Source organism: Alsobacter sp. SYSU BS001988 (assembly GCF_054796215.1).
This window is the reverse complement of the sequence record NZ_JBTAMK010000010.1, coordinates 1-111,964: the sequence shown is the minus strand read 5'-3', so window position 1 is coordinate 111,964 and position 111,964 is coordinate 1. Positions and strand designations below refer to the sequence as shown.

The following is a 111,964-nucleotide window of genomic DNA, read 5'->3' as shown; positions in this document are numbered from 1 at the left end:
CCCGGCCGAATACCGGCGCCTGGCGGACGGACCGCCGCTGGAGCTTGGCGCTTCGCGGCCGCCGGACGTCGCATGGACTCCGGACGGAGCCGTCGAGCGGGGCCGAACCGCGCTCCGGCAATATGCGTGCGCCACCTGTCACGCGATCCCGGGGGTCCGGAGCGCCGAGAGCCAGGTGGGGCCGCCGCTCGACGGGCTGGGGGAGAGGCTCTACCTCGCCGGCGTCCTCTGGAACACGCCTGACAACCTGGCCGCCTGGGTGCGCCATCCGCAGCTCATCAAGCCGGAGACGGCCATGCCGGACCTCGGCGTGAGCGAGGCCGACGCGCGGGACATGGTCGCCTACCTTCACACGCTGCGATGACGCCTTCCGTCGCTCGGCTTGCCAATTTCGCCGTGTGACGTCAGTCTCGGCGCTCGTATGACGTACAGCGGATGTAGGCCGGACCGTTCCCCGTTCCGGCGACAGGACAGTGGAAACTCCCAAACTCATGATGACGGATCATAGGATCGCCGACGCCGGCGAGAGGGCCGAGGCCGCTTCGCGTGAGCTTCGGTCCGGGCGTCTGGACCGCCGCTCGTTTCTGTTCGGCTCCGCCGTCAGTCTCAGCGCCCTGGGTCTGGCGGGTTGCGTGACGTCCGACGGCCTGAGCCGGACCGAGGCGTCCCTGCTCTACGGGCCCGTGGCCGACCCGAAATTCCCGATCCCGGCGGTCGACGTCAGCAAGATCGATCCGAAATATTTCCGCCGGACGGTGCGCTACGCCTCCAAGGAGGCTCCCGGCACCATCATCGTCGATCCCGGCAATTACTACGTCTACCGCATCGAAGGCGACGGAAACGCCACCCGCTATGGCGCCAATGTCGGCCGCGAAGGCTTCCTGTGGAGCGGCGACGCGTATGTCGGCCGCAAGGCCGAGTGGCCGACCTGGACGCCGCCCAAGGAGATGATCCAGCGCCAGCCGGAAGCCCGCAAATACGCCGGCGGCATGCCGGGAGGCCTCGACAATCCGCTCGGCGCCCGCACGCTCTATCTCTATCAGAACGGCAGATACACGCTTTACACGATCTACAGCACCAGCGACCCCGAATCGATCGGGTCCGGCGTGACGAGCGGCTGCACCGGCCTGCTCACCCAGGACATGATCGACCTCTACACCCGCACGCCGGTCAAGACGAAGGTGGTCGTCCTGCCGGCCTAGCGGCGGCGTCGCCCCAGGATCCAGGCTCCGCCGCCGCGCAAAGCCTGGACCGGCTTCGCGGAGTGTGGTCAGGCGCGAGCGATGTCCAGCACGGCCTGGGCGAACGCGCGCGGCGCCTCCTGCGGCAGGTTGTGGCCCACGCCGCCCGTCACGAGCCGGTGCTCGTAGCGGCCGGCGAAGCGCTTCGCATAGGCGGCGGGCTCGGGATGAGGAGCGCCGTTGGCGTCGCCCTCCATGGTGATCGTGGGGACGCTGATGGCGGGGAACGTCGCCAGTCTCGCTTCGACGTCGTCGTAGCGGGCCTCGCCCGGCGCGAGCCCGAGCCTCCAGCGGTAGTTGTGGATGGAGATCGCGACGTGGTCGGGATTGTCCAGCGACGCGGCCGAGCGGGCGAATGTCGCGTCGTCGAACCGCCATTGCGGCGAGGCGAGCTCCCAGATGAGCCGAGCGAAGTCCCTGGTGTGCTTCGCGTAGCCGGCCTGGCCGCGCTCCGTGGCGAAGTAGTACTGGTACCACCATTGCAGCTCGGCCCTGGGCGGCAGCGGCGCCCGGTTGGCCTCCTGGCTGCCGATCAGGTAGCCGCTGACCGACACGAGGCCGCGGCAGCGCTCGGGCCAGAGAGCCGCGAGGATGTCGGCGGTGCGCGCGCCCCAGTCGTAGCCGGCGACGACCGCCTTCTCGACCTTCAGGGCGTCGAGGAAGGCGAGGGCGTCGATGGCGAGGGCCGCCTGCTGGCCGTTGCGCATCGTGTCGGCGGAGAGGAAGCGGGTCGCGCCGTAGCCGCGCAGATGCGGGACGAGGACGCGAAGGCCTGACGCCGCCAGGATCGGCGCGACCTCGGCGTAGCTGTGGATGTCGTAGGGCCAGCCGTGCAGCAGCAGCACGGGCGGGCCGTCGGCTGGCCCGATCTCGACATAGCCCACGCTAAGCACGCCGGCCTCGACCTGCTTGACGGGCCCGAAGGCCTCGGCCGAGCCCGCCGGCCCGCCCTGTGCGCGGGCGCGGCCCGCCGGACCGAGGGAGGCCGCGGCGAGAGCGGCGGCGCCGGCGAGGAGCGTGCGGCGGTGGAGCTGGGGGTGGAGAGTGGACATGGCGTGTCTCCGGGGGGGTGAGAGCGGCGACGGTCGGCTCCGGCCCGATGCTCACGGGAGAGCCTTCCCTGAACGAGCGTTCCAGAATGCGTGAAAAAGGGGGAGGGCCACGGCCTCGCCTCACCGATAATGTGATCGATCGTGATCGCCGGGGCGGGCTCGCCTCCCAGACCCTCCCGTCCGGTCATGACCCGTAGACGCGCCAGCCGACGGAGGATTGCGTGACATCGATCGCGAGCCGCGAACACCAGATGTTCCCCACGCTCACGCCGGGCCAGATGGAGCTGGCCCGCCGCTTCGCGAGCGGACCCGAACGCCGCTTCGAGCCGGGCGAGGTCGTCTATGCGATCGGGGCCACCGATGCGCCGGCTTGGCTCGTCCTGCAGGGGTCGATCGAGGTCATCCGCCGCGACGGCCTGACCCGCGAGGCCCTGATCGCCACGCATCATGAAGGGCAGTTCTCGGGCGAGGTGAACCAGCTTGCGGGACTCCCGGCGATCGCGGGCGGCCATGCAGGTCCGCAAGGCTGCACGGCGCTGCCCTTCGACGCCGCTCACCTGCGCGCGCTGATGGTCGGGTCGGCGGAGCTGGGCGAGATCGTCATGCGCGCCCTGATCCTGCGCCGCGTCGGCCTCATCGCGGAAGGCGGCGCCGGGACGATCCTCATCGGAGTGCCGGACAGCCGCGAGGTCCTCGAGCTTCAGGGCTTCCTGAACCGGGCGGGACTGCCGAACCTCGTCCTCGACGTCCGGAACGACCAGGAAGGGCGCGCGCTGGTGTTGCGCACGGGCGTGCTGCCCGAGGAGTTGCCGCTCGTGGTCTGCCCGGCCGGCCCCGTCCTCAAGCGGCCGACGGTCGAGGAGCTGGCGGGTTGCCTCGGCCTGGTGCCGGAGATCGATCCCGAGCGCGTGGTGGACGTGGCCGTCGTCGGCGCCGGGCCGGCCGGACTGGCGACGGCGGTCTACGCGGCCTCCGAGGGGTTGTCCGTGCTGGTGCTCGACGCCCGCGCCATGGGCGGGCAGGCCGGCGCGTCCGCGCGGATCGAGAACTATCTCGGGTTCCCCACCGGCATCTCGGGCCAGGCGCTCGCGGGCCGGGCCTTCAACCAGGCCCTGAAGTTCGGCGCGCAGGTCGCCATTCCGATCGCCGTGGAGCGCCTCGATTGCGACGGCGGCGCGTTGACCCTGGCCTGCGCGGGCGACCGCCGCGTCAAGGCGCGCGCCGTGGTGATCGCATCGGGCGCCCGCTACCGCCGGCCGGACATCCCCAACCTCGCGGAGTTCGAGGGGGCGGGCGTCTCCTACTGGGTGTCGGCGGTCGAAGCCCGGCTCTGCGCGGGCGAGGAGGTGGCGCTGGTCGGCGGCGGCAACTCCGCCGGCCAGGCGGTCGTGTTCCTCGCCCCCCAGGTGAAGACGCTGCACCTCGTCGTCAGGCGCGGCCTCGAAGAGACCATGTCGCGCTATCTCATCGAGCGCATCCACGCGCTCCCGAACGTCGAGATCCATGTGGGCAGCGAGATCGCCGGCCTGGAGGGGAACCGCGCGACGGGCTTGACCGCGGCGATCTTCCGCGACCGGCGCGACGGCGCCCTGCACAGCTGTCCCCTTCGGCACATGTTCCTGTTCATCGGCGCGGACCCGAACGCCGCCTGGGCGCAACCCTGCGTGGAGACGGACGGCAAGGGGTTCGTCGTGACGGGATCCCGCGGCCTGCCGCTGGAGACCAGCATGCCCGGCGTATTCGCCATCGGCGACGTCCGAGCCGGATCCACGAAGCGCGTCGCGGCCGCCGTCGGGGAAGGGGCGGCCGTCGTCGCCCAGATCCATTCCCTCTTCGGCCAGCAGGCGGCCCGGGCGACGGCGTGATCCCGACGGGAGCGGGACGCCCGGCGAGTTCGGATCCGTCCGCGTCGGTCACCCGAGTTCCGCAGGGCGGAGCGCCCGCTGCGCAGCCTCGAGGAAGGCGCGCAAGTTGGGAGACCCGCGGCGGTTCGCCGGAAACACGAGGGTGACCGGCAGGGAAGGGGGCTCGGACCCGGGCAGGATCCGCCTCAGGGAGCCGGCCGCCAGATGCCGCTTCACCTGATAGGACAGGACCCTCGCGATCCCGAGGCCGCCGACGACGGCGTCGATGGCCGATTCCACGTCGTTCGTGAGCATCCGGGGCTCCACGCGCACCGGCCGGCCCTCGGCGAAGCGCCATTCGCCGTTCGCCGTGAAGCTGTCGAAGGCGACGAGGTCGTGGCCGGCGAGGTCGGCCACGGTCGCCAGCTCGCCCCTCTCCGCCAGGTAGGACGGGCTGGCGACGAGGACGCGCCGGACCTCCGTCAGCCTCGCCTGGTGGAGGGCGCTGTCGGGGAGATCCCCGATGCGCACGGCGGCGTCGACGCCCTCTTCGGCCAGGCGAACGACGCGGTCGGCGAGCTGCAGCTGGACCGAGAGCTTGGGATGCGTCCGCAGCAGGCCGGTGACGATGGGCAGCACATGCATGCGGCCGAAGACGACGGGGGCTGTCACCGCCAGCCGGCCGCGCGGCTCGGCGTGCTCGCCCCGGAGCAGGCGCGCCGCGTCGTCCAGCTGGTCCAGGGCGGACTGGCAGGCTTCCAGATAGGCGGCTCCCTCCGGGGTGAGGCTCACCGACCGCGTCGTGCGCAGCAGAAGCGGCGCTCCAAGCTCGTCCTCCAACAGCGCCACTGCGCGGCTTGCGGCCGTGGCCGAAAGCCGGAGCTGACGCGCCGCGGCGGCGAAACTGCGCAGGCGGGCGACGGCGGCGAAGGTGCGCAGCGCCAGCATCCGGTCCATGGATCATCCCGCTGGTTGAAACGATGTCGCGCCATCTTGGCGGATTATCGCCGCAGCGGACAGGGCGCATGGTCTTCGCACACGTCAAGGACCGAACCGGAGACTGGCCATGGCCGACATTCCTTCCAGCGACATCGCCTTCACGCCACGGGTCAAGGCCTTGCAGGCGCGGCGGGGATCGCGGTCCGCATACGCCCGGATGGAGGAGCGCGGCGGCTTCCGCACCGACGTCACGCCCGAACTCGCGGCCTTCCTCGCCGAGATCGACACGGCGTTTCTCGCCACCGCCAACGCCAAGGGCCAGCCCTACGCCCAGCACCGCGGCGGGCCGGCCGGCTTCATCCGCGTCATCGACGAGCACACGCTCGGCTTCGCCGACTTCTCGGGCAACCGGCAATATGTGACCACCGGGAACCTCGAGGAGAACGAGCGGGCCTTCCTCTTCCTCATCGATTACGCGCACCGCCGGCGGGTGAAGCTCTGGGGCCGCGCCCGCGTCGTGCAGGATCCCGACCTCGTCGCCCGGCTCATGCCCGGCGGCTACGAGGCCCGGCCCGAACAGGCCATCCTGTTCACGGTCGAGGCCTGGGACATCAACTGCCCGCAGCACATCCCCCGCAAGGTCGACGCCGCCGCCGCCGCGGCCGCCTTCGCGCGGCTCGAAGCCGAGCGGGACAGGCTCGCGGAGGAGAACGCGGCGCTCAGGGCCAGACTCGGGGAGCGGTGAGCCGAGCGCCGGGGAGGGGGGGGCCGACCGGCCAACGGATCCCTTCAGCGGGCGCCCGGGCCGAGCAGCCTGAGCAGCGCGAGCGCGTCGCCTGCGGCCGCATAGGAGGTCGTGTTGTCGAAGATGCACCAGGTCTGCGACCCGGCGTCGGCCGCAGCCCGCATGTCGGAGGCCAGCGCGTCCAGCCGCTCGCCCGCATAGGACGAGCGGTAGATCTGCGGCGAGCCGTGCAGGCGATGATAGGCCAGGCCCGACCAGCCTCCGGGCCGGTCGGCGCCGTTCGCCCGTGGCGGGTCCGCCGCGACCCTCGCGACCCTGCGCGCTTGCAGGAGGTCGTCCGCACCGGGCCCGAACCAGGATGCGTGCCTCGGCTCGAGGACGACGTCGCCGCCCGTCCTGTCGCGGAAGGCGGACAGGAACTCGTCGGCTTCGTTCACCGCGAAGACGCGCTTGGGAGGGAGCTGGATCAGGATAGGACCGAGCTTGTCGCCCAGACCCGCCGTCTCGGCGAAGAACGCGTCCAGGCCAGGCCCGATGTCGCGCCAGTCCGAATGCGTCACGCTCTTCGGCGCCTTCACCGAGAAGCGGAACGACTGCGGCGTCGAGGCGCCCCATCGCTCATAGGTGGACTTGCGGTGGGGCCGGTAGAAGGAGGTGTTGATCTCGGCCGCCGGGAAAACGGCGGCGTAGCGTTCGAGGTGGCTGCCCTCGGCTGGAAAGCCTTCGGCGTGGATTCTCGGGATGCTCCAGCCGGCCGTGCCGACGAAAAACCGGGTCCGCCCCTGCGTCATTCGGCGTTGCGCTTCTCGAAGTCCCACACGCGCTCGAACCCGATCATGCGCACAAAATCCGAGAACCCGGCCAGCTCGCCGCTCCATCCCAGGGTCGAGCCGGTCTTGCGCATGTGCCCGTAGAGGGAGGACAGCGCGGCGGAGGCGGCCAGAAGGCCGGCGACCGGGTAGATGGCGATCTTGTAGCCGAGCCCTTCCAGGTCCTGTTGCGACAGGATCGGCGTGCGTCCGCCCTCCACCATGTTGGCCAGGAGAGGCGCGTCGAAGGCGGAGCCGATCCGGCGCATCTCCTCCTCGCTCTCGGGCGACTCGATGAACAGGATGTCGGCGCCCGCCTTCAGGAAGGCTTCGCCCCTGCGCAGGGCCTCGTCGAGGCCATGGCCGGTCCTCGCGTCCGTCCGGGCCACGATCTTGAAATCCCGGGACGACCGCGCCTCCGAGGCGACCCTGATCTTGCGGGCGGCGTCCGCCATGGGGATCACGCGCCGGCTCGGCGTGTGGCCGCACTTCTTGGGGAACTCCTGGTCCTCCAGCTGGATCGCCTGGGCGCCCGCGGCCTCGTAGCCGCGCACCGCATGGTCGACGTTGAGCAGGCCGCCATAGCCGGTGTCGCCGTCCGCGATGAGCGGCGTCGCGACGCCCTCGGCGATCTGCCGCACCCGGCCGACCATGTCCGTATAGGTGGCGAGCCCCGCGTCCGGATAGCCCAGATGCGAGGCGACGACGCCGAAGCCCGTCATGTAGAGGGCGTCGAATCCGGCGGCGTCGGCGAGCTTCGCCGAAACCATGTCGTAGACGCCGGGGGCGACGATCATGCCCGGCTGGGCGAGGCGGTCGGAGAGGGTGGCGGGCATGGCGTGTCCTCGTGAAAGCCCCGGCGGCGGCGCCGCCGGGGTGGAGCCGAAAAGCCCGTTACGGGGCCGGATAGGTGATCTTGGCGTCGGCCTTTTCGGCCGGCCAGACCACTTCCTGGCCGCCGTCGGGCTTGTACTGGACGGCGATCATGCTCTTGTCCGTGATGAGCTGGTGCTTTCCGCCCATCTCGGAGGCCGTGTAGGCGACCTTGCCGTAGGGCGTGTCGAAGGTCATCGACCCGAGCTTGTCGAGGACCTTGGCGCGATCCCAGGATCCCGCGGCCTTGGCGGCTTCGGTGAGCGTCTGCATGGCGACGTAGCCCTGCACGGCGCTCGACACGACTTCGCCGCCCCGCTTCGCCTCGGCTTTCTTCACCCACTCGGCCAGGCCCGGCGTCTTCTGCTTGGCCGACCACAGGTCGATGACGACCACGTTGTCGCCGGCCGCCCCGAAGTCCGAGCGCTTCTCGCCCGCGCCCTGGGTGACGAGCAGCTTCGGCTTGACGCCGAGCTGGGCCGCCTGGCGGGCGATCTGGATGTTGTCGCCCGAGTAGCCGATCAGGAAGAGCACGTCCGGGTTGAGCCCCTTGGCGCGGTTCAGGATCGGCGAGAAGTCGGGCGTTCCGGCGCGGAACGGCTCCTTCATCACGACCTCGAGGCCGGCCTCCTTGGCGTATTGTTCGGTGAACTTGGCGCCGTCCGTGCCGTAGAGCTTGTCCTCGAAGGCGATCGCCAGCGTCTTCACGCCCGGGATGCTCTTGAAGAAGTTCACCGCGGCCTTTTGGCGGTGATAGTCCCAGATATAGACGTGATAATACCAGTCGTTCTTGCCGAAGGTCTCTTCGAGCCTGACCGAGGACGAGCCCGGATGCACAAAGATGGGTTCGTAGCGCTGCAGCGCGCTGAGGAGCGCGAAGTCCGCGGTGCTGCCGAAGCCGCCCACCACCGCGTCGACCTTGTCCTGGGTGGCCAGCTTCGCGGCGATGCCCGCGGAGGTGTTCGGCTCGCCCTTGGTGTCCTCGACGATCAGTTCGATCTTGCGGCCGAACAGGCCGCCCGCCGCGTTCACCTCGTCGGCCGCGTACTGGACGCCCCAGAGGATCTGGGCGCCTCCGCCGGCCAAGGCGCCGGTCAGCGGCAAGGGGACGCCGATCTTCAGCGGCGCGTTCTGCTGCGCCATCGCGGGCGTCAGCGTCGCGACGGCCGCCGCCGCCGCCGCCGCCAGCAGGCGGCCCAGGCTCTTTCTCATCATGGTCGTTCTCCTCCCTCGTTGTCCGCTCCTTGCCGGCGGACATGCATCGAGCGCGGGCTGGGGCGGCGCCGGGCGCCGCTCACAGGCCCAGATAGGCGATCCTCAGTTTCTCGTTGCTGCGCACCTCCTCCACGGCGCCGCTCAAGGCCACGCGCCCCTCGTCCAGCACGAGGCAGTTGTCGGCGACGCTGACCGCCGCGGCGAAGTTCTGCTCCGCCATCACGACGGCGCAGCCGCTCGTGGCCTTGATGCGGCCCAGCGCCTCGAAGAGCTCCTCCACCAGCTTCGGCGAGAGCCCCGCCGACGGCTCGTCCAGCACGAGCACGCGCGGCTCCATCATGAGGGCGCGGGCGATCGCCAGCATCTGGCGCTGCCCTCCGCTCATGGAGCCGGCCAGCTGGCCGAGGCGCTCCCGCAGGACGGGAAACAGCTCGAAAGCGAGGTCGAAGAGGCGGCTCCGCTGGCCGGGCCTGGACGGCCGGTCGGTGGCCTCGAAGGCGCCCCGGAGGTTCTCCTCCACGGTGGCGTTGCTGAAGCACCGCGCCCCGTCCGGCACATAGGCCACGCCGGCGCGCGCCAGTCCCCAGGCGGGGAGGCCGGAGAGGTCGGCGCCGTCCAGGCGGACGCTGCGCCGCGCGACGTCCACGGTTCCGACCACCGCCCGCAGCGCCGTCGTCTTGCCCGCCCCGTTGGGACCCAGCAGCACCAGCAGTTCGCCGCCGGACGCTTCGAAGGAGAGCTTCGGGAGGACGGTGAGCTCGCCATAGCCGGCCCGCTCCAGACTGACCTCGAACCGGTTCACAGCCTGAACCCTTTCCCGAGATAGGCTTCGCGCACGTCCGGATCGCTCAGCACCGCATGGGGCGCGCCTTCGGCCAGCACCTTGCCCTGGTTGAGCACGACCGCATGCCCGCACAGGCGCGCGATGATCTTCATCACGTGCTCGATCACCACGATGGTGACGCCGGAGGCGTGGATCTCCCGCACGAGGCCGATGACCTGGTCGGTGTCCTCCAGGCTCAGCCCCGCCATGGACTCGTCGAGCAGCAGCACGCTCGGACGGCAGGCCAGCGCCCGGGCGATCTCCAGGCGGCGCAGGTCCGAGACGGACAGCTGGCCGCAGCGCGTGCCGACGTCCGGCCGCAGCCCGCAATAGCGGGCGAGGTCGCCCGCGCTTCGCGCGCCGCCCGGCATCGGGCGCTCCGACCGGGCGTAGAGGAGCGGCACGGCGATGACCTCGTCGATGGTGAGGTCCTTCGGCACGCGCGGCACCTGGTAGGTCCGGGCGAGACCCCGATGGACGATCCTGTCGGGACGCAGCCCCTGCACGGGCTCGCCGCCCAGCAGCACCTTGCCCTGGCGGGGCGGGATCTGGCCCGACACCATGTTGACGAAGGTGCTCTTGCCGGACCCGTTGGGCCCGATCAGCGCCGTGATGGCTCCGCCGGGGATGTCGAGGCTGACGTCGTCGATGGCCCGCAGGCCGCCGAAGGCGACGGTGCATCCGTCGATGCGCAAGGCCGCCGTCATGCCGCCGCCCTCGCCTTGGCGGGCGCGCCGCCCCTGGCGCCGCGCCGGCGCCGCAGCAGCCTGCGCCCGAAACCGACGAGGCCCTCCGGCATGCCGACGATGAACAGGATGATCACCGCCCCATAGACGACCTGGTACCCGACCCCGCCCACGAAGTGGCGGGCGAGTTCCTCCAGCATCCGCAGCACGACCGCGCCGACGACGGGGCCGAGGGTCGTGTCCATGCCGCCCAGGATGGTGACCGCGAGCGGCAGGACGTTCCAGTTGGTGGTGAACACGTCCTCCGGGATGACGTAACCGTAGAGGCCGCAATAGCAGGCGCCCGCCAGGCCGGCCACCATGCCGGACACCGCGAAGGCCAGGATCTTCAGGCGCGTCACCGGCACGCCCGAGGCCGCCGCGAGCTCGGGATTGTTGCGGATCATGAAGAAGGCGGGCCGGAAGCGTCGACCGAGGAACACGTCGCTGACGATGGCCGCCGCGACCAGGCAGCCGGTGATGAAGAGGAGCTGGCGGGGAGGGGACCCGCTCGCGATCACCGGCGGCATGATGCCCGTCGAGCCGCCCGTGATCCCGGGCGTGACCAGGATGAGGACCTGGATCGACAGGCTGAACGACAGGGTCGCGATGGTGAAGTAGAGCCGGCGCAGCCGCAGCGTGATGGCGCCGAGCACGACTGCCACCGCGGCGCAGAGCAGGATCCCGAGCGTCCAACCCAGCACCGGGCCGACCACGGGCGTCAACAGGCCGGAGCCGTAGCCGCCGATGCCGAAGAACGCCGCGTGCCCCAGCGAGACCTGGCCGGTGCGGGACAGGATGTCCCAGGCGAGGGCCAGGATGGCCGAGATCAGCGTGCCGATCGCCACCTGGATCAGGAAGGGGTGGTCGGCGGCCAGGATCAGCAGCGAGGGGGTCGAGATCGCCGCATACAGGCCGAGGCGGGCGAGGATGGTCCTGCTCATGCCTGGGCCTGCTTGCCGAACAGACCGCTGGGGCGAACCACCAGCACGAGGAGCAGGATCAGGAAGGCGATGCCGAAGCCCCAGCTGCCGCCCTGCGGCACGAAGGTGCTGATCAGTCCCTCCGTGAGCGCCAGGATGGCGCTGCCGATCAGCGCGCCCGGAATGTTGCCGAGCCCGCCCAGCGCGATGATCGCGAAGGCGCGGATGACGAGGTCGACGCCGACCGTGGGCTGGACGTAGAGGATCAGCGCCACGAGGCCGCCGGACACGCCGGCCGCCGCTCCCCCGATCACGAAGGAGAGCTCGAACACGCGGTCCACGTCGATGCCGGCATGCATCGCCAAGGCGGGGTCGTCGCTCGCGAAACGCATCTGCGTGCCGTAGCGGGTGTGATTGCGCAGCATGTACATCGCCGCGAAGAGCAGCAAGCCGACGAGCGCGACCGCGATGTTGTTGCCGGGCACCGTGACGCCGGCGAGGTTCAGCGACGGCAGAAGCTGCGGCGCCTGCATCACGCGCGGGTCGGGCGACCAGGCGATCACGGCGAGGTTGAGGATCAGGATCGACAGGCCGAGCGTCGCCAGCAGCTGGTTGTGCTCGTCCTGCTTGAGCACGCGCGCCAGGAAGCCCCGGTAGACGAGGGCCGAAAAGGCGCCGAGCGCGACCCCGGAGGCCGCCATCCCGAGCCAGGGCGACACCCCGAAGCGCATGTGCAGCCAGTAGGTCAGGAAGGCCCCGAGCATCACGAACTCGCCGTGGGCGAAGTTGATGATCCGCGTCACGCCGACGGTCAGCGTGAGGCCCGCGGCCACTGCCGCGTAGAGGCCCGCCATCGACAGCGCGAGCAGGACGGCCTGCGCCACGGACGCGAAGGTCATGGCCGGCCTCCCGCGCGGGGAGGGGCGCCGCCCTTGTCAGTCATCCGCCGCCTCCTCGGTGGCTTCCGAGAAGTCGAGCAGTCGCGACTTGTACTCGCTCCGGGGCAGCGACCCGTAGGAGGCGAGATGCACCCGGGTGGTCACCACGAGCGTCGCCCGAATGTCGTGCTCGATCCGCTCCCGCAGCGCATCGGACCCGGCCTCGTTCTCGGCGAGCTCGACGACCACCTTCAGCGGCGGCGCCTGCTTCACGCCCTTCGCGGCGGGGCGGACCGAGACGACGCCCGTCACGGCCGGAGCCTGGCGGTTGACGACCTCGCGGATCGCCGAGGGGAACACGTTGACGCCGCGCACGATCAGCATGTCGTCCGTCCGGCCGATGCAGCGGACCCGCGGGGACGTGCGACCGCAGGCGCAGGGCCCGGTGTGGACCACCACGTGGTCGCGGCTGCGGAAGCGCAGCTGCGGCGCGCCGCGATGGCGCAGATGCGTGTAGACGAGTTCGCCCCGGGCGCCGTCCTCCACCGGCACGGCCTTGCCGGTCTCGGGCTCGATCAGCTCGAAATGGACGAAGCCGCGGCCGGAGAAGTGCATGCCGTGCTGCTCCTCGCACTCGCCCCAGAGCGAGACCGAGATGTCGCCGATGCCCATCGCCTCGGTGACCTTGGCGCCCCAGGCGGCTTCGAGCTTGGCCCGCATCGCGGGCTCGCCGCCGCCGGGCTCGCCCGCCACCATGATGCGCTCGATGCTGCTGTTGGGCAGGTCGAGCCCCCGCGCTTCGCCGATCTCGGCGAGATGCAGCGCATAGGACGGCGTGCAGGCCAGCACGTGGGGCTTCAGCAGCTTCACGGCCGTGAGCAGGCGCTCGGTGTTGCCGGTTCCGACCGGGATGTGGCAGAGGCCCAGGCGCGGGAAGGCGTCCAGGGCCGCGCCGGCCACGAAGGGCCCGGCGTTGTAGGTGGAGATGAGGCGCTGGCCCGGCGCGAGGCCGGAGGCGCCGTAGCTGCGGGCCGAGGTGCGGACCCAGTTCTCGAGGTCGCCCGCCGTGAGCGGGATGTAGCTCGGCACGCCGGTGGTGCCGCTGGTGGAGAAGATGCGCACCACCTCCTCGAGCGGCGACGCGAGATGCGTCCCGATCGGATCGGCGTCGCTGCGGCTGGCCCGCAGCTCGTCCTTCTCGGTGAGCGGCAGCGCCGCGATGTCGTCCAGTCCGCCCACGGACTCGGGCGTCCGGAAGCCGCTGGCCTCGAGCTTCTCGCGGAAAAAGCGCGAGCGCTCGAAGAGGAAGCGGACCTGCTCGCGGTAGAGCGGGTCGTCCTGCGGCTGTTGCTGCGCCCAGGGCAGCGTCTCGATGGCGGGTTCCTGCAGCATCTCGGGGGTCCTCGGTCAGCTGGCCGGATCGTAGGCGACGGCTTCCTCGGCGTGATGCGCCAGGAGGAAACCGATGGGCCGGCGCTGCTCTTCGGCGAGATGGCCCAGGAGTCCGGCGGTGCGCGCCAGGATGGGGATCGCCTTGATCATCGTGGTCGGGAAGCCGAGGTCCATCAGCACGGCCGCGATCGGGCCGGACACGTTGAGCGGCATGGGCCTGCCCCAGGCCTGCGCCACCGCGGTCCGGAAGTGCTTGAGAAGCTCCACATGCCGACCGGCGGCGCCGCGCTCGTCCGCAAGCGCCAGGATCCGCTCCGTCCGCGGGTCGACGGGGTGGTGGATGGGGTGGCCGAAGCCAGGCATCTTCTCGCGCCGGCCGCGGACCTCGGTCGCGATCTGCAGCGTCGCCTCGGCCGGCGAGGCGCCGGCGTCGACGCGCTTCGCCGCGTCGGCGAGCGCCTGGGCGCAGAGCTCGGCGCTGCCCAGGACCACCGTGCCGCAGCCCAGGATGCCGGCCGCGACCGCGCTCTGCAGGCTGTCCGGCGCGGCCGCCAGGGTCATCCGCGCCGCCTGCGCCGTGGGAGTCAGGCCGTGCTCGGCGATCGAGACCAGAAGCAGGTCCAGGAAGAAGCGCTGCTGCTCGGACGGCTTTCGCCCGGTGACGAGGAAATAGAAGAACTCCGTGAACCCGTAATGGCCCATCAGGTCGTTCGCGAGATCCAGTCCGCGGACTTCGATCCGGTCAGGGGTGGACGTGCACATCCCGCTGACAGCCGGGACTGACTTGCCGATCAACATGGGGCGTCTCCTGCGGCCGCGCACGCCGGAGAGCCCGGCCGGCCCTGAAGGGGCGGCGGTCGTGGGGCATGTCCTCCGAGGCGCGTTCGGCCTTTTTTGTTTCCTTATCTTGTAGGACAATATGGCCGGGCGAACCGTTGTCAACCGAGAGTTCCGCTGCTAGGCAGGTCTCATGTCCGCCGTTGTGACCACCGCGCCAGAGCCGCAGGAGAGCGAGAGCGGCCGCTTTCGGGGCGGCACGGTGGACTATGTCCTGGCGCATCTGCGCACGGGCGTGATGCAGGGCCGCTACGCCCCTGGCCAAAGGCTGATCGAGGCGGATCTGACCCGGGATCTCCGGGTCAGCCGCGGCCCGCTGCGCGAGGCGTTCCGCCGGCTGTCGGCGGAGGGACTGCTGGAGATCGTTCCGCACCGGGGAGCTCTGGTGCGGCGCCTCACGATGCGCGAGATGAAGGAGCTGTTTCAGATCCGGGTCGGGCTGGAGACGCTCGCCGCCCAGTTCGCCGCTGAGGCCATGGCCGACCCGCGCGTGCGCGACCGTTTCCAGCGCAAGGTCCAGCCGATCTGGAACGACGCGCCGCGGGTCGCCGGGCCGGATTACCTGGACGAGAACCATGCGTTCCACGACGCCATCACCGAGGCCAGCGGCAACGAGCAGCTTCTGAGGCTCACGCGGCAACTGCGCCTGACCGTCCTCATGTACCAGCTGGTCGGGACGTTGAAGCCCGAGAACATCGCGGCGTCGCTGGCCGAGCACAGGCTCATCGCGCAGGCGATCCTCGACCGGGACGCCGAAGCGGCGCAGCGCCATGTCAGGGCGCACCTGACCCGCGCTTTGCAGGTCGCCGAAAGCATGCCGAACGGGGCGTTCTCGCCCTGAACGGCGCAGCCCTCATCGGCGACGCGGCTGGCCCCGGCGGCGCATCAGGGCTGTCCTGAGCGCCGCGAGACCTCGCCGCGTCCGGGCGTGATGCGCCCGTTCAGCGGGACTTCTTGTAGAGCTTGGTGGCGATCTCGAACATCTCCTCGGGCGCGTAGTCCGGCGTGAACGCCGACGGCACGCCCGTGAGCTGGTGGATCTTGCCGCCGTCCGGCATCCCCTCGACGACCTCCAGCTCGCCCGGCGGGTCGGTCGGCAACGCGACCTCTCCGTTGCCCCAGATTCCCGACATGTCCTTGTAGTCGTCCGGGCTGAACGTGTAGAGGCGCCGGTGAGAGCCCTCCTGCAGGAATTTCTGGCACTCGGGGATGTTGCCGAGCGGGATGTTGGGGGTGGGCAGCATCTTCTCGATCTCGACGCCGGTGATCTTCTTCAGCGCGAGCGCATAGGCATGGGCGTGGACGGAACCGCGCACCAGAAGATAGCCGCAGACCTCTCGGCCGGTCGGATCGGTCAGGGTCTCGTACACCCGCAGCTTGTGGAGCCTCGCCCCGCACTCCAGGTGGAAGTTGTGGAGGAGATCCAGGACCACATTGCCGGTGGTGGTGATGAAATCGTTGTTCCAGGATTGTCCGTTGCTGTTCACGGGCGTGACCCCGCCGCCATTCGACAGGAAGGCCGCGGCGAGCCGGATGTCCTTCATGTCCTCGAACGGCGCGCCTGAGATGTCGCCGCCGTCCTGCTCGTCGCCGTCATTGTCGGGGCCGTTGTTGAGCATGGCCACGCCGTTGCTGACCAGCTCCACGTGACCGAGCTCCTCGGCGGTGATGCTCGCGACAAGGCTGTAGAACGGCCGCAGCTTGGCCTTGCTGCGGAAGTTGAAGCTCTGGAACATGTAGTTCCCGAGCGTGCTCATCTCGCCGTATTTGCCGCCGAGCAGCTCCTGCAGGGCCGCGGCCGCGTTCGGATCCTTTCGCTTGGGGGCGGGCAGTTCGGCCTGCAGCTTGTCGATGCGCATGAACATGGCGGTACCTCACTCGGGGGCGAACACCGCGGGGCGCCGTGTCCGTGATTCGAAGCAGGGTGAACAGCGCCCATCGGCGTTGGTTCCGGAGCAAGCCGGGCCGCGCGCTTTGGCTCCGGGCCGCCTTCCAGCGGCGGCGCAAGCCTGGCCGAACCGGCTTCGGCCGCACATGTCGCCTGATGATTGTTGACAATCGACAGCGTCGGGGCATGATGCGCCCATGTCCGCGCATGAAGCCATCGCGTTCCTGAAGAGCCGGTCCCTGGGCGTTCTCATCGAACCAGAGATCGAGCGCATGATCATGTCCGGCGAGATCAAGCCCGGCGACCGCATCAACGAGAACGCCCTGGCGTTGCGCTTCGGCACGAGCCGCGGCCCGATCCGCGAGGCGCTGCGCTCCATGGAGGCGGGCGGCCTCGTGGTGCTCGTCCCCAACCGGGGCGTCTATGTCCGCAGCCTCGATCTCGCGTCCGCCTGCGCGATCTATGAGGTGCGCGCCGCCCTGTTCGGCATGGCGGGACGATGCGCCGCCGAGCGCGCCGGAGACGAACAGGTCAGCGAACTTCGCGCCCTCGTGGCCGAAATGGACCGCGCCGTCGAGGCGGAGGACTTCGAGACCTACTACCCGCTCAACCTCGCCTTTCACCGCGCCATCCTGGCGGCTTCCGGCAACCGCCTGCTCGCGGCCCAGTACGCCAGCCTGATCAAGCAGCTTCATCTCTACCGCGCCCGCAGCCTGGTTCAGGGCGGCGGCCTGCACGTGTCCAACCAGGAGCATCGCGCCATGGTCGACGCCATCGCGGCGCGCGACCCCGAAGCCGCCCACCGCACCCATTTCGACCACGTGATGCGCTCGCTGGACCGGCTCCGCGCCGCGCCGGCGGCGTCACCCGCAACATAAGGCCAAGCCATGACGTCGCGCCCCATGACCGCGGAAGCGATCCGCTTCATCGAGACGGTCCGCTACGAGGATCTGCCCGAGGAGGCGCTGCGCATCGGCCGCCGCTGCATGGTCGATACGCTCGGCCTTTATCTGGCGGGTGGCCTGGAAGGCTCCGTGCAGATGCTGGCGGCGGACGCCGTGGAGAATGGCGGCCGGCCTGACGCCTATGTGATCGCGGGCGGCAACGCGAAGGCTCCGGCGGCCCTGGCCGCCCGCGTGCTCGGCACGGCCGGCCACGCGCATGACTGGGACGATACGCAGGTCTCGCATGATCCGCGCCATGTCTACGGCCTGCTCACGCACCCGTCCGTGCCGCCCCTCACCGCCGCGCTCGTGATGGCGCAGCGTCTCGGCGGCGTCGACGGCAAGCGCTTCATGCTGGCCTTCCAGACCGGCTTCGAGGTGGAGTGCAAGATCTCGGAGTGGATGAAGGACCGCCACTACCGCCGCGGCCACCACACCAGCGGCACGGTCGGAACCTTCGGCGCCGCTGCGGCCGCCGCCAAGCTGTTGGGCCTCACGGGCGACAAGCTCGCGCATGCGCTCGGCATCGCGGCCAGCTTCGCGGCGGGCATCCGCTGCAACTTCGGCACCATGACGAAGCCGCTCCATGTGGGCCGCGCGTCCGAGAACGGCGTCACGGCGGCGCTGCTGGCCGCGCGCGGCTTCACGGCCGATCCGGCCGCGCTGGACGGCCAGTGGGGCTTCTGGGCGGTGATGGGCGAGGGGGCCGACGAGAGCAAGTTCGATCAGGGCTTCGGCAAGACGCTCACGATCGTGGACCCGGGCGTGAGCATCAAGCCCTACCCGTCGGGCATCCTCACGCACCAGTCCATGGACGCCATGCTGAAGCTCGTGCGCGAGCACGACCTCAAGCCCGACCAGGTCGAGACCATCCGCTTCTACGCCGGCAAGAACATCACCGAGCCGATCCGCTACCCGGTGGCGCAGAACCACCTGCAGGCCAAGTTCTCCATGCCGGCGCTGCTCTGCATGATCGTGATCTGCCGGCGCGCCAGCCATCACGAGTTCGAGGACAGCTTCGTGGCGGGCGCGGCCATGCAGGACATGCAGCGCCGCACGCAGGTGATCAACGATCCCGAGATCGACGCCAAGGGTTACGACCTGATCCGCTCGCGCATCGAGGTCGACACCAAGGACGGGCGCACGCTCACCCAGTGGGCCGACGAGCGCTATCGCGGCGGGCCGCTCAACCCGATCAGCGACGCCGACCTCGAGGGCAAGTTCCGCATGTGCGCCGAAGGCGCGATCGACGACGCGCGGCAGGACCAGCTGCTCGAGGCCGTGCGCGGCCTCGACAAGGCGGCCGACGCCGCCAAGCTCGCCGAGCTGATGATCTACGACGCGGCCGCCCGCTAGGGCGCCGACGTCTCGACGGTGCGGTCCACAAGGGCCGCAGGGCGCTCCGGGAACGCGCCAAGGGAGGAAGTCATGGGCAAGCTCAAGGCGGCAATGCGGCTCGCCGTGGCGGCGGCCGCTGTCGCGTGCGGGATCGGCGCGGCGCAGGCCGCGCCGGAAGCCTATCCGCAAAAGGTCGTCACGCTGGTGACGCACTCCAGCCCGGGAGGCGGCAGCGACGTCTTCCTGCGCGAGATGATCAAGTACCTGAACCGGTACATCGACGCGACCTTCGTGGTCGAGAACGTGCAGGGCGGCAGCGGCGCGCGCGCCATGTCGAAGGTCGCGACCGCCAAACCGGACGGCGCCACCTTCTACGCCATCACGCCCACCTATGTGTTCACCTCTCTGATGAGCAAGGTGCCGAACACCTACAAGGACCTGCAGCCGGTTGTCACCGTGTTCTCGGACGCCGAGGTGCTGTTCACCCGCACGGACGGGCCTTTCGCGTCGCTCAAGGACGTGATCGCGCACGCCAAGGAAAAGCGCGGCCGCTGGGGCGTCGCCAATCCGGCCTCGCTGGAGCGGCAGGCCGCCGAGCGCCTCAAGAAGGCCGCCGGCGTCAACGCCGCGATCGTCTCCCATGAGGGCGGCGGCGACATGATGATCAACGTGCTCAACGGCACGCTGGACGTGGGCGTGGGCGAGATCCAGGAGCTGCGCTCCCAGCTTGAAGCCGGCAAGGTCCGGCTCATCGCGACCTTCAACAGCAAGCGCCTGGACACGCATCCCGATGTCCCGACCGTGAAGGAGCAGGGCTACGATGTGGTCGTGCAGAAATTCCGCGGCCTCGCCGGACCCAAGGGCCAGCCGCCGGAAGTCCTCGCGATCTGGGAGAAGGCCATGCGGAGCCTGGTCGCCGACCCGGACTACAAGAAGGTCTACGCGGCCGAGAGCCTCGTGCCTGAGGTCCAGGGATCTGCCGGCGCGGCCAAGCTGGTCGACGACTTCGCGACCGAGTCCGAAGCCTTCCTGAAGGAGGCGGGGGCGGCCAAGTAGCCGCAACCGCCCCTCTCGAGCCTGCAGGAGCGCGGTTCATGCACAAGGACATCCAGAGCGGGCTGGTCGTGACCGCCGTGGCGCTCCTGTATCTCTGGGGCCTGCGCGGAATCAGCGAGACCACGCTGTCGGACGAGGTCGGCCCGACCGGCATTCCGTATCTGCTCGGTCTCGGCCTCGCGGCGACCGGCCTGCTGATCGCGGCGCGCGGCGCGCTCATGGCACGCAAGGCTCAGCCCGCCGTGCTGGCCGCCCCTGCGGCGGACGACGACGATGAGGCTGACGCCCCGGCCTGGCGCGCCATGGCGTTCCTCGGGCTTGGCGTCGTGTTCATCGGCGCAGCCTGGCTGGCCGGTTATGTCGCGGCCGGAATTGTTCTGCTCGCCGCCACCGCGACGTTCGAGGGCATCCGGCCCTCGGCGCGGCTTGCGGCGCTCGCGGTCGGCGGCGCCGTCGGCTTCTGGATCATCTTCGTGAAGCTGCTCGGCATCGACCTGCCGCACGGCGTCCTGTTCGGGGGCTGAGGCATGGACACGCTCCTGAAATGCCTGACCCTGCTGGTCGCGACGCCGCTTGTTCCGGCCGCCATCATCGGCTTGGTCTGGGGCATCATCGGCGGCGCCCTGCCGGGCATCTCGGCCTCCGTGACGATGTCGCTGGTGCTGCCCTTCACCTATGCGATGGACCCGATGGTCGCCATCGTGCTGCTGGCGTCCGTGTATATCGGCGCGGAATATGGCGGCTCCATTCCGGCCATCCTGATCCGCACGCCCGGCACCAACTCGGCCGCCGCCACCGTGGTGGACGGCTACGAGATGAAGCGCCAGGGCAAGGCCGGGGAGGCGCTCGGCATCTCGCTCTGGTCCGGCGTCATCGGCAGCCTGTTCGGGCTCGTGATGCTGATCGGCCTCACTGAGCCGCTGTCGCGCATCGCGCTCGCCTTCAAGCCCATGTCCTACTGCGCGCTGGGCCTGCTCGGCCTCAGCATCATCGCGTCGCTGTCCGGCGGCTCGTTGCTGAAAGGCCTCGCGGCCGCGCTGGTCGGCATGATGGTGTCGACCATCGGCATCGACCCGATCTCGGGCGTCGACCGCTTCACCTTCGGCCAGCCGGACCTGCTGAACGGCGTCAAGCCGATCATGGTCATGGTGTCGCTCTTCGCCGTCAGCGAGCTCCTGCGCCAGTCGGGCAGCAAGAGCGTGGCGCTGGGCCAGCAGTCGATCCGCATCACGCTGCCGAACCTCGCGATGATGCGCCGGCTCATCAAGCCGCAATTCATCGGCTGCATCACGGGCACGATCGAGGGCCTGATGCCGGGGGGCGGCGGCTCCATTGCGGCCTTCTTCTCCTATAACGAGGCGAAACGCTGGTCCAAGCACCCGGAGGAGTTCGGCAAGGGCTCCGTGGAGGGCGTCGCCGCCCCGGAGGCCGCCAACAACACGGTGGCGAGCGCTTCGCTGATCCCGCTGCTCAGCTTCGGCATTCCGGGCTCGAACTCGGCCGCGGTGCTCCTGGGCGGGCTGCTGATCCACGGCCTCCTGCCCGGGCCGCGCCTCTTCGAGCAGAACGCCGACGTGGTGCTCGGCCTCTACACGGGCTCGCTCGTGGCCACGATCGCGCAGATTGCGGTTGGCATCATCATCATGCCGGTCTGCATGTGGCTGGTGAACCGGCCGCGTCCCTATCTGGCGTCCTTCATCTATTTGCTGGTGCTGTCCGGCATCTACACGATCAACGGCAGCCTTTTCGATCTCGGCATCGTGCTGTTCGGCGGTCTGGTCGGCTTCCTGATGAAGGCCTTCGGCTATCCGTTCCTCCCGGCCGTACTGGGCGTGGTGCTGGGCCCGATCGTGGAGTCCAACTACCGGCGCTCCATGCTGCTGTCGGGCGGCGATCTCTCGATCTTCCTCGACGATCCCATCGCGGTCGGCTTCCTGATCACGGCCGTCCTGTTCCTGTCCTGGTCGCTCTGGCGCGAGTGGCGCGACGCCGTCGCGCGCCGGGCGGAGGTGAAAACCGCATGAACGCTGAAACGCCCATTGCGGCCTCCCTGGCCCGCTTCGTCGCCGAAACGGGGCGCACGGGTCTGCCGCCGCAGGTCCGCGAAACCGTCCGGCTGCTGTTGCTCGACGTGGCCGGCCTGTGCCTGGCGGCGCGCGAGACCGACTATGTCCGCGCCGGCCTCGCCAGCGTCGCGTCCGAGGGACGTTGCACCGCCATCGGCCATTCGGGCGGGCTCGGCCCCTATGACGCCGCCCTGGTGAACGGCCTCGCGGCCCATGGCGAGGATTTCGACGACACCTTCGAGGGTGGCCCCGTCCATGCCGGCGCGGTGGTCGTCCCGGCCGTGCTCGCCATCGCGGAGCATCGCGGTCTTTCCGGCGAGGACGTCGTGCGCGGCGTCGCGGTCGGGACCGAGCTCATGTGCCGGCTCAGCCTGGTCGCCCCGCAGGCCATTCACAAGGCGGGGTTTCACCCCACCGCGGTGCTGGGCGCTCCGGCCGCCGCGGCCGCCGTCTGCGCGGCCATCGGGCTGGACGAGACACAGACGCTCAACGCCATCGGGACTTCCGGCAGCCTGGCCTCGGGCATCATCGAGTATCTCTCCGACGGAAGCTGGACCAAGCGGCTCCATGCCGGCGCGGCCGCGCAAGCCGGCATCCGGGCGGCGCTGCTGGCCGAGGGCGGGTTCTTCGGCCCCTCCACGGTGCTGGAGGGCAAGCACGGCTTCTACAAGGCCTTCGCGCCCTCCCGCACGCCCGACTTCGGGCCCCTGCTGGACGGACTCGGCTCCCGCTGGGTGCTGCAGGACATCGCTTTCAAGCCTTATGCGTGCGGAACCATGACGCAGCCCTTCGTGGACTGCGCCGTGAAGCTCGCCGCGCAGGGCGTCAGCCCCGAGGACGTGGTCGCCATGGAGTGCCGCGTCGGCGAGGGCACCGTGCACCGGCTGTGGGATCCGATCGAACTCAAGCGCCGGCCGCCCAACGGCTACGCGGCCAAGTTCTCGTCGCCCTACTGCATCGCGGTGGGATTCATCGACGGCAAGGCCGGGCTCGAGCAGTTCACCGAGGAGCGGGTCCGGGACGAGCGCATCCGCGCGCTTGCCGCCAAGGTGTCCTATGTAGTCGATCCCGCGGACGAATATCCGCGCAACTTCACCGGCCATATCCGGGCCACCCTGCGCGACGGCAGCGTCCGCGAGGTGCACAAGGGCCACATGCGCGGCGGCGCGCGCGAACCCCTGACGGCCGGCGACATCCGCGGAAAGTTCGACGACAACGCCCGCTTCGGCGGCTGGGAACGCGCCGCCGCGCTGGCGGACGCGCTCGACCGCATCGCGGCCGGCGACGCCGTGGACCTGCAGGCCGGCCGCGCCGCCACAAAGGAATCCCGCCCATGACCGCCGAACTCGCCGACCGCAAGGTCATCGTCACCGGCGCGTCCAAGAACATCGGGCGCGCCATCGCGCTCGACCTCGCGGCCGGGGGCGCCCGGGTGGCGCTGGTCGCCCGGCAGGACCGGGCGGGCCTCGACGCCGTCGCCCGAGAGATCGAGGAGGCCGGGGGCGCCCGCCCGGTCGTCCTGCTGGCCGACGTTTCCGACGAGGCCTCCGTCAACAGCATGGTGGAGGAGGCCGCGGCGCAGCTCGGCGGCGTCGATGTGCTGGTCAACAACGCCGCCGTGCGCAACGAGGCTCATTTCGAGGACCTCACCTTCGCGCGCTGGCGCGAGGTGATGTCGATTGCGCTCGACGGCGCGTTCCTGTGTTGCCACGCGTGCCTGCCCCATCTCGCCAGGGGCGGGGAGGGGGCCATCGTCAATATCGGCGGCCTCACCGCCTATACGGGCGCCCGGGACCGCGCCCATGTGATCGCCGCCAAGGCGGGGCTCGACGGTCTCACCAAGGCGCTGGCGCATGACCTCGCGCCCCAGGGCGTGACCGCGAACCTCGTCTCGCCCGGCCTCATCGACACGGTGCGGGGCGGGCCGAGCTCCGCGGCCGAGCCGGCGCATCACAAGACGCACGCGACGCTGCTCGGGCGGCGCGGGCGGCCGGACGAGGTCGCCGCCATGGTGCGCCTCCTCGCCGGCCCGCGGGGACGCTACATCACCGGCCAGACCATTCACGTGAATGGCGGGGCCTACCTGCCATGACGGCGGCGGCGGATCCCGCGGTTCTCGGCGCCGCCGGCTTCGCCGGCGCCGGACTGGCCGGGTCCGCCGCTCTCGTCGCGCTCGCGGCCTTCCTGGGCGCGCTGTTCAGCGCGCTCACGGGCTCGGGCGGCGCCATCATCCTGTCGCTCGCGCTGGCGCCGCTGATCGGCGTCGCCGCCCTGGTGCCGACGCTCAGCGTCGCCCTGCTGATCACCCACATCGCCCGCGTGGCGGCTTTCCGCCACAGCATCGACCGGCGCGCCGCGACCCTGCTGGCCGCCTTCGCGGTTCCGGGCTGCGCCCTGGGCGCGCTGGTCTACGCCTACCTGCCGGAACGCGCCATCGCGGCGGTGCTGGGCGTCTTTCTTCTCGCGCTCGTCGTTTTGAAGCGCACCCTGGCGTCTCGGATCGCGGCGTCTCGGCTGGCGCGGCTCGGCCCCGCCGGCCTGGCGGGCGCGTCCGGCCTGTTTGGCGTCCTCTCGGGCGCGACGATCGGGGGCGGCGTGCTCGCCCTGCCGATCCTCGGCGCGGCCGGGCTTGCCGGCGCCCCTCTCGTGGCCACCGACGCAGCCGTGGGGCTGGCGCTGCAACTCACCAAGGCGATCGTCTTCGGCGGCGCGGCGACGCTCACGGCCGAGTTGTTCGGCCTCGGCCTGCTGATCGGGCTCTGCATGATCCCGGGCGTCACGCTGGCCAAGACGCTGCTGGCCCGCATGCCGCTCAATGTTCATGGCCTGATGATCGACGGCGTGATCGCGCTCGGCGCCCTCGGCTTCATCAGACAGGCCCTGAAAGGATGACCTGCATTTTCGAAAACAGTCTATTGTTGACAATCTGAACCACCCTGGCCCATCGTGGCCATCACGGCGCCGCAGAGCGCCACGAGGCGGTCGCCGAAATCCCTGGCGGGACAAGGCGCCGCCTTACAAACGGGGAGGAGGTCGCATGGCCTTCGTCGAGCTTTCGCAGCTGTCCAAGACCTACGGCAAGTTGACCGTGGTCGATCGCGTGTCCCTGGCCATCGAGAAGGGCGCGCTGGTGTGCCTGCTGGGCCCTTCGGGCTGCGGCAAGACCACCACGCTGCGCCTCGTGGCGGGCTTCGTCGACCCGACCGGCGGCGAGATCCGGGTCGGCGGCCGGGTGCTGTCGGCGCCGGACGTCACGACCCCGCCCGAGCGCCGCAATATGTCGATGATCTTCCAGAGCTACGCGCTCTGGCCGCACATGACGGTGTTCGAGAACGTCGCCTACGGGCTCTCCATCCGGGGCCTCTCCAAGGCGGACATCAAGAGCCGGGTCGACGCCATCCTGAACGTCGCCAAGCTGTCGCCCCTGGCTGAGCGCTATCCCTCCGAGCTCTCCGGCGGCCAGCAGCAGCGCGTCTCGCTGGCCCGCGCGCTGGTGGTGGAGCCGGAAACGCTGCTGCTCGACGAGCCGCTGTCGAACCTCGACGCCAACCTGCGCGAGGAGATGCGCTTCGAGATCCGCCGCCTCCACGACCAGTACCGCTACACGACGATCTACGTCACCCACGACCAAGCCGAGGCCATGACGACGGCGGACGTGATCGTGGTCATGAACCAGGGCCGCATCGAACAGGCCGGCTCGGCCGAGGACATCTACCAGCGCCCACGCTCGGAATTCGTGGCCCGCTTCATCGGCGGCACCAACATCCTCAAGGGCCGGCGCTCGGGCGACCAGGCCGTGGACTGGGGCGGCATCACGCTCACCTGCGGCGATGGCGAGTTCGCGGCCTCGGACGAGACGGCGGTGTCGATCCGCCATCACGACATCCGCATCGCCACCGGCGCGCCGGTCGACGGGCTCAACTGGGCGCCTGGCGCCGTGTCGCGCCAGGTCTTCCTCGGCTCGCACCGCGACTACCTCATCGATCTCTCGAATGGCGAGACGGTTCGCGCGGTCGCGCCGCCGGACATCGCCATTCCGAAGGGGCAGCCCGTCTGGCTCCAGTTCCCCCCGGAACACTGCCGGGCGCTGGCTCAATAACAGGAGGAAACGTCTATGAAGCATTTCGTCCTCGCCGCCGCCGCGGCCGTGATGTGGCTCGCGCCGCATGCCGTCCAGGCCGCCCCGCCCGCGCCCTATGAGCCTGACCAGGCCATGGTCGAGGCCGCCAAGAAGGAAGGCAAGGTCGTCTGGTACACGTCCACGGACGTGCAGGTGTCCGAAAAGATGGCCAAGGCCTTCGAGGCCAAGTATCCGGGCATCGACGTCCAGGTGGAGCGATCGGGCGCCGAGCGCGTCTATCAGCGCATCAACCAGGAATATGGCAGCAAGATCTACAACGCCGACGTCATCGAGACCTCGGACGCCGTGCACTTCCTGGTCTTCAAGCGCGAGGGCATCCTCGCCCAGGCGCAGCCCTCGGACGTCGCCAAGAACTGGCCGGCCGAGGCCAAGGACCCGGACGGCTACTACGCGGCCTACCGCGCCCACCTCTCGGTGATCGGCTACAACACCAAGCAGGTGAAGGCCGAGGACGCCCCCAAGAGCCACGCCGACCTGCTGCTTCCCAAGTGGAAGAACCGCATGGTCAAGGCGCATCCGGGCTATAGCGGCACGGTGCTGACCGGCACGGCGGCGCTCAGCAAGCTGCTCGGCTGGGAGTATTTCGAAAAGCTCGGCCAGCAGAAGGTCATGCAGGTCCAGTCCTCCACCGAGCCGCCGAAGAAGCTCGCGCAGGGCGAGCGCTCCATCATGGCGGACGGCAACGAGTACAACCTCTTCCTGCTGCGTGAGACCGGCGTGCCGATCGAGGTCGTCTACGCGGAGGAGGGCAGCCCCATCGCGATCGGGCATGCGGGCCTTCTGAAGAACGCCGCGCACCCGAACGCCGGCAAGCTCTTCTACGCCTTCATGTACACGCAGGAGGCCCAGCAGCTCGCCAGCGACGTCGGCGGCCTGCGCTCCTTCCACCCGGGCGTGAAGGAGAAGGAGGGCCGCGTGCCGCTCTCCAAGATCAAGGTCCTCTTCACCGATCCGGCCGAGGTCGAGAAGCAGATCGAGACGATCAAGAAGAAGTACGAAGAGTATTTCGGGACCTAGTCCCGCATTCGGGAGCCCGGCGGCTCGGCCGCCGGGCGTCTTCTTCAGGGGCGAGGGGCCGCAAGGGAACCCGGAATGACGGTTGCGATCGAACGGACACTGCCGGCCCGGCGCTTCGCCTTCGACTGGTCGAAGCCCGTTTTCCTCACCCTCGTGCTGGTGCTGGGCGGCCTCGTCCTGCTGCCGTTGTTCTGGCTCGCCTATTACAGCGTGCTGGCCAAGGACGGCTCGCTCTCGCTCGAGAACTTCCGCGCCCTCGTCACCGACCCGACCCTGCGCAAGCCCTATCTGATCGCCATGGGCATGGCGCTCGCCACCGGCTTGCTCTCCTGCCTGATCGCCACGCCGCTCGCCTGGCTCACCGCGCGCACGGACCTGCCCGGCCGCGGCGTCGTGCGGGCCTTCGTGACCGCTTCCTTCGTGACGCCGCCCTTCCTGGGCGCCATCGCGTGGGAGATCCTGGCCGCCCCCAACAGCGGCATCCTCAACGAGATCTACCGTTGGGCCTTCGGCCTGGAGCAATACGAGTACCTCTTCGACATCTACACCTTCGAGGGGCTCGTCTTCGCGTTGTCCTGCTACACCTTTCCCTACGTCTTCACGCTGGTCGCCAACGCGCTGGACCGGGTGCCGACCGACCTCGAGGAAGCCTCCGCGATGCTGGGCGGCGGCGTCTGGACCACGCTGCGCAAGGTCACGCTGCCGCTGGTGCTCCCCGCCATGCTGGCCGGCGGCCTCGTCGCCATCCTGCAGGCGCTGACGATGTTCGGCACGCCCGCCATCCTGGCGCTGCCGGCGGGCTTCCACGTCATCACCACCAAGATCTGGAGCCTGTTCCAGTATCCGCCCAAGCCCGGCCTGGCGGCCGCCAGCGCGCTGCCGCTGCTGCTGATCACCGTGTTCCTGATCTGGGCGCAGGCGAAGATCATCGGCCGCCGCGGCTACACCACGGTGGGCGGCAAGAGCGGCGCGGCCCGCATCACGCCGCTCGGCCGGTACCGCTGGGTCGCGGTGCTCTTCGTGGCCGTGGTGCTCAGCATCACCGTGATCATGCCCTATCTGGCGCTGCTCAAGACCGCCGTGACCCGCACGGTGTCGGAGCCGCTCACTTGGTCGAGCTTCACGCTGCACCATGTCAACTTCGTGCTGTTCGAGTTCTCGGCCACGCGCCTCGCCCTGCAGAACACGCTCGTCCTTGGCGTCATGACCGCGACGGCCGGCACCGCGATCGCGCTGCTGGTGTCCTACCTCGTGGCCCGCCGCTCGGTCCCGGGCGCGCCGCTGCTGGGCTACCTCGCCACCGCGCCGGTCGCCATCCCGGGCATCGTGCTCGGCGTGGGGCTGTTCCTGAGCTATTCCAGCCCGCCCTTCATGCTCTACGGCACGATCTGGATCCTGTTCATCGCCTTCCTGACCATCGAGATGCCGGCCGGCTACCAGCAACTGTCGTCGGCCTTCAAGAGCATCCATCCCGAACTCGAAGAGGCGAGCCGCATCCTCGGCGCCACCCGCATGATGGCGCTGCGCCAGATCACCGCCCCGCTGCTGCGCACCAGCGTGGTGGCGACCTGGTGCTTCGTGTTCATCGGCACAATCCGGGAGCTCTCGGCCACGATCCTGCTCACCACCGCCGAAACCAAGCTGGTCTCCGTGATCATCTACGACCTGAACGAGAGCGGCGACCTCGGCGCCATCTCCGTGCTCGGCCTGCTGCTGCTGGGCGTGTCCTTCGCGATCGTGCTGCTGGCGAACCGCCTGCCCGTGCTCGGCGGCCGGAGGATCACGGCGCTGCGGTGACGGGCCCTTCTTACGGAACGGGGAGAACGCAGCCGAGCGCCGGATGACGGGAGGGCGGCTTGACGATTTCCAACGCCCCGCCGTCATTGCGAGCCGGAGGCGAAGCAATCCAGCCTAAAGGCCCGGCGTCAGGCTGGATTGCTTCGCTGTCGCTCGCAATGACGAAGGAGAGGTGACAGGGCTTTCGCGATCGGCACTTATGGCGCTGTCTCTCCTCCGTCATCCCCGGCGACCTGCGCAGCAGGTCGGGAAGGGGATCCATGGGCAAAGGCGCTCACCGCTGGATCCCCTTCCCGGCGCTGCGCGCCGCCGGGGATGACGGAGAGAGCTGAGCCTCAACGCAACTGAGTTGACGACGGGGAGGGTGTCACGCCCATCCCGAACCCAGCGTCACGCCTTCCCGAACAGCGCGTCCTTGCTGGTGAGCACGTGTTCTTCCATCTCGCGGCGGGAGGCCTCGGCGTCGTGCTTCTTGAGCGCCGCCAGAATGCGCCGGTGCTCGGCGTTCGAGACCTTCATGCGCCCCGGCGCGTCGAGCGTGCGGCGGCGGAACAGGTGCGCCTCGCGCTGGATGGCGTTGCACAGCGACAGGAGCCGCTCGTTGCCCGTGAAGGCCACGATCTTCTCATGGAAGCGCAGGTTCAGCGGGTAGAAGGCGTTGAGGTCCTCGGCCTTGGCGGCCTTGTCCATCTCGTTGATCAGGGCCTGCAGCTCGGCGATCTGCGGGGCCGTGATCACGGGCGCCAGCAGCCGGCCGGCCATGCCCATCAGGGAGGCGCGGATGTCGTAGAGCTCGGCTGCGGCCTTGTTGTCGAGCTCGCGCACGAACACGCCGCGATTGACCACGACCTCGACCAGCCCGCTCTGCTCCAGCCCGCGGCAGGCCTCGCGGATGGGGCCGCGGCTGACGCCGAGCCGCGTCGCCAGGGCGTTCTCGTTCAGGCGGTCGCCGCCGGCCAGCTCGCCCATCTCGATCATCCGTTCCAGTTCACGCCGGACCAGGGAGGTCAGCGACTCGGTGCGGCGGATCTTCAAGGCGAGCGTCGGGTCCACGGGCGTTCCGGAATTGACCAATGACGCTTTCCTTCCTGAACGCAAGTCAGGCCCGGCGCAAGCGAAATCGGCGGCGAAAAACTGTTGACAATTCACAATCTGGCGGAGAGCTTGGGGAAGACGCGGCGGCAAGCCGCGCGGAGCATTCGCCTGCCAAAAGGCCTGGCCACCGCCAGGGAGGAGATCGAGATGAGCGCCAAGACCGCCGCGGATCGGGCCGACACGACATGGTACGTCGCCGAATTCGTCCATGACGCGCAAGCGTCAGACCTGCCCTCCGACGTCGTCGCGCTCGGCAAGAAGTCCATCCTGGACGGGCTCGGGCTGGCGCTGTCGGGCTCGGTCGCCCGCAGCGGCGAGCTGGTCCGCCGCCATCTCGACGACCTCGCGCTGGGCGATGGCCCCGCCACCGTGATCGGCTCCAGCCGCCGCGTCGCGCCGCGCTTCGCGGCCTTCGCCAACGGCGTCGGCGTGCACGCGGACGACTACGACGACACCCAGCTCGCCGTGGCGTCGGACCGCGTCTACGGCCTTCTCACGCATCCTACCGCGCCGGCGCTGCCGGCCGCGCTCGCCATGGGCGAGGCCAAGGGCGCCAGCGGGCGAGACGTCATGCTGGCCTATCATCTCGGCGTCGAGGTGGAGTGCAAGATCGCCGAGGCGATCGATCCGCGCCACTACCAGACCGGCTTCCACGCCACCGCCACCTGCGGCACCTTCGCGGCCGCCTCGGCGGCGTCGAAGCTCATGGGGCTCTCCACCGAGCAGATCACCCGGGCGCTGTCGGTGGCGGGCAGCCAGTCGGCCGGCCTGCGCGAGAATTTCGGCACCATGACCAAGCCGTTCCACGCCGGCCGCTCCTCCGAAAGCGGCGTCGCGGCGGCGCAGTTCGCCGAATATGGCTGGACCGCCACGGACAAGATCCTGGAGGCGCCGCGCGGCTTCTTCCGCGCCGCCGGCGGCGGCTTCGACCGCAACGCCATCATGGGCAAGCTCGGCGCGCCGTGGACCTTCGCGGAGCCGGGCATCTCCATCAAGCCGCACCCGTCGGGCTCGCTCACCCATCCGGGCATGACCGAGATGCTGCGCCTCATCCGCGAGCATGGGATCAAGGCCGACCAGGTCGAGAGCGTGCGCGTCGGCACCAACTCCAACATGCCGAACGCCCTGATCCACCACCGCCCCACCAACGAGCTGCAGGCCAAGTTCTCCATGGAGTTCTGCATGGCCATCCTGCTGATCGAGGGCAGGGCCGGGCTGAACGAGTTCACGGACGAGACCGTGATGCGCCCGGACGTGCAGGCCATGATCGAGCGCGTCGATTTCGGCGTGAACGACGAGGCCGAGCGCGCCGGCTACCACAAGATGACGACCATCATCGACATCGCGCTCAAGGACGGACGTACGATCTCGGGCCGCGCCGATTTCGGCAAGGGCAGCCCCTCAAACCCGATGAGCTACGAGGAGGTCGCGGACAAGTTCCGCGAATGCGTGGAGTTCGCCCGTTTCGACAAGGCGAAAGCCGAGACCGTGGTCGCCATGGTGCGGGACCTGGAGGAGCTCGGCTCCATCGAGCGCCTCACGGCCGCCCTGCGCCTCTGAGGCCGCGGTGGACGACCGGCCGCCAAGCGAGAGCCTGCGCTCCGGCCAGTTCGGGCGGCGCTCGCCGCGCGGCCCGTTCGCGGTCGGCTGCGTCGCCGCCACGCTGGCGCTGGGCTTTGCGGCCGGCTGGGCGGCGAGCCGGGCCGGCCTGCCGCTCGCCTGGATGCTCGGCCCCATGCTGGCCACCGCCGCCTGCGCGATGCTCGGCTGGTCTCCCCAGCCGGCCCCGCGCAGCCGCGAGTTCGGCCAGGCCGTGATCGGGCTGGCGATCGGGCTCAGGTTCACCCCCCTGATCCTGGCCTCGACCTTGACGCTGTTGCCCGCCATGGCGGTCGCCACGCTGGGCGTGATCCTGATCACGACCGCGGCGGCGCTCGCCGTGCGGGCCATGATCGGCCTCGACCGCCAGACGGCGTTCTTCGCCACCGCGGCGGCCGGCATGGCCGAGATGGCGATGCTGGCCCGCGACCGCGGCGCGGATGCCGAGGCCGTGGCGGTGTTCCACGCCATCCGGGTCGGCACCATCGTGACGGTCGCGCCGCTGGCCGTCTACGCCTTCGGGTCGGACGGCGGCCTGCCGGATCTCGGCCAGGGCGGGATCGTGCCGCCGCTGCCGCTCGCCCTCATGCTGGCCGGAGCTGTCGCGGCGGCCCTGTTGGCGCGGCCGGCGCACATCCCCAACCCCTGGCTGTTCGGCCCCGCGATCCTGGGGCTCGCGCTGGCGGCGTCGGGCCTCGTGGCCGGCGCCATGCCGCCGCTGCTGCTGATCGTCGCCCAGGTGGCGCTGGGCGTGGCCCTGGGCTCGCGCTTCCAGCGCGGCCTCATGATGCGCCTGCCCAAGGTGGCGGCCTGCGCCTTTGCGGTGTCGCTCGGCCTCGTGGCGGCGGCCGCCGGCCTGGCGCTGCTGCTGTCCGCCGCCACCGGCCTGTCCTACGGGACGAGCTTTCTCGCCGTCGCGCCGGCCGGCGTCACCGAGATGGTGCTCACCGCCAAGGTGATGCACCTCGACACCGCCAGCGTCACGGCCTTCCACGTCATGCGCATCGCCGCCATCACGGCGACGACGCTCGTGACCCTCCGCCTTTACGAGCGCCTCGCCGGTTGGCTGGACGCGGCCTGAACCTGCATGGAGCCTGAGCATGCCTGAAGCCCACCTCGTCGTCGGCGTCCTGAACGGCGACGACATCGGCCACGAGATCGTGCCGGCCTCGGTCGAGGTCGCCAAGGCGGCCGCCGCCCGCGCCGGGCTGGTCGTGGACTGGCGCCCCACGCCGATCGGCCGCAGCGCGCTCGATACGCACGGCTCCACCATGCCGGAGGGCACCCTGGAGACACTCGGAAGCTTCGACGGCTTCATCCTGGGGCCCATCGGCCACCGCGCCTATCCCAAGGTCCCGGGGGCCATCAACCCGCACCCGATCCTGCGCAAGCACTTCAATCTTTTCGCCAATGTCCGCCCGACCCGGTCCTTCCCGGGCATCGGCTGCCTGTATGACGACGTCGATCTCGTGATCGTCCGCGAGAACAACGAGGGCTTCCAGCCGGACCGCAACGTGGTGGCCGGCTCGGGCGAGTTCCGCCCCACCGACGAGGTGACGATCTCGGTGCGCGTCATCACCCGCACGGGCAGCCGCCGCGTCGCCCGGGCCGCCCTGGAACTCGCGCGCAGCCGACGCAAGCACCTGACGATCATCCACAAGGACACGGTGTTCAAGCTCGGCTGCGGCATGTTCGTGGAGGAGTGCCGCAAGGCCGCGCGGGACTTCCCGGACGTGCTGGTCGACGACGTGATCGTCGACACCTTCGCGATGCGCCTGGTGCGCGATCCGCAGACCTTCGACGTGGTGGTCACCACCAACATGTTCGGCGACATCCTCAGCGACGAGGCCGCCGGCCTCGTGGGCGGGCTCGGCATGGCGCCGGGCCTGTGCATCGGCGAGGGCGACATCGCGATGGCGCAGGCCACCCACGGCTCCGCCCCGGACATCGCCGGCAAGGGGATCGCCAATCCCTATGCGATGATCGAATCCACCCGCATGCTGTTCGACTGGCTCGGCCGCAGCCGCGACGTTCCGCAGGCGGTGAAAGCCGCGGCCCTGATGCAGCGCGGCATCGAGGCGGCGCTCGCCGATCCGGAGACCCGCACGGGCGACATCCGCGGCACGGGCCGCACAGCCGACATGGTCCGCGGGATCATCAGCAACATGGGAGCCCATCATGGCTGAACGCACGCACAGGATCGCCCTGATGGGCGGCGACGGGATCGGCCCCGAGGTGATCGACGCCGGCCGGCAGGTTCTCGACGCTCTCGCGGCCCGCGAAGAGGGGCTGCGTTTCGACTTCGAGCGCTTCGACTGGGGCTCCGACTACTACCGCCGCAACGGCCGCATGATGCCGGAGGACGGGCTGGAGACCCTGCGCCCCTTCGACGCGATCTATTTCGGCGCGGTGGGCGACCCCGACCTCCCGGACGACCTGACGCTCTGGGGCTTGCGGCTCGCCATCTGCCAGGGCTTCGACCAATACGCCAATGTCCGGCCCACCCGCCTGCTGCCCAACATCGTCGGCCCGCTGCGCCCCGACCTCGGCGAGGCGATCGACTGGGTGATCGTGCGCGAAAACAGCGAGGGCGAATATGCCGGCGTCGGCGGCCGGGCCCATCGCGGCCTGCCCATCGAGGTCGGCATGGACGTCGCGGTGTTCACCCGCGCGGGCGTCGAGCGCATCGCCAAATTCGCCTGCGAACTGGCCATGACCCGCCCCCGCAGGAAGCTCACCATCGTCACCAAGTCCAACGCCCAGAGGCACGGCATGGTGTTCTGGGATTCGGTGTGCCGCGACGTCATCGCGGCCTATCCGGATCTGGAGGTCGACTGGATGCTGGTCGACGCCATGACGCAGCGCATGGTGCTGCGGCCGGGCACCATCGACACCGTGCTGGCCACCAATCTCCACGCCGACATCCTGTCCGACCTCGCCTCGGCGCTGGCCGGCAGCCTCGGCATCGGGGCCACGGCCAATATCGATCCGTCGCGCCAAACCCCGTCCATGTTCGAGCCGATCCATGGCTCGGCCTTCGACCTGATCGGCAAGGGCCTCGCCAACCCGCTCGGGGCGTTCTGGACCGCCTGCATGATGCTGGAGCATCTGGGCGAGCCGGCCGCCGCCGCCCGCCTCATGCGCGCCATCGAGCATGTCACCTCTCAGGGCGAGGCGCTGCCGCCGGACCTCGGCGGCAAGGCCGGCACCGCCGAGGTGACCCGCGCCGTGATCGAGGCGCTCAGGGTGGAGAACGCCTGACGAGCGCCGCAGCCTAGCCGACGAAAGGCGTCGGCTCCCGGCCGGAGAAGAACTCCCAGAAGGTCGGGTAGACAAGGTCCGGCCGGTGCTCGGCCGGGTAGTGCCCGGTCGGGATCGCCCAGCCGCGCAGGTCGTCGCACCAGCCGCCCCAGGCTTCGATGGGCTTGAAGTGGCGGCCGCAATGGCTGTTGGAGCCCCACAGCACCAGCGTCGGGCACGCGATGCGCTTCTCGCCGAAGTCGGCAGTGTCCATCGCGAGGTCCAGCGTCACGGTGGCGCGGTAGTCCTCGCACACGGCGTGGATCTGCTCGGCCGTGGTGCAGCGGGCGTATTCGGCCATGGCCTCGGGCGTGAAGATCTCCAGCCCGACGCCCTTCTTGTTCAGCTTGTAGCGGATGTAATAGTCGAGGTCGGCGGTGATCAGCTTCTCGGGGAAGGGCGCCTTCTGGGCCATGAAGAACCAGTGGTAGCTCTCCAGCCCCCAGCCGAGCGTCACCTGCGTCAGCACCGTGTGGGTCGGGACGATGTCGAGCGCCGCCATGCGCTCCACCCGCTCGGGCCGGTCCAGCGCCATGCGGAACGCGACGCGCGCGCCGCGGTCGTGCCCGGCGACGCCGAAGCGCTCGAAGCCGAGCGCGTCCATGACGTCGAAGGCGTCCTCGCCCATGGCCCGGAACGTGTAGGCCGCATGGTCCTCGCCGCCGTCCGGCTTGGAGCTGTCGCCATAGCCGCGCAGGTCCATGGCCACCACCGTGAAGCTCCTGGCCAGCGTCGGCGCGACCTTGTGCCAGCTCACCAGCGTCAACGGGTTGCCGTGGATCAGCAACAGGGGAGGGCCGTCGCCCGCCACCGCGACCTCGATCTCGGCGCCCCGGGTGCGGATCCGGCGGCGCTCGAAGCCCGCCATCAGGGTGGGCCCGTGGTTCTCCAGCGGCGGCATGGCCTGCATGCGCTCTCTCCCTCGGCGCGCTCGTCTCGGCGGCTCCGCGCAAACTGGAAGTCTCATCGCAGATTGTCAACAATTGACATTGCCCGCGCGCCATGGCGCCATGGGCGAGACCAATTCGAGAGGCGAGGCCCCATGCCGTCCACAGCGTCCACCCTTCCGCGCATCGCGCTCACGCTCGGCGACTGCACCGGCATCGGCCCGGAGCTCTGCGCCCGCATCCTCCATGACGGGCGGCTGCGCGACGCGGCCCGCATCGTCGTGGTGGGCGACGCCCGCGTGCTGGAGCAGGGCATGCGCGACGCCGGCGTCTCCTTCGAGACGGCGCGGGTCGCCTCGCCGGACGAGGCGGACTGGGGCGCCGACGCGGTCCCGCTGATCGACCTGCGCAACATCGATCCCTCCACGCTGCCGCGCGGCGCGGTGTCGCCCGAATCCGGGAAGGTGACCGGCGAGACGCTGGCCCGCGCCATCGACTTCGCGCAGGCCGGGCAGGTGGACGCCGTATCCTTCGCGCCGCTCAACAAGGCGGCCCTCCACGCCGGCGGCTGGCGCTTTCCCGACGAGCACAAGATGTTCGCCCACCTGCTGCGGCACGAGGGCTACTTTTCGGAGATGAACGTGCTGGACGGCCAGTGGATGTCGCGGGTGACGTCGCATGTCTCGCTGCGCCGGGCGCTCGACCAGATCACGCCGCAGTCGATCGAGGACGCCATCCGGCTGGTGGACCGCACCATGCGCCGCGCCGGGATCGCCGCGCCGCGCATCGCCGTGGCGGCGCTCAACCCGCATGGCGGCGAGGGCGGCCTGTTCGGCATGGAGGAGATCGAGATGATCGGCCCCACCGTGAAGGCGGTGGCGGCGAGCGGAATCGACTGCCGCGGCCCGTTCCCGGCCGACACGATCTACCTCAAGGCGTTCGCTGGCGAGTATGACAGCGTCGTCTCGATGTATCACGACCAGGGCCAGATCGCGACGAAGCTGCGCGGCTTCAACCGCGGCGTCACGGTGACGGCCGGGCTGTCGACCGTGTTCGCCACCCCGGCCCACGGCACAGCCTTCGACATCGTCGGCAGGGGCGTGGCCTCGACCGGCGCCATCGAAACCGCGATCCGCCTCGCCGCCAAGCTGGCGTCCGGCTCAGGCCGGCGCGCCGAAGCGGCCGCCTGACGCCCTCGCCGGGGCCGGATGTCGGCCCGCGGCCCATGCAGAGGGCGGCGAAGGCCGCCACTTGCGGTTGCCCTGGGGGGTCGCCGCCGCTATCTCAGCGGAGCGCTTCGATCCGGGATGGGCCCGGATCGCTCCGGTCGATGTCCTTGACGCTGTTTCGCCGCCGCCTTCCCGTTGCGCCGTCCGTCCTCGTGGCGGCGGTCGCCTTCGCGTGCTTCGCGTGGGCGTCGGCCTTCGGGCCGGACTGGGGCGAGCGCGCCGGAGACCGGACCGCCGCCTCCGCCTGGCAGGCGGGCGCCCCGGTTCAGCATCTCCGCCCGCCGACGCAGACCATCGTCGCCCGTCAGACGGGCTTCTGGGCGTCCGTCCAGAACCGCAGCGCTCCCACGCCGCCCCTCGTCGCCGAGGCCTGCGTCGACGGCCCCGCCTGGAGCCGCAGCGTCCGCGTCGTTTCCGCCGCCGTGGCCCGGGCGGGCCGAGGCGCCTCCGCCGCCTGGCCGCGCGCGCCTCCCGTCTCAGCCTGATCCCTCCTCCTACGCATGCGGCGTCCGACGCCGCTTTCGAAGTTCGGGGCCGCGGCTTTCGACCGCGCGCGCCCCTATGCAGGATCAGCACCATGAGCAAAGCTCGCGCAGTGGGGAGCGCCATGCTCCTCTTCGTCGGCATGGCCGGAAGCCTGGGCGGCCTCGGAGCCCTCGTCTTCGAGGAAATCGCCACCCTTGCGGTCTACGGCGTCGGCGTGACGGCCGGAGCCGCCTGGCTCTCCGTCGGAACCTACAGGACGGAGATGGCGGCCCAGGCCGACAGGGCTCCTCCGCCGGGAGCCTGACGGCAGGCGGCCGAGTCCGAACGCCGCGGGGGGAGGTCCGGCGCGCTCAAGCGCCGCTCCGCCTCCCGCGGTCCCGAGGGTCGTCAGACCAAGGAGGCCAGGTGTCCCACAACGTGTCTCTCATCGCCACCATCGTCGCGGGGCTTGGACTGGCCTTCGTCTTCGGCGTCCTGGCCCATCGCCTCCGGCTCTCGCCGCTGATCGGCTATCTCGTCGCCGGCATCGCGATCGGACCCTTCACCCCCGGCTATGTGGCGGACCAGGCGCTCGCGCCGCAGCTGGCCGAGATCGGCGTCATCCTGCTGATGTTCGGCGTGGGCCTTCACTTCTCCCTCGCCGACCTGATGCGGGTCCGGGCCATCGCCGTGCCGGGCGCCGTCGGGCAGATCGCCATCGCGACCCTGATGGGGATGGGCCTCGCCTACGGGCTGGGCTGGAGCGTCGGCGCGGGGCTGGTCTTCGGCCTCGCCTTGTCGGTGGCGAGCACCGTGGTCCTGCTGCGGGCGCTGCAGGAGCGGCGGCTGGTCGAATCGGAGCGGGGGCGGATCGCCGTCGGCTGGCTCATCGTGGAGGACCTCGCGATGGTCCTCACGCTGGTGCTGCTGCCCGCAGTGGCGGAGCTCCTCGGCGGACGCGCGGCCGCGAGCCATGGCGACGGGCTCGCCGCCTTCCTGGCGCGCGACAACATCGCGGGGCTGTTGGCGTTGACCCTCCTGAAGGTCGCCGCCTTCGTGGTCCTGATGCTGGTCGTCGGGCGCCGGGTGATCCCCTGGATCCTGCACTATGTCGCCCATACGGGCTCGCGCGAACTGTTCCGCCTGGCCGTCATGTCCATCGCGCTCGGGGTGGCCTTCGGCTCGGCCGAGCTTTTCGGCGTGTCCTTCGCGCTGGGCGCCTTCTTCGCCGGAATGATCCTGGCGGAAAGCCATTTGAGCCATCAGGCCGCCCAGGAGACCCTGCCCCTGCGGGACGCCTTCGCGGTCCTCTTTTTCGTCTCGGTCGGGATGCTCTTCGACCCCGGCGCGCTGGTGCGCCAGCCGCTGGCCGTGGCGGCCACGGTGCTGATCGTCGTGCTCGGGAAGTCGCTGGCGGCCTTCGCCATCGTGATCGCCTTCCGGCATCCGCCCGGAACCGGCCTGACCATCGCGGCCAGCCTCGCGCAGATCGGCGAGTTCTCGTTCATCCTCGCCGGGCTCGGCGTCGACCTGGAGATCCTTCCGCCCTCCGGGCGCGACCTCATCCTGGCCGGCGCCATCATCTCGATCCTGCTCAACCCGCTGCTGTTCGCCATCCTGGACCGGCTGCCGACGGCGGCCGTGGCGGCCGCCGCGTCCGGCGAGGAGGCCAAGCCGGACCTGCCGCCCGCGACCTTGCTGACCGGCCACGCGGTGCTGGTGGGCTATGGCCGCGTCGGAAGCCTCGTCGGCGGCGCGCTGCGGGCCGCGGGCGCGCCCGTCCTGGTCGTGGAGGAGCAGGACCGTCTGGTCCAGAAGGCGAGGGCGGACGGCGTGGAGGCCATCCTCGGCTCGATCAACCAGCGCGGCATGTTCGAGGCGGCGAACCTGCGGGGCGCCCGGTGGCTGGTGTCCGCCATCCCCAACCCTTTCGAGGCCGGCAACCTGTTCGAGGCCGCCCGCGAGCTGAATCCGGACCTGCGCATCGTGGCCCGGGCGCACTCGGACGCCGAGGAGGAGCACCTGCGCAAATACGGGGCGAAATTCGTGGTCGTCGGGGAGCGGGAGATCGCCCGGGAGATGCAGCAGTTCCTTCTGGCCGATCGCGTCCCCGCTCCCGACGCCTGAGATCCGGGCGCCAGGCCGCGGACCGGCGCGGGCGACGGGGCCCTTAGAGCACCTGGTCGAGGAAGGCCCGCGTGCGCGCCTCGCGCGGCCGGTCGAACAGGACCGCCGGAGGGCCGTCCTCGACGATCACCCCGCCGTCGGTGAAGTAGACATGGTCGGCGATCTCGCGGGCGAAGCCCATCTCGTGGGTGACCAGGATGCAGGTCATGCCCTCGGCGGCGAGGTCGCGGATGGTCACCAGCACCTCCTTCTTGGTTTCGGGGTCGAGGGCCGCCGTCACCTCGTCGAACAGCATGACCTTGGGGTTCATCGCCAGCGACCGCGCGATGGCGACGCGCTGCTGCTGCCCTCCGGACAGTTCGCCCGGATAGCTGGAGAGCTTGTCGGAGAGCCCGACCTTGGCCAGCAGCGCCCGCGCGCGCGTCTCGACGACGGCCTTGTCCTGCCTCAGCACGTGGATGGGCGCCATCATCACGTTCTGCAGCGCCGTCTTGTGAGGGAACAGGTTGTATTGCTGGAAGACGATGCCGACGTCCCGCCGCAGGGCGAGCTTGTCGAGCTTCGGGTCGTTCACCTCCCGGCCGGCCACCGTGATCGACCCCCTGGTGATCGGCGCCAGGCCGTTGATGCAGCGAAGCAGCGTCGACTTGCCCGATCCCGACGGGCCGATGACGCAGACCGTCTCGCCCCGGCGGACGGTCAGGCTGACATGCTTCAGCACCTGGAGCGCGCCGATGGACTTCTCCAGCCCGTCGATCACGACGACGGGCTCGCCCAGCCGATGGCCTGCGGACATGCGGTCAGGACTCCACGTTGAAGCGGCGTTCGAGCGCCAGGGTCACCCGGGCGATGGGGTAGCAATAGGCGAAGAACATCAGGAGCAGCATCAGGTACATCGGGATCATCAGCTCCGGACGGCTCTCCGCCACCAGCGCGGCGCGCGTGACCGTCAGGCCGTCCTGGATGCCGACCACGGAGATCAGCGTCGTCGCCATGGTGAGGATCGCGTACATGTTCATCCAGGGCGGGATCATGCGCTTCAGCGCCTGAGGAAGGATGATCATCCAGAGCGTCTGGCGGCGCGTGAAGGCCAGCGCCTCGGCGGATTCCCACTGTCCGGCAGGCAGGGACTGGACGCCGCCGCGCACGATCTCGGCGATGTTGGCCGCCACCGGAAGAGCGAGGCCGACCACCGCCTTGCCCCAGGCCGGCAGCGGGATCGCGAGGCCGCCGATCCGCACCTCGTAGGGCAGCAGGAACATGGCGTAGAACAGCAGCACCAGCCATGGCGCGTTGCGGAAGAACTGCGTCAGCCCCCAGGCGGTCTTGCGCACCGGAGCCAGGATCGAGATCTGGGCCAGGCCGAGCAGCAGGCCGGCGACCGTCCCCAGCGCCATGGACAGGAAGCTGATCAGGACGTTGAACAGGAAGCCCTGGAATATCAGCGGCGCCCATCGCAGCAGGACGGTCGCGGCGGCGTCCCGGCCGCCGGGGCCGACCGCCTGCGCGAGCGCGACGGAGGCCCCGAACGACGCCGCCAGCACGGCGAGCGCCCCGGCGCCGAGCAGCGCCGGGGCGGCCAGCCCCGTGGACGGCAGGGGAGCGGCTGGCCTGAACGGCAGCAGGACCGGCAGGTCGGTGCGGGTCGGCGTCCTCATCGGGAATATCCCGGGATGCGCAGGATCCGCTCCCACCCGCTCATGATCCAGACGAGAAGGGCCACGAGGCCCACATAGGTCACAAGCAGCACGTTCATCATCTCGCGCACGTTCAGCACCTCGGACCAGATCTGCGACGCCGCGTAGAGCAGCTCCGGCGTCCCGATGGCGTAGGCGAGGGTGGTCGTCTTCACCAGGTTCACGAGATTGTTGTTCAGCGCCGGCAGGCAGATCCGGAACGCGAGAGGCAGGACCACATAGGCGTATTGCTGCAGACGCGAATAGCCGAGCGACTCGGCGGCCTCCACGGTTGCCTGCGGCACCGCTTCGATCCCCGCCCGGAAGATCTCGACGTTGAACGCGCCCGCGAACAGCGAAAACGAGATGATGGCCCATCCGGCGCCCGATATCAGGGCCGAGCGGCCGCCGAAACCGTCGCCGACCGTCGGAAGCAGGCTCGCCACGGCGAAGTAGAAGAAGGCGAGCTGCACCAGCGGCGGCGTGTTCCGGAAGAACTGGACATAGCCGCGGACCAGGAGACGTCCCAGCCTGGATCGCCCGCCCGCGATCCAGGCGCCGAGAAGGCCGAGCGCCACGGACGCCAGGATCGAGGAGACGCACAGATAGAGGGTGGTCCACAGCCCGGTTAGGAAGCGGGCGCGGTCGAACGGGTCATAGAAGATCGAGAAGTTCCACCCATGCGCCTCGTTCAGCCAGAGAAAGAAGTCAGCGATCAATTGGAGGACCGGCGCGGGAGGAAAGCGGGGCGCGCGGCGGCGCGCGTTCGGAGGACGCAGACCGGCGGCCGCTCGAGGGCCGCCGGCCGCCGGCCGGGTCAGGAGGCGGATTTCAGCTTCTGGTTCATTTCAATGAGATACGGGCTTTGCTTGATGCCCCACTTGCGCTCCAGCTCCAGGAGCTTGCCGCTCTTGTGCCAGTCCACAGACATGTCCTTGACGAGCTTGCCGAACGGCGCGTCCATGTCCTCCAGCCGGATGCCGACGGCCCAGAGCTGGGGGTCCTCCGAGGCGAGCGGCATCTCATAGTTCGCCCATTTCGGATCGCCGGCGGCCAGCGTCGAGACGATCAGCGTGTCGTCGAACAGGAAGGCCACGCAGTTGGAGCCCTGGAGGGCGTTCAGCGCGTCGGGCACGGACGGGAAGACCACGAGCTCCGGCGCGTAGAGCTGGGTGACCCGGCGATTGTAGTAGGCGCCCTGCACCGCGCAGACCTTGCGCCCCTTCAGATCCGCCCACTGCTTCAGGTTGGCGCTCTTGGGCGCCATCACGTTGGTCGCGCCGGCGTAGTAGTTGGGCTCCACCATGCCGACGACCTTGCGCCGCTCGGGGGTGTCGCCCATCGTGGCGATCACCATGTCGATGCGGCCCTGCCGCAGGAACTCCATCCGGTTCGCCGCGATGACCGGAACCGTCTCGAGCTTGACGCCGATCTTGTCGGCCACCGCCTTGGCGAGGTCGATCTCGAGCCCGACGATCTGACCGGACGGGTCCAGGAAGCCCCAGGGCTTGTAGTCGTTCTTCACCCCGACGGTGAGAACGCCCTTCTCCTTGATCTTGGCCAGCGAGTCCTGGGCGTGAGCCGCAGCCGAGGCCAGCAGTGCGGCGCAGGCGAGCGCCAGCGCGGTGATCCGTTTCATGGCTTCGATCCCCTCTTGTCGTTGTCGCTAGAGTTTCGATGGATGGCTCTTGCGATTTGACCCGATGCGACGTGTTCTTGACGGCTAGCGCCAAACCGCCGGCTGGCGCGCGCCGCGCTCGGCGCGCGGCGGATGAAGGAAGCGGGCGCGGAACGCGCGGGAGAAATGGCTCGCGCTCGAAAAGCCGCAGACCACCGCGACTTCGAGGACCGAAAGGCTGGTCTGGCGCAAGAGGTCGCGGGCGCGGTCCAGCCTCAGGCCGAGATAGTGCTCGCCCAGCGAATGGCCCAGATGCGTGCGGAACAGCCGCTCCAGCTGGCGCATGGACACCCCGGCGCTGCGCGCCAGTTCCGACCGGGCGAGCGGCGCCTCGAGATTCTGCTCCATGCGCTCGACCACGCGCAGCAGCGGGGCGTGGCTCACGCCCAGCCGCTCCCGCAGCGGCATCCGTTGCGGTCCCGCGCCTTCCCGGACATGGGTCTGCAGGAACCACTCGCTGACCGCGAGGGCCAGCTCGCTGCCGTGCTCGCGCGCGATGACGGCGTGCATCATGTCGAGCGGAGCGGTCCCGCCGCTGCAGGTCAGCCGGTCCCGGTCGATCTCGTAGAGGGACCGGCGCAGGTCGAGCTCCGGATAGTCCTCCAGCAGCGCCGGCGCGTGCTCCCAGTGAATGGTGAACCGATAGCCCGTCAGGAGATTGGCCCTCGCCAGGATGTAGGACCCGCCCGAGACGCCGCCGATGCGGGCCCCGCGGCGGGCCTGCTGGCGAAGAAACGCGAACACGGCCGCGTTCCGGAACGCGGCGGGATTGCCGCCGGCGCAGACGATCAGGCAGTCGAACCGCACGTCGTCGCCGACGCTGACGTCGGGCCTGATCTCCACGCCGTTGGACGCCTGGGCGGGCGATCCGTCGATCGAGACATGGCTCCAGCGATAGAGCGGCCGGCCGGAGAGCCTGTTGGCGGCGCGCAGCGGCTCGATCGCGCTGGCGTAGGGCAGCAGCGCGAAGTCGGGGATGAGCAGGAAGCCCACATGGGTGGGCGGCGGGGCGGCCAGCCCGTCGCTGGAGGTCAAACGCGCGTCGCTGGCGGTCATGTCCGCGATGCTACGTTCGGCAATCTGCCCGAAGCAAGCCTCGCCCGCCGGGCAGGGCGCACCCGGACCCTGCTCTGATGCGCTATTCGATCTTCTCGCTGGCCGCGCAGGCCCTGAAGGGCAACCGCGGCTGGGCTCCGGCCTGGCGCGACGCGGCTCCCAAGCCCGAATACGACGTCGTGATCGTCGGCGGCGGCGGACACGGGCTGGCGACCGCGCACTACCTGGCGAGCCGCCACGGGATCGCCAACGTCGCCGTGGTCGAGAAGGGCTATGTCGGCTCCGGCAATGTCGGCCGGAACACGACCATCATTCGCTCCAACTACCTGCTGCCGGGCAACACGCCCTTCTACGAGCTGTCGCTGAAGCTCTGGGAGGGGCTGGAGCAGGACATCAACTTCAACGCCATGGTGAGCCAGCGCGGCGTGCTGAACCTCTACCATTCGGATGGGCAGCGCGACGCCTACGCCCGCCGCGGCAACGCCATGCGGCTGGCCGGCGTCGACGCCGAACTGCTCGACCGCGAGCAGGTCCGGGCGATGCTCCCCTTCCTCGACTACGACAATGGCCGGTTCCCGATCCGGGGCGGGCTGCTGCAGCGTCGCGGCGGCACGGTCCGGCACGACGCCGTCGCGTGGGGCTACGCCCGCGCCGCCGATCGCCGCGGCGTCGACATCATCCAGCATTGCGAGGTGACCGGGATCTCCGTCCAGAACGGCCGGGTGACCGGGGTGGAGACGACGCGCGGTCCCATCCGGGCGCGCAAGGTGGCGCTGGCCGCGGCCGGCAATTCCTCCCGGGTCGCCGCCATGGCGGGGCTGCGGCTCCCGATCGAGAGCCACGTCCTGCAGGCCTTCGTGTCGGAAGGCGTCAAGCCGCTCATCGACACCGTCGTCACCTTCGGGGCGGGGCACTTCTACATCAGCCAGTCCGACAAGGGCGGGCTGGTCTTCGGCGGCGACATCGACATGTACAATTCCTACGCCCAGCGGGGAAACTTACCCACCGTGGAGGACGTCATGGAGTCCGGCATGGCGGTCTGGCCCGGGCTCGGCCGCCTGCGGATGCTGCGCCAGTGGGGCGGCGTCATGGACATGTCCATGGACGGCTCGCCGATCATCGACCACACGCCCGTCCAGGGCCTCTACCTCAATTGCGGCTGGTGCTATGGCGGCTTCAAGGCCACGCCCGCCTCGGGCTTCTGCTTCGCCCACCTGATCGCCCGCGACGAGCCGCACGAGGTCGCTGCGCTGCTTCGGCTCGACCGCTTCGCCACCGGCCGCGTCATCGACGAGCGGGGCGCCGGCGCCCAGCCCAATCTCCATTGAGCCAGCCAGGACCACGACCATGAGAATCGCTTGTCCTCACTGCGGCTCGCGGGATGCGCAGGAGTTCACCTACCGGGGCGACGCCGCGCCGCGCCGCCCAGCCGCCGACGCGCCCGCCGAGGCGATGTTCGACTACGTCTATCTCAGGGACAACCCGGCCGGCCCGCTGCGCGAGCTCTGGCGCCACAGCGCCGGCTGCCACGCCTGGCTGGCGGTGACGCGCGACACCCGCACGCACGCCATCTTGGACGTCGCGGCGGCCCGGCCCGCCCGCAAGGGAGCCGCGGCATGATCCATCAGCCGCACCGGGCGCCGCAGGGCGGTTCGATCGACCGCAGCCAGACCTTCGCCTTCCGCTTCGACGGGCGCGACTACGCCGGCCATGCGGGCGACACGCTGGCCTCCGCGCTGCTGGCCAACGGCGTCCGGCTTATGGGGCGATCGTTCAAGTATCACCGGCCGCGGGGCGTCCTGTCGGCCGGTCCCGAGGAGCCCAACGCCCTCGTGGAGCTGCGGACGGGCTCCCGGCGGGAGCCGAACACCCGCGCCACCACGGCCGAGCTCTTCGACGGGCTGGAGGCGCGCAGCCAGAACCGCTGGCCCTCGCTCGCCTTCGACCTGATGGCCGTGAACGGCCTCGCCGGACCGCTGTTCGGCGCCGGCTTCTACTACAAGACCTTCATGTGGCCGGCGAGCTTCTGGGAGAAGGTCTACGAGCCTCTCATCCGCAGGGCCGCGGGCCTCGGCCGGGCGGCCGGGGCCGAGGATCCCGACCATTACGAGAAGGCCTTCGCGTTCTGCGACGTGCTGGTGATCGGCGCTGGCCCGGCGGGCCTCGCCGCCGCGCTCGCGGCGGGCCGCTCGGGCGCGCGGGTGATCCTGTGCGAGCAGGACTTCGAGCTGGGCGGCCGGCTCCTGTCCGACAGGCGCGTGATCGACGGTCGTCCGGCCGGCGACTGGGCGCGGGACGTCGTCGCCGAGCTGGACAGCCTGCCCGGCGTCTCGATCATGCGGCGGACCACCGTCTACGGCGCCTTCGACCACGGGATCTTCGGGGCCGTCGAGCGCGTGGCCGACCACCTGCCGACCCCGCCTCCGTTTCAGCCGCGGCAGCGCGCCTGGCGCATCGTCGCCAGGCGGAGCGTCCTGGCGGCGGGCGCCATCGAGCGGCCGGTGGTCTTCGCCGGCAACGACACGCCGGGCGTCATGCTGGCGGGTTCGGTGCGCAGCTACGTCAACCGGTTCGCCGCCCTTCCGGGACGCGAGGCGGTGGTGTTCGCCACCAACGACGAGGCCTGGTCGACGGCCCGCGATCTCGCGGCCTCCGGCGTCCGCGTGGCGGCGATCGTGGACCCCCGGCCCGAGACGGCGCCCGAGCTCGCGGCGCTGGCGCGCGAAACCGGGGCCGCGCTCCACGCCGGCGCGATGGTCAGCGCCGCCTCGGGCGGCCGCGCGCTCCGCAGGGTCGCCGTGAGGGACGCGCAGGGCCGCGAGCAGTCGGTCGCCTGCGATCTCCTGGCCGTGTCCAACGGCTGGAACCCGGCCCTGCACCTCACCTCGCACCAGAACAACAAGCCCGTCTGGGATCCGGCGATCGAGGCCTTCGTCCCGGACGCCCTGCCGCCGGGCATGAGCGTCGCCGGCGCCGCCGCGGGGCGTTTCGCTCTGGGCGACATCCTGGCCGCCGGCGCGCGTCTCGGGGCCGAGGCGGTCTCGGCCTGCGGCTTCGCGGCCGCGGCGGTCAAGCCGTGGGAGGCCGATCCGGAGCCGGTTGCGTCGGCCGCGCGATGGCGCGTCGCGGGCGGCAAGGGCAAGGCCTTCGTCGACCTCCAGAACGACGTCACGGACGCCGACATCGCGCTCTCCGCCCGGGAGGGCTATCGCTCCGTCGAGCACCTGAAGCGCTACACCACGCTCGGCATGGCGACCGACCAGGGCAAGACCTCGAACCTGCCCGGCCTCGCCCTCATGGCCGAGCAGACGGGCCGCTCCATCGCCGAGACCGGGACCACGATCTTCCGGCCGCCCTATACGCCGGTGGCGATCGGCGCCCTGGCGGGCCATCACCGCGGCCGGGACTTCCGCCCGATCCGCCTGAGCCCCACCCATGCCTGGTCGCAGCAGCAGGGCGCGGTCTTCGTCGAGTCCGGCATGTGGATGCGGGCGCAGTACTACCCGCGGCCGGGCGAAGCGGACTGGCTCGAAACCGTGAACCGCGAAGTCCTCGCGGTGCGCGGCGGAGTCGGGATCTGCGACGTCTCCACGCTGGGCAAGATCGACGTGCAGGGCGCCGACGCGGCGGAGTTCCTGGAGCGGGTCTACGTCAACCACTGGACGTCGCTGCCCGTCGGCAAGGCGCGCTATGGCGTCATGCTGCGCGAGGACGGCTTCGTGATGGACGACGGGACCACCTCCCGCCTGGGCGAGAGCCGTTATCTCCTCACCACCACCACCGCCAACGCCGCCGGCGTGATGCAGCATCTCGAATTCTGCCGCGAGGTGCTGTGGCCGGAGCTCGACGTCCGGCTCGTCTCCGTGTCGGAGCAATGGGCCCAGATGGCCGTCGCGGGCCCGAAATCGCGCGAGTTGCTGCGCGCCGTGGTCGACGGCGCCCATGACATCTCGAACGAGGCGATGCCCTATCTGGCCGCCCGCGAGGTCACGGTCGGGGGCGGAATTCCGGCGCGCCTGTTCCGGATCTCCTTCTCGGGCGAGCTCGCCTACGAGATCGCGGTTCCGGCCGACTATGGCCACGCGCTCGCGACCGCCCTGACCGAGGCCGGCCGGCCGCTCGGCGTCACGCCCTATGGGCTGGAGGCCATGGGGGTGATGCGAATCGAGAAGGGCCACGCGGCCGGCGGCGAGCTCAACGGCCAGACCACCGCCCGCGACCTCGGGCTCAAGCGCATGATGTCGAGCAAGAAGGACTATGTCGGGCGCGTGATGGCCGGCCGCGAGGCGCTCGTCGCTCCGGACAGGCCGATCCTGGTCGGTCTGAAGCCCGTCGACGCGAGCCAGCGGCTGCGGGCCGGCGCGCATTTCATCGGGGTCGGCGAGCCGGCCACGATGGCGAACGACCAGGGCCACGTGACCTCCGTGGCCTTCTCGCCCCATCTCGGCTGCTGGATCGGCCTCGGCCTCCTCGCCGACGGGGAGAGCCGCATCGGCGGGCGCATGCGGGCCTACGACCCCGTCCGCAACGGCGACGTGGAAGTCGAGATCTGCAGCCCTGTCTTCTTCGATCCGGAAGGAACCCGCCTCCATGGTTGAGATGGCTTTGGCGCGTTGGACCCGGCGCAGTCCCTGGGCGGACGTCGTCGCCCCTGGCCGCCTCGGCCCAGGCGGCGCGCCCGGCGTGACCATCGAGGCCCTGCAGGGCCTCGGCCTCGCCATGCTGATCGTCGCCGACGAGGGCCGCCCGGCTCTGGCCGGGGCGATCGCCGAGCGGCTCGGGATCGCTCTGCCGGAAACGCCGCTCATCCGCCGCGCGGGCGCGTTCGCGGCCGCCTGGGCCGGTCCGGACCGCTGGATGCTCGTGGCCGACGATCGCGACGCGCTCCGGTCAGCTTGCGCGGAGCTGGACGCGCTGGCCGCCGTGTCGGAGCAGAGCGACGGATGGGCGGCGCTGCGCGTGTCCGGACCGGCCGTTCGACGCGCGCTGGCCAAGGGTTTCATGATCGACCTGCATGCCTCCGCCTTCGGCGACGGCGCCGTCGCGTTGACGGCCGTCGCCCACATCAATGTGGCGATCTGGCGCGAAGCGGAGGCCTTCACGATCCTGGTCCCGCGCAGCATGGCGGGGAGCTTCTGGTCCTGGCTGTCGGCCTCGGCCGCGGAGTTCGGCTGCGACGTCCGGGGCTGAACCCTCGGCGAACCGGCGTCGGTTTCGCCGCCGCCCATGTCGCAATCCGGCCGCCCGCCGCCGCGCGCGGCGGGAACAATACCCGCCGACGCCGCATGCGAGACCCCGATGACCGAGACCTCCTACGACCCCAAATCCGTGGCCGGGAAGCCCTGGGTCGCCGCCGAGCACGCCCAGCTTCTCGTCGTCGGAGGCGGACGAGCGGGGCTGACGGCGGCCATCGCGGCGGCGCGGGGCGGCCTGTCGGTCGTGCTCGTGGACGAGAACCCCGTCTCGGCCGCCGGCATGGGCGACGAGGTTCCGCTTCATTACGGGCAGGGCATGACGGCCGCGGTCCGCAACGCCAACGCCATGATGGAGGCCTTCGTCGCCTCGGAGCCCCTGATCGAGGAGGCGTTCGAAGCCGGGGTCGACGTCCGGCTGCGGACGGCCTGCTGGGGCCTCTACGGCAAGGGGCCTGGCGCCGCGTGGCTGCCCGACAGCATCGCCGGGCTCAGCGACCCCGAGCGGGCGTGGCTCATGAGCGCCGAGCATGTGATCGTCGCCGCGGGCCGGCGCGACATGGGGCTCGCCTTCCCGGGCTGGGAGAAGCCCGGCGTCATGGGCGCGACCGCCGCGGTGGCGCTGGCGCGCCGCTATGGGGCGCTCGCGCCTCGCAAGGTCGTGGTGCTCGGATCGACCGCCGACGCTCTCCAGGCGGCCCTCGCGCTGCGGGACGCCGGAGTGGCCGTGGCCGCCGTCGTCGAGCAGGCCGCCGCGCCGGTGGGACCCGCGGACCTCGTGGAGGCCCTGCGGGAGGGCGGGACCGAGATCCTGCTCCGGCGCGTCGTCCGGGAGGCCGTCGGCGAGAGCGTCGAGGCCGTGCTCGTGGCGCAAGTCGATGCTGCGGGCAGGAGCGTCGGACCCGAGGCGCGCATCGCCTGCGACGGGGTCGTGCTCGCGGTCGGCTCCACGCCGGTGATCGACCTGCTCGACGCGCTCGGCTGCCGCACGGCGTTCCAGCCGGAGCGGGGCGGCTACGCTCCCGTCGTCGACGCCGACCAGCGCACCTCGCTGGCCAACGTCTTCGCGGTGGGAGACTGCGCCGGGATCTGGCCGTCGAAGACCGCGGACCAGTCGATCGCCGACGGCGAGGCCCGCCGTGCGGTCGCAGCCATCCTCGCCGCCCGGGGAGCGCCTGCGGGCGCCGCCGGGACGCCGGCCGAGCCCGATGCTCCCGCCTATGACCTGTCCGCCTATCGGCTCGACTGGGTGCGGGCGAGCGTCATCGAGGCCAGGGCCGAGGTGCATGTCTGCCAGTGCGAGGAGGTGACGGCGCGCGAGCTCATCGAGGTTCGTCCGCCGCGCTACCTGGACTGGACGGCGGAGCGCCGCAACGACCGCTCGCTGGCGGCGCTGCTGGGGGAGGGGCCTCCTCATCCCGACCAGGTGAAGCGCCTGACCCGCGCCGGCATGGGGCCCTGCCAGGGCCGCCGCTGCCGCGAGCAGGTCGCCGCGCTGCTCGCCCTGAGCGGAGCCGCGCCGCTTTCGGCCGTGCCGCTGGCGAGCTATCGCGCGCCTGTCCGGCCGATCCCGCTCTCCCTGGCGGGTCAGCTCCCGGAGCCGCCCGAGCAGGCCGAGCACTGGGACACGTGGTTCGGCATGCACGCCCAGTACGTGCCGTTCTGGGAGGTTCCGGAGCGCTACACGGCGGCGACAGGGCGGGGATCCGGCCCCGTGGCCAGCGAGTGAGGGGCGCGATGAACGATCCGCAAGGCGCGTCCGTGGTCATCATCGGCGGCGGCGTCACCGGCCTCAGCGCCGGCTGGTGGCTGGCCCGCGAGGGCGTGGACGTCCTGGTGATCGACAAGGGCATGGTGGGCTGGGAGGCCTCCGGCCGGAACGGCGGAGGGTGCTCGCACCATTTCTCGCCCTTGTTCGCCGAGGAACAGCGCCTCTGGCCGATGATGGACGACCTGCTCGGCTATCCCACCGAGTTCCGCCCGCACCGGATCCGGCTCGCCGGCTCGGCCGAGCAGATGGAGCTCTATGGCCGCGCGGTGCGCAACGCGGCGCGCCAGGGCTTCGCGTCGGAAGAGCTGGACCGCCAGCAGATCCGCGAGCTCGTCCCGCTGGCGGGCGACACCATGGTGGGCGGCTACCTGTATCGCTTCGGCGGCCACGCCAATCCGCACCGCACGCTGCAGGGATACGCCTGGGCGATGCAGGACCACGGAGGCCGCGTCCTGCAGCATTGCAACGTGAGCGGTTTCGATCTCGCCGGCGGGCGGGTCAAGGCCGTGCTGACGGAGCGCGGCCCGATCGCCTGCGATCATGTCGTGATCGCGGCGGGGCCATCAACGGGCCGGCTCTCCGCCATGCTCGGACAGGACGTCCCGATGGTCGCCGCCCGGGCCGAAATGATCGTCACCGAGGCCCTGCCGCTGATGCCCTACGGCGGGGTGGACGGCAACGGCCTCTATGGCCGGCAGACCCTGCGCGGCAACCTCGCCTATGGGGGCGGACCGCATGAATGGCTGGAGACTCCCGCCGACGGCGCGCCCGCCAAGCCGAGCACGCCGCTGATGGGCCATATCGGCCGGCGCCTGGCCGAGTTGCTGCCCAAGGCCGCGCATGCGCGCATCATCCGCTCCTGGGCCGGCGTGATCGAGAACACGCCGGATGGACGGCCGGTGATCGACCGGCTCTCGACCGTGGCGAACGCCACCGTCGCGACCTTGTCCAGCATCGGCTTCGGACTGTCGCCCGCCAGCGGGCGGGCGATCCGCGATTTCGTGGTCGACGGCGCCTGCGGCTTTGCGGATCTCTCCACCCTCAGGCTGGCGCGCTTCGCCGAGCTGGAGCCCAACTGGCGCGACTTGCAGGGCTGGAGGGCGAAGGCGGCCGAGGAGTCCGAAGCCGCCTGATCCTGGTCATCCGAGCGGTTCGGCGAGCAGGTCCATCAATCCGGCCGGACCATCGCTGTCGCCAAGCTCGCCGATCGCCGTCGCGATCATGGCGCGCCGGTCTGCGGCGAGGCCGCCGGCGAGCGCCTCGTATTTGGCCAGAACCTCCCCGTCCGAGAGCGGCGCGTCGGGATCGCCCCGGGCGGGCGTCAGGGCGCTCGCATGGCTCGCCCCGCTCTTGAGCGTGATGCTCACGCGGGCGAGACGCCGGGCCGGGAAGGCGGCCGAGCAGGTCGGGTCCTCGCGCAGGATGATCCGCTCCAGCATGGCCAGGATCGCGGGGTCGCGAAGGCCGTCGTCGCTGATCTCGGCCGCGCCCAGCCGGCCGCGCGCCAGGAAGGCGGCCAGCGGGAACCCGAGCGCATATTGCGCCGCCTCTGTCGTGGTCGGCCGCGCGCAGCCGAGCCGCACGGCTTCGGCGAAGCTCTCCACCTCGACGGCCTCGATGTCGTCCGGGCCAAGCCCGTGCGTAGAGACGAGCGCGGCGGCCGCCTCGACGGCGGGCTGCGCCCAGCGGCAGACCGGGTAGGGCTTGAAATACTGCTCCGTGATCCGCCAGCGCGAGCCGAGATCGGCCCAGAGATCGGCCTGGTCGCCGGCCTCCAGCGTCATCGCGGGCGCGCCCGTGAAGCCGTCCCGCGCCAGATAGGCGGCCGAGACGCCGGCCAGCGCGCCCCAGCCGGAGCCGTCCTTCACCATGGTCGGATGGTCGATGCAGCGCATCATCTGGCTGCGCGGGCCATGATATTCCGCAACGCCGAGCGCGTGGCGGGTGGCCTCGCCGCAGAGACCGAGCAGGCGCGCGCTCACGGCCGCGCAGGCGACGCCGTTCCAGGCGCCGGAGGTGTGGTAGTCCGCCACGCTGCGATGGAGCGCGATCCCGGCGCGGATGGCCAGCTCGTAGCCGACCACGAGACCCGTGAGGATCTCGCCGCCGGCGAGGCCCTCCTTGCGCTCCGCGTCCGCCACGGCGAGCAGCGCCGGCAGGATGGCGACGCCCGCATGGCCCTTGGTCAGCGCGTGGCCGTCATGGGCGTCGAAGGAGTCGATGGTCGACGCGCCCGCGAAGGCCGCGCCCGCCGGGCTGGCGCGCCGGCCGTCGAAGAGGAGGCGGGCGCCGCCGCCTTCGCCGGCGCCGAGATTGCGCACGGCGAATTTATGCGCGATGCCCGACAACGCCGTGGACCTGCCGCTCGCCGCGACGCCGACCAGATCCAGCAGGCAACGCCGCGCCTGATGGACGACCCCGGCCGGGAGATCGCCAAACCGCAGCTCGTGAATGAAGGCGATGGGAAGCATCGGCGCCCCGCTGGTCGTCCGGGAGCCCCGATGGCGGGGCTCCCGCGCAGTTCAGATGAGCGACTGGGACTTCAGGAACCCGGAAGCGACTTCCTCGATCGACTTCTTGTCCACGTCCACGGAAGCGTTGAGTCGGGCCATGGTGGCGTCGTCCAGCTTGGCCGAGAGCGCGTTGAGGATCTCGGCGAGCTTCGGGTTCTTGTCCAGCGTCTCCTTCCGGACGACCGGCGTCATCGCGTAGGTCGGGAAGTAGCCCTTGTCGTCGGTGAGGATCACGAAGTTGAAGGCCGGCACGCGGCCATCCGTCGCGAACACGAGGCCGACGTCGACCTGGGAGTCTCGAAGCGCCTGGTAGACGAGGCCGGTGTCCATCCGCACCACGTTCTCGCGGCCGAACTCGAAGCCGTAGGCGGTCTGCAGGGGACCGAGGCCGTCCGGTCGGGCGTAGAACTCGGCGTTGCAGCCGAACTTCGCGGTCATGCCGCCCTTCAGCTTGGCGGCGAGGTCCGACAGCGTCTTCAAGCCCTTGGCCTCGGCGTCGGGCTTGCGCATCGCCAGAGCGTAGGTGTTGTTCGCCTTGGACGGGTTCAGCCAGACGAGGCCCTTGGCGGCGTCGAGCTCCTTGACCTTGGCGTAGGTCGCCGCCGCGTCGAGCTTGTCGGTCACCTTGTTGAAGGTGATCAGCGAGGTGCCGGTGTACTCCCAGTAGAGGTCGACCTGGCCGGCCTCCTGCGCCTGCCTGAGCGGCGCGGTGCCGAGCCCGGCCCGCTTATCGACCGTGAAGCCCTTGGCCTTGAGCAGCTGCGTCGTCATCTCGGCCATGATCTGCTGCTCGGTGAAGTTCTTGCCGCCGACCACGAGCGTCTGGGCGCCCGCCGCCAGGGGCAGGGCCGTCATCGCGAGGGCGGCTGCGGTGAGTGCAAGGAAGTGGCGTTTCAGCATGGTCGTTCCCCTTCTTCGTAGTTGCGCCGCTCATCGCAGCGGATTGACGCCCCGCGGAACCAGCCAGAACTGCGCCTGGCCAATGGCGAAATCGACGGCCACGGCCAGGAGCGCGGTCGGGATCGCGCCGGCCAGCAGCATGGTGGGCTCCATCAGGTCGATGCCGGTGAAGATCAGTTCGCCGAGACCGCCGCCGCCGATCAGGAAGGCGAGCGGCACCGTGCCGATGTTGATCGCCATGGCGGTGCGCACGCCGGCCAGGATGACGAAGACCGCGTTGGGCAGCTCGACCCTTGTCAGGATCTGCCGCGGCTTCATTCCCATGCCCCGCGCGGCCTCGATCAGGTGCGACGGCACCGAGCGCAGGCCCGCCACCGTGTTCAGCACGATCGGCAGCAGCGTCAGCACGAACAGCGCGAAGATGGCGGGCGGCGCCCCGATGCCGAGAAACGACATCGCGATGGCGATCAGCGCCAGCGTCGGGATGGTGGTGCCCAGGTTGATCACCTGGGTCACGGCGTCCGCATAGGCGGCGAAGCGAGGCCGGCTGAGCGCGATCCCGATCGGCAGTCCGACCAGGATGGCGAGCGCGCCGGAGATCCCGGCCAGCGCGAGGTGGCCGCGGATGAGATACTGCACGTCCCCGCCATAGCGCAGCAGCGAGGGCAGGTATCCGCGCGCCTGGAGCCAGGCGCCCAACGCGAACACCGCCAGGATCAGCAGGAACCGGAGCGCGCTTCTGAGCCCGGCCTGCGTCATCTCAGCGGTCCTTGTAGGCGGCGCCGAGCGCCTGGGAGACGCCGCGCTGGGTGATGTAGCCCTTGTAGAACCCGTCGTCGTCCACGCAGGCGAGCCAGGTGACCCCGTGCGTGAACATGTCCGAGACGGCGACGCGCAGGTCGCTTTTCACGTTCACCACGCCAGGCAGCGGCTCTTGCCGCTCCGCGACCGTGCCCTTGAGCCCGCGGGCGGCCTCGATCCGGACCACGCCGCGGGCGCGGCCGCGCGGGCCGACCATGACGATCGACCCGTGGCCATGCTCCTCCATCAGGCGCACGGCGGTGTCGAGCGTATCCTCGGCGCGGACGCGGGGCGGGTCCGCCATCATGGCGTCCGCCACTTTCAGCAGGCGCAGGCGCTTGAGGGTGCGGTCCGTTCCGACGAACTCGGCCACGAAGGCGTCCACCGGCCGCGCCAGGATGGTGTCGGGCGTGTCGTACTGAATGAGCCTGCCGTCCCGGAAAATGGCGATCCGCGTGGCCATCTTCACGGCTTCGTCGATGTCGTGGCTGACGAACACGACGGTCTTCTTCAGCTCCGCCTGGAGCTTCATGAACTCGTCCTGGATCACCTCGCGGTTGATGGGATCGATGGCCCCGAAGGGCTCGTCCATCAGCAGCACCGGCGGGTCGGCCGCCAGCGCCCGCGCCACGCCGATCCGCTGCTGCTGCCCGCCCGAGAGCTGCTTCGGGTAGCGCTTCAGGAACAGGCCGGGATCGAGGTTGACGAGTTCGAGCAGGTAGGCCGCCCGCGCCCGGGCCTTCGCCCGAGGCCAGCCCAGCAGGTCGGGGACGACGCAGATATTGTCCTCGACCGTCATGTTCGGGAACAGGCCGATCTGCTGGATCACGTAGCCGATGGAGCGGCGCAGCGTGACCTCGTCCACGCTGGCGGCGTCCTTCCCGTCGATGAAGATCCGGCCGGCGCTCGGCGCGATCAACCGGTTGATCATCTTCATCGTCGTGGTCTTGCCGCATCCCGAGGGCCCGAGCAGCACGCAGACCTCGCCGGCCGGCACCTCCATGTCGACGCGGTCGACCGCCACCACGGAGCCGAAATGCTTGGAGACCTGGTCGAGGCGGATCATCGGAGCCTCAAGCCGGGCGAGGTGAGCAGGCGCTGCGCGCCCAGAAGGGCGAAGTCGGCGATGATCGCCAGCAGGCTGACGGACAGCGCGCCCGTGAGCAGCTGGCGCGGGTCGGTTTGCGAGATGCCGCGCGAGATGAAGGTGCCGAGCCCGCCGGCGCCGATATAGGTCGCGATGGCGCCGATCGCGATGTTGAGCACCACGGCGTTGCGCACGCCGTTGATGATCACCGGCAATGCGAGCGGCAGCTCGACCCGGCGCAGCCGCTGCAGGGTGGTCATGCCCATGCCCCGGGACGCCTCCCGCAGGGCCGGATCGACGTTCATGATGGCCGTGTAGGTGTTCCGGATGATCGGCAGCTGCGCATAGAGGATCAGGGCGATCACGGCGGGCAGGTAGCCGATGCCCTGGCCGATCAGCGACAGGATCGGGATGAGCACGCCAAACAGCGCGATGGACGGGATCGTCATGATGATCGCCGCCGCATAGAGCACCCGGTCCGCGGCGGTCTTGCTCTGCGTGATCAGGATGCCGATGGGCACGCCGGTCGCGATCGCGACGCTGACGGATACGCCCACGAGCGACACGTGTTCGAGCATGCGCTGCCCGATGACCGGCAGGTTCGCCATGATGAAGGCGAAGGTGTCCAAGCGCCGCTCCTCACTCCTGCGGATGTCGAGCCGCACTTTGGAGCATCAGGCGCCCCCCGAGGTCGCGAAGGCCCGGGAAGCGACACGTACCATCACGTTATCGACTCGCCTCGAGCGTCGGCCGGGGCGCGTCCTCCCGTCCGCCGCGGACGCGCACCCCGGACGGCCGCACCCCGTGCAGGCGCTTGAACCAGTAGGCGAAATGCGACGTCGACGTGAAGCCGGTCGCGATGGCGACCTCGAGGATCGGACAGTCGGAATAGAGCAGCAGCTCGCGGGCGCGGTCGACCCGCAGGGCGAGGTAGTAGCGGGCCGGCGTGACGTCGAGATAGCGCAGGAAGAGCCGCTCCAGCTGGCGCGCAGACATGCCGACGCGTTCGGCGATGGCGGCGATCGAGAGCGTGTCCTCGATGGCGCCTTGCATGAGATGGACCGCCGAGCGCACCGGCCGCGGCAGGTTGGCCAACCGCTCGAGCCGTCCCCCGCTCTGGTTGTCGCGCGCGTCGCGGATGCGCTCGTGGTGGAACTGGTTGGCCACCCGCCGGGCGAGGTCGCCGCCATGCCGCTCGGCGATGAGGTGCAGCATCATGTCCATGGCGGCCACGCCGCCCGAGCAGGTGAGGCGGTCCCGATCGATCTCGAAGAGCTTGTCCGTGCAGGTCAGCTCGGGGAACTCCTCCTGGAAGGCCGGCCGGTTCTCCCAGTGGATCGTGCAGCGGTAGCCGTCCAGCAGCCCGGCCCGCGCCAGCAGATAGGTGCCCGTGGAGAGCGAGCCGACGGCGATCTTCGCCCTGACCGCCTGCCGCAGGACATTGAGGTAGCGCCGCTCGTCCACGGACTGGATGCGCAGGCCGCCGCACACGAAGAGGAAGTCCGCCCCGGCGAGCGCCTCGTCCACCGGGACGGTCGCCAGGGGAATGCCGTTCGACGCCTCGACCGGCGCCCCGTCGAGGCTGGCCAGGCGCCAGCTCCATGCGTCGCGGCCGATCAGGCGGTTCAACGACCGCAACGGCTCGACGCCGCTCGCCAGGCTCATCATCGAGACGCCCTCGACGAGCAGGAAGACCACCGTGTGGCGCGATGCGCCGGGCGCCTCCCCCCGGTCCAGGGATCGTCCTCCCGGGCTCGCCCGCCCTGACGCAGTCATCCCGGCGTGAGCCTTCCGGCGCCGGAGCGCGCGGCGCGCCCCGTCATCGCCAGGCAGCCGGCTGCGCTTGTCCGCCCTTCCAACACCAGGTCACCTCGTCCAGGCCGGTCTCGGCCGGCAGGCCGCTCCGGCGTCATCAAGCCACGATCGACAGCGTTGTGAAAGGCTTATCGCGAGCCGGCGCGCCTCGGGGCGCGGTCTACTCAGCTTTCGTCGACGACGCCGTTGCGCAGCACGCCGAGCCGGTCGAGCTCCACCTCGACCACGTCGCCGGGCTTCAGCCAGACCGGCGGCGTGCGCCTCGACCCCACCCCGCCGGGCGTTCCGGTGACGATCACGTCGCCGGGCTCCAGCCGCGTGAAGGTCGAGCAATAGGCGATCTGGGTCGGAATATCGAAGATCATCTGGTCGATCGCCGCGTCCTGGACGACCTCTCCATTGAGGCGCGTGCGCAGCCGCAGCGCGCCGAGCGCGCCGAGTTCGTCCGGCGTCATCATCCAGGGACCGAAGGCGCCCGTCCCGGGGAAGTTCTTGCCCGGCGTGAACTGGTGCGTGTGGCGCTGGAAGTCGCGCACGCTCCCCTCATTGTAGAGCGAGTAGCCCGCGATGTGGTCCCACGCGTCCTCCCGGGCGACATGGCGGCCCGGCTTGCCGATGATCACGGCCAGTTCGCCCTCGTAGTCGAGCTGGGTGGAGACCTTCGGCCGGACGATGTCGGCGAGGTGCGCCGTCTGGCTGTTGGCGAAGCGCCCGAACACCGTCGGTTTCTCGACCACGTCGCGGCCGGTCTCCTGGCGGTGCGTCTCGTAGTTCAGCCCGATGCACAGGATCTTGTCGGGGTTGGGAATGACCGGAAGCCACTCGATCGCCGACAGCGGGGCGCGCGCGCCCTGCGCCGCCCGCGCCGGGGCCTGGGAGAGGAGCCCAGCCGCGATCGCGGTTTTCAGGTCCGGCGCCTGCGCCCCGAACACGGCGCCGAGGTCGACGACGTCGTCGCCGTCGACGAGGCCCCAGCTGGCCTTGCCGCCGGTTTTAAAGCTGATGAATCTCACGGTCTGCGAACTCCGGTGCGTCGCGGGCTTGGTCGGGCGTCCCGCCGGACGTCAAAGATAGTTCGCCGCGGCCTCCGCCTCAAAGCGCCCTGGCGGACCTTCCCATGCGATTCGGGCGTGGTCGAGCACGTAGACCCGGTCGGCGTGCGGCAGCGCGAAGGTCACGTTCTGCTCGCCCAGCAGCACCGAGATCGAGGTCGTGGCGCGCAGGCGCTCGAGAGCCTTCGACAGGGTCTCCAGGATCACGGGCGCCAGCCCCAGCGTCGGCTCGTCCAGGATGAGCAGCTTGGGCTTCATCATCAGCGCCCGGGCGATCGCCAGCATCTGCTGCTCGCCGCCGCTCAGGGTCCGGGCGATCTGGGTCTGGCGGCTGCGCAGGATGGGGAAGAGATCGAACAGCCATTCCAGCCTCTCCGACCTCTCCTGGCCGCCCAACAGATGGCCCCCGAGGTCGAGGTTCTCCCGCACGCTCATGTCGCCGAAGAGTTCGCGCGTCTCCGGGCATTGCACGACGCCCAGCCGGGCGATCGCGGCGGCGCTGAGGTCCCGCAACGGGGCGCCCGCCCAGCGGATCGCTCCCGAATAGGGCGTCAGTCCCGAGATGGCGTTGAACAGGGTGGTCTTGCCGGCCCCGTTCAGGCCGACCACGGAGACGAACTCGCCCTCGTGGACGTGCAGGGACACGCCCTGGAGGGCCTGCGCCTTGCCGTAGACGACCTCCACGTTCTCGACCTGCAGGGCCGCGTCCACATCCTTGAAGCTGGATTCCGGCCGGGCCACCGTGGTGAGCGCGCCCCCCAGATAGACCCGCCGGACGGTGGGATCGGCCATCACCTGCGCGGCGCTGCCCTCGGCGATCCATTCGCCGAGATACATCGCCAGCACGCGGTCCACGAGGGCCGCCACGCTCTTGACGTTGTGGTCGACCAGCAGCACCGCCCGGCCTTCCGTCCGGAACTCCCGGATGAGTTCGGAGAACTGGCCGACCTCGGACGCCGTCAGGCCCGCGAAGGGCTCGTCCACCAGCACGAGCTTGGGATGGCGCGCGATGGCCTTGGCGAGCTCCAGCCGGCGCAAATCCGCGAAGGCGAGCGTCGGCGGCCGGCGCTCCATCACAGGGCCGAGCCCGACGCGCTCGGCGATCGCCCGGGCCTTGCCGTCGACCTCCGGGTCGGCGAAGAGCCGGATCAGGCTGTCGGGCAGCAGCGCGACCTTGATGTTCTCCAGCACCGTCTGCCGGTTGAGCGGGCGCGAGTGCTGGAAGACGAGGCCGACGCCCCTGCGGGCGACCTTGTGGGACGGCAGGCCGCTGATCTGCGCGCCGTCGAGCGTGATGCGCCCCGACGTGGGCTTCTCGACCCCCATGATCATCTTCATGGCGGTCGACTTGCCCGATCCGTTGGGGCCGATGAGGCCGAGGATCTCGCCGGGGCGGATCGAGAAGCTCAGGTCCTTGACGGCGACGAGCCCGCCATACCGCTTGGTGATCCCGCTGACTTCGAGCATCGGTTGCGCGCTCATCCGCGGGCCTCTCCCCGCAGCATGCCGAGAAAGCCGTTCGGGAAGAACAGGATGACCAGCAGGGCGACGCCCGACACGATCGGCGTCGCGAGTTCGCCGAGCGGCCTGAGGAGTTCGCCCATGGCGATGAGGAAGACCGCCCCGATGGCGGCCCCGATCACGGTTCGTCGGCCGCCCAGCACCGCCGCGATGATGACCTGCACGCCGACAGCCACGTCCACGAAGGTGCCGACCGAGGCCGTGCCCATGTAGAAGACCATCAGCGCGCCGGCGAGGCCGGAGAAGAAGGCGCTGACGATGAAGGCGGCGAGCTTGTGCTTGGCGACGTTAAAGCCGAGCGCGCCGGCCTGGACGGCGTCCTGGCCGCTCGCCTGCAGGATCAGCCCGATGGACGAGCGCGACAGGCCGAACAGGATGGCGCCGCTCACCGCCATGAAGCCGAAGGCGATCCAGTAGTTCGTCTTCGCGTCGATGGAGATGACGTCCGGCACCGAGAGCCCGATCTCGCCGCCGGTGAGGTCGGCGAAGACGACGATGAAGTTCTGCAGCATCAGCACCGCGACCAGCGTGGTCAGGCCGAAATAGGGTCCGCTGACCCGCAGCGCCGGCAAGGCCAGCGCCACGCCGCCGATCACGGCCGCGCCCGCGCCGGCCAGGATGCAGAGCCAGATCGACAGCCCGGGCGAGAACTGGGTGTCGAGGATCCCGGCCGTGTAGGCCCCGAGCCCGATGAGGAAGGTCGGGCCGAAATTGACCTCCCCGGCGAACCCGAACAGGAGATCCCACGACATCGCGAAGACGGCCGTGAAATAGGCCACCGTCAGCAGGCCGAGCACGTAGCCGGACGCGTAGAGCGGCAGCGCCGATGCGACCGCCAGGACCACGAGGCCGATCCAGAACAGGCGGGACGTCGCCAGCGAACGCATCACCATCACCTCCGTCCGAACAGCCCCTGGGGCCGCAGATACATCACGAGCAGAAGAAGCAGCAGCGACGGGATGGTCCGGTAGGCCGGCGAAATCGTGTAGGCGGTGATCGTCTCCAGATAGCCCACCACATAGGCCGCGATCAGCGACCCGGAGACGCTGCCCAGCCCGCCCAGGACCACGATCGAGAAGGCGCTCGCCGTCAGCGGGCCGACGCTGTAGGAGCTCACGCCGAGGAACATCCCCAGCAGCACGCCCGCGACGCCGGCGAGCACGCCGTAGACCGCCCAGACGGCGAGATAGATGTTCGACAGCTCGAACCCCAGGAGCGTCACCCCGCGCGGGTTCATCGACGCGGCCAGGACGGCCTTGCCGGCCTGGGTGCGGTTCACCAGCACCCAGAGCAGCCCGATGACCACCCAGCAGATCGTCGCCGTGAAATACTCGTTGGCCGGGGTGCGCACGCCCAGCACCGTCACCACGCCCTCGATGATGGGCAGCACCGTCTTGGCGTTGTTGGTGAACAGGTAGGAGATCGCCTCCTGGATCAGGATGCCCCACAGCAGCGTGGAGGTGAGGATGAAGATCTCCTTCTCCGACTCCGCGATCCTCCTGGAGCGCTGGATGGGCCGGACCGCGATGAAATAGGTCGCGAAGGACAGGACGACGCTGGTGAGCACGCCGATGGACGCGCCCCCATAGCTGCCGACATGCAGGCTCCCGGCGGCGGCCCAGGCGGCGACGGCGGCCGCCACCATGATCGACCCATGCGAGAGGTTGAGCACGCCGGAAACGCCGAAGATCAGCGTGAATCCCGTCGCGCCCAGCGCATAGAGGGCGCTGACGGCGAAGCCGTCGATCACGATTTGCCACAGCAGCATGTCGGGGACCCGGTCGAAGGTGGGACAGGCGGCGCGATAGAGAAGGGGCCGCCCGAGGGCGGCCCGATCGACGACGTCAGTTCGCCGGCGTCTTGACGAAGGCGGGGAAGGTGAGCTTTCCGTTCGCCACGTCCTTGGGCCAGAGATTGACCTGCTTGCCGTTCTGCCACTGCAGCATCAGCCCGGTGATCGCGCCCTTGCCGGTCTTCAGCCCGTGCACATGGGGGTCGCCCTTGGGCAGGAACTGGATGCGGCCGATCGTGCCGACATAGTCGGTCTTCTCGAGCGCATCGACGAGCTTGTCGCTGTCGGTCGAGCCCGCGCGCTTGACGGCGTCGGCGAGGTAATAGACCTCGTCATAGGCCGTGTAGCCCGAATAGGACGGCGTGTTGCCGAACTTCTTCTGGAACGCCTCGACGAAGGGCAGCGTCTTCGGCGTCACGGCCACGCCCGGGCCCGACACGGCGTTGTAGAGCACGCCTTCGGTGGCGCCGTTGGTGTCCTTCCAGAAGGTCGAGTTGGTCGCCTGCGACGAGACGCCCAGCATCGGGATCGGCACCTGCTGGCTCTTCCACTGCACGGTCGGCTGCGTGCCGACATGCGAGATGCCGGTGATCATCACGTCGGGCTTCTGCGCCTCGATCTTGTTGAAGATCGGCGTGAAATCGGTGGTGTCGGGCGAGAACCGGACGTGGTCGAGCACCTTCAGGCCGCTCTCGGGCAGGCACTTCTCGTAGCCGGCGTCGAGCGGCTTCGTCCAGGCCGCGTCCTCGCTGACGATCACGGCCGTTTTCATGTTCAGCCCGTCGACGAGCAGATCCTTGGCCGCCTCGCAGACCAGCCCGGACAGGGCGCTGGAGGTGAGGTAGCCATGGAAGGTGTATTTGTTGCGCTCGTAGTCCTTGGCGATGTTCTCGGTGATGACGTCGGAGGCGGCGCCGGGCGTGATCATGACCGTCTTCAGCCGGCCGGCCCAGGGCTCCAGCGCCAGCACGACCTCGCTGATGTAGCTGGCGATGACCGCGTTGACCTTGTCCTCGTTGACGGCGCGCTGGAAGGCGCGGATCGACTCGGCCGACGAGGAGTGGTTGTCGTAGGTGACGATCTCGATCTTGCGGCCATCCACGCCGCCGGCCGCGTTGATCTCGTCGGCCGCCAGCTGCGCGGCGAGGGGGATGGAGGAGCCCGCGACGGCCTGGGCCTCGGCGATGACGCCGATCCTGATCGGGTCGGCGGCCGTTGCTGGCGAGGCCGACGCGGCCAGGGCGATGGCCATGGCCGATGCGCAGACTGCAACGCCAAGCCGTCCGCGGACGGATGCATCAAGACATCTCATGTCGCCTCCCTCAGGCTCGTCTCAGTTGGTTTTCTTGGCTCCATGGTGAAACAGCGCTGATGTATTGGCAAGCTGAGTCTCGGGCGGATACTTGGATCGATCGGATGTTATCAATCCGCAGATCCAGGAACGACGCTTCTTGACGGCTGATCGCTCATCCCTTCTTTGTCGAATTCCAGTCCAGGCCTGCGCGGCTGACGGTTCGGCGGATCGCGCGTGAGAAGAGTCAACGCCGGACGTCACGCGCCGGCGGCGCGCCGCAGCGCTCCGATGCTTTCGGCGAGATCGGAGATCCGGAAAGGCTTCGTCAAGCGCGGGAGGTCTGGCGAGAGGCTCTCCACCTCGGCGTAGCCGGACACGAGCAGGATGGGCGTCTGCGGCCAGCTCTCCCGGATCCGGGCGGCGAGGTCGGTCCCGGTCATCCCGGGCATCAGGTGGTCAGTGACGACGAGGTCCGGGCGCAGCCCCTCGCGCAACAGCGCCAGCGCCTTCTCGGCGGACCCGACCTCGTGCACGGCGTAGCCCAGCTCGTTGAGCATATGGGCCGTGCTGGCCCTCACCAATGCTTCGTCGTCGACGAGGAGCACGGTCCCGCTGATGGTCACGGACTGCGAATTCCGGGCGGCGGGCGACAGCGCGGTCCGCCGCTCGGCGCTGACCGGCAACCAGAGCTGGACGTTGGTGCCCAATCCGACGCGGCTCTGGATCGAGAGCGCGCCGTCCAGTTGCGAGGCGAGCCCATGCACCATGCTGAGGCCCAGCCCGGTCCCCCGTCCGACGCCCTTGGTCGAGAAGAACGGTTCGATGGCCCGGGCGCGCGTCTCGTCGTCCATGCCGGTCCCGGTGTCGGCGACCGAGATCCGCACGTAGCGCCCCGGCCGCAAAGCGAGGATGTTGTCCTCCGCCAGCGCATCGGGCGTGGCGGAGATGCGCAGGGTCCCGCCGTCCGGCATCGCGTCGCGCGCGTTCACGCTGAGATTGAGGAGCGCCATCTCGAGCTGGTTCAGGTCGGCCCGGGCGAGGGGAAGGTCGTCGTCGATCTCGACGGAGACCTTGATCTGCGGCCCGGTCGTGCTGGCCACGAGATCGGCCATGCCCTGGATGACGCTTCCGACGTCCACGGCGGTGGGCTGCAGCGGCTGGCGCCGCGCGAAGGCGAGGAGCCTCTGCACCAGCGTCTTGGCGCGTGCGGCCGACTGCAGCGCGCCGTCGATCAGCTTGCGTTCCCGCTCGCTCCCCACACCCCGGCGGACGAGCATGTCAAGCGAGCCGATGATGGGGGTCAGCAGGTTGTTGAAGTCGTGCGCGACGCCGCCGGTCAGCTGCCCCATCGCCTCCAGCTTCTGCGCCTGCCTCAGGGCCTCCTTGACGCGGACGCGCTTCTCCACTTCGGTGAGGATGTGCTGCTCCAGGCTCTCGTTGAGCTCCCGCAGGTCGGCGAGCGCCTTCTTCTGCTCCGTGACGTCGACCTGGATTCCGTCCCAGATGATCGAGCCGTCGGGCTGGCGGCGCGGCGCGGAGATGATCCTCGTCCAGCGGATCTCCCCGTCCGCGCGCCGGATCCGGGCTTCGGCGTCGAACGGACCCAGCGACTGGATCGCCCGCATCTCGGCGGCGGCCAGTCCCTCCCTGTCCTCCTCCAGGATCAGCGAGTAGGGCAGGGTCGGATCGGCGAACACGGCCTCGGCCGGCACGCCCGTCAGCCTCTCATGGCTCTGGGAGACGTAGAGGAACCGCCGATCCGTCCCGTCCGCGCCGGTGGAGAGCTGGTAGATCATCCCGGAGGGAAGATTGTCGGTGAGCGCGCGCAGCCGCGCCTCGCTCTCCTGCAGCGCGTGTTCGATCTGCTTTCGGGCCGTGACGTCGATCGCCGTTCCGATGACCCGGACGCAGCGCCCCTCCGCGTCGAACCGCCCGCGGCCCTTGGCGGCGACCCACCGGACGAGGCCGTCTTCCTTGCCGACCGTGCGGTACTCCACGTCATAAAGCGCCCGGGTCCGCGCATCGACGGCCGCCGCGAAGGCGAGGCTCACCCGCTCGCGGTCTTCCGGATGGAGGCACGCGTAGAAGTCGTCCATCGACACCGTGGCGTCGGCCGAGATGCCGAACATCCGCTTGACCCGTGCGGGCCAGTAGAGGGTGTCGCTGGCCGGGTCGAGGTCCCACAGGCCGACCTCCGCGGCGTCGGTGGCCAGCCGCAGCTGCTCTTCGCTGGCCCGCAGGTCCTCCTGGGCGACATGGGCCTGGGTGACGTCATAGCCCTCGCAGAAGATGCCGGTGACCGCCCCGGTCTCGTCGATGACCGGCTCGTAGATGAAGTCGAGGCGCCGGACCGCTTCGGCGGGCTTTCGAAGCCGCACCGGGATCTGCCGGGCCTCGAAGCGTTCGCCCGTCGCGTAGACGGCGTCGAGCCGCTCGAAGAACCCTTGTCCCTCCAGATCCGGAAACGCCTCCCGCACGGTCTTGCCCACATAGCCGCGGTCTCCGAACAGGTTCGTGTAGGCGATGTTGACGAATTCGAAGACGTGCTCCGGGCCGCGCAGGATCGTGATGAAGCCCGGCGCCTGCATGAACAGCCGTCGCTGGCGCTCGGCTTCATCGACGCGGCGCCGGGCGGCGAGCACCTGCTCGGTCGTCTCGGTGCACACGACCAGGACGCCGCCGACGCCGCCTGGCGCGGTCTCCTCGTGAATCGGGCTGTAGCTGTAGGTCCAGTAGACGTCCTCGCGGCGCCCGTTGCGCGTCATGGGAACGAGCTGGTTGACGTTCCAGGTCGGCCCGCCGCCCGAGATCACCTGCTGGATCTGGGGCGCGACGATGTCCCAGGTCTCCTCCCAGACCTCCAGCCCGGGGCGGCCGAGGGACCCCGGATGGCGCTCGCTGCCGATCGATCGGCGGCAGGCGTCGTTGTACAGGCAGGCGAATTCAGGCCCCCACCAGATCAACATCGGGTGGCCGGTGTTCAGGATCAGCCGGACGACCGTGCGCAGGCTCGCGGGCCACGACTCGGGCGGCCCCAGGGCGGTCTTCGACCAGTCGAGGCCGCGCATCAGCGCTCCCATTTCGCCGCCGCCAGCGAGGAAGTCCATCTTCGCGCTCAGGAAAGTCTCCGTGATGTGGGTGCTCCGGACGGCCTTTCGGGCCAGTGGTCTCGTGTGCGACGCAGACTTTCATAACGACCGGACCCGCCCGCCGGATCCGGCCGGCCGCCTTTCGGGCGCGAGCCGTCGGACGATCCAGGGATCCCGATCCCCGGCCCGCGGCCGGATCGTCATCGGATGATCGGGAAGGTCAGCCTGATGGTGGTGCCCTGGCTAGAACTCTCCTGGTCCAGCGCGCCCCCGATCTGGCGGGCCAACGCCTTCATCAGCGTCACGCCGGACCCGCCCTCCCGGGGCTTGTCGATGCCGCGGCCGTTGTCGGAGATCGCCAGCACGGCCTCGCCATAACCGACGCCGCTCTTCAGGACGACGCCGATCCGGCCGCCGCCGTCGTCGAAGGCGTGCTTGACGCTGTTGATCGCGGCTTCGTTCAGCACGAGGCCGAGCGGCACGGCGCGCTCCAGCGCCAGTTCGATGTCGTCGGCGTCGACGTCGACCGCGACGCCCTCGGTCTGCTGCTCGATGGAACGGCAGAGCGCCCGCAGATAGCCCGCCAGATCGACCACCTGGGCGCCGTCGCGGTGCGCCAGCTGGTCATGGGCGAGCGAGATGGCGTTGATGCGGTTGGCGACGTGATCGAGCGCCCGCTCCACGTCCTTGCTCTCGAACCGGTGCCGCTGGAGCGAGATCGACGAGAGGATCAGCGCGAAGCTGTTCTTCACGCGGTGCTGCATCTCCCGCAGCAGGGTCTCCAGCTGGCGCGCGTCGCTGTTGGCCGACGCGAGGCGATCGGCCTCCATGGTCTCGGCCACCTTCCGCCGGACCACCGTGCCGATCAGCGCGCCCGCCGCGACCAGGAACTCCAGCGTGTCCTCGCTGAAATCGCGCGGCGTGGCGCTGTCGATCTCCAGCACGCCCCATGTGGAGCCGTCCACCAGGACGGGCACATTGGCCAGCGACACGATGCCGTGCTGCTTCAGCAGGGGCGAGATCGTGAAGCCGCGCGCGCGCCCGCAATCGGACACGACCACCGGCTCCGCCGTCTGGAAGGCGCGGCCCGGAGGGGAGCGCAGGTCGGCGGGCAGCGTCGACGACCTGACGACGCCGTCCCGCCAGCCGATGCCGGCCTCGATGAGAAGGTCCGACGTGGCGGGCCGGTAGCGCAGGATCTTGACGTGGTCGATCTCCACGGCCCGGGCGACCAGCACGACGGCCTGGTCGAGGAAACGGTCCAGGTCCGTCGCCTCCGTCGCCAGTCGGCCAAGGTCCACGAGGATGCGCAGGTGCCTGCGCAGCTTCGCGATGTCAGCCGCCGGATCTGATTTGGGATCGGCTTTCATGCCGCGACAACGCCGTCGGCGGCCGGATGGCTCCCACTCACGTGGCGATCCCGAAATCAGCCCCACTTCCGCTCGTTCGTCGCTGTAGGATGGCTCCGCCACGGACGGAGGTCCCGGGCGCCGGCCAGGCGTCGGTTCGGCCAGATCTTCGAAGGCGCGAGAAGAGGAGGCGAGACATGTGGAGCGCAGACCAGATGCGGGTGTCGGCGGCGAGCGTGGTCACGTCGACCCGGCCGCTGCCGATCTCGGCGGAGACGAGGCAAGCCGCTTCGGACAAGCTGGAGGGCTTCCTGGCCCACACATACGAATCGTGGGGCGTCGACCCCGACACGCGGCGCTGGTGGGGGCGCCAGGACGGGGGCCAGACCCTCTGGTTCCGGCTGATCGAGCGTGAGTGACCCGTCCGCGCCGGGCTTTCAGGTGAGTCCGCCGAGGGCCAGCCCCAGCATGATCAGGAACAGGCCGCCGAGCAGGATCCGCATGTGGGCTTCGCCCCAGCCGAGCGGCGGCTTGCGGTGGAGACGGATGGTGTTGAGCGGCTGCTTGGAGGAATGAAGGGTGCGCATCGCGCTGTCTCCGTCGGCCGTGCGACGGTGCGCCTGATTCTAGCAGGCCAGCAACGGTCAAGCTCCAAGTGACCGGCGATCTCCTGCGGAGAACCGGGTTCAGTAGCCCCGGCTCCTGTCGAAGGCGTTGACCATCGGCCGTCCGTCCAGGAAGCGCTGCAGGTTCTCCAGGAAGATGTCGACGATCCGGCGGTTCTCGGCCGCGACCGTGCTGGCCGAATGGGGCGACACGATCACGTTGGGCAGGTCCCACATCGGGCTGTCGTCGGGCAGCGGCTCGGTGGCGAAGACGTCGAGGGCCGCGCCCCGGACATGGCCGGACGCCAGCGCGCGGATCAGGGCCGGCTCGTCCACCACGCCGCCGCGCGCGATGTTGACCAGGACGGCGCCGGGCTTCAGCGCCTCGATCTCCGCCGCGCCGATGAGCAGCCGGGTCTGCGGCGTCAGCGGGCAGGCGAGCACCAGCGCGTCGACCTGCGGCAGCGCCGCGCGCAAGTCGTCCTGCCGCACCCAGCGGGAGACGCCCTCCGGGAGATCGCCGCCCTCGCTGCGTCGGGAGGCCCAGACCTCCATGCCGAAGGAGGCGCACTGGCGCGCCGCCTCCCGGCCCACCGCGCCGAGGCCCACGACCAGGACGCGCTTTCCGTCCAGCCCCTCCACCGTGTAGCGCTCCCAGCGGCGGGCGGCCTTGCAGGCCTGGAGGTGCGGCAGGTCGCGGAAGAAGTAGAGCAGCCCCAGCAGGGTGAATTCGGCCAGCGGCCGGGCGTGGACGCCGGCCGCCGTCGTGAAGGCGATGGAGGACCGGTCGAGCCCGGTGCGCTGCAGGAACTCGCCGATGCCCGAGCTGGTGGCCTGGACCCATCGCAGCCGCGGCGCCGTGGCCGGCAGGTCGGCCGCTCCGGCGCGGTCGAAGTCGAACATCACGTCGGCCTCGCGCAGCAATTGGGCCCAGCGCTCCTTCTGCTCCGGGGCGAGCTCGCGCGGATGGCCGACATGGTCGGCGACGTAGCGTGGCGGCGCCAGGAGATCCGGCTCGTGCAGCACGCGCACGCGATCCGGCGCGAAGGCCCGGATGCGGGCCACGTGCTCGTCCTCCAGATAGGACGCGATCAGGACGGTGACGGGGGAGGGGGGCATGGCGATCCTGGGTCCGGGCGCGGATTCGAAAGCTCATTCTTACAAACCGGACGACCGTCTTGACCACAGCGGCGAGGCCCTCCCGGCGCATGCCGGACCAGCGCGGCGACGGCTGCGTGACGGCTTGTCGCCTGCAACCTGGAATGCTTAGCTCGGCGAGGTCTCCCGTTTCCCCCACAGGTCCGCAAACCCGAAGGTCCCCTTGCCGAAGCTTCTGGAAGTGCGGGATCTCGTCACCCGGTTCGAGACGGTGGACGGCGTCGTGCACGCGCTGAACGGGATCTCCTACGAGGTCGACCGCGGCGAGTGCCTGGCGATCGTGGGCGAAAGCGGCAGCGGAAAGACGGTCGGGGTGCTGTCGATCCTGCGCCTGATCGCATCGCCGCCGGGTCGGATCGTCGGCGGCAGCGTGCTGTTCGAGGGGGTCGACCTTCTCTCGCTCGACGCCGGCGCGCTCCGCGCGGTCAGGGGCGGCCGAATCGGGGTCGTGTTCCAGGACCCGATGAGTTCGCTCAACCCGGTGATGCGCATCGGCGCGCAGATCGCCGAGACGCTCACCGCCCACGAGGCGCTGTCCCGCTCCCAGGCGCGGGCCAGGGCCGCCGACCTTCTCGGCATGGTGGGCATCCCGCGCCCGGCGACGCGGCTCGACGACTACCCGCACCAGTTCTCCGGCGGCATGCGCCAGCGCGTGATGATCGCCATGGCGCTCGCCTGCTCGCCCAGGCTCATCATCGCGGACGAACCCACCACGGCGCTCGACGTCACCATCCAGGCGCAGATCGTGGAGCTGGTGAAGCGGCTGCAGACCGAGCTCGGCGCCGCCGTCCTGTGGATCTCCCACGACCTCGGCGTCGTGGCCCGCATCGCGGACGCGGTGGCGGTGATGTATGCGGGCGCGATCGTCGAGAAGGCGCCCGTGGACGCGCTCTACGCCCGCCCGGCGCATCCCTACACGGTCGGCCTCCTGAACTCGCTTCCCCGCCTGGACGCGCGCGGCCGCGCCCGGCTCCACGCCATCGGCGGGCTCCCGCCGTCCCTGCTCGGCGAGCGCCGGGGCTGCGCCTTCGCGCCGCGTTGCGCGCTGGCGACGGCGCGCTGCCGGGAGGAGACGCCGCGGCTGGCCGATGTCGGCGCGGGCCACAGCGCCGCCTGCTTCCACCCCTGGCGAGCCGCGAGGGCCGCATGAGCGAGCCCGAGGTCCTGGTCGGCGTCCGCGACCTTGCGGTGCATTTCCCGACGCGCTCCGGCCTGCTCGGCCGCGCGACCGGCGCCATCAAGGCGGTCGACGGGATCTCGTTCGACATCCGCCGGGGCGAGACGCTCGGCATGGTGGGCGAGAGCGGCTGCGGCAAGACCACCGCCGGGCGCGCCATCCTGCAGCTCCACCGGCCCACCTCCGGCTCCGTGACGCTGGAGGGCGTCGACCTCGTGCGCCAGCCGCCGGCCGACATCCGCCGCGCCCGGCGCAAGATGCAGATGGTCTTCCAGGACCCCTACGCCTCGCTCAATCCGCAGATGCGGGCAGGCGAGATCATCGCCCGTCCGCTGCGGGTCCACGGCGTCGCGCGCAGCCAGGCCGACGAACGCCGCATGGTGGTCGAGCTGATGGAGAAGGTGGGCCTGGACCCGGCCTGGCGCGAGCGCTACCCGCACGAATTCTCCGGCGGCCAGCGCCAGCGCATCGGCATCGCCCGGGCGCTCGCGACGAAGCCCGCCTTCATCGTCTGCGACGAGCCGATCTCGGCGCTGGACGTCTCGATCCAGGCGCAGATCGTCAATCTGCTCGAGGCGCTGCGCGACGAACTGGGGCTCACCTACCTGTTCATCGCCCACGACCTCGGCATGGTGCGCCACATCTCGACCCGCGTCGCCGTGATGTATCTGGGCAAGATGATGGAGCTCACCGCCAGCGAGGAGCTCTACGAGAACCCGCTGCACCCCTACACGAAGGCGTTGCTGTCGGCGATTCCGATCCCCGATCCGGTCCTGGAGCGCGCGCGCCGCCGGATCCTGCTGGAGGGCGACCTGCCGAGCCCGGCCAACCCGCCGGCCGGCTGCCGATTCAGCACGCGCTGCCCGCTCGCGATCGCGCGCTGCCGCCGGGAGGAGCCCGCCTTCCGGGAAGCCGCGGAAGGGCATTGGGTCGCATGCCACCTCGTCTGACCCCGCCCCGAGCCAACGCGCCTCGCGCCAGCGCGCCCCGCGCCGGAGGAGGCTGACGCATGCGCTACGTCGCCCGTCGCCTGCTCCAGTCCGTGTTCGTCGTCTTCGGCGTCAGCCTCGTGGCCTTCGGCCTGTTGTTCCTGACGGGCGACCCCACCGAGGTCATCCTCGGCGACAGCGCCGACCGGATGACCATGGCCCAGATCCAGGACTTCCGCGTCAAAATGGGGCTGGACCGGCCCTGGTACGTCCAATATGCGAGCTTCGTCGCCAACGCCCTCCGGGGCGAGTTCGGCTACTCCTTCGTCCGGCACCAGCCCGCCTATGAGGTGATCGCCGAGCGGCTGCCCGCCACCCTCCAGCTCGCCGCCTTCGCCTTCGTGCTGTCGATCCTGGTCTCGATTCCGCTGGGCGTCCTCTCGGCCACGCGGCCCAACTCGGCCGTCGACCGGGCCGCCACCGTGCTGGCGCTGGCCGGGCAGTCCATCCCGAGCTTCTGGCTCGGCATCCTGCTGATCCTCACCTTCGGGGTGCGCCTGCGCTGGCTGCCGATCTCCGGCAGCGGGACCTTCGCGCACATGATCATGCCGGGGATCACGCTGGCGGCGTTCCCCATCGCCCGGAACATGCGGCTGACGCGCTCGTCCATGCTGGATTTCATGCAGCGGGATTTCGTGCGCACCGCCCGGGCGAAGGGGATCACCGAGACCCGCGTCGTCTACGCGCATGTCCTGCGCAACGCGCTGCTGCCCATCGTCACCGCCATCGGGCTCGAACTGGGCTTCCTTCTCGGCGGCTCGGTCATCACCGAGACGATCTTCGGCTGGCCGGGGGTCGGCCGGGAGATCGTGTCGGCCATCGGGTCCAAGGATTTCTTCGTCGTCCAGGCCGGCGTCATCATGCTGGCGCTGATCTTCGCCGGCGTGAACCTCCTGATCGACCTCGCTTATGTGTGGATCGACCCGCGGATCAGGCTGGACGCATGACCGAGCCCTCCCACGCCGTCGCCGAAGGCGGCGCGCTGGCCGCGGCGGACGGCGTCGCGCCCGCGCCGGCGCTGCGGACGCGCAAGAGCCAGATCGTCCCGCGGCTCCTGCGCAGCAAGGCCGCGATGGCGAGCCTGCTGGTGTTCCTGGTCGTCGCCGCGGCCGCCGCCGCCGCTCCCTGGCTGGCGCCGAACGATCCCTTCGCGATCCGGCTGATCCAGCGGCTGAAGCCGCCGGGCTACGTCAACGGCGCCCACGCGACCTTCTGGCTCGGCACCGACGCGCTCGGCCGGGACGTCCTGAGCCGTCTGATCTTCGGCGCGCGGGTGTCGCTGGTGGTCGGCCTCTCCGCTCTGGCGATCTCGGGCGTGATCGGCCTCATGGTCGGGCTGGTCGCCGGCTATTTCGGCGGCCTCGTCGACGACGTCGTCATGCGCGTCGCCGACATCCAGCTGTCCTTCCCGACGATCCTGCTGGCGCTCACCATCATGGCCGTTCTCGGCGGGGGGCTCGACAAGCTCATCCTGGTGCTCGGCCTGACCGGCTGGGTGCAGTACGGCCGGATCGTGCGCGGCCAGGTGCTGTCGCTGAAGCAGGAGGAGTTCGTGCTGGCCGCCCGCGCCACGGGCGAGGCCCAGTGGCGCATCCTGTTCCAGCACATCCTGCCCAACCTGTGGAGCCCCGTGATCGTCATGGCGAGCTTCACGGTGGCGAGCAACATCGTGGCGGAGGCCTCGCTCAGCTTCCTGGGCGTCGGCGTGCCGCCCTCCGTGCCGAGCTGGGGCACGATGCTGGCCGATGGACGCCAGTATGTCGGCGTCGCAGACTGGCTGACGCTTCCGGCCGGCGTCGCCATCTCGGTGACGGTGCTGTCCATCAACATCCTGGGCGACTGGCTGAGGGACTTCCTCGACCCGCGCCTGAAGAACATCCTCTGACGACCGCCGGGCCGCGCGCCCGGTCGCCGTCGGGGGCGTCTCAAGTGAGTTTATGGCAGGGGAAACGATCGTGATGAACAGGCCTATGCTTCGCATTCTGACGCTCTCGGCGGCCGTCTCCGCCGCCTTCTGCGCGCTCCCGGCCCGGGCCGCCGACAAGCCCGTCGTGGTGCTGCTCAACGCGGAGCCCGTCAGCCTCGACCCGATGTTCACCCAGGCCGACGCGAACGCGATCCTGTCGATCCATGAGACGCTGTTTCGCCTCGACAATGACGGCAAGGTCGTTCCCGCCGTGGCGGAGTCGATCCGCAAGCTCGACCCGCTCAACTGGGAGATCAAGATCCGCACGGGGCTCACCTTCCACAATGGCGAGCCGATCAACGCCGACGCGGTGGTCTTCACCTTCGACCGCGCCAAGAAGCTCTTCGCGGCCGGGAAGGGCGACCTCACTTTCGCGCTCGGGGCCCTGAAATACGACCATGTGGAGAAGATCGACGACGCGACCGTGAAGCTGGTGATGACCGAGCCGGACCCGATCATCACCTCCCACATGGTCAATCCCGAGCTCTCCATCCTGCCGCCGCGCTACTACGCGGAGAACCCGCCCGAGAAGGTCGCCTTCGCCCCTGTCGGCGCGGGCGGCTACAAGTTCGTCTCCTACAAGGCCGGCCAGGGCCTGGTGCTGAAGGCCTTCGACAAGTACCGGCTCGGCAAGCCGCCGGTCGACGACGTGGTCATCAAGGCCGTTCCGGAGGTCGCGACCCGGATCAGCGAGCTGAAGGCCGGCTCGGCCGACCTGATGGTCGGCGTCCCGGCCGACCTCAAGGCCAGCCTGGACAAGACGCCGGGCGTGAAGGTGATCGTGGCGCCCAGCTACCGGCGCCTGTTCGTGGCCATCAAGCAGGGCCGCCATCCGGCGCTGGCGGATGTGCGCGTCCGCCAGGCCATGAACCACGCCGTCGACTGCGAGGAGATCGCGGGCGCGCTCCTGGGCGGCATGGCGACCTGCCGAATCGACCTGATCAACACGCCCTACAACAACCCCAAGCTGAAGCCCTTCGCCTATGACCCGGCCAAGGCCGCCAAGCTGCTCGACGAGGCCGGCTGGACGCTCGGCAAGGACGGCGTCCGCGTCAAGGACGGCAAGCGCCTCTCGCTCGACTTCGACACCACCAACGGCTCCTACCTGATGGACAAGGAGATCGCGCAGGTCATGGCCGACAGCTGGCGGCAGGTCGGCATCGAGATCAAGGACCTCAGGGTCATCGACTCGGCCATCAACGCGCAGATGCGGGCCAGGCAGGGCGCGGGCTATCGCGACCTGATGAACAGCTCGTCCGGACCCGACTACACCTGCCAGGGTGACCTGCTGCTCGTGCAGAAGAACTCCGGCTCCAACCGGATGAGCTGGGTCGACGACAAGTTCGAAGCCATGTTCAAGGCGTTCAACCAGGAGTTCGACGAAGCCAAGTGGCAGGACATGTGCTGGGCGGCGGAGGCCTATGTGGCCGAGCAGGCGCCGGTGATCTGGATGTTCACCGAGCCGACGCTCTACGGCGTCTCGGACCGCCTGTCCTACAAGGCGCGCCCGGACGGGCGCATGTACCTGAACCTGGTGCTCGCCGGCGTGAAGTGACCGATCGCACATCGGCGCGGAGCGGATCCCGCGATGGTGACGCATGAACCGCTCGCGTTCCTTAGGGAGATCAGACCCATGAACCTGCCGCGCTGCTTCGTAAACCACCCGTCGTCCGTGGGCGAGACCTATGCCGAGCACATGCGCACGGCGCTGGGCTTCGCGGGGCCGCTCGCCAAGGCCTCGCTCGCCGCGTTCGTGCACGCGTTCCTGCCCTGGCTGTGCACCAGGACGGCCAGCATGACCGTCCACCAGCTGCACGAACGCATGACGCGGCGCTGCGCCGCCTGTCCGGCCGGACGGCTGCATCGGCCCGATCTCTTCCCCGTCCGGGGTCTCCCGCAGGGCTGGGACCCGGCGATCTGACGCCGGGCCGCGCCGAGAAGCATGCTGCGAAAAGGCGGAAACCGGCTTTTCGCGCCAAGGCATGCGACCGCCAGGACGCTAGAACACGTAGGTTCCGGGCGCGGGGCCCAGGGGAGGGTAGCCCCTGGCGGGCGCTCCCGTCGGCGGCGGGGCGACGCGCGCGGCGCCGGAGCGCGCGTCCAGCCAGGCGCGCCACTCGGGCCACCACGAGCCGGCCTTGGCCGAGGCCGTCGCGGCCCACTCGTCCGGCCCGGCGCAGAGGTCCTCGGCGCTCTTGGTGGTGACCCGGTAATGGCGGCCGGTCGCGCCGGGTACGCTCACGATCCCGGCGTTGTGGCCGCCGCTCGTCAGCAGGAACGTCACCGACGTGTCGGCGAGCTGCTGGATCTTGTAGACCGAGCGCCACGGCGCCACGTGGTCGCGCTCCGTCGCCACGACGAAGAGCGGGACACGGATGTTCTGGAGCGCGACGGGACGGCCGTCGACCACGAAGCGGCCCGCCGCCAGGTCGTTGCCGAGATAGAGCCTCTGCAGATATTCCGCGTGCATCCGATACGGCATGCGCGTCGCGTCGGCGTTCCAGGCCATCAGGTCGGTCATCGGCGCGCGGTCGCCCATCAGGTAGTCGCGCACCCGCCGCGACCAGACGAGGTCGTTGGACCTGAGCAGCTGGAAGGCTCCCGCCATCTGGTCCGCCGACAGATAGCCCTTCAGCCACATCATGCTGTCGAGCGCGTAGACCTGGCTGTCGTCGACGAACAGCGCCAGCTCGCCGGGCTCCGAGAAGTCGGTCTGGGAGGCGAAGAGCGTCACCGAGGCCAGGCGCCGGTCGCCCGCGCGGCCCATCGCGGCGGCCGCGATCGTCAGGAGCGTGCCGCCCAGGCAATAGCCGGTGGCGTGGACCTTCCGGCCCGGAGCGATCGCCTCGACGGCGTCGAGCGCCGCCATCACGCCCAGTCGCCTGTAGTCGTCGAGCGAGACGTCCCGGTCGGCGCCCGTGGGATTGCGCCAGGAGATGCAGAACACGGTTCGGCCCTGCGCGACCAGATAGCGGATCAGCGAGTTCGCGGGCGAGAGATCGAGGATGTAGTACTTCATGATCCAGGCCGGCACGAGCAGGACGGGCTCGGCCGCGACCGTCTCGGTCGCCGGCGAATACTGGATCAGCTCGATCAGGGCGTTGCGATACACCACCTCGCCGGGCGTGACCGCGACATTGCGTCCGGGCTGGAACGCCTCCGCCCCCACGGGCGGGCGCCCGGTCGCCGCGCGCGCCACGTCCTCCGTCCAGTTGCGGAACCCCTCGACGAAATTCGCGCCCCGGGTCTCGACCGTCCGCGCCAGGACCTCGGGATTAGTGAGGGGGAAGTTCGACGGAGAGGCCACGTCGAGCCATTGCCGGGCCACGAAGGACATGACGTCCTCGTGGTGCGGCGACACGCCCGGCACCTCGTGGGTGACGTTGTGCCACCATTGCTGCGTCAGCAGGAACGCCTGTTCGTAGAAGCTGAAGGGCGGCGCGCGCCAGCCCTCGGCGCGGAAGCGGTGATCGCCGGGCAGCGGCTCGATGCAGGGCGGCTGGTCCTTCGCGACCGTGGCCGCGGCGATGTGGGCCATGAGCCTTGAGGTCTTGCGCGCGGCCTTGACGGCCAGCTCGGTCCTCTTGCCGGGCGCCGCCGCGAGATGGATCCACCAGTCCATGGCCGCCAAGCCCAGCGCCGATGGCGAGAGGCCTCCGGTGAGCATCACGATCGACGCCGCGACGGTCCGGTCCATCGCCCGGAAGCTCTCCTCGCCGAGCGAGTCGTCCAGACTCTCGACCGGAGGGGCGGCGCCACGCGGGAGCACGTCGGCGGGAGGCGCCTGGAGGGGCGCGCCAGGGCCGAAGGCGTCGTCGGAGGCGGGCGGGGCTTCGGCGATCACGGGAGACAGATGCTGGGACGCGGTCCTCGGAGATTTCATGCGCCAGACCCTTCCTGGGCGCGAGTGCGCCGGCGAGACGAGGCCTGACGCTAGCCCGCCTCGGCCGACGCCGCCTTACGCTGCGTCAAGGAGGCGACTTCTTTGCGAAAGAGGCCGTAGGCGGGGGTGAGGTCGGCGCCGCCCGGACCACTGATCGACGTCAAGGCCAGTGCGAGCCTTCGGGCGCAAGCTCAGGTCCGCGGAAGAGGACAGGATCATGCGCGCAAGGGACGTGATGAGCCCCGGCCTGGTGGCCATCTCGCCAGAGGCCTCGATCAGGGAGGCCGCGGCGCTGATGCTGGAGAAGCGCATCAGCGGGCTGATGGTGTTGGATGCGACGGGGGCGCTGGTCGGCGTCCTCTCGGAAGGCGACCTGCTGCGCCGCGTCGAGCTCGGCACGGAGCGCAAACGGCCGAAATGGCTCGAAATCCTGCTCGGGCCCGGCCGGTTGTCGTCGGAATATGTCCGGTCGCATGGCCGTAAAGTCCGTGAGCTCATGACGCGGGACGTGGCCTGCGTCGCCGACGACGCCGAACTCTCCGAGGTGGTCAAGCTCATGAACGACCACAGGGTCAAGCGCATCCCGGTGCTCGAGGACGGCAAGGCCGTCGGCATTGTGACCCGCGCCGACCTCCTGCGGGCGCTGGAGGCGATCCTCGCGCGCGGCGCCGCGCCGGAGAACCCGTCCGACGCGGAGATCCGCGACGCCGTGCTGAAGGAGCTGAAGGCCCAGAGCTGGGCCCCGACCGGCAGCGTCAATCTGAGCGTCCGGGACGGCGTCTTGGAGTGGACGGGCTGCATCTTCGACGAACGCGAGCGCGAGGCCCTCCGGGTGGCCGCCGAGAACGCCCCTGGCGTGACCTCGGTCAGGGATCGCATGACGACGGTCGAGCCCTATTCGGGATTCGTGATGACGTCCCCCGAGGAAACGGCGTCGGGCGCCGGCGGGCGGGACCCGGCCTAGCAGGCCCGCGCCGCGGTCACGCGTCGCCCGTCGGGATGCGCCCGTCGACGATGCGGATGATGCGGTCGCACTGGCGGGCGAGGTCGAGGTTGTGGGTGACGATCAGGAAGGTTGCGCCTTCCTCGCGGTTGATCCGGCGCAGCAGCTGGAAGGCCTCGTTGGCCGAGGCGGTGTCGAGATTGCCGGTCGGCTCGTCCGCCAGCACCAGGTCCGGGCGCATGGCGAGCGCCCGCGCGATCGCGACGCGCTGCTGCTGCCCGCCCGACATGGCGCTCGCCCGGTTGTCGCGCCACCGCTCCAGCCCCACGCGGGCCAGGAGCTCGTCGGCCCGGCTCGCCATCTCCGGCGTCGGCCGGCCGTGATCCACCAGCATCGGCATCATCACGTTCTCCCGCGCCGTGAAGGCCGAGATGAGGTGGTGGTGCTGGAACACGAAGCCGATGGTGCGCCCGCGCAGCCGGGTGATCGCCTCGTCGTCGAGGCCGCTCGTATCCTCCCCGGCGATCGAGAGGCGTCCCGAGGTCGGCCTGTCCAGCAGGCCGATGATGTTGAGCAGCGTGCTCTTGCCGGACCCGGACGGGCCCATGATCGCCAGGAACTCGCCGGCCGCCACCGTCAGGTCGATCCCGTGCAGGATCTCCGTCTCGTTCGGCAGGCCGACATTGTAGGACTTGCGGATCTTGTCGAGCACGAGGACCTCAGCCACGGATCGCCTCGACGGGATCGAGCTGGGCCGCCCTCAGGGCCGGGGCCGTCGCCGCGCCCACCCCCGTCAGGCTGGCGAGCACAGCGGTGGCGACGAAGAGCGAGGGTTCGAGGATGAGCGGGAACAGCTCGCCCCCATCCGCCTGGCGCGCCGTGCGGTGCCAGACGATCAGGGCGGCCGCTCCCATCGCCGCCCCGACCAGCGAGCCGAGGAACCCCATGACCCCGCCCTGGATCAGGAAGATCCGCATGATCTGGCCGCGCCTCGCCCCCATGGCCCGCAGGATGCCGATCTCCTTGGAGCGCTGCGTCACGGACACGACCAGCACGGCGGCGATGCCGAACGCCACCGACAGGCCGACGAATAGGCGGATCAGCGTGTTGGAGGTCTGCTGCGCCCTGACCGCGGTGAAGAACTGGGCGTTGGTGCGGATCCAGCTGTCCGCCTCCACGGGCGCCACGAGGGCGATGTCCTGCGCGATCGTCTCGGCCGCATAGATGTCCTTCACGGTCACGTCGAGGGAGGTGACGCCGCCGATGAGGTTGAGCAGGCTCTGGGCCGTGCGCAGGCCCACATAGGCGATGCGCTCGTTCGCGCCCTTGTTGCCCATGTCGAACAGGGCCGACACGGTGAGGATGCGCCGCCGCCCCGCCGCCGTGCTGACATTGAGCTTGTCGCCCACGGCGACGCCGAGAGTCTTCGCAAGCTCCACCCCGATGATGATGTCGTCGCTGTCCAGCCGGGGCTGGCCGGCCACGACGTAGTCGGGCACGCGGACGATGCCGAAATAGACCTCCGGGTCCATGCCGGTGACCGTGACGCTGCGGCTGGCGTCGCCCCGGATGGCCAGGGCCGCCCCCGAGGCCGTCGGCGCGACGAGGGCCACGTCGTCCCTGGCCTGCACGTCGGCGCGGATCGCCTGCCACTGGTCGATGGAGTGGATGCGCTGGCTGGGGCGCTGCACGGTCGCGGCCTCGACGACACCCGGCGCGTCGCGCAGCGGGCGGGCCACCTCGTCGGGCGGCAGCAGCTGGATGTGGGGCTGCGAGGTCAGCACCCGGCGGATGAAGTTCGCCTGCAGGCCCGTCAGGATGGCCGACATGAACACGATGACGGCGACGCCGATCGCCACGCCGCCCAGGATGAACGCCGTCTGCAGGCGGCCCTCGGCCAGGAAGCGCAGGGCCGCGATCCACTCGAAAGGCATCCAGCGCTTCATGACGGCGCCGCCCTGATCCGCTGTCCGGCCCGCACGCCCGACGCGGCGGGGACGACGAGGTCTCCCGGCTTGAGCCCCTCGAGGATCTCCACCTGCGCTCCGGCGCGCAGGCCGAGCCGCAGCGGCTGCATCCGGGCCCGGCCGTCGCGGACGACCAGCGCCCAGGGCGCCTCCTTGCCGGCGTCGTGGACGGCCCGCGCCGGCGCGATGATGGTCGAAGCCCGCCGGTCCACCTGGATGTCGACCGAGACCGTCATGTCCTGGCGCAGATAGGCCGGCGGCTCGCGGGCCGTCAGCTTCACCTGCACGGAGGCGCGGCTGATGTCCACGCCGGGATTGATGTAGGTGAGCACGGCGGAGAAGCGGCTGTTCGGATAGGCGTCGGCGGAGACGAGCGCCTGCTGGCCGATCGAGAGCAGCGCCAGGTTTTTCTCGTCGATGTCGACGACCAGTTGCACCTCGCCGCTGGGCGCCAGCACCAGCAGGGCCCGCCCGGGCTGCACGACGGCGCCCTTCTCCACCGTGCGGGTGATCAGCACCCCGTCCCTGGGAGCCACGACGGTCGCGTAGGAGAGGCGCGCCCGCGCCGTGTCCAGCGTGGCGCGGGCCTGCATGAGCTGCGTCTCCGCCATGACGGCGTCGCTGCCGCCGGGCGAGAGCGTGAACACGGCCAGTTCGGCCGTGCGCACCTGCGTCCGGGCCACGTCGAGATCGCGGGTGGCCGCGTCGAGCGACGCCCGGGTGCCGGCGCCGTTGCGGGCGAGCTGCTCGGCCCGGTCGTAGGTGGCCTGCGCGTTGGCCAGGGTCGCCCTGGCCTGCTTCAGGCTTTCCTCGGCGGACGGCCGCGTCACCTCGCGGATCTGCCGCAGGCGCGCCTCGGCCTGCGCGACGGCCCCCTCCGCCTGCACGAGGGCGGCCTGCAGCTCGTTGGCGTCGAGGCGCACGAGCGGCTGCCCCTGGCGGACGACCTCGCCCTCCGCGACGAGCACCTGGGACACGGTGCCGGTCATCTGGCTGCCGATCTCGACGCGGTAGGGCGTCTCCACGTGGCCGCTGGCCACCACGGACCTGACGAGATCTCCGCTGCGCACCGGATAGACGACCACCTCCGGCCCCACCGCCCAGCGCAGCGCCATGAGCGCCGCCGGGACGACGACGAGGAGGCCGGCGACGATGCGCCACTTCAGCCGCCAGAGCGCCGCCAACGGGTGACCGGGGGCGAGCGGCTTGGCGCGCCCCAGATCGATCTCATGACTTTTCACGTCCACGGCCCTCGGGGGAGCGAGCGAGCCTTCACGTTAGCCGGGGAGTCGTCGGACCACTTTGCGGCAGATCAGCGGTCGGCGCGCATGGCGCGCGGCGCCGGCGTCACTGCGTCAGGAACAGGGCCGCCGCGATGGCTGCCGAGGCCAGCACGGCCGTGACCGCCCCGGTGGTCCGCAGCACGCCCATGCGGCGCAGCGCGACCGCGAAGACGATGATGATCGGGGTCGTCACCACGAGCCCCAGTTGCGCGTCGGTCATGGCCATCTCCGGCGTTCAGCTCGCCGCACCCTAGGGGCGGGCCGCCGCGGGCTCTTTGCTCGGGCGCAACCTCGCGGCCCGGCGCCGCCGTCGCCGGGCGGTCTCCCGGAAGCTTGTTCCGGAGCAAAGAAGCCGCCGGCCGGCTGGCTAGGGTGCGCCCATCGTGGCCACGGCCGCGCCCCTGCTTGCGAAAGGCTCCCCTGATGGCTGAACGCCTCACGACTTCGGCGGCCCGAAACGTCTTCTATGGCGGCTCGGCCTTTTTCTTCGCGATCTTCCTGGGCCTCACGGCCCACAGCCATTGGTACATGGTCACCCAATCGACGGACGTCGCGACGCTCACCGACGGCGTCGCCCGCGGCAAGCATGTCTGGGAGAAGAACTCCTGCATCAACTGCCACACGCTCCTGGGCGAGGGCGCCTATTTCGCCCCCGAGCTCGGCAATGTCTGGCTGCGCTGGGGCGGCGACAAGGATCCGCAGGGCGCCCGCGAGATGGTGAAGGCCTGGATGCAGTCGCAGCCCTCCGGAACGCCCGGCCGACGGCAGATGCCGCAGTTCAACCTGACCGACCAGGAGCTGAACGACCTCGCCGACTTCCTCGAATGGTCGAGCCGCATCAACACGCAGAACTGGCCGCCGAACACCTCCGGCTGACCGTCGCGCCCTCCCATCCACTCGACACGAGACAAGCCATGCCCACCGCAACCCTGCCGCCCGGCCTCAAGTACGAAACCCAGAAGGTCGCGCTCCTCTACTTCTACGGAGCGCTCGGCCTCTTCGTCGCGCAGGTCACGTTCGGCCTCCTGGCCGGCCTGATCTACGTGATGCCCAATACGCTTTCGGTGCTCCTGCCCTTCAACATCGTGCGCATGATCCACACCAACGCGCTGATCGTGTGGCTGCTGATGGGCTTCATGGGCTGCGCCTACTACCTGCTGCCCGAGGAGACCGAGCGGGAGCTCTTCTCGCCCAGGCTCGCCAGGCTGCAGTTCTGGCTCTTCCTCGGCGCGGCCGCCATCGCGGTCGTCGGCTACCTGTTCCGCTTCCACGAGGGGCGCGAGTTCCTGGAGCAGCCTTTCCCGATCAAGGTCGGGATCGTGATCGTGGCCCTGATCTTCCTGTTCAACGTCACCATGACGGCCCGCAAGGGCCGCAAGACCGTGGTGGTGAACATCCTCCTGTTCGGCCTGTGGGGCGTGGCGATCTTCTTCCTGTTCGCCTTCTACAACCCGCCGAACCTGGCGCTCGACAAGATGTACTGGTGGTTCGTCGTGCATCTCTGGGTCGAGGGGGTGTGGGAGCTGATCATGGCCTCCGTGCTGGCCTTCCTGATGATCAAGCTCAACGGCATCGACCGCGAGGTCGTGGAGAAATGGCTCTATTTGATCATCGGCCTGGCGCTCTTCTCCGGCATCCTGGGCACGGGCCACCACTATTACTGGATCGGCGCGCCGGGATACTGGACGTGGATCGGCTCGCTCTTCTCCACCCTGGAGGTCGCGCCCTTCTTCACGATGATCCTGTTCACCGTGCAGATGACCCGCAAGGCGGGCCGCAACCACCCCAACCGGGCGGCGCTGCTGTGGTCCATCGGCTGCTCGGTCATGGCCTTCTTCGGGGCGGGCGTCTGGGGCTTCCTGCACACGCTGTCGCCGGTCAACTACTACACCCACGGCACCCAGCTCACCGCCGCGCACGGGCATCTCGCCTTCTTCGGCGCCTATGTGATGCTGAACCTCGCCATGATGGCCTACGCCTTCCCGGCCCTGAAGGGGCTCGGCGTCTACAACCAGAAGCTCAGCGTCGCGAGCTTCTGGCTGATGTGCGGCGGCATGGCCGTGATGACGCTGGCGCTGACCGCCGCGGGCGCCATGCAGGTCTATCTGCAGCGCATCCTGGGCGAGACCTACATGGACGTGCAGGACGGGCTCGCCGTCTACTACTGGATCCGCCTCGCATGCGGCCTCGCGGTCGTGGTCGCGGCGCTGATGTTCGCCTGGGCCGTGCTGGTCCCGGGGCGGACCCGGCCCGCTAAGGCCGGCGCCGCGCTCCAGCCCGCCGAGTGATCCTCCGCCGGCCGGGACCGCCCGGCCGGCCTCCATCCCCTTCCAGCGCTCCAGTCCAGGATGCCAGCCATGAACGTCGCCGCATTCCCCCGGTCCGTGACCGAGGTCCCGTTCTACTCTCCCGCCCGCAACGAGACCGCGCTCTTCGAGCTCGCCTGGTCCCGCAAGCTGCCCCTGCTGCTCAAGGGGCCCACCGGCTGCGGAAAGACCCGCTTCGTCGCCCATATGGCGGCGCGGCTGGGCCTGCCGCTCCACACGGTGTCGTGCCATGACGACCTGACCGCCGCCGACCTCACCGGGCGCTACCTGCTGAAGGGCGGCGACACGGTCTGGACCGACGGCCCGCTCACGCGCGCGGTCCGGGACGGCGGGATCTGCTATCTCGACGAGGTCGTGGAAGCCCGCAAGGACGTCGCGGTCGTGCTTCATCCGCTGACGGACGATCGGCGAATCCTGCCGCTCGAGCGCACCGGCGAGGAGCTGGAGGCGCCGGACGGCTTCATGCTGATCGTCTCGTACAACCCCGGCTACCAGAGCCTTCTCAAGGCCCTGAAGCCCAGCACCCGCCAGCGTTTCGTCGCCATCGCGTTCGACTTCCTGCCGCCCGAGCAGGAGATTCCCGTGGTGTCGGCCGAGAGCGGCCTGTCGGAAGCCCGGGTGAAGCCCCTCGTGCAACTTGCCGGCCGCCTGCGCGCCCTCAAGGGCCATGACCTGGAGGAGGGCGTCTCGACCCGGCTCCTGGTCTATTGCGCCAGCCTGATCGCGGCCGGCCTGCCGGCGGGCGAGGCCGTGCTGGCGACCATGATCGAGCCGCTGACCGACGAGCCCGACGTCAAGGCCGCGCTGGTCGAAGTCGCCCGCGCCGTGCTCGGCTGAGGGAGGCGGGGCGATGCTGGACTTCCTGGAGCTCGAAGAAACCGTCGGCAAGGCCTGGCATCGCCTGGTCGGGGGCGCGGCGACCTATCCGCGCCATCCCGACGCGGCCGTGGCCTTGGCGGATCTGCGCGGCCCGCTGGCGGTGATGTTCCGCGGTTTCGGGGGAGAACCCGGCGTGCAGCTCGCCGGGACGGCCGCCCGCAAATTCGGGCACCGCCTGGGCTGGCGCCAGCGGATCGGGGTCGGCGAGGAGCGCCTCGAACAGCCTGGTCGCGACGACGCGACCCTCTTCCTGCCCGAGACGATCGCGCTCTTTCCCGACGCCGCCCTGAACCGGTCGCTCTATTTCTGGCTGGCCGCCTGGTTTTCGGTCGCGCCCGTCGCCTCCATCGAGGAGACGGATCCGCTGCGGCGCGACCTCGTCGCCTTGCGCCGCGCGCGGACCGCGACCCTCGCGACCCTGGCGGCCTTTCCGGGCCTCGCGGGCGATCATGCGCGGCTGTGCGCCGCCATGGCGGCCGCGCGCCCGGTTCGCCCCATGCCGCCCCGGGAGCGGGAGGTCGAGGCCGTGGTCATGGCCGCGCTCGGCGCCGACGCCCCGCCGCCGGGAGCGGTTTGGGATGCGGTCGTCCATGGCGGGCCTCTGCCGTCCAAGGCGCCGGCCGGCTACCAGCCCTTCCTGCCTTGTCCGCTCTGGGGCGACGCGTGGCTGCGGGAGGCCGCCCCGGGCGGCAAGGACGCGGACGAGGCCGGGACCGCGGCCGCCCATGCGCCGCCCGAGACGCGCAAGCGCTTCGCGGTCCGCGAGCAGACCGGGGAGGAGCGCGGCGAGCGCGATCCGCTCGTGCTGAACCGCTTCGAAAAGATCCTGGCCATGGCCGAGATGATCAATGTCGACCGACCGCCCGACGAGGACGAGGACGAGGACGCCGAGAAGGCCGCCGACGACCTCGACGAGCTCACGGTGGGGCAGCGCACAGGCAAGCCCGCCAGCAAGCTGAAATTCGACCTCGACCTGCCGCCCGAGGCCGTCGACGATGCGCCTCTCACGGCGGAGCTGACCTATCCGGAATGGGACTACAGGCGGGCCGCCTATCTCCCGGACCACTGCCGGGTGCTCGCCTGGCGCGCCTCCGAACAGGGCGAGACGTGGGAGCCCGACGAGGCGACCCGGCGCAGGATCCGCCAGGTCCGGCGCCAGTTCGAGGCGCTGCGCCCGCGCCGCGAGATCCTGCGCGCCCAGGCGGATGGGGCGGAGCTCGACCTCGACGCCCTCGTGCGCGCCCGGTGCGACCTCGCCTCCGGCGGCGGCGGGACCGACCGCGTCCACCTCGCCAGCCGCCCTCAGGCGCATGACCTCGCGGTGACGCTCCTGGTCGACGTGTCGCTGTCGACCGACGCCTGGACGGCCGAGCGGCGCGTCCTGGACGTCGAGAAGGAGGCCGTGCTGGTGCTGGCCCATGGGCTGGCGGCCTGCGGCGACAGCCACTCGATCCTGACCTTCACGTCGCGGCGCCGCTCCTGGGTGCGGGTCGAGACCGTGAAGGACTTCGACGAGCCGATGGGTCCCCCTGTGGAGCGCCGGATCGGCGCGCTGAAGCCCGGCTACTACACCCGGATCGGCGCCGCCGTGCGGCACGCCGCGGCGGGCCTCGCCGTTCGCCCCAACCGGCGCAAGCTCCTCCTGGTGCTCACCGACGGCAAGCCGAACGACGTCGACCATTACGAGGGCCGCTTCGGCGTCGAGGACACCAGGACGTCCGTCCAGGAGGCGCGCCGGCTGGGCGTCGGCGTCTTCGGGGTCACGATCGACGCCCAGGCGCAGTCCTATTTTCCGACCCTGTTCGGGCGGGGCGGCTACGCCATCGTGGGCGACATCGCCCGCCTTCCCGCCGCGCTGCCGGCGATCTACCGGCAGCTCGCGCACTGATTGACGGAGTGCGGCAGAATAACGCAGGGTAGCAAGAACGTCGCTCCGGGGAGGAGTGTCCGAGATGCAGGCTGTCGTCCGGCGCAAGCGGGAGATCGTCGCCTTCGTCGTCCTGGCCGTGCTGATCTGGCCGGTCATCGCCGTGGGCGTGGTGGCCGGCTGGGGGTTCCTGGTCTGGATGTACTACGCCTTCACCGGCCCGCCGGGCCCGGTGTGAGGCGCGCCCCATGAACCGCGATGCTCCGTCCCGCCGGGATCTTCTGACCGGACGCGTGATCGGCGCCGGGGCCGAACTGCACGTCTCCAGCCTTGTGGTGCATGTCAGGCCCGACCGCCTCGACGCCGTGCGCGTGGCCCTGGCCGCCATGGCGGGCGTCGAGGTCCATGGCGGCTCGGCCGCCGGCAAGCTCGTCGTCACCCTCGAGACTCTGACCGAGCACGACGTGGTGCAGAGCATGGGCGCCATCGGCGAGCTGCCGGGCGTGCTCTCCACCGCGCTCGTCTACCACCGCTTCGAACCCTCCGCCGAGTGAGCCTGGAGACCGCCATGGACCTGTCCCGTCGCTCCTTCCTCAAGGCGCAGGCCGCCGCCGCGGCCGCCTCCGTGGCCGGCGTGGACCTGCCGGCCCAGGCCCAGAACATGCCCGCCGGCGAGGACATCACGCTGAAATGGTCGAAGGCCCCCTGCCGCTTCTGCGGCACCGGCTGCGGCGTCATGGTCGGCGTCAAGGACGGACGCGTGGTGGCCACCCATGGCGACATGCAGGCGGAGGTCAATCGCGGCCTGAACTGCGTGAAGGGCTACTTCCTCTCCAAGATCATGTATGGCGCGGACCGGCTGAAGACGCCCTTGATGCGGGTGCGCGACGGCAAGTTCGACAAGTCCGCCGAGCTGCAGCCCGTGTCCTGGGACCAGGCTTTCGACGAGATGGCGCGGCAATGGAAGAAGACCCTGAAGGAGAAGGGTCCCAAGGCCGTCGGCATGTTCGGCTCGGGCCAGTGGACCATCTTCGAGGGCTACGCCGCCACCAAGCTGATGCGGGCGGGCTTCCGCTCCAACAATCTCGACCCCAACGCCCGCCACTGCATGGCGTCGGCGGCCGTGGGCTTCATCCGCACCTTCGGCATGGACGAGCCGATGGGCTGCTACGACGATTTCGAGAACGCCGACGCGTTCGTGCTCTGGGGCTCGAACATGGCCGAGATGCACCCCATCCTGTGGACCCGCATCATCGACCGGCGCCTGAGCCATCCGGGCGCCAAGATCCTGACGCTGTCGACCTACGAGCACCGGACCACGGACCTGTCCGACCAGTCGCTGATCTTCAGGCCGGGAACGGACCTCGCCATCCTCAACTTCATCGCGAACCACATCATCCAGAACGGCGCGGTGAACCGCGACTTCGTCGACAAGCACGTCAATTTCCGGGTCGCCAACACGGATATCGGCTACGGCCTGCGTCCCGAGCACGTGCTGGAGCAGCGGGCCGCCCACGCCAACGAGGCGGCCGTCTCGCAGCCGTCGAATTTCGACGCCTACGCCCGGATGGTGTCGGAGTACACGCTGGAGAAGGCTTCCGAGCTCAGCGGCGTCTCGAAGGAGCGGCTGCTCACCCTGGCGAAGGCCTACGCCGACCCCAAGGTCAAGGTGATGTCGCTCTGGACCATGGGGTTCAACCAGCATGTCCGCGGCGTCTGGGCCAATCACCTCGTCTACAACATCCACCTGCTCACGGGGAAGATCGCGGAGCCCGGCAACAGCCCGTTCTCGCTGACCGGGCAGCCTTCCGCCTGCGGCACCGCGCGCGAGGTGGGCACCTTCGCCCACCGCCTCCCGGCCGACATGCAGGTCAACAACCCGGAGCACCGCAAGCACGCGGAGGAGATCTGGAAGCTGCCGCCGGGCCTGCTCAACGGCGAGATCGGCTACCACGCCGTGCAGCAGGACCGCATGCTGAAGGACGGCAAGCTCAACGCCTACTGGATCATGTGCAACAACAACCTCCAGACGGCGCCCAACACCAACAACGAGACCTATCCGGGCTACCGCAACCCGGCGAGCTTCGTGGTCTGTTCGGATCCCTATCCCACCGTCACCGCCATGGCGGCGGACGTGGTGCTGCCGACCGCCATGTGGGTGGAGAAGGAAGGCGCCTACGGCAACGCCGAGCGGCGCACCCATATGTGGCGCCAGCTCGTCAACGCGCCGGGCGACGCCAGATCGGACCTGTGGCAGCTGATGGAGTTCTCCAGGCGCTTCACGACGGAGGACGTCTGGTCCGCCGAGACGCTCGCCGCGCATCCCGAATACAAGGGCAAGACCCTGTTCGACGTGCTCTGGCGCAACGGCTCCGTCGACCGCTTCCCGGCGGCCGAGATCCCGGCCGACTACGAGAACTTCGAATCCAGGCAGTTCGGCTTCTACGTCCAGAAGGGCCTCTTCGAGGAATACGCCGCCTTCGGCCGCGGCCACGGCCACGACCTCGCGCCCTTCGACGTCTATCACGAGGTGCGCGGGCTGCGCTGGCCGGTGGTCAACGGCCAGGAGACCCGCTGGCGCTACCGCGAGGGCCTCGACCCCTATGTCGAGAAGGGCAGCGGCTGGCAGTTCTACGGCAATGGCGACAAGCGCGCCGTCGTGATGGCCGCCCCCTACGAGCCGCCGGCGGAGCCGCCGGACCAGGAGTTCGACCTGTGGCTGGTGACCGGCCGCGTGCTGGAGCACTGGCACTCCGGCTCGATGACCATGCGGGTGCCGGAGCTCTACCGGGCCTTCACCGGCGCGGTCACCTTCATGCACCCGGACGACGCCCAGAAGCGGGGCCTGCGCCGCGGCCAGGAGGTGCGCATCGTCTCGCGGCGAGGCGAGATCCGCTCCCGCCTGGAGACGCGCGGCCGCAACAAGACGCCGCCCGGGCTCGTCTTCGTCCCGTTCTTCGACGCCAGCCAGCTGATCAACAAGGTGACGCTGGACGCGACGGACCCGATCTCCAAGCAGACCGACTTTAAGAAATGCGCCGTGAAGGTGGTCGGGGTCACGCTGGCCCAGGGGTCGCAGCCGGAGGCTGCGCCATGATGCGGCCCCTGGCGTCCTCGGCCCTGGCCGGCCTGGCGTGCCTCGCGGCCGGGGTCCTCTTCGCCCAGGAGGCGCCGCGCCTCACCGGGCCGACGCCCTTCACCAAGGAGGCGCCCGCGCCGCCCATGCAGCGGCAGGTGACGGACGACGTCCGGCGCAAGCGCAACTATCCGGACCAGCCGCCGCTGATCCCCCACGCCATCGAGGGCTACGCGCTCGACCTCAACGCCAACAAGTGCCTGAGCTGTCACGCGCGCAAATTCACCGAGCAGTCCCAGGCGCCGATGATCAGCGTCACGCACTACCAGGATCGCGCCGGCAACACGCTGGGCGGCGTCTCGCCGCGGCGCTATTCCTGCCTCGCCTGCCACGTGCCGCAGACGGGCGCCCAGCCGCTCGTCCCCAACACCTTCACCGACATGGACGCTCTCGTCGAACGCGAGCCGCAGGGGCGCTGACATGCAGGCGATCGCGCGGGCCTGGGGCTGGTTCTGGAGCAACCCATGGGTGACCACGGCGACGCGGCCGCCCGTCACTCTCTCGCTGGCCTTCCTCACGCTGGGCGGCTTCGTCGCCGGCGTGATGTTCTGGGGCGGGTTCAACACCGTGCTGGAGGCGACCAACACGGAGACGTTCTGCACGTCCTGCCACGAGATGCAGGCGAACGTCTTCGAGGAGCTGAAGGGCACGGTGCACTACACCAACCGGTCGGGCGTGCGCGCGACCTGCCCCGACTGTCACGTCCCGCACCAGTGGACCAACAAGATCGCCCGCAAGATGCAGGCCTCCAAGGAGGTCTGGGGTCACATCTTCGGGTCGATCGACACCCGGGACAAGTTCCTGGACCTGCGGCGCCACCTGGCCGAGCACGAATGGGCGCGCATGAAGGCCAACGACTCGCTCGAATGCCGCAACTGCCACAGCGCCCAGTCGATGGACGTCTCCAAGCAGAATCCGCGCGCCGCGGCCGCTCACGAGAAGTTCCTGTTCACGTCCGAGAAGACCTGCATCGACTGCCACAAGGGCATCGCCCACAAGCTGCCCAACATGCAGGGAGTGCCCGGATGGCAATGATCGCGCGCCGCAGCCTGCTGCTGGCGCTGGCGTTCGCGGCCGCCGCGCCGCCCGGCGCCCGCGCCCAGACGCAGACGCAGACGGGCGCGCCGGCCTTCGTCCAGGCGGCCTATGCGTCGGCCCAGTTCCAGCTGCGCATCGCCCGGGCGGCCGCCTCGAAGGCGGTGCGGCCCGAGGCGAAGGCCCTGGCCGACGCCTCGGCGGCCTTTCGGACAGACCAGATTGCAGACCTGAAGGCGCTCGCCCAGAAGGTGGGGACGCCGGTCCGCGACAGCCTCGACCGCGAGCTCCAGGCGATCGCGGACAACCTGGAGCCGCTCGACGCTCTGGAGATGTCGCGCCGCTACGTGGAGGCGGCCACGCAGGGTCTGGACAAGGAGGCGGAGATCTACCGGGCCGCCGCCGAGACCGGGCCCGCCGACGTCAAGGCCTATGCGGCCTCCACGATCGAAAGGATCCGGACCATGGCGGCGCAGGCGCGCGACGCCTGGGCGGCGATTCGGCCCTAGCGCCGCCCTGGCGCCGTCAGGCCGGCTATTCGCCCGCAGCCGCCGCGAGGCGGGGCTGCGCCCCGTATGCATCCCAGTCGGTGTCGTCCACGACGAAGGTTTCGCATGTCACGACGGACAGGTCGTTCTCGTCGGTATGGGACGACAGGCAGGCGGACGAGGTGACGTCGGCGCCGCCTGGGGTCGCGGCGCAAGCCAGCAACGCTGTCAGGAGAAGACAGGCACGCAATCCTGCCGGATGACGGTTCGTCATCAGCTCCTCCATGTCGACGATGTGGTGATCCGGCTTTCGGCGCCGGCGCTCAGAAGCATGGGCCTGAAGGCTGGAGCTGTCCATGCAGCCAGGACGGATAGGGCCGCTGAAGATCGTGCGGCCTAGTCAGGCCGACCTAGGACGCGGTCCCGGGGAGGACCGGGCGCAGGGCGCGGCGGCGGCGGCGGCCGGGCGCGCGGGATCACTCCAGGGAGAAGGCTTCGTGGACGGCCGACTGGACGCCGCCGCCCAGCACCGCGCCGCCGCCCGCGACATAGATCCGATCGCCGATCGCGGCGGCTCCGACCGCGTGCCGCGGCGTAGGCATCGGGGCATGGCTCTGCCACGTGTCGGTCGCCGGGTCGTAGCTCTCCATCTGGCCGAAGACCTTGGCCTGGATCGGCTGGCCGTTCTCGATGCGCCCGCCTTCGCCGCCCATGGCGAAGAGCCGGTTGCGGTAGAGCGCCAGGCCATGGCCCGAGCGGGCGGTCGGGAGCGGCGCGCGCAGCTCCCAGCTGTCCTTTTGCGCCAGATACACGTGATGCAGGTCGGTGTTGTACTCGAAGGTGTTGAACCGGCCGCCCACCACGTGGATGCGCCCGTCCAGCGCGACGCAGCCGACATGGTCGCGGGCGCCCGGCAGCGGCTTGCGCAGCGACCAGCGGTCCTCCTTCGGATCATAGACCTCGTGCCAGCCGACGCTGGCGCGCTCGGCGGCCGGCTCCGAGCCGCCGCCGATCAGGTGGATGCGTCCGTCCAGCGCGACGGCGGCCGCCGCGCCCCGGGGCCGGGGCAGGGGGGCGATCGCGGTCCAGCGGTCGGAGGCGACCTCATACGCATAGGCGTTGCGGTCCGAACTGCGGTTCTGCTCCAGGAAGCCCCCCAGGGCGTAGATGCGCCCCGCGTCGGCGCAGACGGCGACGTGGTTGGCCCCGCGCGGCAGGGGCGCGGCGGCGAACCACCGGTCCTGCTGCGGGTCGTAGACATGGTGGTAGGCGCGGTCCACGCGCCCCTCGCCGTATCCGCCGACGACGTGCATGCGCCCGTCCCACGCGGTGGCCCACGCCATTTCGCTGCGCGGCAGGGGCAGCGGGGCGCGCGTGATCCATCGCCCCTGCGGGCCGGCCGGGGCCGGGCTGTCGAACATCCGCTGCGCTTCCTGGCTGGGCGTCAGGTGATGGGGAGTTCCGCCCTGCAGGCGGGCGTAGGGATCGGGCGACGACGGCGCCGGCTGCAGCGTCTGCGCCTCGGCCGGGCGCCGGAGGGCCGGGCAGGCCGCCGCCGCGCCTGCGGCCGCGGCGAGGAGAAGCGAGCGGCGGCTCCAATCCGGATGATTCATAGCGCGCCTCCGCGCTGCGTGGCTTGGGGGCCGACTATTCCGCCGATGCGCGTCGGCGTCCAGGCCGGGCCCCGGCGCGACGCCCCGTCGGGTCGTGCCCCGGGGCGCGCCGGCTCAGTCGATCTGGCTCCCGATCTGCGCGATGGCCCTCTGGTAGACCGACGCGGCGTTCCAGGCCTGGATCGCGCCGAAATTGGCCTCGCCCGGCTGGTAGCCTGCTCCGGCGCGCCAGCCATGGGCCTTGAGGAAATTGGCGGTGGAGGCCAGCGCGTTCGAGGCCACGTCCAGGCTGCCACCCACCCCGTAATTCAGGATGTTCTTCGGCAGGAACTGCGTATGGCCGATTTCGCCATGCATGGAGCCGCGCGTCCCGGCCGAGATGACGCCGCGGTCGATGAGCGTGAGGGTGGCGTAGAGCTGATCGGTGAAGAACTCCGAGCGGCGGCAGTCATAGGCGAGCGTCGCCACCGAGGAGAGCGTGTTCTGGTTGCCGCGCTGCGCGCCGAAGGCCGTCTCCATGCCCCAGATGGCGAGGAGCGGGCCCGGCGGAACGCCGTAGCGCTGCTCGATCGAGGCGAAGAGCGCCGCGTTGGTCTGCTTCAGCGTGCGCCCGCGCGCCACGATGGCCGGGCCGCCCCGCTTGGCCAGGAACTGGTCGAGGGACAGGCGGAAGCTCTTCTGCCCCCGGTCGGCCGCGATGGTGGCGGTCGCGTAGTTCGCGTCCATCAGCGCCGAGATGGCGGCGGCGCTCACGCCCTTGGCGCGCGCCTCGCCGGCGAATTGCTGTTTCCATGTCTCGAAGCCGGCCGCAGTGTTGCCGCACTGCGCTGCGCTGGCCGCACCCGCCAGCCCCATGAAAAACGTCAAGGCTGCAGCCGGAATGACCTTGAAGCGCACGCCGATGTTCATGGAGACCTCCTGTTAGTCTTGCAGCGCCTGGAACGCGGACGCTCGATGCTGGACCAGAGCCCTCTTCCAACTACCAGACGACGATGAAACTGTCTCGCGCGCTCAGTCGCCGGCGCCGGTCTGCGACGATTCATGCTGAACGCTCCGCTGGCGTTCGCCGCCGGGAGGGGAGGGCGCCGCTCAGGGCGAGACGCGCCCCATGCGGTTCAGCACCTCGCGCGGGATCGCGTAGGACTTCACGACCGCCTCCCAGTGGCGCAGGCCGCAGAGCTCGCGCTGGACCATGAAGGCCCAGACCTTCTGGGCGGCGTCGTCGAGCAGCCTGGACCGCTGGCCCGCCTCGCGGCCGGCCTCGTCGCGGGCGTCGAACTCCCGCAGCCTCGCCAGCGCCTGCTCCACCTTGCGGCCCATGTCGCCCAGCGCCTCCGCCTTCTGCTGCGCGATCTCGGCGTCGAGGACGTTCGCTCCCGTCTGCGGCCGGTGTCCGCCGGAGAGGCTTTGGGGCAGGCGCAAGGACATGAACGTCTCCGAAACGAGAGGGCCGGACGGGTTTGATCGCCCAAATAGGGCGTCATTCCGGCGCCGGCCATCTGCGCGGTGGAACGGGCGCGCATCCGGGCCGTTGCCGGCGAGCCCCACGAGACGCCGATGCGAAATCGCCTTCCACCCGGGACCGACGGCGCCCAAGACCCGCACGGGATCGGGCGGACGCTCGACGGGCTGAATTTCCTGCTGGCCGACGTCCGGGGCGGCCTCGGCCCCTATGTGGGCGTCTTCCTGATCACCCAGGCCGGCTGGGACCAGGCGACGCTCGGCGCAATCCTGACGGTCAGCGGCCTGATCGGCATCTGCGCCCATGCGCCGCTCGGCGCCCTCATCGACGCGACCCGCCGCAAGCGCGCCCTCCTGGTCGCCGCCACGGCGCTGCTCGCGGCGGCCGCGGTCGCGATCGTCACGGTCCCGACCGCCCCCGTCGTCTTCGCGGCGGACGTCGTCATGGCCGTGCTGGGCGCGATCTTCGCGCCCGTGGTCGCCGCGCTGACCATGGGACTGGTCCCGCCGGCGGCCCTGGCGGCGCGGTTCGGGCGCAACGCCGCCTTCGACAAGATGGGCAATGTCTTCATCGCGGTCGCAGCCGCCGCGGTCGGCTCGTGGTTCGGCCAGCAGGCCGTGTTCTGGCTGGTCCCGCTCTTCGGAGCGGCCGCGGTCGCGGCGATCCTGGCCATCCCGGGCGACGCCGTCGACCATCGCCGCGCCCGCGGGCTGGACGACGATCCGCAGGGACCGGGCCCCGCGCCCTGGGGGATCCTGCTGCGCCAGAGGGAGATCGTCGTCCTGGCGCTCCTGGCCGCGACCTTCCACTTCGCCAACGCCCCCATGCTGAACATGGTCAGCCAGAAGCTCGCCTTGGCGCATCCCGGCCGGGAGAGCGCGCTGACGGCCGCGGCCGTCCTCATCGCCCAGCTGTCGACGATCCCGGCGGCGTTCCTGCTGGCGCGCTCCGGCGCGATCGGACGCAAGCCCTTCCTGCTGGCGGCGCTGGCGGCGCTGCCGCTGCGCGGCCTGCTCTTCGCCCTCGCCGACGATCCCGCCCTGCTGCTGGCCGGGCAGGTGCTGGACGGCCTCGGCGCCGGCCTGTTCGACGCGCTGCTGCCGCTCCTGCTCGCCGACGCCGTGCGGGGGTCGGGCCGGTACACGACCGCCCGCGGCGTGCTCGGCGCGGTCCAGGGCGTCGGCGGCTCGCTCAGCAACGTCGTCTCCGGCGTCCTCATCGTGGCCGCCGGCTATGACGCCGCCTTTCTGGCGCTGGCCGGGCTCGGCGTGCTCGTCCTGGCCGGCGGCTGGCTGGCGATGCCCGAAACGGCGGGCCGCGGGCCGCCGTCCCCGCAGGCTTCGCGGACCAATTGAGCGGCGCCTGCGTCCCGGCTACCGGTCGCCGGCGCAAATGCGCTATGCCTCGGCGGCCCAGCGCAACGAGGCTCCCCGTGTTCCTGCTCAACCGCCACCCCGACTACCGCGCGCCGCTCCATGCCGTCGACAGCGAGACCCTCGGGGTCGCGGGCGCGGATGCGATCGAACGGCGCCTGGCGCATCTGCCCGAGCATGCGCCGACGCCGATGCGCGCTCTGCCCAGCCTCGCCGCGGCGCTCGGCGTCGGCGCGCTCCACGTCAAGGACGAAGGCCTCAGGCTCGGCCTCGGCAGCTTCAAGGCCCTCGGCGGGGCCTATGCGGTGGCGAGGCTGACGCTCGAAGCCGCCCAGGCCCGGCTCGGCCGGCCGCTCGGCGACGCCGATCTCGACGCGCCGGAGGTCCGGGCCGTGGCCGGCGCCATGACATTCGCCTGCGCGACCGACGGCAATCACGGCCGCTCGGTGGCGCAGGGCGCCCGGCAGGTCGGCGCCCGGGCGGTCATCTTCGTCCATGGCGGCGTCAGCGACGAGCGGGTCGCCGCCATCGCGCGCTTCGGCGCCCGCATGGTCCGCGTCGAGGGCTCCTATGACGACTCCGTCGTCGAGGCCGCCCGCGTCGCCGCCGAGCAGGGCTGGACGGTGGTCTCCGACACCTCCTGGGACGGCTACGAGCGGATCCCCGGGCTGGTCATGCAGGGCTACACCGCCATCGTCAGGGAGGCGCTGTCGCAGTGGCCCGCGCCTCCCACCCATGTGTTCGTCCAGGCGGGAGTCGGCGGGATCGCGGCCGCCGTCGCCGCCCATCTGTGGCTCGCGCTGGGCGACGAGCGCCCGATCTTCACGGTGGTCGACCCGGCGCGCGCGGCCTGCGTCGTCGAAGCCGCCCGGGCGGGCCGCGCGGTGAGGGTCGCGCATGGCGAGCCGACCGTGATGGCGATGCTGGAGTGCTACGAGCCGTCGCCGCTGGCCCTGCGCGTGCTCTTCTGCGCGGCCGACGCCTTCATGACCGTGGAGGACGACGACGCGGTGGCCGCCATGAGGACGCTGGCGCGCCCGCTGGGCGGCGACCCGCCCATCGTGGCGGGCGAGAGCGGCGGGGCAGGCCTCGCCGGGCTCACGGCCGCGCTGCGCGATCCCGAGGCGCGCCATGCGCTCAAGCTGGGGCCCGAGTCCCGCGTCTGGGTCATCAACACCGAAGGCGCCACCGATCCCGGCCGCTACGCCGAGCTGGTCGGCGCGTCCCCCGAAGCCATCCTCGCGCGAGCCCGCCCATGACGCCGCCCTCCCTCGACACCGCCCGCATGCTGGAGCGGATCCGCGAGCTGGGCGAGATCGGGCGCACGGACGGCGTCCTGACCCGCCTGGCCGCTTCGGACGCCGACAGGGCCGCGCGCGACCGTCTGGTCGCCTGGCTGCGCGAGGCCGGCCTCGACGTCGTCATCGACCGGATCGGCAACATCCATGGCGTCTGGTCGACGCCTGAGAACGCCGGCCGGGCCCCGGTCGTCATGGGCTCCCATATCGACACCGTCATCGACGCCGGGATCTATGACGGCTGCTACGGCGTGCTCGCCGGGCTGGCGGTCGTCGAGGCGCTGAAGGAAGCCGGGGCGACGCCCCTTCGCCCGCTCGCGGTGGCCGCCTTCACCAACGAGGAGGGCGTGCGCTTCGCGCCTGACATGCTGGGCTCGCTCGTCGCCGCCGGCGGGATGCCGCTCGAGGCCGCGCTGGCGGTCGTCGGGACGGACGGCGCGCGCCTGGGCGACGAGCTTCGGAGCATCGGCTATGCGGGATCGGCCGATCCGGGCGCGCTGCGGCCGCACGCCTATCTGGAGCTCCACATCGAGCAGGGCCCCGTGCTGGAGCGCGAGGCTGCGTCCATCGGCGCGGTCGGGCGTCTGCAAGGGATCTCCTGGCGCCGGGTCGTGTTCCAGGGGGTCGCCAACCACGCCGGCACGACCCCCATGGCGATGCGGCGGGACGCCGGCGCGGCCGCCGCCCGGGTCATCGCCTGGCTGCGCGACCGGATGCGGGCCTCCAACGCGCCCACGGTCGCCACGGTGGGCGTCATCGCCTTCGAGCCGAACGCGATCAACGTCATCCCCTCGCGGGCGACCTTCACGGTCGACCTGCGCGATCCGGACGCGGCGCGGCTGCGGCGCGAGGAGGACGCCCTGGAGGAGTTCCTGGCCGAGGTCGCCCGGTCCGAGGACGTCGGGGTCTCGGTCGAAGTCCTGGCCCGCTTCGAGCCCGTCGCCTTCGACCCGGGCCTCGTCGCCATGATCGAGGAGGCCGCGGCGGCGCGCCGTCTGCCGTGCAGGCGCATGGTCTCGGGCGCCGGCCACGACGCCCAGATGATGGCGCGCGTCGCGCCCGCGGCCATGATCTTCGTGCCGAGCCGGGGCGGCGTCAGCCACAACCCGGCGGAGTTCACCGCGCCGGCGGACCTCGCGGCGGGCGCGGCGGTGCTGCTCGACGTCGTCGCCCGGCTGGCCAGCGCGACGCCGGCCGACGACGGGAGGGCAGGGGGCTAGGACCCCCGGCCCAACAACGTGGCGAGCCCGAGCGATCCCGGGTTCATCAGTCCCCGCGGGTCCAGCGCCCGCTTCACGTCGGTGAGCAGGGACCAGGTCTCGGGCTTCAGGATCTCGGCGAAGGGATAGTCCCGCGCCACCTGCCAGCTGACGCCGCCGAGCCCCGCATACAGCTCCTGCGTGGCGCGGCGCAGCTCCGCGACGGCGTTGCGGGTGTCCGGGTTGGCCGGGCGGTTCATCCAGGGCTTCACGATCTCGGCCCCCACGCTGGCGGCGTGCAGCGGCGTGATCTCGTCGGACCAGTAGAAGGCCGGCTCGAGGAAAAACTCGTTGCCCACCGTCATGCTCATCACCGAGTAGACGATGCCGTGGCGCTCCATGAAGGGCCGGCGCTCGGCGAAGAACGCCTCGTTGGCGTCCACCACGCGCTGCGCGTCGCCCAGCGGGAACACGGCGTGGATCGGCACCCAGCGCTCGCCGTTGAGGCCCAGCATGCCGCGCACCGGCCCGAACGGCTTGGCCCGCATCACCTTGGGCACGCTGTTCTCGATCTCGGTCCCATGCGCCCGCCCGATGGCGCTCAGCGCCGCCATGCCCTTGCGCAGGGCGTCCTCGTCGGCGGCTTCGGTGACGATGTGGAGCGTGTAGTTGTGCGCCTTCAGGAAGTTGGCGCCCGCGACCGCCACGCCGGCCGCGGCCTTGACGCCCTCCAGCAGCGACTTGCCCGAGGTCGCGACCGCGCCGAGCGCCTTCAACCCGTCCGAGATGCGGTTCACGCTGGCCGAATGCTGCGCCTTGGTGCGGTCGATGCCGAAGCCCTCGGCCACCAGCCGCGTGCGCGCCATCTCGACCTGCGCGGCCGCCATGGCGTTCAGGCTCTCGAAGCCGAAGGACAGGAAGCCCGTCTCGGCCGGGCGTGGCCAGAGACGCAGCGTCGCCGAGACTTTCACGCCGAAGGCCCCGTTGTCGCCGAGGAACAGCCCTGTCAGGTCCGGCCCGCCCTCGCGCGTGAAGGGCTTGGTCCCCTTGCGGCCGCCCGATCCGGTCGTGGCCATCCGCCCGTCGGCGAGCACGACGGTGACGCCGAGCACCGCCTCGGCCACCGTGCCGTTCAGCGCCGAGCCGAAAAAGGCGCTGTTCTGCGACAGCGCCCCGCCGACCGTGGCGTTGACGCCCGAGAGCGGCCCCCAATAGCCGGTGCGCAGGCCCGTGCCGTCCAGCGCGGCGTTGACGTTTTCCCAGGTGCAGCCGGCCTCGACCGTGATGTAGCGGTCGTCGGCGTTCACCTCGAGCACGCGGTCGAGCCGTCGGGTGTCGATCACCACCGAGTCGGCGCGATCCGGCAGATAGCCCTTGGTGTAGGACATGCCGCCGCCGCGCGGCACGACCGAGAGGCCGTGCTCGGCCGCGACCCTCACCGCTTCGGCGACGTCCTCGGGGCTGCGGGGCAGAACCACCGCGAGGGGCGGGATGCCGGGCTGCCAGAAGATGTCGTTGGCGTAGTAGTCGCGCGTCTTGGCGTCCGCCAGGACGCGCTCGTCCCCGAGCGCGCGTTGCAGGGCGTCGAGAGCCATCAGGTCATCGGCTCGGATGTGATCCGTCATCGACATGGGGCGCTCCTCCGTTTGGGGCGTTCCGTCGCCCGCCGATGGGGTCGGATCGAACCACCGCACGCCGACCCGTGTCAACTTTCGACTTCCATTTCATCCAGTGACATGGGTAATCTGGCGTAATTCCAGAACCGCCGGGCATGGCATGGCCGAAACAGACTCCCCCACCCAGAATGTCAGGGCCGTCACCCGGGCCCTGTCCGTGCTGTCCTCCTTTTCGGGCAAGAGCGTCCAGTCCCTGGCCGAGGTGACCAATGCGACGGGCCTCGACAAGGGCACCACCCGGCGCCTGCTTCTGACCATGATGAGCAGCGGCTTCATCGCCCAGGATCCGGCCACCCAGCATTACCGGCTGGGCCGCGCCATCCGCGATCTCGCCGCCAACGTGGCGGACGACCTCGACCTGCGAGGCCTTGCGCTTCCCGTGCTCACCGAGCTCGCCGGCGACGTGCACGGCACCGCCTTCCTCTCCGTCTATGACGAAGGCGACGTCGTGTGCCTCGACCGCATCCACGACATGAAGGGCATCGAGGTGCATTGGTGGGCGGTCGGCGGAACCTTGCCGTACAACTGCGGCGGCGCGCCCAAACTGCTGCTCGCGTTCCAGCCGCCCGAAGAGATCGAGCGCGTCCTCCGGCAGCCGGCGGCCGCCCTCACGCCCAAGAGCATCACCGACAAGGCCGAGCTCGCGGCCTCGCTGAGCAAGATCCGTGAGCGCGGCTGGGAACTCGCGGTCGACGACGTGGCGCTCGGCCTGTCGGCGCTCGCGGCGCCGGTGCGCGGTCGCGACGGCGCCATCGTGTGCGCGATCAGCATCGCCGGCCTCACGCCGCAGATGGTGGCGCGCAACAAGCCCGTCCATCTCGCCCGCGTGCAGCACGCCGCGGCCGCCATCGAACGCCGCCTCAAGGGCGCCGGCAAGCCCTAGCGTGTCACTCTACGAAACGCGAGTTGTGGTTTGACAGAGAAGAGCCGTTGGAGCTACTTTGGGGTGTGGCCGCCTAGGCCATGAGCCCGCCGTGATCGGGACCGGATGTCGCGCCGCTCTGCGGGCGATGGCGTCCGACCCCCGGTCGACGACGGATCGATGATGATCGCCAAGATCACGCGATGGATCGGGGAGGGAACATGAGCAAAGCTTCCGTGGCCGCGCGCACGTTGCGCGGCGTTGTGGCCGGCGCCGCGGCGCTCGCAATGGGGTATGCCGGATCGGCCGGGGCCGCCCCTGCGGCCGGCGAGTACGGCGTCGGCTTCATCACCGAAAACACCGGCCCGCTGGCGGCCGCCGGCGTGTCCTACCATCGCGGAGCTCAACTCGCGGTCGACGAGATCAACGAGTCCGGCTGGATCGGGCAGGGCGTCAAGCTCAAGCTCAGCGAGAAGGAGAGCGGCTCCGACGCGGCCCGTGCCGTGCAGGCGCTGACCCAGTTCTCGGCCGACCGCAACGTCGTCGCGGTGACGTGCTGCATCCTGTCGCCTGTCGCGGCCGCCCTGAAGCCGGTCACCACCAACGCCAAGCTGCCGCTGGTGATCTACGGCGCGACGCTGCCCGGCCTGCCCCAGCCGCCCTACGTCACCTCCATCGTGGGCCTGCCCGGCCCTCAGGAAGTGAAGATGTCGAAGGTGCTGGCCGAGACGCTCAAGCCCAAGACGGTGGCCTACTTCGTCAACGCCGACAACGAGGGCTTCCAGAACCGCCTGAAGGCCGCCCAGAAGGTGATGGACGACGCCGGCGTCAAGAATGTCGGCGTGGTCAGCATCCTGTCGGCCGACACGGACTTCACCGCCCCGGCCACCCAGGCGATGGCCACCAACCCCGATCTCATCATGGTCTGGACCACCCAGACGCCGGCGGCCGGCATCATCGCGGCGCTGCGTTCGCGCGGCTATGCGGGCAAGATCGCCACCTCCGACGTGATCTCGCCGGCTCCGGTCTTCAAGAAGATCGGCGCGCCGCTCGCCGGCATCCCGTTCCCGATCATCTTCTCGTCCGAGATCTCCAGCAGCCCCGAGGCGAAGAAGTTCGTCGAGGGCTACACGAAGAAGTTCGGCGAGGCCCCGGACACCTATTCGGCCCAGGGCTATACGGCGCTCTACTACATCGCCCAGGGCTTGAAGGGTCTTGAGGGCAAGCCCACGCGCGAAGACCTGGCCGCCTCGATCGGCAAGATCCAGTCCATCGCCTACAACGTCTATGGCGGCGTGCCGATGGTGAACGGCCAGGCCGAAGTCCAGAACTCCCTGATCGCCAACTGGACGGCGGACGGAAAGGTCGTGCGCTGGGAGAACAAGTGATGCAGCTCTTCGTCGAGCAGCTGATCAATGGCTGGGCGCTGGGTTCGCTTTACGCCCTGTTCGGGATCGGCTTTGGCCTCGTCTTCTCCACGCTCGGCATCCTCAACGCGGCGCACGGGACCTACGCCAGCTGGGCCGCCATCGCGGGCTATTACGCGGTGGAGCGCTTCGGCGTGCCGTTCCCGGTCGCGATCGCGGCGGGCGTGATCGGCGGCGGCCTCCTGGCCGTCGTCGTGGACCAGATCGGCTTTCAGCCGCTCCGGGCCAAGAAGACCGGCATGCTCGGCGCGCTGATCACCAGCATCGCGTTCTGGATCATCCTGGACAGCCTGGCCGGTTTCGCGACCGGCCAGCAGAGCCTGGCCTTCCCGGCCGCGAGCTATCCCAACCAGATGGTCGTGATGGGACCGCTGCGCGTGCCGCAGATGCAGATCATCACCATCGCGGCGCTGCTGTTCTGCACCGTCGGCATCCACCTCTTGATCCAGAAGACCCGCATCGGCGCGGCCATGCGGGCCGTCGGCTGGAACGAGGTCGCGGCGGCGCTGGGCGGCGTCAACGCCCGCATGGTGATCCTGCTGACCGCCTTCCTGGCGGGCGCCACCTCCGGCCTCGCCGGCGTTCTGGGCGGCATCTCGACCTCCAACGTGTCCTTCACGCTGGGCGAGGGCCTGATGCTGAAGGGCTTCGCAGCCGTGGTGGTGGGCGGCTACGACGACGTGCGCGGCACCGCCATCGCGGGCATCTGCCTCGGCATCATCGAGGTCTTCGTGGCGCAGTACATCTCGACCAGCTTCCGCGACGGCTTCACCTACATGCTGCTGCTCGCCTTCCTGATCGCCCGTCCGCGCGGCCTTTTCGGCAGCGCCAGCTTCGTGCGGGCCTGAGATGGAGACCTTCCTCGACCTCTGGGCCGCCTATGGCAGCACGGTCACCTTCGCGATGGTCAACGCGCTCTTCGCGCTGAGCACCTACGCGGTGCTGTCGACCGGGGTGCTGAGCTTCACCACCGTGGTGTTCGCCGCGGTGGGCGGCTTCCTGGCCGCGCAGCTCTCGGGCAAGTTCGGCCTGCCGCTCTGGGCGGCCTTTCCGGCCGCCGCGCTGGGCGGCGGCTTCGCGGCCGCCGTGGTGGCCTTCGCGTTCCTGCGGCTGGAGAGCCACTGGATGGCGCTGGCCAGCCTCGCCCTCGTGCTCATCACCCGGGTGACGGCCCTGAACGCGCCGGCGCTGACCGGCGGCGTCAACGGCCTCATCGTGCCGGTGCGGGTCGAGCCGCTGGAGCTCGCCATCCTGCTGGCGCTCTGCACGGTGGTGTTCTGGCGCCTGCACCGGTCCTGGTTCGGCCTCGCCTCCCGGGCCGTGCGCGAGGACGCGGCCGTGGCCTCCACGATGGGGATCAGTCCCTACCGCATCCAGTTCATCGCCTTCCTGATCAGCGGCGTCGTGGGCGGCCTCGGCGGCGCGGCGCTGGCCTTCACGCTGCAGTTCATCTCGCCCGAGACCTACTTCATCGGCATCGCCTTCACGATGATCGCCTCCACGGTGCTGGGCGGCTCCTTCCACTGGCTCGGCCCGATCATCGGCGCGGCCGTGTTCACGGCGCTGCCCACCACCATGCAGGCCATCGTCCCGCAGATCGAGGACGTGGCGAAGGGCGTCGTGCTGCTGCTGATCATGATCTTCCTGCCGCGTGGCCTGATCGACCCGCGCGCCTGGGGGCTGAAGAAGGCCGCCCGGCTCCGCGAAGAAACCGAGGCCAAGCGGGCGGCGGAGCGCGACGCCCATGCGTGACGGCGGCTCCCTCCTGGTCCTCGAGGACGTGGTCAAGACCTTCGGCGGCGTCGCGGCCGTGGGCGGGCTCACCGCGCATGTGCGCCAGGGCAGCGTCCATGGCCTGATCGGCCCCAACGGGGCGGGGAAGACCACGGTGATCAACCTGATCACGGGGCTGTTCCACCCCACCTCCGGAACGATCCGCTTCGCGGGCGCCAAGCTGGAGGCCATGCCGCCGCAGGACATCGCCGCCAAGGGGATCTCCCGCACTTATCAGAACGTCCGCCTGTTCAGCGGCATGACGGCGCTCGAGCAGGTAATGACGGGCTGCTGGCTGCGCCGGGGCGTGTCGCTGTGGTCGTCCTTCCTGGGGCTGCCGGCGGCGTCCTCCGCCTGGCGCTCCACCCGCGAGCAGGCCATGCATCTGCTCGACCGGGTCGCGATGGCGCACCGCGCCGACGAGCTGGCCGAAACGCTGAGCTATGGCGAGCAGCGCCGCATCGAAATCGCCCGCGCGCTCGGGTCCGACCCCAAGCTGCTGCTGCTCGACGAGCCCACGGCCGGCATGAACCATTCCGAGGCGGAGGCGGTCGGCCGCCTCGTCCACGAGCTGCGCGACGCCGGGCTCACCATCCTGATGGTCGAGCACAATATGAGCCTCGTCACCGCCTTCTGCGACAGCTGCACGGTGATGAATTTCGGCCGCCTCCTGGCCGAAGGGGACCCGAGGACCTGCATCGCCGACCCGGCCGTGCAGGAGGCCTATTTCGGACGCAAGAACGATGCTGACCGTATCCAAGCTCTCCGCTAGCTACGGGGCGATCCAGGCCGTCCGCGGCGTCGATATCGAGGTCAAGGCGGGATCGCTCTGCGTCGTGCTCGGCTCCAACGGCGCCGGCAAGTCGACGACGCTGCGCAGCATCGCCGGGCTGCACCGGCCGGTGTCGGGCTCCATCAGCCTCGACGGCGCGGAGATCTCCCGCCTGCCGCTCCACAAGGTGGTGCGCTCCGGCCTCGCGCTGGTGCCGGAGGGCCGCATGGTCGTGGCGCCCCTGAGCGTGGAGGAGAATCTCGGCCTCAGCGCCTTCGCGGGCCGCAACGCGGACCCTGAGCTCCTCGACAAGGTCTACACGCTGTTCCCGCGCCTCGCCGAGCGGCGCCTGCAAAAGGCCGGCCTGCTCAGCGGCGGCGAGCAGCAGATGCTCGCCATCGGCCGCGCGCTGATGACCCGGCCGCAGATGCTGGTGCTCGACGAGCCCTCGATGGGGCTTGCGCCCTCCATCGTCGACCTCGTGTTCCAGGCCATCGTGGCGCTGCACCGCGAGGGCCAGTCCATCCTGCTGGTGGAGCAGAACGCCGCCATCGCGCTCTCGGTCTGCGACTACGGCTACGTCATGCGCCGCGGCCAGATCGTGGTCGAGGGCACGCCGGACGCGCTGAAGCAGAACCCGGAAGTGCTGGAAGCCTACCTGTCGTAGCGCTCAGCCGTTCAGGAAGGCGTCGTAGACCGCCATCGTGGCCGCAGCCGCGGCGGGGTCGGGATCGGGCCACCAGACCGTGGTGGGCGTCACCCGCACCTCGACGCCGGGCACGGCCAGCGCTTGCGCCTCCTTCAGCCCGTCGATCAGCATGTCGTTGGGGCCGGCGCAGACCAGCGTCGGGGTGCGCAGCAGCGGCATGCGGGACCGCGTATCGTAGGTGAAGGCCGAGCGGTAGGCGCGGTCATAGGTGGGGCCGCTTTCCAGGATGCCGACCGTGTAGAGGTTCAGCTGCTCGGCCGAGGGCAGGCCGAGCTGGCGGGCGGCGGCGCGCTCGACGCGGTACCAGGGCCAGTACAGGAACATGTCGCGCCGCCAGTTCCAGGCGAACTGCAGGTGCAGGCCCCACGGATCAGGCGCGATCGGCGGGAAGTAGCGGGCCAGCAGGTCCTGCTGGAAATCCTGCGAGATGAAGACCGGCCCCTCCAGCACGGCGCGACCGACGAGGTCCGGCCGGCGCACGGCCAGTTCGAGCCCAACCAGCGCGCCGGTGTGGGAGCCCCAGACGTCCACCTGAGGGAAGCCGAGCGCCTCGATCAGCGCGACCATGTCATCGGCGAGGTCGCCGATCTCCACCGGCCGGTCGGGCTTGTCGGAAAGCCCGTTGCCCAGGTAGTCCACCGAGAAGGTTTGCCGCCCCCGGGCCAGGCCCGCGACCACCGGCGCGAACTGCGCCGAGGAGCCGCCGCCCGTCGGGATCACCAGCAGCGGCCGCCCCGCTCCGCCGGCGCGGCGCAGATGCATGCGGCCGCGGGAAGTCTCGACATACTGGTTCCAGACGGCGTCGCCCGGCAGCGGCGCCGTGGCGGGCAGGCGGGGCGCGGGCGAGGGCTTCGCCAGCCCGGCGAGCGCCGCCGGCAGGGCGTCGACGCCGCCGACGCGAACTCCCTCAAGATGAGGCGCGTCCACCCGCGCGGCGTCGAGGCAGGCGGACCAGAGCCGCTCATAGGCGGCCGGGTCGACGGCCGCCGCCGTCACCGTGGAGGCGAGCTCCTCGGGCGTCGGGAGCGCCTCGCCGGTCGGCGCAGGCTGCGTCGGATCGTCCGGAATGAACAGGTGCGCGTCGCGCAGATGCGCCCAGAGCGCCGTGAGATGCGTTCCGTCCTGGCGCGGAGCCAGCGGCGGCAGCCGCCAGCCGCGCGCCGCCCAGGCCTGCGCCGCCTCGGCCCCAAGCGACAGGAGGGGGCGCCGCCGCAGATGGCCCGCGACCGCGATGGCGAGGTCGCAGGCGACGAGCGGAGCGTCAGGCGACACGCAGGCGTCCAGCGCCGCATCCAGGCTGGCGGCCGCGCTCGCCACGTCCGCGCTGGCGAGGCCCGCCGAGCCGCCCACGCCGGGCAGCTCCAGCACGGTCACGCGCCACCCCGGGCAGGACGCCGCGATGCGCGCCGCCGTGGCCTCTGCGCCCAGCGTCAGGCCGTGCAGGACGGCGACGTCCGGCCCTTCGCCGCAACGCCAGATGCGGATCTGCCCGCCCGCGACGGTGAGGTAGTGCGGGCGAGGCTCCGGCCCCGTTCGGGCGCGGTCCGGGGAGGTCACTGCGTGGCCCGCCTCACTCCGCCGCGAAAGCCTTCGGCGGCGGCGTGGTGAGATACTTCAGCTGCAGCGCCTCGATCTCCTTGAAGCCGATCATCTCGATGAAGGGGTCGTGCGCCATCACGGGGCGGGGCAGGTTCCGGGAGGTCTTCTCGCGCGCCAGCACGGCGAGGTTCTCCTGCAGCGCCGTGGCGACGCTCATTAGCGGCACCAGCGGGAAGGTCGCGAGGCCGGCCACGCTCTCGATCTCGGCGGGCGACAGGTTCTTCTCCAGCCAGCCCAGGATCTGCAGGGACAGCGGCACGCCGCAGGCCTCGCGCAGCGCCCGAAGGCCCTCGATGGTCTTGAAGGTGCGGCTGATCGGCTGGATCACGTCCGCGCCCGCCGCCACATAGGCCTTGGCGCGCTCGATCGCCTCTTCCTCGGTGGCCACGTCGGTGCGGGCGACGATCAGCATGTCGGGGTTGCGGCGCGCCTCGACGGCGGCCCTGATCTTGCCGACGGCCTCGTCGAGCGGGATGGTCTCGACCCCGCCCACGCAGATCGGGCAGCGCTTGGGCGCGACCTGGTCTTCCATGATCACGGCGGCGACGCCCGTCGCCTCGAATTCGCGGATCGTCCGCATCACGTTGATGGCGTTGCCATAGGCCGTGTCGATGTCGGCGATCACCGGGATGTCGACCACATTGGTGACGTTGCGGACGACCCCGAGGTTCTCCGTCATCGTGTAGAGCTCGGCGTCCGGCATGCCGAGCAGCGAGGCGGAGACGCCGAAGCCGCTGGTCAGCAGCGCGTCGAAGCCCGCCTGCTGGATGAAGCGCGCCGACAGCGCGTCATAGGCCCCGGCGGCCCAGTGCGTCTTCTGGGCCAGCACCTTGGCGCGGAAATCCTTGTGTCCGGTGAACGGCATGGCGACCTCTCAAGCAGCAGCGACGGGGCGTTTCAGGTAGGGGACGAGGCCGCCCGCATCGAGCATCTCGCGGTCGGCGTAGGACAGCGGCTCGATGGGCAGGGAGCGGCCCTTGGTGAGGTTGCGGACCTCGTTGGCGTTCCAGTCGACCTCGATCTCGTCCCAGCGGTCCACGAGCGACAGGATCCCGGGGCAGCTCGCCTGCGGGAAACCCATGCTGATCTCGCCGCGCCAGTAGCCCGGCGAGAAGGACTCGGCGATCACCCCCGCGACGCCGAGATGGCGCATGGCCCGCATGGGCGGGTAGTGCGGGTGGCCGTAGCCGAAATTATGCGCGCCGACGATCACGTCGCCGGGCTTCACCTTCGCGTGGAACTCGGGGTCGTAGGACAGCATCGCGACCTTCGCGAGTTCGTCCACGTCCGTGATCTTGATGTTCTTGACCCCGACGATCTGGTCGACGTCGAAATTCTCCTCGTCGAACACGAAGGCGACGCGGCCGTGCAGCGGTTTCAGCGCCATGGCGTCCTCCCGGTCAGAGATATTTGCGAGGGTCGGCGATCGCGCCCTCGATGGCGGAGGCCGCGACCGTGGCGGCGTTGCAGAGGTAGATCTCGGAATCGGGGCTGCCCATGCGCCCCCGGACGTTCAGCGTGCCGGTCGAGACCGCGCGCTGGTTGGCCGACATCGTGGCGATGCGGCCGAAGCAGTAGTCGCAGCTCGGCGACGACACGAAGGCCCCGGCCTCCACCAGCGTCGACAGCAGGCCCTCGCGGCCCGCCGCGGCCATGATCTCCTGGCTGGTCGGCACGACGTTGAGCTGGAACCCGGCCTTCACCTGCCGGCCCTGCAGCACCTTGGCGGCGACCCGCAGGTCCTCCAGCCGGCCCGACGCGCAGGAGCCCAGATAGCCGGCGTTGATCTCGATCCCGAGATATTCCGAGAGGTTGCGGGAATTGGCCGGCGTCGGCGGGATCACGACCAAAGGCTCGAGGTCGGTGAGGTCGAGGTCGTGCACGGCGGCGTATTCGGCGTCCGGATCGCTCCAGACCGGCTCGATCTTCTTTTTGGCGCGGGGCATCGCATAGGCGAGGCGCTCCTCGTCCGGGTTGACGATCGCCGTCACCGCGCCGGTGAACATCGCGAGGCCCGTGATGGTCTGCAGGCCCTCGGTGGAGATCTGCGACAGCGCCGGGCCGCCCACCTCCAGCACCTGGAAACGGCAGGAGGCCGGTCCCAGCGTGCGCACGAGGTGATGGAACACGTCGCGCGCCATCACGCCCTTCTGCAGCGTGCCGCGCAGGTTCACCCGCACGGTCTGCGGCACCTTGATGGAGATGCGCTCGCGCACGAACGCCTCCAGCAGATTGCGGCGGATGCCCATCGCCAACGTGCCGAAAGTGCCGAGCTGGCTGATATGGCCGTCGAAATGCACCACGAAGGCGCCCGGCACGGCGTAGCCCACCTCGGCCGCGACCTGGTGGCCGATGCCCTTGCGTTCGTAGAGCGCGACGCCGTTCTCGGCGCACCATGTCCGGGTGCCGATATGGAGCTCTTCCTCCTTGGGGGTCGTCGCCGGCACCATGTGGTCGATGAAGATGGCGTAGCGGTCCGGCTCGGCGACGCGCTCGATGCCGAAGTCCTCCTTCATCTGCTTGAAGTAGACGTCCGTGTAGCCGGGAAAATCATACGCGATCACGAAGTCGGGCTTGGCCATGACCTCGTCGCCGGCCTTCACGAATTCCTTGCCGGACACCCGGGCCAGGATCTTCTCGGTGATGGTGTAGCCCACGTGCGATCTCCTTCGGGCCGGCCTGGGCCTGCCCTTTAGTGGCGGCCGGCGACGTCCGCCGGCTTGAACGTGTAGCCGCCATCCCGGCGGCCGATGAAGCCCGCATGCGGCGGGCCGAAATGGGAGGGCAGCAGCAGCGCGCCGGTTTCGGCGCAATGCTCCAGCAACCGCAGCCTTGTCGCGCGCGCGGCCTCCTGGTCCTCGCAGAAGCAGCTGTTCAGCTCCGGCGCGTAGACCTGGATGGGCTGGTGCAGCACGTCGGCGGAGCAGACGAAGCTTTCGCCGTCCTTCTCGTAGACGAGGTTGAGCTGCGTCTCGGTGTGCCCCGGCGCGGCCACGACCGTGAGGCCGGGCAGGATCTCGTCGCCCGGGTCCACGAAGTCGACGAGGCCGGCCTCGATCACCGGATCGACGCTGTCGCGGATCACGTCGACATTCTCGGGCAGGCGGGCCCGCCCTGCGCCGCCCTCACGCCAGTGGTCGTATTCGGCGCGGCCGAACAGGTAGCGGGCGTTCGGGAAGGTCGGGACCCAACGCTCGCCGTCCCGGCGCGTATTCCAGCCCACATGGTCGATGTGGAGGTGCGTATTGAAGACGAAGTCGACGTCCTCGGGCCTCACGCCGGCCGCCGCGAGATTGTCCAGATAGGGGAAGTCCAGCATGTGGAAGCGCCGGAACAGCGGCAGCGCCCGCGCCTTGCCGTTGCCCGAGCAGGTGTCCACCAGGATGGTCTTGCCCTGCAGCCGGATCAGCCAGGACTGGATGCTGGACATCACCTTGCCGCTGCCGGCGTGGAAGAAATTGGGGCCGGCGAGTTGCGGGTGCTCGTCGAGCAGCGCCGCATCGAAGCCGGGCAGCAGGAAGTTCGGGTCGAAACCCTGCTCCAGCACCTCCTCGACGCGGGCGACCGAAACGCCGCCGAGTTCGAACCTCGTCAAACGCGCCCTCCCTGGGCTTTCTCCCTTGTCCCACCGTTACCACGCCGCGCCACCCCAGCCAAGGGGCAAAATGCGTTTCACGGTACGACACGCTTCCTTCCTCCCGGCCCGGGAAGACGGCGGCGGGCGGACGAGGAGAACGGCGTCACCCTCCTTCCCGGCCCACCAGCCCCTCATCCTGAGGAGCCATGCGCAGCATTGGCGTCTCGAAGGCGAGGGCTCCAGGAGGTTGCAACGGCCGTGCGCCCTGGAGCCCCTCGTCCTTCGAGACGCATCGCCAAGGGGCGATGCTCCTCAGGATGAGGGGGCGTTTGCATGAGGCCACCCCCCGTCATCCCCGGCGCGCCGCAGGCGCGGGAAGGGGATCCAGGAAGGCCGGGCGAAGGGCGCCCCTCTCCAACCATCTCTGGATCCCCTTCCCGGCGCTCCGCGCCGCCGGGGATGACGGCGGCGGGCGGGAGAGGAGAACGGCGTCACCCGAGCGCCCACCCCTCATCCTGAGGAGCCATGCGCAGCATGGCGTCTCGAAGGACGAGGGCTCCAGGAAGCTGCAACGGCCGTGCGCCCTGGAGCCCCTGGTCCTTCGAGGCGCATCGCCAAGGGGCGACGCTCCTCAGGATGAGGGGAGCGAGCGCAAAGCCAGCCCCGTCATCCCCGGCGCGCCGCAGGCGCGGGAAGGGGATCCAGAGCGGCCGGGCGAAGGGCGCCTCTCTCCAACCATCTCTGGATCCCCTTCCCGGCGCTCCGCGCCGCCGGGGATGACGGTTCTGCCCTTCTCCCCGGCACGGGGAGAACGCAGCCGAGCGCAGCGAGGTCGGATGAGGGGCCGGATGAGGCAAGGGCGCGGATCAGAGCTTGACAAACGGATAAAATTCCTATATCCCTGTCCATGCTCCGGTCCACGGAGGGGCGTCTGCAGCGTGACGGATGTGGATCGGGGGCGGCGGCCGTCAGAGCCGGGCTCACGACCCGGTCGAGGCGGCGGACGGAAGACAAGGTCCGACCAGCGAAGCGCGAAGGGGCTGAAAGCGCCCCGGGATCTTCCTTTCATCCTCCAACGTCGCGCGCGGAG

At 70.3% G+C, this 111,964-nt stretch carries 106 protein-coding genes (1 of these 106 cut by a window edge); 57 read left to right on the top strand and 49 right to left on the bottom strand.

All coding sequences use genetic code 11. The features are described 5' to 3' along the window. Positions 1–364: the final stretch of a c-type cytochrome gene (locus ACYVO7_RS17865; RefSeq protein ID WP_460451164.1), read on the top strand. The gene continues 473 nt to the left of window position 1, outside the view; 364 of the gene's 837 nt are visible here — the last part of the coding sequence; its start codon lies off the left edge, out of view; it ends in the stop codon at positions 362–364. Positions 365–491: 127 nt separating this feature from the next. Then, positions 492–1,202, top strand: coding sequence for a L,D-transpeptidase (locus ACYVO7_RS17860; RefSeq protein ID WP_460451163.1), 711 nt, complete (start codon positions 492–494; stop codon positions 1,200–1,202). 68 nt (positions 1,203–1,270) lie between these two features. Here ACYVO7_RS17860 and ACYVO7_RS17855 read toward each other — a convergent pair whose 3' ends face one another. Continuing rightward, complete coding sequence (locus tag ACYVO7_RS17855; RefSeq protein ID WP_460451162.1) at positions 1,271–2,293, bottom strand: alpha/beta fold hydrolase; 1,023 nt, start codon at positions 2,291–2,293, stop codon at positions 1,271–1,273. Positions 2,294–2,514: 221 nt separating this feature from the next. Here ACYVO7_RS17855 and ACYVO7_RS17850 point away from each other — a divergent pair, with 221 nt between their 5' ends. Further along, positions 2,515–4,158 carry an FAD-dependent oxidoreductase gene (locus ACYVO7_RS17850; protein WP_460451161.1) on the top strand — a complete coding sequence of 548 codons (1,644 nt, stop codon included), beginning with the start codon at positions 2,515–2,517 and terminating at the stop codon, positions 4,156–4,158. Positions 4,159–4,206: 48 nt separating this feature from the next. Here the strand turns inward: ACYVO7_RS17850 and ACYVO7_RS17845 are convergent, their stop codons facing one another. Beyond that, complete coding sequence (locus ACYVO7_RS17845; RefSeq protein ID WP_460451160.1) at positions 4,207–5,094, bottom strand: LysR family transcriptional regulator; 888 nt, start codon at positions 5,092–5,094, stop codon at positions 4,207–4,209. Positions 5,095–5,203: 109 nt separating this feature from the next. On the opposite strand from ACYVO7_RS17845, the gene ACYVO7_RS17840 reads away from it, so the two are divergent. Beyond that, positions 5,204–5,821, top strand: a complete 618-nt coding sequence (locus ACYVO7_RS17840) for a pyridoxamine 5'-phosphate oxidase family protein (protein ID WP_460451159.1) — start codon at positions 5,204–5,206, stop codon at positions 5,819–5,821. A gap of 44 nt (positions 5,822–5,865) precedes the next feature. Here ACYVO7_RS17840 and ACYVO7_RS17835 read toward each other — a convergent pair whose 3' ends face one another. The 9 genes from ACYVO7_RS17835 to ACYVO7_RS17795 all read right to left on the bottom strand — a co-directional run bounded on the left by ACYVO7_RS17835 (position 5,866) and on the right by ACYVO7_RS17795 (position 14,257). Beyond that, positions 5,866–6,612: a DUF72 domain-containing protein gene (locus ACYVO7_RS17835; protein ID WP_460451158.1), complete on the bottom strand. Its 747-nt coding sequence runs from the start codon at positions 6,610–6,612 to the stop codon at positions 5,866–5,868. Next, positions 6,609–7,466, bottom strand: coding sequence for an isocitrate lyase/PEP mutase family protein (locus ACYVO7_RS17830; RefSeq protein ID WP_460451157.1), 858 nt, complete (start codon positions 7,464–7,466; stop codon positions 6,609–6,611). The genes ACYVO7_RS17835 and ACYVO7_RS17830 overlap by 4 nt, the downstream gene beginning before the upstream one ends. A 58-nt stretch (positions 7,467–7,524) precedes the next feature. Then, a complete protein-coding gene (locus ACYVO7_RS17825) occupies positions 7,525–8,718 on the bottom strand; it encodes an ABC transporter substrate-binding protein (protein ID WP_460451156.1) in 1,194 nt (397 codons plus the stop codon). A gap of 79 nt (positions 8,719–8,797) precedes the next feature. After that, the gene (locus ACYVO7_RS17820; protein WP_460451155.1) at positions 8,798–9,520 is read right to left on the bottom strand and encodes an ABC transporter ATP-binding protein; all 723 of its coding nucleotides are present in this window, start codon (positions 9,518–9,520) and stop codon (positions 8,798–8,800) included. Next, a complete protein-coding gene (locus ACYVO7_RS17815; RefSeq protein WP_460451154.1) occupies positions 9,517–10,248 on the bottom strand; it encodes an ABC transporter ATP-binding protein in 732 nt (243 codons plus the stop codon). The genes ACYVO7_RS17820 and ACYVO7_RS17815 overlap by 4 nt, the downstream gene beginning before the upstream one ends. Further along, positions 10,245–11,210 (bottom strand): branched-chain amino acid ABC transporter permease, encoded by a 966-nt coding sequence (locus ACYVO7_RS17810; protein WP_460451153.1) that lies wholly within the window; start codon positions 11,208–11,210, stop codon positions 10,245–10,247. Before ACYVO7_RS17810 ends, ACYVO7_RS17815 begins: the two co-directional genes overlap by 4 nt. Beyond that, the gene (locus ACYVO7_RS17805; protein ID WP_460451152.1) at positions 11,207–12,088 is read right to left on the bottom strand and encodes a branched-chain amino acid ABC transporter permease; all 882 of its coding nucleotides are present in this window, start codon (positions 12,086–12,088) and stop codon (positions 11,207–11,209) included. Before ACYVO7_RS17805 ends, ACYVO7_RS17810 begins: the two co-directional genes overlap by 4 nt. A 36-nt stretch (positions 12,089–12,124) precedes the next feature. Further along, entirely contained in the window at positions 12,125–13,459 is a 1,335-nt protein-coding gene (locus ACYVO7_RS17800; RefSeq protein WP_460451151.1) for a phenylacetate--CoA ligase family protein, read from the bottom strand. Positions 13,460–13,474: 15 nt separating this feature from the next. Continuing rightward, positions 13,475–14,257, bottom strand: a complete 783-nt coding sequence (locus tag ACYVO7_RS17795) for a citryl-CoA lyase (protein ID WP_460451150.1) — start codon at positions 14,255–14,257, stop codon at positions 13,475–13,477. 172 nt (positions 14,258–14,429) lie between these two features. On the opposite strand from ACYVO7_RS17795, the gene ACYVO7_RS17790 reads away from it, so the two are divergent. Continuing rightward, positions 14,430–15,137: a GntR family transcriptional regulator gene (locus tag ACYVO7_RS17790; protein ID WP_460451149.1), complete on the top strand. Its 708-nt coding sequence runs from the start codon at positions 14,430–14,432 to the stop codon at positions 15,135–15,137. A gap of 100 nt (positions 15,138–15,237) precedes the next feature. Here the strand turns inward: ACYVO7_RS17790 and ACYVO7_RS17785 are convergent, their stop codons facing one another. Then, positions 15,238–16,161 (bottom strand): manganese catalase family protein, encoded by a 924-nt coding sequence (locus tag ACYVO7_RS17785; protein WP_460451148.1) that lies wholly within the window; start codon positions 16,159–16,161, stop codon positions 15,238–15,240. Between the two features lie 220 nt (positions 16,162–16,381). On the opposite strand from ACYVO7_RS17785, the gene ACYVO7_RS17780 reads away from it, so the two are divergent. The 11 genes from ACYVO7_RS17780 to ACYVO7_RS17730 all read left to right on the top strand — a co-directional run bounded on the left by ACYVO7_RS17780 (position 16,382) and on the right by ACYVO7_RS17730 (position 28,543). Continuing rightward, positions 16,382–17,062 carry an FCD domain-containing protein gene (locus ACYVO7_RS17780; RefSeq protein ID WP_460451147.1) on the top strand — a complete coding sequence of 227 codons (681 nt, stop codon included), beginning with the start codon at positions 16,382–16,384 and terminating at the stop codon, positions 17,060–17,062. Between the two features lie 24 nt (positions 17,063–17,086). Continuing rightward, positions 17,087–18,484 (top strand): MmgE/PrpD family protein, encoded by a 1,398-nt coding sequence (locus ACYVO7_RS17775; RefSeq protein WP_460451146.1) that lies wholly within the window; start codon positions 17,087–17,089, stop codon positions 18,482–18,484. A 72-nt stretch (positions 18,485–18,556) separates the two neighbouring features. Then, a complete protein-coding gene (locus tag ACYVO7_RS17770; protein WP_460451145.1) occupies positions 18,557–19,522 on the top strand; it encodes a tripartite tricarboxylate transporter substrate binding protein in 966 nt (321 codons plus the stop codon). A gap of 38 nt (positions 19,523–19,560) precedes the next feature. Beyond that, positions 19,561–20,046, top strand: coding sequence for a tripartite tricarboxylate transporter TctB family protein (locus ACYVO7_RS17765; protein WP_460451144.1), 486 nt, complete (start codon positions 19,561–19,563; stop codon positions 20,044–20,046). A 3-nt stretch (positions 20,047–20,049) separates the two neighbouring features. Then, entirely contained in the window at positions 20,050–21,546 is a 1,497-nt protein-coding gene (locus ACYVO7_RS17760; protein WP_460451143.1) for a tripartite tricarboxylate transporter permease, read from the top strand. Beyond that, positions 21,543–22,925 carry an MmgE/PrpD family protein gene (locus ACYVO7_RS17755; RefSeq protein ID WP_460451142.1) on the top strand — a complete coding sequence of 461 codons (1,383 nt, stop codon included), beginning with the start codon at positions 21,543–21,545 and terminating at the stop codon, positions 22,923–22,925. Before ACYVO7_RS17760 ends, ACYVO7_RS17755 begins: the two co-directional genes overlap by 4 nt. Beyond that, positions 22,922–23,680: an SDR family NAD(P)-dependent oxidoreductase gene (locus ACYVO7_RS17750; protein ID WP_460451141.1), complete on the top strand. Its 759-nt coding sequence runs from the start codon at positions 22,922–22,924 to the stop codon at positions 23,678–23,680. Before ACYVO7_RS17755 ends, ACYVO7_RS17750 begins: the two co-directional genes overlap by 4 nt. Continuing rightward, on the top strand, positions 23,677–24,480 hold the full coding sequence (locus ACYVO7_RS17745; RefSeq protein WP_460451140.1) for a sulfite exporter TauE/SafE family protein: 804 nt from the start codon (positions 23,677–23,679) through the stop codon (positions 24,478–24,480). Before ACYVO7_RS17750 ends, ACYVO7_RS17745 begins: the two co-directional genes overlap by 4 nt. Positions 24,481–24,625: 145 nt before the next feature. Continuing rightward, positions 24,626–25,687: an ABC transporter ATP-binding protein gene (locus tag ACYVO7_RS17740; RefSeq protein ID WP_460451139.1), complete on the top strand. Its 1,062-nt coding sequence runs from the start codon at positions 24,626–24,628 to the stop codon at positions 25,685–25,687. Positions 25,688–25,702: 15 nt separating this feature from the next. Next, on the top strand, positions 25,703–26,746 hold the full coding sequence (locus ACYVO7_RS17735) for an ABC transporter substrate-binding protein (protein WP_460451138.1): 1,044 nt from the start codon (positions 25,703–25,705) through the stop codon (positions 26,744–26,746). Between the two features lie 75 nt (positions 26,747–26,821). After that, positions 26,822–28,543, top strand: a complete 1,722-nt coding sequence (locus ACYVO7_RS17730; protein ID WP_460451137.1) for an ABC transporter permease — start codon at positions 26,822–26,824, stop codon at positions 28,541–28,543. A 390-nt stretch (positions 28,544–28,933) separates the two neighbouring features. Here ACYVO7_RS17730 and ACYVO7_RS17725 read toward each other — a convergent pair whose 3' ends face one another. Then, on the bottom strand, positions 28,934–29,617 hold the full coding sequence (locus ACYVO7_RS17725) for an FCD domain-containing protein (RefSeq protein WP_460451136.1): 684 nt from the start codon (positions 29,615–29,617) through the stop codon (positions 28,934–28,936). A 168-nt stretch (positions 29,618–29,785) separates the two neighbouring features. Here ACYVO7_RS17725 and ACYVO7_RS17720 point away from each other — a divergent pair, with 168 nt between their 5' ends. The 4 genes from ACYVO7_RS17720 to ACYVO7_RS17705 are packed head-to-tail and all read left to right on the top strand — an operon-like array spanning position 29,786 to position 34,498. Beyond that, positions 29,786–31,198 carry an MmgE/PrpD family protein gene (locus ACYVO7_RS17720; protein ID WP_460451135.1) on the top strand — a complete coding sequence of 471 codons (1,413 nt, stop codon included), beginning with the start codon at positions 29,786–29,788 and terminating at the stop codon, positions 31,196–31,198. Positions 31,199–31,205: 7 nt separating this feature from the next. After that, the gene (locus tag ACYVO7_RS17715; RefSeq protein WP_460451134.1) at positions 31,206–32,318 is read left to right on the top strand and encodes an AbrB family transcriptional regulator; all 1,113 of its coding nucleotides are present in this window, start codon (positions 31,206–31,208) and stop codon (positions 32,316–32,318) included. A 19-nt stretch (positions 32,319–32,337) separates the two neighbouring features. Further along, positions 32,338–33,423 carry an isocitrate/isopropylmalate dehydrogenase family protein gene (locus ACYVO7_RS17710; RefSeq protein WP_460451133.1) on the top strand — a complete coding sequence of 362 codons (1,086 nt, stop codon included), beginning with the start codon at positions 32,338–32,340 and terminating at the stop codon, positions 33,421–33,423. Beyond that, positions 33,416–34,498, top strand: a complete 1,083-nt coding sequence (locus ACYVO7_RS17705; RefSeq protein ID WP_460451132.1) for a tartrate dehydrogenase — start codon at positions 33,416–33,418, stop codon at positions 34,496–34,498. Before ACYVO7_RS17710 ends, ACYVO7_RS17705 begins: the two co-directional genes overlap by 8 nt. A gap of 13 nt (positions 34,499–34,511) precedes the next feature. On the opposite strand, the gene ACYVO7_RS17700 is transcribed toward ACYVO7_RS17705, so the two are convergent. Then, positions 34,512–35,447, bottom strand: a complete 936-nt coding sequence (locus tag ACYVO7_RS17700; RefSeq protein ID WP_460451131.1) for an alpha/beta fold hydrolase — start codon at positions 35,445–35,447, stop codon at positions 34,512–34,514. 132 nt (positions 35,448–35,579) lie between these two features. On the opposite strand from ACYVO7_RS17700, the gene ACYVO7_RS17695 reads away from it, so the two are divergent. The 4 genes from ACYVO7_RS17695 (at position 35,580) to ybaL (ending at position 39,245) form a co-directional block, all read left to right on the top strand. After that, positions 35,580–36,614, top strand: coding sequence for a PdxA family dehydrogenase (locus ACYVO7_RS17695; RefSeq protein ID WP_460451130.1), 1,035 nt, complete (start codon positions 35,580–35,582; stop codon positions 36,612–36,614). Between the two features lie 140 nt (positions 36,615–36,754). After that, a complete protein-coding gene (locus ACYVO7_RS17690; protein ID WP_460451129.1) occupies positions 36,755–37,138 on the top strand; it encodes a hypothetical protein in 384 nt (127 codons plus the stop codon). 92 nt (positions 37,139–37,230) lie between these two features. Beyond that, positions 37,231–37,443: a hypothetical protein gene (locus tag ACYVO7_RS17685; protein WP_460451128.1), complete on the top strand. Its 213-nt coding sequence runs from the start codon at positions 37,231–37,233 to the stop codon at positions 37,441–37,443. A 101-nt stretch (positions 37,444–37,544) separates the two neighbouring features. Next, positions 37,545–39,245 carry a YbaL family putative K(+) efflux transporter gene (gene ybaL / locus ACYVO7_RS17680; RefSeq protein WP_460451127.1) on the top strand — a complete coding sequence of 567 codons (1,701 nt, stop codon included), beginning with the start codon at positions 37,545–37,547 and terminating at the stop codon, positions 39,243–39,245. Positions 39,246–39,288: 43 nt separating this feature from the next. Here the strand turns inward: ybaL and ACYVO7_RS17675 are convergent, their stop codons facing one another. The 5 genes from ACYVO7_RS17675 to ACYVO7_RS17655 all read right to left on the bottom strand — a co-directional run bounded on the left by ACYVO7_RS17675 (position 39,289) and on the right by ACYVO7_RS17655 (position 43,655). After that, entirely contained in the window at positions 39,289–40,041 is a 753-nt protein-coding gene (locus ACYVO7_RS17675) for an amino acid ABC transporter ATP-binding protein (RefSeq protein WP_460451126.1), read from the bottom strand. Between the two features lie 4 nt (positions 40,042–40,045). Beyond that, a complete protein-coding gene (locus ACYVO7_RS17670) occupies positions 40,046–40,903 on the bottom strand; it encodes an amino acid ABC transporter permease (protein WP_460451125.1) in 858 nt (285 codons plus the stop codon). Next, a complete protein-coding gene (locus ACYVO7_RS17665; protein WP_460451124.1) occupies positions 40,900–41,640 on the bottom strand; it encodes an amino acid ABC transporter permease in 741 nt (246 codons plus the stop codon). Before ACYVO7_RS17665 ends, ACYVO7_RS17670 begins: the two co-directional genes overlap by 4 nt. A gap of 98 nt (positions 41,641–41,738) precedes the next feature. Continuing rightward, entirely contained in the window at positions 41,739–42,560 is an 822-nt protein-coding gene (locus ACYVO7_RS17660) for a transporter substrate-binding domain-containing protein (RefSeq protein WP_460451123.1), read from the bottom strand. An 84-nt stretch (positions 42,561–42,644) separates the two neighbouring features. Next, a complete protein-coding gene (locus ACYVO7_RS17655) occupies positions 42,645–43,655 on the bottom strand; it encodes a GlxA family transcriptional regulator (RefSeq protein ID WP_460451122.1) in 1,011 nt (336 codons plus the stop codon). 77 nt (positions 43,656–43,732) lie between these two features. On the opposite strand from ACYVO7_RS17655, the gene ACYVO7_RS17650 reads away from it, so the two are divergent. The 6 genes from ACYVO7_RS17650 (at position 43,733) to ACYVO7_RS17625 (ending at position 51,751) form a co-directional block, all read left to right on the top strand. Then, entirely contained in the window at positions 43,733–44,983 is a 1,251-nt protein-coding gene (locus tag ACYVO7_RS17650) for a sarcosine oxidase subunit beta family protein (RefSeq protein ID WP_460451121.1), read from the top strand. A 19-nt stretch (positions 44,984–45,002) separates the two neighbouring features. After that, the gene (locus ACYVO7_RS17645; protein WP_460451120.1) at positions 45,003–45,275 is read left to right on the top strand and encodes a sarcosine oxidase subunit delta; all 273 of its coding nucleotides are present in this window, start codon (positions 45,003–45,005) and stop codon (positions 45,273–45,275) included. Then, positions 45,272–48,253 carry a sarcosine oxidase subunit alpha family protein gene (locus tag ACYVO7_RS17640; protein ID WP_460451119.1) on the top strand — a complete coding sequence of 994 codons (2,982 nt, stop codon included), beginning with the start codon at positions 45,272–45,274 and terminating at the stop codon, positions 48,251–48,253. Before ACYVO7_RS17645 ends, ACYVO7_RS17640 begins: the two co-directional genes overlap by 4 nt. Then, on the top strand, positions 48,246–48,845 hold the full coding sequence (locus ACYVO7_RS17635; protein ID WP_460451118.1) for a sarcosine oxidase subunit gamma: 600 nt from the start codon (positions 48,246–48,248) through the stop codon (positions 48,843–48,845). Before ACYVO7_RS17640 ends, ACYVO7_RS17635 begins: the two co-directional genes overlap by 8 nt. 108 nt (positions 48,846–48,953) lie before the next feature. Further along, positions 48,954–50,576, top strand: coding sequence for an FAD-dependent oxidoreductase (locus tag ACYVO7_RS17630; protein ID WP_460451117.1), 1,623 nt, complete (start codon positions 48,954–48,956; stop codon positions 50,574–50,576). 8 nt (positions 50,577–50,584) lie between these two features. Then, on the top strand, positions 50,585–51,751 hold the full coding sequence (locus ACYVO7_RS17625) for an NAD(P)/FAD-dependent oxidoreductase (RefSeq protein ID WP_460451116.1): 1,167 nt from the start codon (positions 50,585–50,587) through the stop codon (positions 51,749–51,751). Between the two features lie 6 nt (positions 51,752–51,757). On the opposite strand, the gene ACYVO7_RS17620 is transcribed toward ACYVO7_RS17625, so the two are convergent. From ACYVO7_RS17620 to ACYVO7_RS17560, 13 genes are all read right to left on the bottom strand, one after another. Continuing rightward, positions 51,758–53,089 (bottom strand): MmgE/PrpD family protein, encoded by a 1,332-nt coding sequence (locus tag ACYVO7_RS17620; RefSeq protein WP_460451115.1) that lies wholly within the window; start codon positions 53,087–53,089, stop codon positions 51,758–51,760. 51 nt (positions 53,090–53,140) lie between these two features. Beyond that, entirely contained in the window at positions 53,141–54,031 is an 891-nt protein-coding gene (locus tag ACYVO7_RS17615; protein WP_460451114.1) for a glycine betaine ABC transporter substrate-binding protein, read from the bottom strand. Between the two features lie 30 nt (positions 54,032–54,061). Further along, positions 54,062–54,790 (bottom strand): ABC transporter permease, encoded by a 729-nt coding sequence (locus ACYVO7_RS17610; protein ID WP_460451113.1) that lies wholly within the window; start codon positions 54,788–54,790, stop codon positions 54,062–54,064. Position 54,791: 1 nt separating this feature from the next. Beyond that, complete coding sequence (locus ACYVO7_RS17605) at positions 54,792–55,898, bottom strand: ABC transporter ATP-binding protein (RefSeq protein ID WP_460451112.1); 1,107 nt, start codon at positions 55,896–55,898, stop codon at positions 54,792–54,794. After that, positions 55,895–56,548 carry an ABC transporter permease gene (locus tag ACYVO7_RS17600; RefSeq protein WP_460451111.1) on the bottom strand — a complete coding sequence of 218 codons (654 nt, stop codon included), beginning with the start codon at positions 56,546–56,548 and terminating at the stop codon, positions 55,895–55,897. The genes ACYVO7_RS17605 and ACYVO7_RS17600 overlap by 4 nt, the downstream gene beginning before the upstream one ends. 97 nt (positions 56,549–56,645) lie before the next feature. Continuing rightward, positions 56,646–57,695 carry a GlxA family transcriptional regulator gene (locus ACYVO7_RS17595; RefSeq protein WP_460451110.1) on the bottom strand — a complete coding sequence of 350 codons (1,050 nt, stop codon included), beginning with the start codon at positions 57,693–57,695 and terminating at the stop codon, positions 56,646–56,648. 203 nt (positions 57,696–57,898) lie between these two features. Then, positions 57,899–58,747, bottom strand: a complete 849-nt coding sequence (locus ACYVO7_RS17590) for a fumarylacetoacetate hydrolase family protein (protein ID WP_460451109.1) — start codon at positions 58,745–58,747, stop codon at positions 57,899–57,901. Between the two features lie 51 nt (positions 58,748–58,798). Then, positions 58,799–60,268 carry an ATP-binding cassette domain-containing protein gene (locus ACYVO7_RS17585; RefSeq protein WP_460451108.1) on the bottom strand — a complete coding sequence of 490 codons (1,470 nt, stop codon included), beginning with the start codon at positions 60,266–60,268 and terminating at the stop codon, positions 58,799–58,801. Continuing rightward, a complete protein-coding gene (locus tag ACYVO7_RS17580; RefSeq protein WP_460451205.1) occupies positions 60,265–61,194 on the bottom strand; it encodes a branched-chain amino acid ABC transporter permease in 930 nt (309 codons plus the stop codon). The genes ACYVO7_RS17585 and ACYVO7_RS17580 overlap by 4 nt, the downstream gene beginning before the upstream one ends. Before the next feature lie 5 nt (positions 61,195–61,199). After that, entirely contained in the window at positions 61,200–62,075 is an 876-nt protein-coding gene (locus tag ACYVO7_RS17575; protein WP_460451107.1) for a branched-chain amino acid ABC transporter permease, read from the bottom strand. A 76-nt stretch (positions 62,076–62,151) separates the two neighbouring features. Then, positions 62,152–63,351 (bottom strand): ABC transporter substrate-binding protein, encoded by a 1,200-nt coding sequence (locus ACYVO7_RS17570; RefSeq protein ID WP_460451106.1) that lies wholly within the window; start codon positions 63,349–63,351, stop codon positions 62,152–62,154. Positions 63,352–63,650: 299 nt separating this feature from the next. Next, complete coding sequence (locus ACYVO7_RS17565; RefSeq protein ID WP_460451105.1) at positions 63,651–66,500, bottom strand: PAS domain-containing protein; 2,850 nt, start codon at positions 66,498–66,500, stop codon at positions 63,651–63,653. Between the two features lie 182 nt (positions 66,501–66,682). Continuing rightward, on the bottom strand, positions 66,683–67,852 hold the full coding sequence (locus ACYVO7_RS17560; RefSeq protein WP_460451104.1) for a sensor histidine kinase: 1,170 nt from the start codon (positions 67,850–67,852) through the stop codon (positions 66,683–66,685). Between the two features lie 176 nt (positions 67,853–68,028). On the opposite strand from ACYVO7_RS17560, the gene ACYVO7_RS17555 reads away from it, so the two are divergent. After that, the gene (locus tag ACYVO7_RS17555) at positions 68,029–68,250 is read left to right on the top strand and encodes a hypothetical protein (RefSeq protein WP_460451103.1); all 222 of its coding nucleotides are present in this window, start codon (positions 68,029–68,031) and stop codon (positions 68,248–68,250) included. 18 nt (positions 68,251–68,268) lie between these two features. On the opposite strand, the gene ACYVO7_RS17550 is transcribed toward ACYVO7_RS17555, so the two are convergent. After that, positions 68,269–68,418, bottom strand: coding sequence for a hypothetical protein (locus ACYVO7_RS17550; RefSeq protein WP_460451102.1), 150 nt, complete (start codon positions 68,416–68,418; stop codon positions 68,269–68,271). Positions 68,419–68,517: 99 nt separating this feature from the next. Beyond that, positions 68,518–69,555, bottom strand: a complete 1,038-nt coding sequence (locus ACYVO7_RS17545; protein ID WP_460451101.1) for a D-2-hydroxyacid dehydrogenase — start codon at positions 69,553–69,555, stop codon at positions 68,518–68,520. Between the two features lie 202 nt (positions 69,556–69,757). Here ACYVO7_RS17545 and ACYVO7_RS17540 point away from each other — a divergent pair, with 202 nt between their 5' ends. From ACYVO7_RS17540 to ACYVO7_RS17515, 6 genes are all read left to right on the top strand, one after another. Beyond that, a complete protein-coding gene (locus ACYVO7_RS17540) occupies positions 69,758–70,744 on the top strand; it encodes an ABC transporter ATP-binding protein (RefSeq protein ID WP_460451100.1) in 987 nt (328 codons plus the stop codon). Beyond that, positions 70,741–71,721, top strand: a complete 981-nt coding sequence (locus ACYVO7_RS17535) for an ABC transporter ATP-binding protein (protein ID WP_460451099.1) — start codon at positions 70,741–70,743, stop codon at positions 71,719–71,721. The genes ACYVO7_RS17540 and ACYVO7_RS17535 overlap by 4 nt, the downstream gene beginning before the upstream one ends. A gap of 59 nt (positions 71,722–71,780) precedes the next feature. Then, the gene (locus ACYVO7_RS17530; protein ID WP_460451098.1) at positions 71,781–72,707 is read left to right on the top strand and encodes an ABC transporter permease; all 927 of its coding nucleotides are present in this window, start codon (positions 71,781–71,783) and stop codon (positions 72,705–72,707) included. Then, positions 72,704–73,645, top strand: coding sequence for an ABC transporter permease (locus tag ACYVO7_RS17525; RefSeq protein ID WP_460451097.1), 942 nt, complete (start codon positions 72,704–72,706; stop codon positions 73,643–73,645). The genes ACYVO7_RS17530 and ACYVO7_RS17525 overlap by 4 nt, the downstream gene beginning before the upstream one ends. Positions 73,646–73,730: 85 nt before the next feature. Beyond that, on the top strand, positions 73,731–75,281 hold the full coding sequence (locus tag ACYVO7_RS17520; protein ID WP_460451096.1) for an ABC transporter substrate-binding protein: 1,551 nt from the start codon (positions 73,731–73,733) through the stop codon (positions 75,279–75,281). Between the two features lie 78 nt (positions 75,282–75,359). Then, positions 75,360–75,647 carry a DUF6356 family protein gene (locus tag ACYVO7_RS17515; protein WP_460451095.1) on the top strand — a complete coding sequence of 96 codons (288 nt, stop codon included), beginning with the start codon at positions 75,360–75,362 and terminating at the stop codon, positions 75,645–75,647. Between the two features lie 78 nt (positions 75,648–75,725). Here the strand turns inward: ACYVO7_RS17515 and ACYVO7_RS17510 are convergent, their stop codons facing one another. Further along, on the bottom strand, positions 75,726–77,609 hold the full coding sequence (locus tag ACYVO7_RS17510; RefSeq protein WP_460451094.1) for a PHA/PHB synthase family protein: 1,884 nt from the start codon (positions 77,607–77,609) through the stop codon (positions 75,726–75,728). 217 nt (positions 77,610–77,826) lie between these two features. On the opposite strand from ACYVO7_RS17510, the gene ACYVO7_RS17505 reads away from it, so the two are divergent. Continuing rightward, a complete protein-coding gene (locus ACYVO7_RS17505) occupies positions 77,827–78,573 on the top strand; it encodes a CBS domain-containing protein (protein WP_460451093.1) in 747 nt (248 codons plus the stop codon). 16 nt (positions 78,574–78,589) lie between these two features. On the opposite strand, the gene ACYVO7_RS17500 is transcribed toward ACYVO7_RS17505, so the two are convergent. The 4 genes from ACYVO7_RS17500 to ACYVO7_RS17485 form a co-directional block, all read right to left on the bottom strand. Then, a complete protein-coding gene (locus ACYVO7_RS17500; RefSeq protein ID WP_460451092.1) occupies positions 78,590–79,279 on the bottom strand; it encodes an ABC transporter ATP-binding protein in 690 nt (229 codons plus the stop codon). Next, a complete protein-coding gene (locus ACYVO7_RS17495) occupies positions 79,272–80,498 on the bottom strand; it encodes an ABC transporter permease (protein ID WP_460451091.1) in 1,227 nt (408 codons plus the stop codon). Before ACYVO7_RS17495 ends, ACYVO7_RS17500 begins: the two co-directional genes overlap by 8 nt. Further along, positions 80,495–81,760 (bottom strand): efflux RND transporter periplasmic adaptor subunit, encoded by a 1,266-nt coding sequence (locus ACYVO7_RS17490; RefSeq protein ID WP_460451090.1) that lies wholly within the window; start codon positions 81,758–81,760, stop codon positions 80,495–80,497. The genes ACYVO7_RS17495 and ACYVO7_RS17490 overlap by 4 nt, the downstream gene beginning before the upstream one ends. A 106-nt stretch (positions 81,761–81,866) precedes the next feature. Then, positions 81,867–82,022, bottom strand: a complete 156-nt coding sequence (locus ACYVO7_RS17485; protein WP_460451089.1) for a hypothetical protein — start codon at positions 82,020–82,022, stop codon at positions 81,867–81,869. A 203-nt stretch (positions 82,023–82,225) separates the two neighbouring features. On the opposite strand from ACYVO7_RS17485, the gene ACYVO7_RS17480 reads away from it, so the two are divergent. The 10 genes from ACYVO7_RS17480 (at position 82,226) to ACYVO7_RS17435 (ending at position 91,555) form a co-directional block, all read left to right on the top strand. After that, a complete protein-coding gene (locus tag ACYVO7_RS17480) occupies positions 82,226–82,678 on the top strand; it encodes a c-type cytochrome (RefSeq protein WP_460451088.1) in 453 nt (150 codons plus the stop codon). A gap of 38 nt (positions 82,679–82,716) precedes the next feature. Continuing rightward, positions 82,717–84,090 carry a cbb3-type cytochrome c oxidase subunit I gene (locus tag ACYVO7_RS17475; protein WP_460451087.1) on the top strand — a complete coding sequence of 458 codons (1,374 nt, stop codon included), beginning with the start codon at positions 82,717–82,719 and terminating at the stop codon, positions 84,088–84,090. Positions 84,091–84,159: 69 nt separating this feature from the next. Continuing rightward, entirely contained in the window at positions 84,160–84,966 is an 807-nt protein-coding gene (locus ACYVO7_RS17470; RefSeq protein WP_460451086.1) for an AAA family ATPase, read from the top strand. A 13-nt stretch (positions 84,967–84,979) separates the two neighbouring features. Further along, positions 84,980–86,896, top strand: a complete 1,917-nt coding sequence (locus tag ACYVO7_RS17465) for a nitric oxide reductase activation protein NorD (RefSeq protein ID WP_460451085.1) — start codon at positions 84,980–84,982, stop codon at positions 86,894–86,896. A 64-nt stretch (positions 86,897–86,960) separates the two neighbouring features. Next, a complete protein-coding gene (locus ACYVO7_RS17460; RefSeq protein ID WP_460451084.1) occupies positions 86,961–87,113 on the top strand; it encodes a periplasmic nitrate reductase, NapE protein in 153 nt (50 codons plus the stop codon). Positions 87,114–87,123: 10 nt separating this feature from the next. After that, positions 87,124–87,429 carry a chaperone NapD gene (locus ACYVO7_RS17455; protein ID WP_460451083.1) on the top strand — a complete coding sequence of 102 codons (306 nt, stop codon included), beginning with the start codon at positions 87,124–87,126 and terminating at the stop codon, positions 87,427–87,429. 14 nt (positions 87,430–87,443) lie between these two features. Then, a complete protein-coding gene (gene napA, locus ACYVO7_RS17450) occupies positions 87,444–89,972 on the top strand; it encodes a nitrate reductase catalytic subunit NapA (RefSeq protein WP_460451082.1) in 2,529 nt (842 codons plus the stop codon). Next, the gene (locus ACYVO7_RS17445) at positions 89,972–90,430 is read left to right on the top strand and encodes a nitrate reductase cytochrome c-type subunit (RefSeq protein WP_460451204.1); all 459 of its coding nucleotides are present in this window, start codon (positions 89,972–89,974) and stop codon (positions 90,428–90,430) included. The genes napA and ACYVO7_RS17445 overlap by 1 nt, the downstream gene beginning before the upstream one ends. Before the next feature lies 1 nt (position 90,431). After that, positions 90,432–91,046 carry a NapC/NirT family cytochrome c gene (locus ACYVO7_RS17440; protein ID WP_460451081.1) on the top strand — a complete coding sequence of 205 codons (615 nt, stop codon included), beginning with the start codon at positions 90,432–90,434 and terminating at the stop codon, positions 91,044–91,046. Continuing rightward, positions 91,037–91,555, top strand: a complete 519-nt coding sequence (locus ACYVO7_RS17435) for a DUF4142 domain-containing protein (protein ID WP_460451080.1) — start codon at positions 91,037–91,039, stop codon at positions 91,553–91,555. Before ACYVO7_RS17440 ends, ACYVO7_RS17435 begins: the two co-directional genes overlap by 10 nt. Positions 91,556–91,580: 25 nt before the next feature. Here ACYVO7_RS17435 and ACYVO7_RS17430 read toward each other — a convergent pair whose 3' ends face one another. From ACYVO7_RS17430 to ACYVO7_RS17415, 4 genes are all read right to left on the bottom strand, one after another. After that, entirely contained in the window at positions 91,581–91,892 is a 312-nt protein-coding gene (locus ACYVO7_RS17430; protein WP_460451079.1) for a hypothetical protein, read from the bottom strand. Between the two features lie 118 nt (positions 91,893–92,010). Continuing rightward, positions 92,011–93,147: a Kelch repeat-containing protein gene (locus tag ACYVO7_RS17425; protein WP_460451078.1), complete on the bottom strand. Its 1,137-nt coding sequence runs from the start codon at positions 93,145–93,147 to the stop codon at positions 92,011–92,013. Between the two features lie 114 nt (positions 93,148–93,261). Further along, the gene (locus ACYVO7_RS17420; RefSeq protein ID WP_460451203.1) at positions 93,262–94,002 is read right to left on the bottom strand and encodes a lytic murein transglycosylase; all 741 of its coding nucleotides are present in this window, start codon (positions 94,000–94,002) and stop codon (positions 93,262–93,264) included. Positions 94,003–94,236: 234 nt separating this feature from the next. Continuing rightward, the gene (locus tag ACYVO7_RS17415) at positions 94,237–94,575 is read right to left on the bottom strand and encodes a DUF6665 family protein (protein WP_460451077.1); all 339 of its coding nucleotides are present in this window, start codon (positions 94,573–94,575) and stop codon (positions 94,237–94,239) included. A 129-nt stretch (positions 94,576–94,704) separates the two neighbouring features. On the opposite strand from ACYVO7_RS17415, the gene ACYVO7_RS17410 reads away from it, so the two are divergent. The 3 genes from ACYVO7_RS17410 to ACYVO7_RS17400 all read left to right on the top strand — a co-directional run bounded on the left by ACYVO7_RS17410 (position 94,705) and on the right by ACYVO7_RS17400 (position 98,500). Next, complete coding sequence (locus tag ACYVO7_RS17410; protein WP_460451076.1) at positions 94,705–95,964, top strand: MFS transporter; 1,260 nt, start codon at positions 94,705–94,707, stop codon at positions 95,962–95,964. Between the two features lie 77 nt (positions 95,965–96,041). Further along, positions 96,042–97,241, top strand: coding sequence for a diaminopropionate ammonia-lyase (locus ACYVO7_RS17405; RefSeq protein ID WP_460451075.1), 1,200 nt, complete (start codon positions 96,042–96,044; stop codon positions 97,239–97,241). Continuing rightward, complete coding sequence (locus ACYVO7_RS17400; RefSeq protein ID WP_460451074.1) at positions 97,238–98,500, top strand: allantoate amidohydrolase; 1,263 nt, start codon at positions 97,238–97,240, stop codon at positions 98,498–98,500. Before ACYVO7_RS17405 ends, ACYVO7_RS17400 begins: the two co-directional genes overlap by 4 nt. Here the strand turns inward: ACYVO7_RS17400 and ACYVO7_RS17395 are convergent. After that, a complete protein-coding gene (locus ACYVO7_RS17395) occupies positions 98,497–100,110 on the bottom strand; it encodes an FAD-binding oxidoreductase (protein ID WP_460451073.1) in 1,614 nt (537 codons plus the stop codon). The genes ACYVO7_RS17400 and ACYVO7_RS17395 overlap by 4 nt on opposite strands. Before the next feature lie 145 nt (positions 100,111–100,255). Between ACYVO7_RS17395 and ACYVO7_RS17390 the strand changes: the two genes are divergently transcribed. From ACYVO7_RS17390 to ACYVO7_RS17365, 6 genes are all read left to right on the top strand, one after another. Further along, complete coding sequence (locus tag ACYVO7_RS17390) at positions 100,256–101,038, top strand: IclR family transcriptional regulator (protein ID WP_460451072.1); 783 nt, start codon at positions 100,256–100,258, stop codon at positions 101,036–101,038. 200 nt (positions 101,039–101,238) lie between these two features. Continuing rightward, complete coding sequence (locus tag ACYVO7_RS17385) at positions 101,239–102,405, top strand: ABC transporter substrate-binding protein (protein WP_460451071.1); 1,167 nt, start codon at positions 101,239–101,241, stop codon at positions 102,403–102,405. Then, positions 102,405–103,292 (top strand): branched-chain amino acid ABC transporter permease, encoded by an 888-nt coding sequence (locus ACYVO7_RS17380; protein ID WP_460451070.1) that lies wholly within the window; start codon positions 102,405–102,407, stop codon positions 103,290–103,292. Before ACYVO7_RS17385 ends, ACYVO7_RS17380 begins: the two co-directional genes overlap by 1 nt. A gap of 1 nt (position 103,293) precedes the next feature. Then, a complete protein-coding gene (locus tag ACYVO7_RS17375; RefSeq protein ID WP_460451069.1) occupies positions 103,294–104,196 on the top strand; it encodes a branched-chain amino acid ABC transporter permease in 903 nt (300 codons plus the stop codon). Beyond that, on the top strand, positions 104,189–104,989 hold the full coding sequence (locus tag ACYVO7_RS17370; RefSeq protein WP_460451068.1) for an ABC transporter ATP-binding protein: 801 nt from the start codon (positions 104,189–104,191) through the stop codon (positions 104,987–104,989). Before ACYVO7_RS17375 ends, ACYVO7_RS17370 begins: the two co-directional genes overlap by 8 nt. Then, positions 104,961–105,656: an ABC transporter ATP-binding protein gene (locus ACYVO7_RS17365; protein ID WP_460451067.1), complete on the top strand. Its 696-nt coding sequence runs from the start codon at positions 104,961–104,963 to the stop codon at positions 105,654–105,656. Before ACYVO7_RS17370 ends, ACYVO7_RS17365 begins: the two co-directional genes overlap by 29 nt. Before the next feature lie 3 nt (positions 105,657–105,659). Here ACYVO7_RS17365 and ACYVO7_RS17360 read toward each other — a convergent pair whose 3' ends face one another. Genes ACYVO7_RS17360 through ACYVO7_RS17340 form a run of 5 tightly spaced genes read right to left on the bottom strand, consistent with a single transcriptional unit; the run spans position 105,660 to position 110,892 of the window. Beyond that, positions 105,660–107,255 (bottom strand): alpha/beta fold hydrolase, encoded by a 1,596-nt coding sequence (locus ACYVO7_RS17360; RefSeq protein ID WP_460451066.1) that lies wholly within the window; start codon positions 107,253–107,255, stop codon positions 105,660–105,662. 13 nt (positions 107,256–107,268) lie between these two features. After that, a complete protein-coding gene (locus ACYVO7_RS17355; protein WP_460451065.1) occupies positions 107,269–108,162 on the bottom strand; it encodes an isocitrate lyase/PEP mutase family protein in 894 nt (297 codons plus the stop codon). Between the two features lie 9 nt (positions 108,163–108,171). Next, positions 108,172–108,684: a LeuD/DmdB family oxidoreductase small subunit gene (locus tag ACYVO7_RS17350; RefSeq protein ID WP_460451064.1), complete on the bottom strand. Its 513-nt coding sequence runs from the start codon at positions 108,682–108,684 to the stop codon at positions 108,172–108,174. A gap of 13 nt (positions 108,685–108,697) precedes the next feature. Next, the gene (locus tag ACYVO7_RS17345) at positions 108,698–109,954 is read right to left on the bottom strand and encodes a 3-isopropylmalate dehydratase large subunit (protein ID WP_460451063.1); all 1,257 of its coding nucleotides are present in this window, start codon (positions 109,952–109,954) and stop codon (positions 108,698–108,700) included. Between the two features lie 35 nt (positions 109,955–109,989). Then, on the bottom strand, positions 109,990–110,892 hold the full coding sequence (locus tag ACYVO7_RS17340) for an MBL fold metallo-hydrolase (RefSeq protein ID WP_460451062.1): 903 nt from the start codon (positions 110,890–110,892) through the stop codon (positions 109,990–109,992). Positions 110,893–111,964 lie beyond the last annotated feature (1,072 nt).

Bases quoted from the DNA above. Each gene is read 5' to 3' on its own strand.
- ACYVO7_RS17445 (WP_460451204.1), top strand. From the start codon at position 89,972: ATGCGGCCCCTGGCGTCCTCGGCCCTGGCCGGCCTGGCGTGCCTCGCG.
- ACYVO7_RS17620 (WP_460451115.1), bottom strand. From the start codon at position 53,089: ATGCTTCCCATCGCCTTCATTCACGAGCTGCGGTTTGGCGATCTCCCG.
- ACYVO7_RS17790 (WP_460451149.1), top strand. From the start codon at position 14,430: ATGTCCGCCGTTGTGACCACCGCGCCAGAGCCGCAGGAGAGCGAGAGC.
- ACYVO7_RS17625 (WP_460451116.1), top strand. From the start codon at position 50,585: ATGAACGATCCGCAAGGCGCGTCCGTGGTCATCATCGGCGGCGGCGTC.
- ACYVO7_RS17435 (WP_460451080.1), top strand. From the start codon at position 91,037: ATGGCAATGATCGCGCGCCGCAGCCTGCTGCTGGCGCTGGCGTTCGCG.
- ACYVO7_RS17415 (WP_460451077.1), bottom strand. From the start codon at position 94,575: ATGTCCTTGCGCCTGCCCCAAAGCCTCTCCGGCGGACACCGGCCGCAG.
- ACYVO7_RS17555 (WP_460451103.1), top strand. From the start codon at position 68,029: ATGTGGAGCGCAGACCAGATGCGGGTGTCGGCGGCGAGCGTGGTCACG.
- ACYVO7_RS17640 (WP_460451119.1), top strand. From the start codon at position 45,272: ATGATCCATCAGCCGCACCGGGCGCCGCAGGGCGGTTCGATCGACCGC.
- ACYVO7_RS17805 (WP_460451152.1), bottom strand. From the start codon at position 12,088: ATGACCTTCGCGTCCGTGGCGCAGGCCGTCCTGCTCGCGCTGTCGATG.
- ACYVO7_RS17585 (WP_460451108.1), bottom strand. From the start codon at position 60,268: ATGAGCGCGCAACCGATGCTCGAAGTCAGCGGGATCACCAAGCGGTAT.
- ACYVO7_RS17575 (WP_460451107.1), bottom strand. From the start codon at position 62,075: ATGCTGCTGTGGCAAATCGTGATCGACGGCTTCGCCGTCAGCGCCCTC.
- ACYVO7_RS17530 (WP_460451098.1), top strand. From the start codon at position 71,781: ATGCGCTACGTCGCCCGTCGCCTGCTCCAGTCCGTGTTCGTCGTCTTC.
- ACYVO7_RS17515 (WP_460451095.1), top strand. From the start codon at position 75,360: ATGAACCTGCCGCGCTGCTTCGTAAACCACCCGTCGTCCGTGGGCGAG.
- ACYVO7_RS17785 (WP_460451148.1), bottom strand. From the start codon at position 16,161: ATGTTCATGCGCATCGACAAGCTGCAGGCCGAACTGCCCGCCCCCAAG.
- ACYVO7_RS17770 (WP_460451145.1), top strand. From the start codon at position 18,557: ATGGGCAAGCTCAAGGCGGCAATGCGGCTCGCCGTGGCGGCGGCCGCT.
- ACYVO7_RS17355 (WP_460451065.1), bottom strand. From the start codon at position 108,162: ATGCCGTTCACCGGACACAAGGATTTCCGCGCCAAGGTGCTGGCCCAG.
- ACYVO7_RS17700 (WP_460451131.1), bottom strand. From the start codon at position 35,447: ATGCAGGCCATGCCGCCGCTGGAGAACCACGGGCCCACCCTGATGGCG.
- ACYVO7_RS17535 (WP_460451099.1), top strand. From the start codon at position 70,741: ATGAGCGAGCCCGAGGTCCTGGTCGGCGTCCGCGACCTTGCGGTGCAT.
- ACYVO7_RS17740 (WP_460451139.1), top strand. From the start codon at position 24,626: ATGGCCTTCGTCGAGCTTTCGCAGCTGTCCAAGACCTACGGCAAGTTG.
- ACYVO7_RS17860 (WP_460451163.1), top strand. From the start codon at position 492: ATGATGACGGATCATAGGATCGCCGACGCCGGCGAGAGGGCCGAGGCC.
- ACYVO7_RS17370 (WP_460451068.1), top strand. From the start codon at position 104,189: ATGCGTGACGGCGGCTCCCTCCTGGTCCTCGAGGACGTGGTCAAGACC.
- ACYVO7_RS17760 (WP_460451143.1), top strand. From the start codon at position 20,050: ATGGACACGCTCCTGAAATGCCTGACCCTGCTGGTCGCGACGCCGCTT.
- ACYVO7_RS17465 (WP_460451085.1), top strand. From the start codon at position 84,980: ATGCTGGACTTCCTGGAGCTCGAAGAAACCGTCGGCAAGGCCTGGCAT.
- ACYVO7_RS17775 (WP_460451146.1), top strand. From the start codon at position 17,087: ATGACCGCGGAAGCGATCCGCTTCATCGAGACGGTCCGCTACGAGGAT.
- ACYVO7_RS17400 (WP_460451074.1), top strand. From the start codon at position 97,238: ATGACGCCGCCCTCCCTCGACACCGCCCGCATGCTGGAGCGGATCCGC.
- ACYVO7_RS17385 (WP_460451071.1), top strand. From the start codon at position 101,239: ATGAGCAAAGCTTCCGTGGCCGCGCGCACGTTGCGCGGCGTTGTGGCC.
- ACYVO7_RS17615 (WP_460451114.1), bottom strand. From the start codon at position 54,031: ATGCTGAAACGCCACTTCCTTGCACTCACCGCAGCCGCCCTCGCGATG.
- ACYVO7_RS17480 (WP_460451088.1), top strand. From the start codon at position 82,226: ATGGCTGAACGCCTCACGACTTCGGCGGCCCGAAACGTCTTCTATGGC.
- ACYVO7_RS17660 (WP_460451123.1), bottom strand. From the start codon at position 42,560: ATGAAACGGATCACCGCGCTGGCGCTCGCCTGCGCCGCACTGCTGGCC.
- ACYVO7_RS17350 (WP_460451064.1), bottom strand. From the start codon at position 108,684: ATGGCGCTGAAACCGCTGCACGGCCGCGTCGCCTTCGTGTTCGACGAG.
- ACYVO7_RS17510 (WP_460451094.1), bottom strand. From the start codon at position 77,609: ATGAAATCTCCGAGGACCGCGTCCCAGCATCTGTCTCCCGTGATCGCC.
- ACYVO7_RS17420 (WP_460451203.1), bottom strand. From the start codon at position 94,002: ATGGGGCTGGCGGGTGCGGCCAGCGCAGCGCAGTGCGGCAACACTGCG.
- ACYVO7_RS17410 (WP_460451076.1), top strand. From the start codon at position 94,705: ATGCGAAATCGCCTTCCACCCGGGACCGACGGCGCCCAAGACCCGCAC.
- ACYVO7_RS17730 (WP_460451137.1), top strand. From the start codon at position 26,822: ATGACGGTTGCGATCGAACGGACACTGCCGGCCCGGCGCTTCGCCTTC.
- ACYVO7_RS17690 (WP_460451129.1), top strand. From the start codon at position 36,755: ATGTCCTTGACGCTGTTTCGCCGCCGCCTTCCCGTTGCGCCGTCCGTC.
- ACYVO7_RS17670 (WP_460451125.1), bottom strand. From the start codon at position 40,903: ATGAGGACGCCGACCCGCACCGACCTGCCGGTCCTGCTGCCGTTCAGG.
- ACYVO7_RS17835 (WP_460451158.1), bottom strand. From the start codon at position 6,612: ATGACGCAGGGGCGGACCCGGTTTTTCGTCGGCACGGCCGGCTGGAGC.
- ACYVO7_RS17455 (WP_460451083.1), top strand. From the start codon at position 87,124: ATGAACCGCGATGCTCCGTCCCGCCGGGATCTTCTGACCGGACGCGTG.
- ACYVO7_RS17675 (WP_460451126.1), bottom strand. From the start codon at position 40,041: ATGTCCGCAGGCCATCGGCTGGGCGAGCCCGTCGTCGTGATCGACGGG.
- ACYVO7_RS17650 (WP_460451121.1), top strand. From the start codon at position 43,733: ATGCGCTATTCGATCTTCTCGCTGGCCGCGCAGGCCCTGAAGGGCAAC.
- ACYVO7_RS17755 (WP_460451142.1), top strand. From the start codon at position 21,543: ATGAACGCTGAAACGCCCATTGCGGCCTCCCTGGCCCGCTTCGTCGCC.
- ACYVO7_RS17780 (WP_460451147.1), top strand. From the start codon at position 16,382: ATGTCCGCGCATGAAGCCATCGCGTTCCTGAAGAGCCGGTCCCTGGGC.
- ACYVO7_RS17685 (WP_460451128.1), top strand. From the start codon at position 37,231: ATGAGCAAAGCTCGCGCAGTGGGGAGCGCCATGCTCCTCTTCGTCGGC.
- ACYVO7_RS17840 (WP_460451159.1), top strand. From the start codon at position 5,204: ATGGCCGACATTCCTTCCAGCGACATCGCCTTCACGCCACGGGTCAAG.
- ACYVO7_RS17595 (WP_460451110.1), bottom strand. From the start codon at position 57,695: ATGACTGCGTCAGGGCGGGCGAGCCCGGGAGGACGATCCCTGGACCGG.
- ACYVO7_RS17605 (WP_460451112.1), bottom strand. From the start codon at position 55,898: ATGATCCGCCTCGACCAGGTCTCCAAGCATTTCGGCTCCGTGGTGGCG.
- ACYVO7_RS17485 (WP_460451089.1), bottom strand. From the start codon at position 82,022: ATGACCGACGCGCAACTGGGGCTCGTGGTGACGACCCCGATCATCATC.
- ACYVO7_RS17655 (WP_460451122.1), bottom strand. From the start codon at position 43,655: ATGACCGCCAGCGACGCGCGTTTGACCTCCAGCGACGGGCTGGCCGCC.
- ACYVO7_RS17460 (WP_460451084.1), top strand. From the start codon at position 86,961: ATGCAGGCTGTCGTCCGGCGCAAGCGGGAGATCGTCGCCTTCGTCGTC.
- ACYVO7_RS17375 (WP_460451069.1), top strand. From the start codon at position 103,294: ATGGAGACCTTCCTCGACCTCTGGGCCGCCTATGGCAGCACGGTCACC.
- ACYVO7_RS17520 (WP_460451096.1), top strand. From the start codon at position 73,731: ATGCTTCGCATTCTGACGCTCTCGGCGGCCGTCTCCGCCGCCTTCTGC.
- ACYVO7_RS17525 (WP_460451097.1), top strand. From the start codon at position 72,704: ATGACCGAGCCCTCCCACGCCGTCGCCGAAGGCGGCGCGCTGGCCGCG.
- ACYVO7_RS17705 (WP_460451132.1), top strand. From the start codon at position 33,416: ATGGCTGAACGCACGCACAGGATCGCCCTGATGGGCGGCGACGGGATC.
- ACYVO7_RS17795 (WP_460451150.1), bottom strand. From the start codon at position 14,257: ATGTTGATCGGCAAGTCAGTCCCGGCTGTCAGCGGGATGTGCACGTCC.
- ACYVO7_RS17560 (WP_460451104.1), bottom strand. From the start codon at position 67,852: ATGAAAGCCGATCCCAAATCAGATCCGGCGGCTGACATCGCGAAGCTG.
- ACYVO7_RS17750 (WP_460451141.1), top strand. From the start codon at position 22,922: ATGACCGCCGAACTCGCCGACCGCAAGGTCATCGTCACCGGCGCGTCC.
- ACYVO7_RS17800 (WP_460451151.1), bottom strand. From the start codon at position 13,459: ATGCTGCAGGAACCCGCCATCGAGACGCTGCCCTGGGCGCAGCAACAG.
- ACYVO7_RS17430 (WP_460451079.1), bottom strand. From the start codon at position 91,892: ATGGACAGCTCCAGCCTTCAGGCCCATGCTTCTGAGCGCCGGCGCCGA.
- ACYVO7_RS17395 (WP_460451073.1), bottom strand. From the start codon at position 100,110: ATGTCGATGACGGATCACATCCGAGCCGATGACCTGATGGCTCTCGAC.
- ACYVO7_RS17695 (WP_460451130.1), top strand. From the start codon at position 35,580: ATGCCGTCCACAGCGTCCACCCTTCCGCGCATCGCGCTCACGCTCGGC.
- ACYVO7_RS17580 (WP_460451205.1), bottom strand. From the start codon at position 61,194: ATGCGTTCGCTGGCGACGTCCCGCCTGTTCTGGATCGGCCTCGTGGTC.
- napA (WP_460451082.1), top strand. From the start codon at position 87,444: ATGGACCTGTCCCGTCGCTCCTTCCTCAAGGCGCAGGCCGCCGCCGCG.
- ACYVO7_RS17735 (WP_460451138.1), top strand. From the start codon at position 25,703: ATGAAGCATTTCGTCCTCGCCGCCGCCGCGGCCGTGATGTGGCTCGCG.
- ACYVO7_RS17425 (WP_460451078.1), bottom strand. From the start codon at position 93,147: ATGAATCATCCGGATTGGAGCCGCCGCTCGCTTCTCCTCGCCGCGGCC.
- ACYVO7_RS17825 (WP_460451156.1), bottom strand. From the start codon at position 8,718: ATGATGAGAAAGAGCCTGGGCCGCCTGCTGGCGGCGGCGGCGGCGGCG.
- ACYVO7_RS17855 (WP_460451162.1), bottom strand. From the start codon at position 2,293: ATGTCCACTCTCCACCCCCAGCTCCACCGCCGCACGCTCCTCGCCGGC.
- ACYVO7_RS17495 (WP_460451091.1), bottom strand. From the start codon at position 80,498: ATGAAGCGCTGGATGCCTTTCGAGTGGATCGCGGCCCTGCGCTTCCTG.
- ACYVO7_RS17645 (WP_460451120.1), top strand. From the start codon at position 45,003: ATGAGAATCGCTTGTCCTCACTGCGGCTCGCGGGATGCGCAGGAGTTC.
- ACYVO7_RS17550 (WP_460451102.1), bottom strand. From the start codon at position 68,418: ATGCGCACCCTTCATTCCTCCAAGCAGCCGCTCAACACCATCCGTCTC.
- ACYVO7_RS17505 (WP_460451093.1), top strand. From the start codon at position 77,827: ATGCGCGCAAGGGACGTGATGAGCCCCGGCCTGGTGGCCATCTCGCCA.
- ACYVO7_RS17765 (WP_460451144.1), top strand. From the start codon at position 19,561: ATGCACAAGGACATCCAGAGCGGGCTGGTCGTGACCGCCGTGGCGCTC.
- ACYVO7_RS17470 (WP_460451086.1), top strand. From the start codon at position 84,160: ATGAACGTCGCCGCATTCCCCCGGTCCGTGACCGAGGTCCCGTTCTAC.
- ACYVO7_RS17565 (WP_460451105.1), bottom strand. From the start codon at position 66,500: ATGGACTTCCTCGCTGGCGGCGGCGAAATGGGAGCGCTGATGCGCGGC.
- ACYVO7_RS17635 (WP_460451118.1), top strand. From the start codon at position 48,246: ATGGTTGAGATGGCTTTGGCGCGTTGGACCCGGCGCAGTCCCTGGGCG.
- ACYVO7_RS17630 (WP_460451117.1), top strand. From the start codon at position 48,954: ATGACCGAGACCTCCTACGACCCCAAATCCGTGGCCGGGAAGCCCTGG.
- ACYVO7_RS17545 (WP_460451101.1), bottom strand. From the start codon at position 69,555: ATGCCCCCCTCCCCCGTCACCGTCCTGATCGCGTCCTATCTGGAGGAC.
- ACYVO7_RS17845 (WP_460451160.1), bottom strand. From the start codon at position 5,094: ATGGACCGGATGCTGGCGCTGCGCACCTTCGCCGCCGTCGCCCGCCTG.
- ACYVO7_RS17745 (WP_460451140.1), top strand. From the start codon at position 23,677: ATGACGGCGGCGGCGGATCCCGCGGTTCTCGGCGCCGCCGGCTTCGCC.
- ACYVO7_RS17810 (WP_460451153.1), bottom strand. From the start codon at position 11,210: ATGAGCAGGACCATCCTCGCCCGCCTCGGCCTGTATGCGGCGATCTCG.
- ACYVO7_RS17610 (WP_460451113.1), bottom strand. From the start codon at position 54,790: ATGACGCAGGCCGGGCTCAGAAGCGCGCTCCGGTTCCTGCTGATCCTG.
- ACYVO7_RS17475 (WP_460451087.1), top strand. From the start codon at position 82,717: ATGCCCACCGCAACCCTGCCGCCCGGCCTCAAGTACGAAACCCAGAAG.
- ACYVO7_RS17365 (WP_460451067.1), top strand. From the start codon at position 104,961: ATGCTGACCGTATCCAAGCTCTCCGCTAGCTACGGGGCGATCCAGGCC.
- ACYVO7_RS17440 (WP_460451081.1), top strand. From the start codon at position 90,432: ATGCAGGCGATCGCGCGGGCCTGGGGCTGGTTCTGGAGCAACCCATGG.
- ACYVO7_RS17815 (WP_460451154.1), bottom strand. From the start codon at position 10,248: ATGACGGCGGCCTTGCGCATCGACGGATGCACCGTCGCCTTCGGCGGC.
- ACYVO7_RS17570 (WP_460451106.1), bottom strand. From the start codon at position 63,351: ATGGCCATCGCCCTGGCCGCGTCGGCCTCGCCAGCAACGGCCGCCGAC.
- ACYVO7_RS17830 (WP_460451157.1), bottom strand. From the start codon at position 7,466: ATGCCCGCCACCCTCTCCGACCGCCTCGCCCAGCCGGGCATGATCGTC.
- ACYVO7_RS17380 (WP_460451070.1), top strand. From the start codon at position 102,405: ATGCAGCTCTTCGTCGAGCAGCTGATCAATGGCTGGGCGCTGGGTTCG.
- ACYVO7_RS17710 (WP_460451133.1), top strand. From the start codon at position 32,338: ATGCCTGAAGCCCACCTCGTCGTCGGCGTCCTGAACGGCGACGACATC.
- ACYVO7_RS17720 (WP_460451135.1), top strand. From the start codon at position 29,786: ATGAGCGCCAAGACCGCCGCGGATCGGGCCGACACGACATGGTACGTC.
- ACYVO7_RS17390 (WP_460451072.1), top strand. From the start codon at position 100,256: ATGGCCGAAACAGACTCCCCCACCCAGAATGTCAGGGCCGTCACCCGG.